General features: G+C 36.4%; 111 protein-coding genes, 8 tRNA genes, 1 rRNA gene and 2 riboswitches (2 of these 122 running past the window's edge). Of the genes, 32 read left to right on the top strand and 88 right to left on the bottom strand.

Translation table 11 applies throughout. From position 1 onward, the window contains the following. From ASO14_RS01595 to acpS, 23 genes are all read right to left on the bottom strand, one after another. Positions 1-792 (bottom strand): 16S ribosomal RNA (locus tag ASO14_RS01595) (it extends 756 nt beyond the left edge of the window). Between the two features lie 119 nt (positions 793-911). Continuing rightward, positions 912-985 (bottom strand) — tRNA-Gly (locus tag ASO14_RS01590). Between the two features lie 3 nt (positions 986-988). After that, a tRNA-Arg gene (locus ASO14_RS01585) sits at positions 989-1,065 on the bottom strand. Between the two features lie 31 nt (positions 1,066-1,096). Continuing rightward, positions 1,097-1,182: transfer RNA gene (locus ASO14_RS01580), tRNA-Leu, on the bottom strand. Positions 1,183-1,254: 72 nt separating this feature from the next. Beyond that, a tRNA-Lys gene (locus ASO14_RS01575) sits at positions 1,255-1,330 on the bottom strand. Between the two features lie 15 nt (positions 1,331-1,345). Beyond that, positions 1,346-1,420, bottom strand: a tRNA-Gln gene (locus tag ASO14_RS01570). 20 nt (positions 1,421-1,440) lie between these two features. Continuing rightward, a tRNA-Asp gene (locus ASO14_RS01565) sits at positions 1,441-1,517 on the bottom strand. A 10-nt stretch (positions 1,518-1,527) separates the two neighbouring features. Further along, positions 1,528-1,602, bottom strand: a tRNA-Glu gene (locus tag ASO14_RS01560). 1 nt (position 1,603) lies between these two features. Next, positions 1,604-1,680 (bottom strand) — tRNA-Asn (locus tag ASO14_RS01555). A 93-nt stretch (positions 1,681-1,773) separates the two neighbouring features. Next, positions 1,774-2,208 (bottom strand): SprT family protein, encoded by a 435-nt coding sequence (locus ASO14_RS01550; RefSeq protein WP_068450615.1) that lies wholly within the window; start codon positions 2,206-2,208, stop codon positions 1,774-1,776. 71 nt (positions 2,209-2,279) lie between these two features. Continuing rightward, positions 2,280-4,433, bottom strand: coding sequence for a Tex family protein (locus ASO14_RS01545; protein ID WP_068450613.1), 2,154 nt, complete (start codon positions 4,431-4,433; stop codon positions 2,280-2,282). 57 nt (positions 4,434-4,490) lie between these two features. After that, positions 4,491-5,090, bottom strand: coding sequence for a SpoIIE family protein phosphatase (locus ASO14_RS01540; RefSeq protein ID WP_068450611.1), 600 nt, complete (start codon positions 5,088-5,090; stop codon positions 4,491-4,493). Between the two features lie 2 nt (positions 5,091-5,092). Continuing rightward, positions 5,093-5,872, bottom strand: a complete 780-nt coding sequence (gene sigB, locus ASO14_RS01535; RefSeq protein WP_068450609.1) for an RNA polymerase sigma factor SigB — start codon at positions 5,870-5,872, stop codon at positions 5,093-5,095. Continuing rightward, complete coding sequence (gene rsbW / locus ASO14_RS01530; RefSeq protein WP_068450608.1) at positions 5,850-6,320, bottom strand: anti-sigma B factor RsbW; 471 nt, start codon at positions 6,318-6,320, stop codon at positions 5,850-5,852. Before rsbW ends, sigB begins: the two co-directional genes overlap by 23 nt. Then, positions 6,307-6,648: an anti-sigma factor antagonist gene (locus tag ASO14_RS01525; protein WP_068450607.1), complete on the bottom strand. Its 342-nt coding sequence runs from the start codon at positions 6,646-6,648 to the stop codon at positions 6,307-6,309. The genes rsbW and ASO14_RS01525 overlap by 14 nt, the downstream gene beginning before the upstream one ends. Positions 6,649-6,651: 3 nt before the next feature. Continuing rightward, positions 6,652-7,740, bottom strand: a complete 1,089-nt coding sequence (locus ASO14_RS01520) for a PP2C family protein-serine/threonine phosphatase (RefSeq protein ID WP_082701338.1) — start codon at positions 7,738-7,740, stop codon at positions 6,652-6,654. Between the two features lie 15 nt (positions 7,741-7,755). After that, the gene (locus ASO14_RS01515) at positions 7,756-8,154 is read right to left on the bottom strand and encodes an anti-sigma regulatory factor (protein ID WP_068450606.1); all 399 of its coding nucleotides are present in this window, start codon (positions 8,152-8,154) and stop codon (positions 7,756-7,758) included. Further along, entirely contained in the window at positions 8,151-8,522 is a 372-nt protein-coding gene (locus ASO14_RS01510) for an STAS domain-containing protein (protein WP_068450604.1), read from the bottom strand. Before ASO14_RS01510 ends, ASO14_RS01515 begins: the two co-directional genes overlap by 4 nt. After that, a complete protein-coding gene (locus ASO14_RS15270) occupies positions 8,522-9,331 on the bottom strand; it encodes an STAS domain-containing protein (RefSeq protein ID WP_068450602.1) in 810 nt (269 codons plus the stop codon). The genes ASO14_RS01510 and ASO14_RS15270 overlap by 1 nt, the downstream gene beginning before the upstream one ends. Positions 9,332-9,508: 177 nt before the next feature. Further along, positions 9,509-9,859, bottom strand: coding sequence for a type II toxin-antitoxin system PemK/MazF family toxin (locus ASO14_RS01500; RefSeq protein ID WP_068450600.1), 351 nt, complete (start codon positions 9,857-9,859; stop codon positions 9,509-9,511). Positions 9,860-9,863: 4 nt separating this feature from the next. Next, entirely contained in the window at positions 9,864-10,142 is a 279-nt protein-coding gene (locus tag ASO14_RS01495; RefSeq protein WP_231726971.1) for a transcriptional regulator, read from the bottom strand. 151 nt (positions 10,143-10,293) lie between these two features. Further along, a complete protein-coding gene (gene alr, locus ASO14_RS01490; protein WP_409136327.1) occupies positions 10,294-11,409 on the bottom strand; it encodes an alanine racemase in 1,116 nt (371 codons plus the stop codon). 94 nt (positions 11,410-11,503) lie between these two features. Then, positions 11,504-11,869 carry a holo-ACP synthase gene (gene acpS / locus ASO14_RS01485; RefSeq protein ID WP_068450597.1) on the bottom strand — a complete coding sequence of 122 codons (366 nt, stop codon included), beginning with the start codon at positions 11,867-11,869 and terminating at the stop codon, positions 11,504-11,506. A 69-nt stretch (positions 11,870-11,938) separates the two neighbouring features. Between acpS and ASO14_RS01480 the strand changes: the two genes are divergently transcribed. Further along, entirely contained in the window at positions 11,939-12,544 is a 606-nt protein-coding gene (locus ASO14_RS01480) for a rhomboid family intramembrane serine protease (RefSeq protein ID WP_068450596.1), read from the top strand. A gap of 37 nt (positions 12,545-12,581) precedes the next feature. Here the strand turns inward: ASO14_RS01480 and ASO14_RS01475 are convergent, their stop codons facing one another. The 7 genes from ASO14_RS01475 to ASO14_RS01445 form a co-directional block, all read right to left on the bottom strand. Continuing rightward, complete coding sequence (locus ASO14_RS01475; RefSeq protein WP_068450594.1) at positions 12,582-14,060, bottom strand: PH domain-containing protein; 1,479 nt, start codon at positions 14,058-14,060, stop codon at positions 12,582-12,584. Then, on the bottom strand, positions 14,053-14,529 hold the full coding sequence (locus ASO14_RS01470) for a PH domain-containing protein (RefSeq protein ID WP_068450592.1): 477 nt from the start codon (positions 14,527-14,529) through the stop codon (positions 14,053-14,055). The genes ASO14_RS01475 and ASO14_RS01470 overlap by 8 nt, the downstream gene beginning before the upstream one ends. A gap of 134 nt (positions 14,530-14,663) precedes the next feature. Then, positions 14,664-16,238: a degradosome RNA helicase CshA gene (locus tag ASO14_RS01465; protein WP_068450588.1), complete on the bottom strand. Its 1,575-nt coding sequence runs from the start codon at positions 16,236-16,238 to the stop codon at positions 14,664-14,666. Between the two features lie 308 nt (positions 16,239-16,546). Continuing rightward, complete coding sequence (locus ASO14_RS01460) at positions 16,547-17,275, bottom strand: alpha/beta hydrolase (RefSeq protein WP_068450586.1); 729 nt, start codon at positions 17,273-17,275, stop codon at positions 16,547-16,549. Positions 17,276-17,342: 67 nt separating this feature from the next. Then, positions 17,343-18,707 carry a UDP-N-acetylmuramoyl-tripeptide--D-alanyl-D-alanine ligase gene (locus ASO14_RS01455; RefSeq protein ID WP_068450584.1) on the bottom strand — a complete coding sequence of 455 codons (1,365 nt, stop codon included), beginning with the start codon at positions 18,705-18,707 and terminating at the stop codon, positions 17,343-17,345. 15 nt (positions 18,708-18,722) lie between these two features. Continuing rightward, positions 18,723-19,790 carry a D-alanine--D-alanine ligase gene (locus ASO14_RS01450; protein ID WP_068450578.1) on the bottom strand — a complete coding sequence of 356 codons (1,068 nt, stop codon included), beginning with the start codon at positions 19,788-19,790 and terminating at the stop codon, positions 18,723-18,725. A gap of 266 nt (positions 19,791-20,056) precedes the next feature. Further along, the gene (locus ASO14_RS01445) at positions 20,057-20,827 is read right to left on the bottom strand and encodes a hypothetical protein (RefSeq protein ID WP_307723178.1); all 771 of its coding nucleotides are present in this window, start codon (positions 20,825-20,827) and stop codon (positions 20,057-20,059) included. A gap of 223 nt (positions 20,828-21,050) precedes the next feature. On the opposite strand from ASO14_RS01445, the gene ASO14_RS01440 reads away from it, so the two are divergent. Next, on the top strand, positions 21,051-22,220 hold the full coding sequence (locus tag ASO14_RS01440; RefSeq protein WP_082701337.1) for an FtsW/RodA/SpoVE family cell cycle protein: 1,170 nt from the start codon (positions 21,051-21,053) through the stop codon (positions 22,218-22,220). A gap of 148 nt (positions 22,221-22,368) precedes the next feature. On the opposite strand, the gene ASO14_RS15105 is transcribed toward ASO14_RS01440, so the two are convergent. Continuing rightward, a complete protein-coding gene (locus ASO14_RS15105; protein WP_165442666.1) occupies positions 22,369-22,506 on the bottom strand; it encodes an Lmo0850 family protein in 138 nt (45 codons plus the stop codon). Positions 22,507-22,881: 375 nt separating this feature from the next. Between ASO14_RS15105 and ASO14_RS01435 the strand changes: the two genes are divergently transcribed. The 4 genes from ASO14_RS01435 (at position 22,882) to ASO14_RS01420 (ending at position 27,063) form a co-directional block, all read left to right on the top strand. Then, positions 22,882-23,199: a metal-sensitive transcriptional regulator gene (locus ASO14_RS01435; protein WP_068450576.1), complete on the top strand. Its 318-nt coding sequence runs from the start codon at positions 22,882-22,884 to the stop codon at positions 23,197-23,199. 13 nt (positions 23,200-23,212) lie between these two features. Beyond that, entirely contained in the window at positions 23,213-23,422 is a 210-nt protein-coding gene (gene copZ, locus ASO14_RS01430) for a copper chaperone CopZ (protein ID WP_068450575.1), read from the top strand. 84 nt (positions 23,423-23,506) lie between these two features. Next, positions 23,507-25,693, top strand: a complete 2,187-nt coding sequence (locus tag ASO14_RS01425) for a heavy metal translocating P-type ATPase (protein WP_068450574.1) — start codon at positions 23,507-23,509, stop codon at positions 25,691-25,693. Positions 25,694-25,881: 188 nt separating this feature from the next. Beyond that, a complete protein-coding gene (locus ASO14_RS01420; protein WP_068450572.1) occupies positions 25,882-27,063 on the top strand; it encodes an MFS transporter in 1,182 nt (393 codons plus the stop codon). A gap of 106 nt (positions 27,064-27,169) precedes the next feature. On the opposite strand, the gene ASO14_RS01415 is transcribed toward ASO14_RS01420, so the two are convergent. Then, positions 27,170-28,561 carry an L-cystine transporter gene (locus ASO14_RS01415; protein WP_068450570.1) on the bottom strand — a complete coding sequence of 464 codons (1,392 nt, stop codon included), beginning with the start codon at positions 28,559-28,561 and terminating at the stop codon, positions 27,170-27,172. 162 nt (positions 28,562-28,723) lie between these two features. Here ASO14_RS01415 and cls point away from each other — a divergent pair, with 162 nt between their 5' ends. Then, the gene (cls, locus tag ASO14_RS01410) at positions 28,724-30,193 is read left to right on the top strand and encodes a cardiolipin synthase (RefSeq protein ID WP_087681108.1); all 1,470 of its coding nucleotides are present in this window, start codon (positions 28,724-28,726) and stop codon (positions 30,191-30,193) included. Between the two features lie 53 nt (positions 30,194-30,246). On the opposite strand, the gene ASO14_RS01405 is transcribed toward cls, so the two are convergent. From ASO14_RS01405 to ASO14_RS01390, 4 genes are all read right to left on the bottom strand, one after another. After that, a complete protein-coding gene (locus ASO14_RS01405; RefSeq protein ID WP_068450567.1) occupies positions 30,247-30,966 on the bottom strand; it encodes a M15 family metallopeptidase in 720 nt (239 codons plus the stop codon). Positions 30,967-31,076: 110 nt separating this feature from the next. After that, the gene (locus tag ASO14_RS01400) at positions 31,077-31,322 is read right to left on the bottom strand and encodes a hypothetical protein (RefSeq protein ID WP_231726970.1); all 246 of its coding nucleotides are present in this window, start codon (positions 31,320-31,322) and stop codon (positions 31,077-31,079) included. A gap of 118 nt (positions 31,323-31,440) precedes the next feature. Then, positions 31,441-32,325, bottom strand: coding sequence for a membrane protein insertase YidC (gene yidC, locus ASO14_RS01395; RefSeq protein ID WP_068450565.1), 885 nt, complete (start codon positions 32,323-32,325; stop codon positions 31,441-31,443). 92 nt (positions 32,326-32,417) lie between these two features. Continuing rightward, positions 32,418-33,203, bottom strand: a complete 786-nt coding sequence (locus tag ASO14_RS01390; RefSeq protein WP_068450564.1) for an AraC family transcriptional regulator — start codon at positions 33,201-33,203, stop codon at positions 32,418-32,420. 441 nt (positions 33,204-33,644) lie between these two features. Here ASO14_RS01390 and ASO14_RS01385 point away from each other — a divergent pair, with 441 nt between their 5' ends. Then, positions 33,645-34,295, top strand: a complete 651-nt coding sequence (locus ASO14_RS01385; protein WP_068450562.1) for a LytTR family DNA-binding domain-containing protein — start codon at positions 33,645-33,647, stop codon at positions 34,293-34,295. A 265-nt stretch (positions 34,296-34,560) separates the two neighbouring features. Continuing rightward, positions 34,561-36,075: a succinyl-CoA:acetate CoA-transferase ScpC gene (locus tag ASO14_RS01380; protein ID WP_068450560.1), complete on the top strand. Its 1,515-nt coding sequence runs from the start codon at positions 34,561-34,563 to the stop codon at positions 36,073-36,075. A gap of 61 nt (positions 36,076-36,136) precedes the next feature. Here ASO14_RS01380 and ASO14_RS01375 read toward each other — a convergent pair whose 3' ends face one another. Beyond that, on the bottom strand, positions 36,137-36,454 hold the full coding sequence (locus tag ASO14_RS01375) for a hypothetical protein (protein WP_068450558.1): 318 nt from the start codon (positions 36,452-36,454) through the stop codon (positions 36,137-36,139). A 356-nt stretch (positions 36,455-36,810) separates the two neighbouring features. Here ASO14_RS01375 and ASO14_RS01370 point away from each other — a divergent pair, with 356 nt between their 5' ends. After that, positions 36,811-37,422, top strand: a complete 612-nt coding sequence (locus ASO14_RS01370) for a TetR/AcrR family transcriptional regulator (protein ID WP_068450556.1) — start codon at positions 36,811-36,813, stop codon at positions 37,420-37,422. A 24-nt stretch (positions 37,423-37,446) separates the two neighbouring features. Here the strand turns inward: ASO14_RS01370 and ASO14_RS01365 are convergent, their stop codons facing one another. The 12 genes from ASO14_RS01365 to ASO14_RS01305 all read right to left on the bottom strand — a co-directional run bounded on the left by ASO14_RS01365 (position 37,447) and on the right by ASO14_RS01305 (position 46,376). Beyond that, entirely contained in the window at positions 37,447-37,899 is a 453-nt protein-coding gene (locus ASO14_RS01365) for a DUF4064 domain-containing protein (RefSeq protein WP_068450555.1), read from the bottom strand. 111 nt (positions 37,900-38,010) lie between these two features. Next, positions 38,011-38,298 carry a GNAT family N-acetyltransferase gene (locus ASO14_RS01360; protein ID WP_068450554.1) on the bottom strand — a complete coding sequence of 96 codons (288 nt, stop codon included), beginning with the start codon at positions 38,296-38,298 and terminating at the stop codon, positions 38,011-38,013. Between the two features lie 34 nt (positions 38,299-38,332). Then, on the bottom strand, positions 38,333-39,304 hold the full coding sequence (locus ASO14_RS01355) for a ring-cleaving dioxygenase (RefSeq protein ID WP_068450552.1): 972 nt from the start codon (positions 39,302-39,304) through the stop codon (positions 38,333-38,335). A 131-nt stretch (positions 39,305-39,435) separates the two neighbouring features. Next, on the bottom strand, positions 39,436-40,371 hold the full coding sequence (locus tag ASO14_RS01350; protein WP_068450550.1) for a DUF1002 domain-containing protein: 936 nt from the start codon (positions 40,369-40,371) through the stop codon (positions 39,436-39,438). A gap of 200 nt (positions 40,372-40,571) precedes the next feature. Next, a complete protein-coding gene (locus ASO14_RS01345) occupies positions 40,572-41,426 on the bottom strand; it encodes a CvfB family protein (protein ID WP_068450548.1) in 855 nt (284 codons plus the stop codon). 38 nt (positions 41,427-41,464) lie between these two features. Then, positions 41,465-41,884: a transcriptional regulator MntR gene (gene mntR / locus ASO14_RS01340; RefSeq protein ID WP_068450546.1), complete on the bottom strand. Its 420-nt coding sequence runs from the start codon at positions 41,882-41,884 to the stop codon at positions 41,465-41,467. A 114-nt stretch (positions 41,885-41,998) separates the two neighbouring features. Then, the gene (locus ASO14_RS01335) at positions 41,999-43,117 is read right to left on the bottom strand and encodes a GNAT family N-acetyltransferase (protein WP_068450544.1); all 1,119 of its coding nucleotides are present in this window, start codon (positions 43,115-43,117) and stop codon (positions 41,999-42,001) included. A gap of 388 nt (positions 43,118-43,505) precedes the next feature. Beyond that, positions 43,506-43,862 carry a fluoride efflux transporter FluC gene (locus ASO14_RS01325; protein ID WP_068450540.1) on the bottom strand — a complete coding sequence of 119 codons (357 nt, stop codon included), beginning with the start codon at positions 43,860-43,862 and terminating at the stop codon, positions 43,506-43,508. After that, positions 43,859-44,218 (bottom strand): fluoride efflux transporter FluC, encoded by a 360-nt coding sequence (locus ASO14_RS01320; RefSeq protein ID WP_068450538.1) that lies wholly within the window; start codon positions 44,216-44,218, stop codon positions 43,859-43,861. The genes ASO14_RS01325 and ASO14_RS01320 overlap by 4 nt, the downstream gene beginning before the upstream one ends. Beyond that, on the bottom strand, positions 44,215-44,976 hold the full coding sequence (locus ASO14_RS01315; RefSeq protein ID WP_068450536.1) for an exodeoxyribonuclease III: 762 nt from the start codon (positions 44,974-44,976) through the stop codon (positions 44,215-44,217). The genes ASO14_RS01320 and ASO14_RS01315 overlap by 4 nt, the downstream gene beginning before the upstream one ends. Before the next feature lie 90 nt (positions 44,977-45,066). Further along, the gene (gene murB, locus ASO14_RS01310) at positions 45,067-45,990 is read right to left on the bottom strand and encodes a UDP-N-acetylmuramate dehydrogenase (protein WP_068457183.1); all 924 of its coding nucleotides are present in this window, start codon (positions 45,988-45,990) and stop codon (positions 45,067-45,069) included. An 80-nt stretch (positions 45,991-46,070) separates the two neighbouring features. Further along, entirely contained in the window at positions 46,071-46,376 is a 306-nt protein-coding gene (locus ASO14_RS01305) for a winged helix-turn-helix transcriptional regulator (protein WP_068450530.1), read from the bottom strand. A gap of 268 nt (positions 46,377-46,644) precedes the next feature. On the opposite strand from ASO14_RS01305, the gene ASO14_RS01300 reads away from it, so the two are divergent. Continuing rightward, positions 46,645-47,178, top strand: a complete 534-nt coding sequence (locus ASO14_RS01300) for a YceI family protein (RefSeq protein WP_068450528.1) — start codon at positions 46,645-46,647, stop codon at positions 47,176-47,178. A gap of 138 nt (positions 47,179-47,316) precedes the next feature. On the opposite strand, the gene ASO14_RS01295 is transcribed toward ASO14_RS01300, so the two are convergent. The 3 genes from ASO14_RS01295 to ASO14_RS01285 form a co-directional block, all read right to left on the bottom strand. Further along, complete coding sequence (locus ASO14_RS01295; protein ID WP_082701330.1) at positions 47,317-47,967, bottom strand: FMN-dependent NADH-azoreductase; 651 nt, start codon at positions 47,965-47,967, stop codon at positions 47,317-47,319. A gap of 134 nt (positions 47,968-48,101) precedes the next feature. Continuing rightward, positions 48,102-48,809: a DsbA family oxidoreductase gene (locus ASO14_RS01290; protein ID WP_068450526.1), complete on the bottom strand. Its 708-nt coding sequence runs from the start codon at positions 48,807-48,809 to the stop codon at positions 48,102-48,104. Positions 48,810-48,939: 130 nt separating this feature from the next. Continuing rightward, positions 48,940-49,866 carry a manganese-dependent inorganic pyrophosphatase gene (locus ASO14_RS01285; RefSeq protein ID WP_068450524.1) on the bottom strand — a complete coding sequence of 309 codons (927 nt, stop codon included), beginning with the start codon at positions 49,864-49,866 and terminating at the stop codon, positions 48,940-48,942. Positions 49,867-50,123: 257 nt separating this feature from the next. Between ASO14_RS01285 and ASO14_RS01280 the strand changes: the two genes are divergently transcribed. Beyond that, complete coding sequence (locus ASO14_RS01280; RefSeq protein ID WP_068450522.1) at positions 50,124-50,969, top strand: GNAT family N-acetyltransferase; 846 nt, start codon at positions 50,124-50,126, stop codon at positions 50,967-50,969. Positions 50,970-51,011: 42 nt separating this feature from the next. Here the strand turns inward: ASO14_RS01280 and menC are convergent, their stop codons facing one another. Both menC and ASO14_RS01270 read right to left on the bottom strand, forming a co-directional pair. Continuing rightward, positions 51,012-52,118 (bottom strand): o-succinylbenzoate synthase, encoded by a 1,107-nt coding sequence (gene menC / locus ASO14_RS01275; protein ID WP_068450519.1) that lies wholly within the window; start codon positions 52,116-52,118, stop codon positions 51,012-51,014. A gap of 9 nt (positions 52,119-52,127) precedes the next feature. Then, complete coding sequence (locus ASO14_RS01270; RefSeq protein ID WP_068450514.1) at positions 52,128-53,300, bottom strand: M20 peptidase aminoacylase family protein; 1,173 nt, start codon at positions 53,298-53,300, stop codon at positions 52,128-52,130. Between the two features lie 91 nt (positions 53,301-53,391). Between ASO14_RS01270 and ASO14_RS01265 the strand changes: the two genes are divergently transcribed. Then, a complete protein-coding gene (locus ASO14_RS01265; protein ID WP_068450512.1) occupies positions 53,392-53,691 on the top strand; it encodes a nucleotide pyrophosphohydrolase in 300 nt (99 codons plus the stop codon). 120 nt (positions 53,692-53,811) lie between these two features. On the opposite strand, the gene ASO14_RS01260 is transcribed toward ASO14_RS01265, so the two are convergent. Further along, the gene (locus tag ASO14_RS01260) at positions 53,812-55,020 is read right to left on the bottom strand and encodes an MFS transporter (RefSeq protein WP_082701537.1); all 1,209 of its coding nucleotides are present in this window, start codon (positions 55,018-55,020) and stop codon (positions 53,812-53,814) included. A gap of 227 nt (positions 55,021-55,247) precedes the next feature. Between ASO14_RS01260 and thrC the strand changes: the two genes are divergently transcribed. Further along, positions 55,248-56,300 (top strand): threonine synthase, encoded by a 1,053-nt coding sequence (gene thrC / locus ASO14_RS01255; protein ID WP_068450508.1) that lies wholly within the window; start codon positions 55,248-55,250, stop codon positions 56,298-56,300. Next, positions 56,297-57,202: a homoserine kinase gene (gene thrB / locus ASO14_RS01250; RefSeq protein WP_068450506.1), complete on the top strand. Its 906-nt coding sequence runs from the start codon at positions 56,297-56,299 to the stop codon at positions 57,200-57,202. The genes thrC and thrB overlap by 4 nt, the downstream gene beginning before the upstream one ends. A gap of 60 nt (positions 57,203-57,262) precedes the next feature. Here the strand turns inward: thrB and ASO14_RS01245 are convergent, their stop codons facing one another. Further along, on the bottom strand, positions 57,263-58,153 hold the full coding sequence (locus ASO14_RS01245) for a LysR family transcriptional regulator (protein WP_068450504.1): 891 nt from the start codon (positions 58,151-58,153) through the stop codon (positions 57,263-57,265). A 118-nt stretch (positions 58,154-58,271) separates the two neighbouring features. On the opposite strand from ASO14_RS01245, the gene ASO14_RS01240 reads away from it, so the two are divergent. Beyond that, on the top strand, positions 58,272-59,510 hold the full coding sequence (locus ASO14_RS01240; RefSeq protein ID WP_068450503.1) for an MFS transporter: 1,239 nt from the start codon (positions 58,272-58,274) through the stop codon (positions 59,508-59,510). A 39-nt stretch (positions 59,511-59,549) separates the two neighbouring features. Here the strand turns inward: ASO14_RS01240 and ASO14_RS01235 are convergent, their stop codons facing one another. Continuing rightward, entirely contained in the window at positions 59,550-60,149 is a 600-nt protein-coding gene (locus ASO14_RS01235) for a phosphatase PAP2 family protein (protein WP_068450501.1), read from the bottom strand. A gap of 110 nt (positions 60,150-60,259) precedes the next feature. Between ASO14_RS01235 and ASO14_RS15245 the strand changes: the two genes are divergently transcribed. Continuing rightward, complete coding sequence (locus ASO14_RS15245; protein ID WP_068450499.1) at positions 60,260-60,805, top strand: FAD-dependent oxidoreductase; 546 nt, start codon at positions 60,260-60,262, stop codon at positions 60,803-60,805. Continuing rightward, positions 60,706-61,386: an FAD-dependent oxidoreductase gene (locus ASO14_RS15240; protein ID WP_250635776.1), complete on the top strand. Its 681-nt coding sequence runs from the start codon at positions 60,706-60,708 to the stop codon at positions 61,384-61,386. The genes ASO14_RS15245 and ASO14_RS15240 overlap by 100 nt, the downstream gene beginning before the upstream one ends. A 50-nt stretch (positions 61,387-61,436) precedes the next feature. Here ASO14_RS15240 and ASO14_RS01220 read toward each other — a convergent pair whose 3' ends face one another. From ASO14_RS01220 to putP, 8 genes are all read right to left on the bottom strand, one after another. Next, a complete protein-coding gene (locus tag ASO14_RS01220; protein WP_068450495.1) occupies positions 61,437-62,426 on the bottom strand; it encodes a siderophore ABC transporter substrate-binding protein in 990 nt (329 codons plus the stop codon). Positions 62,427-62,442: 16 nt separating this feature from the next. After that, the gene (locus tag ASO14_RS01215; protein WP_068450493.1) at positions 62,443-63,207 is read right to left on the bottom strand and encodes an iron ABC transporter ATP-binding protein; all 765 of its coding nucleotides are present in this window, start codon (positions 63,205-63,207) and stop codon (positions 62,443-62,445) included. Next, positions 63,204-64,157, bottom strand: coding sequence for an iron chelate uptake ABC transporter family permease subunit (locus ASO14_RS01210; RefSeq protein WP_068450491.1), 954 nt, complete (start codon positions 64,155-64,157; stop codon positions 63,204-63,206). The genes ASO14_RS01215 and ASO14_RS01210 overlap by 4 nt, the downstream gene beginning before the upstream one ends. After that, the gene (locus ASO14_RS01205; RefSeq protein ID WP_068450486.1) at positions 64,144-65,100 is read right to left on the bottom strand and encodes an ABC transporter permease; all 957 of its coding nucleotides are present in this window, start codon (positions 65,098-65,100) and stop codon (positions 64,144-64,146) included. Before ASO14_RS01205 ends, ASO14_RS01210 begins: the two co-directional genes overlap by 14 nt. A 320-nt stretch (positions 65,101-65,420) precedes the next feature. Next, entirely contained in the window at positions 65,421-66,908 is a 1,488-nt protein-coding gene (locus tag ASO14_RS01200) for a peptide MFS transporter (RefSeq protein WP_068450485.1), read from the bottom strand. A gap of 308 nt (positions 66,909-67,216) precedes the next feature. Beyond that, complete coding sequence (hflX, locus tag ASO14_RS01195) at positions 67,217-68,488, bottom strand: GTPase HflX (protein ID WP_068450483.1); 1,272 nt, start codon at positions 68,486-68,488, stop codon at positions 67,217-67,219. Positions 68,489-68,728: 240 nt separating this feature from the next. Further along, positions 68,729-69,433: a VOC family protein gene (locus ASO14_RS01190; protein WP_068450481.1), complete on the bottom strand. Its 705-nt coding sequence runs from the start codon at positions 69,431-69,433 to the stop codon at positions 68,729-68,731. Between the two features lie 75 nt (positions 69,434-69,508). Further along, positions 69,509-70,990 carry a sodium/proline symporter PutP gene (putP, locus tag ASO14_RS01185; protein WP_068450480.1) on the bottom strand — a complete coding sequence of 494 codons (1,482 nt, stop codon included), beginning with the start codon at positions 70,988-70,990 and terminating at the stop codon, positions 69,509-69,511. Positions 70,991-71,273: 283 nt separating this feature from the next. Here putP and nhaC point away from each other — a divergent pair, with 283 nt between their 5' ends. From nhaC to ASO14_RS01160, 5 genes are all read left to right on the top strand, one after another. Further along, a complete protein-coding gene (gene nhaC / locus ASO14_RS01180) occupies positions 71,274-72,665 on the top strand; it encodes a Na+/H+ antiporter NhaC (protein WP_068450478.1) in 1,392 nt (463 codons plus the stop codon). 81 nt (positions 72,666-72,746) lie between these two features. Next, complete coding sequence (locus ASO14_RS01175; RefSeq protein ID WP_068450473.1) at positions 72,747-73,907, top strand: class I SAM-dependent methyltransferase; 1,161 nt, start codon at positions 72,747-72,749, stop codon at positions 73,905-73,907. Between the two features lie 252 nt (positions 73,908-74,159). Beyond that, on the top strand, positions 74,160-75,032 hold the full coding sequence (efeO, locus tag ASO14_RS01170; RefSeq protein ID WP_068450471.1) for an iron uptake system protein EfeO: 873 nt from the start codon (positions 74,160-74,162) through the stop codon (positions 75,030-75,032). Positions 75,033-75,037: 5 nt separating this feature from the next. Continuing rightward, positions 75,038-76,306, top strand: coding sequence for an iron uptake transporter deferrochelatase/peroxidase subunit (efeB, locus tag ASO14_RS01165; RefSeq protein WP_068450469.1), 1,269 nt, complete (start codon positions 75,038-75,040; stop codon positions 76,304-76,306). After that, on the top strand, positions 76,281-78,014 hold the full coding sequence (locus ASO14_RS01160; protein ID WP_068450467.1) for an FTR1 family iron permease: 1,734 nt from the start codon (positions 76,281-76,283) through the stop codon (positions 78,012-78,014). The genes efeB and ASO14_RS01160 overlap by 26 nt, the downstream gene beginning before the upstream one ends. Positions 78,015-78,042: 28 nt before the next feature. Here ASO14_RS01160 and ASO14_RS01155 read toward each other — a convergent pair whose 3' ends face one another. Beyond that, complete coding sequence (locus ASO14_RS01155; protein WP_068450465.1) at positions 78,043-78,861, bottom strand: LysR family transcriptional regulator; 819 nt, start codon at positions 78,859-78,861, stop codon at positions 78,043-78,045. Positions 78,862-78,973: 112 nt separating this feature from the next. Between ASO14_RS01155 and ASO14_RS01150 the strand changes: the two genes are divergently transcribed. Continuing rightward, positions 78,974-79,930 carry a TDT family transporter gene (locus ASO14_RS01150; RefSeq protein ID WP_068450463.1) on the top strand — a complete coding sequence of 319 codons (957 nt, stop codon included), beginning with the start codon at positions 78,974-78,976 and terminating at the stop codon, positions 79,928-79,930. Positions 79,931-79,974: 44 nt separating this feature from the next. Here ASO14_RS01150 and ASO14_RS01145 read toward each other — a convergent pair whose 3' ends face one another. After that, positions 79,975-80,367, bottom strand: coding sequence for a DUF3139 domain-containing protein (locus ASO14_RS01145; protein ID WP_068450462.1), 393 nt, complete (start codon positions 80,365-80,367; stop codon positions 79,975-79,977). Positions 80,368-80,461: 94 nt separating this feature from the next. Then, complete coding sequence (gene fumC / locus ASO14_RS01140) at positions 80,462-81,841, bottom strand: class II fumarate hydratase (protein WP_068450459.1); 1,380 nt, start codon at positions 81,839-81,841, stop codon at positions 80,462-80,464. Between the two features lie 363 nt (positions 81,842-82,204). Between fumC and ASO14_RS01135 the strand changes: the two genes are divergently transcribed. The 3 genes from ASO14_RS01135 (at position 82,205) to ASO14_RS01125 (ending at position 86,173) form a co-directional block, all read left to right on the top strand. Further along, positions 82,205-82,825, top strand: coding sequence for a DUF47 domain-containing protein (locus ASO14_RS01135; RefSeq protein WP_068450458.1), 621 nt, complete (start codon positions 82,205-82,207; stop codon positions 82,823-82,825). Positions 82,826-82,836: 11 nt separating this feature from the next. Beyond that, on the top strand, positions 82,837-83,838 hold the full coding sequence (locus tag ASO14_RS01130) for an inorganic phosphate transporter (RefSeq protein WP_068450457.1): 1,002 nt from the start codon (positions 82,837-82,839) through the stop codon (positions 83,836-83,838). Between the two features lie 220 nt (positions 83,839-84,058). Then, complete coding sequence (locus ASO14_RS01125) at positions 84,059-86,173, top strand: MMPL family transporter (RefSeq protein WP_068450456.1); 2,115 nt, start codon at positions 84,059-84,061, stop codon at positions 86,171-86,173. Between the two features lie 157 nt (positions 86,174-86,330). Here the strand turns inward: ASO14_RS01125 and ASO14_RS01120 are convergent, their stop codons facing one another. The 4 genes from ASO14_RS01120 to ASO14_RS01105 form a co-directional block, all read right to left on the bottom strand. Continuing rightward, a complete protein-coding gene (locus ASO14_RS01120) occupies positions 86,331-86,936 on the bottom strand; it encodes an alpha/beta hydrolase (protein WP_068450455.1) in 606 nt (201 codons plus the stop codon). A gap of 88 nt (positions 86,937-87,024) precedes the next feature. Beyond that, complete coding sequence (locus ASO14_RS01115) at positions 87,025-87,489, bottom strand: hypothetical protein (RefSeq protein WP_068450452.1); 465 nt, start codon at positions 87,487-87,489, stop codon at positions 87,025-87,027. Between the two features lie 43 nt (positions 87,490-87,532). Continuing rightward, positions 87,533-88,612, bottom strand: a complete 1,080-nt coding sequence (locus tag ASO14_RS01110; protein WP_068450451.1) for an AI-2E family transporter — start codon at positions 88,610-88,612, stop codon at positions 87,533-87,535. A 111-nt stretch (positions 88,613-88,723) separates the two neighbouring features. Continuing rightward, positions 88,724-90,424: a M3 family oligoendopeptidase gene (locus tag ASO14_RS01105; protein ID WP_068450449.1), complete on the bottom strand. Its 1,701-nt coding sequence runs from the start codon at positions 90,422-90,424 to the stop codon at positions 88,724-88,726. 191 nt (positions 90,425-90,615) lie between these two features. Here ASO14_RS01105 and ASO14_RS01100 point away from each other — a divergent pair, with 191 nt between their 5' ends. Continuing rightward, entirely contained in the window at positions 90,616-91,632 is a 1,017-nt protein-coding gene (locus ASO14_RS01100) for a YecA family protein (protein WP_068450447.1), read from the top strand. A 43-nt stretch (positions 91,633-91,675) separates the two neighbouring features. Here the strand turns inward: ASO14_RS01100 and ASO14_RS01095 are convergent, their stop codons facing one another. The 10 genes from ASO14_RS01095 to ASO14_RS01045 all read right to left on the bottom strand — a co-directional run bounded on the left by ASO14_RS01095 (position 91,676) and on the right by ASO14_RS01045 (position 99,196). Further along, the gene (locus tag ASO14_RS01095) at positions 91,676-92,251 is read right to left on the bottom strand and encodes a YdcF family protein (protein WP_068450446.1); all 576 of its coding nucleotides are present in this window, start codon (positions 92,249-92,251) and stop codon (positions 91,676-91,678) included. A 107-nt stretch (positions 92,252-92,358) separates the two neighbouring features. After that, positions 92,359-93,075: a YebC/PmpR family DNA-binding transcriptional regulator gene (locus tag ASO14_RS01090; RefSeq protein WP_068450444.1), complete on the bottom strand. Its 717-nt coding sequence runs from the start codon at positions 93,073-93,075 to the stop codon at positions 92,359-92,361. A gap of 193 nt (positions 93,076-93,268) precedes the next feature. After that, positions 93,269-93,724: a low molecular weight protein-tyrosine-phosphatase gene (locus ASO14_RS01085; protein ID WP_068450442.1), complete on the bottom strand. Its 456-nt coding sequence runs from the start codon at positions 93,722-93,724 to the stop codon at positions 93,269-93,271. Positions 93,725-93,738: 14 nt separating this feature from the next. Next, a complete protein-coding gene (gene lepB / locus ASO14_RS01080; protein ID WP_231726969.1) occupies positions 93,739-94,245 on the bottom strand; it encodes a signal peptidase I in 507 nt (168 codons plus the stop codon). A 179-nt stretch (positions 94,246-94,424) separates the two neighbouring features. Then, complete coding sequence (locus tag ASO14_RS01075) at positions 94,425-94,694, bottom strand: helix-turn-helix domain-containing protein (RefSeq protein WP_068450438.1); 270 nt, start codon at positions 94,692-94,694, stop codon at positions 94,425-94,427. A gap of 90 nt (positions 94,695-94,784) precedes the next feature. Then, positions 94,785-95,390 (bottom strand): lysophospholipid acyltransferase family protein, encoded by a 606-nt coding sequence (locus tag ASO14_RS01070; protein WP_068450436.1) that lies wholly within the window; start codon positions 95,388-95,390, stop codon positions 94,785-94,787. 502 nt (positions 95,391-95,892) lie between these two features. Beyond that, positions 95,893-96,417, bottom strand: coding sequence for a DUF2179 domain-containing protein (locus ASO14_RS01065; RefSeq protein ID WP_068450434.1), 525 nt, complete (start codon positions 96,415-96,417; stop codon positions 95,893-95,895). Positions 96,418-96,712: 295 nt separating this feature from the next. After that, positions 96,713-97,033: a DUF7662 domain-containing protein gene (locus ASO14_RS01055; protein WP_068450429.1), complete on the bottom strand. Its 321-nt coding sequence runs from the start codon at positions 97,031-97,033 to the stop codon at positions 96,713-96,715. A gap of 146 nt (positions 97,034-97,179) precedes the next feature. Continuing rightward, positions 97,180-98,199, bottom strand: coding sequence for a YcjF family protein (locus ASO14_RS01050; RefSeq protein WP_068450425.1), 1,020 nt, complete (start codon positions 98,197-98,199; stop codon positions 97,180-97,182). Positions 98,200-98,254: 55 nt separating this feature from the next. Beyond that, positions 98,255-99,196, bottom strand: a complete 942-nt coding sequence (locus ASO14_RS01045) for a YecA family protein (RefSeq protein WP_068450423.1) — start codon at positions 99,194-99,196, stop codon at positions 98,255-98,257. Between the two features lie 104 nt (positions 99,197-99,300). Here ASO14_RS01045 and ASO14_RS01040 point away from each other — a divergent pair, with 104 nt between their 5' ends. Further along, entirely contained in the window at positions 99,301-99,774 is a 474-nt protein-coding gene (locus tag ASO14_RS01040) for a VanZ family protein (protein WP_068450421.1), read from the top strand. Between the two features lie 39 nt (positions 99,775-99,813). On the opposite strand, the gene ASO14_RS01035 is transcribed toward ASO14_RS01040, so the two are convergent. The 3 genes from ASO14_RS01035 to ASO14_RS01025 all read right to left on the bottom strand — a co-directional run bounded on the left by ASO14_RS01035 (position 99,814) and on the right by ASO14_RS01025 (position 102,249). Further along, positions 99,814-100,320 carry a GNAT family N-acetyltransferase gene (locus ASO14_RS01035; protein ID WP_231726968.1) on the bottom strand — a complete coding sequence of 169 codons (507 nt, stop codon included), beginning with the start codon at positions 100,318-100,320 and terminating at the stop codon, positions 99,814-99,816. Between the two features lie 96 nt (positions 100,321-100,416). After that, the gene (locus ASO14_RS01030) at positions 100,417-101,259 is read right to left on the bottom strand and encodes a putative RNA methyltransferase (RefSeq protein WP_068450419.1); all 843 of its coding nucleotides are present in this window, start codon (positions 101,257-101,259) and stop codon (positions 100,417-100,419) included. A gap of 60 nt (positions 101,260-101,319) precedes the next feature. After that, entirely contained in the window at positions 101,320-102,249 is a 930-nt protein-coding gene (locus ASO14_RS01025; RefSeq protein ID WP_068450417.1) for a 1,4-dihydroxy-2-naphthoate polyprenyltransferase, read from the bottom strand. A 114-nt stretch (positions 102,250-102,363) separates the two neighbouring features. Next, a riboswitch (guanidine-I (ykkC/yxkD leader) is annotated at positions 102,364-102,465 on the top strand. Positions 102,466-102,523: 58 nt separating this feature from the next. On the opposite strand from ASO14_RS01025, the gene ASO14_RS01020 reads away from it, so the two are divergent. From ASO14_RS01020 to ASO14_RS01010, 3 genes are read left to right on the top strand one after another with little or no spacing between them, the layout of a single operon-like run. Continuing rightward, on the top strand, positions 102,524-102,862 hold the full coding sequence (locus tag ASO14_RS01020; RefSeq protein ID WP_269465201.1) for a DMT family transporter: 339 nt from the start codon (positions 102,524-102,526) through the stop codon (positions 102,860-102,862). Further along, positions 102,862-103,176, top strand: a complete 315-nt coding sequence (locus ASO14_RS01015; protein ID WP_068450411.1) for a DMT family transporter — start codon at positions 102,862-102,864, stop codon at positions 103,174-103,176. Before ASO14_RS01020 ends, ASO14_RS01015 begins: the two co-directional genes overlap by 1 nt. Positions 103,177-103,221: 45 nt before the next feature. Then, positions 103,222-103,656, top strand: a complete 435-nt coding sequence (locus tag ASO14_RS01010; protein ID WP_068450409.1) for a GNAT family N-acetyltransferase — start codon at positions 103,222-103,224, stop codon at positions 103,654-103,656. 18 nt (positions 103,657-103,674) lie between these two features. On the opposite strand, the gene ASO14_RS01005 is transcribed toward ASO14_RS01010, so the two are convergent. The 3 genes from ASO14_RS01005 to ASO14_RS00995 form a co-directional block, all read right to left on the bottom strand. Next, on the bottom strand, positions 103,675-104,565 hold the full coding sequence (locus ASO14_RS01005; RefSeq protein WP_068450407.1) for a DMT family transporter: 891 nt from the start codon (positions 104,563-104,565) through the stop codon (positions 103,675-103,677). A gap of 81 nt (positions 104,566-104,646) precedes the next feature. Then, positions 104,647-105,078: a GyrI-like domain-containing protein gene (locus tag ASO14_RS01000; protein ID WP_068450405.1), complete on the bottom strand. Its 432-nt coding sequence runs from the start codon at positions 105,076-105,078 to the stop codon at positions 104,647-104,649. Positions 105,079-105,149: 71 nt separating this feature from the next. Beyond that, on the bottom strand, positions 105,150-106,970 hold the full coding sequence (locus ASO14_RS00995) for an APC family permease (RefSeq protein WP_068450403.1): 1,821 nt from the start codon (positions 106,968-106,970) through the stop codon (positions 105,150-105,152). A gap of 119 nt (positions 106,971-107,089) precedes the next feature. Beyond that, positions 107,090-107,157: riboswitch (cyclic di-AMP (ydaO/yuaA leader) on the bottom strand (it continues 77 nt past the right edge of the window).

The raw sequence follows: 107,157 nt of genomic DNA, 5'->3' as shown, positions 1-107,157 counted from the left end.
ATCCTGTTTGCTCCCCACGCTTTCGCGCCTCAGTGTCAGTTACAGACCAGACAGTCGCCTTCGCCACTGGTGTTCCTCCAAATCTCTACGCATTTCACCGCTACACTTGGAATTCCACTATCCTCTTCTGCACTCAAGTTCCCCAGTTTCCAATGACCCTCCACGGTTGAGCCGTGGGCTTTCACATCAGACTTAAGAAACCACCTGCGCGCGCTTTACGCCCAATAAATCCGGACAACGCTTGCCACCTACGTATTACCGCGGCTGCTGGCACGTAGTTAGCCGTGGCTTTCTAATAAGGTACCGTCAAGGTACGTTCATTTCCTAACGTACTTGTTCTTCCCTTACAACAGAGTTTTACGATCCGAAAACCTTCATCACTCACGCGGCGTTGCTCCATCAGACTTTCGTCCATTGTGGAAGATTCCCTACTGCTGCCTCCCGTAGGAGTTTGGGCCGTGTCTCAGTCCCAATGTGGCCGATCACCCTCTCAGGTCGGCTATGCATCGTTGCCTTGGTAGGCCGTTACCCCACCAACTAGCTAATGCACCGCGGGCCCATCCTACAGTGACGCCGAAGCGCCTTTCAACTTCAAAACATGTGATTCGAAGGATTATCCGGTATTAGCCCAGGTTTCCCTGAGTTATCCCAATCTGTAGGGCAGGTTGCCCACGTGTTACTCACCCGTCCGCCGCTAAATCAGAGAAGCAAGCTTCTCGTCATTCGCTCGACTTGCATGTATTAGGCACGCCGCCAGCGTTCGTCCTGAGCCAGGATCAAACTCTCCATAAAAGTAGTTTGAAAGCTCATTTGCTTTGCTAGCGTTATCTTTTGATAACAATTGCTTATTCACTTAATGTGATAAGACTTGTTTGTGATTATCTTCTTGCTTGTTTAGTTTTCAAGGTTCATGGAGCGGGTGAGGAGAATCGAACTCCCGACAACAGCTTGGAAGGCTGTGGTTTTACCACTAAACTACACCCGCATATGGTGCGCCCGGCAGAAGTCGAATCCACAACCTTCTGATCCGTAGTCAGACGCTCTATCCAATTGAGCTACGGGCGCATAAAATAAATTATATTGTTTTAAAATGTTTTGGTGCGGTCGAGAGGACTTGAACCTCCACCGAGTTACCTCGACTAGGCCCTCAACCTAGCGCGTCTGCCATTCCGCCACGGCCGCATCTTCAAATTCGAGTTACTAGAATATCATATCAACTGAAATGTTATATGTCAATAACTTTTTAAAAGAAAATGGTGAGTCATGCAGGATTCGAACCTGCGACCCTCTGATTAAAAGTCAGATGCTCTACCAACTGAGCTAATGACTCGTGGTGAAATAAAAATGGCTGGGGTACCTGGATTCGAACCAGGGCATGACGGAATCAAAATCCGTTGCCTTACCGCTTGGCTATACCCCAATATTTAATTTGAATTTAAATGGCGGTCCGGACGGGACTCGAACCCGCGACCTCCTGCGTGACAGGCAGGCATTCTAACCAGCTGAACTACCGGACCAATATTTAAATGGTGACCCCTACGGGATTCGAACCCGTGTTACCGCCGTGAAAGGGCGGTGTCTTAACCGCTTGACCAAGGGGCCATGGCTCCGTTGGCAGGACTCGAACCTGCGACCCTCTGATTAACAGTCAGATGCTACTACCAACTGAGCTACAACGGAGTAATATGATGTCGTTCAAGTGCGTATCACCTTGTCGACTTTTACTATTATAAAGAGCTTTCTTCAAAACGTCAACTACTTTTTCAAAAAAAGTTATTTTTTTAAATAGATTCTTCCCGAACACTTGCTACAACAGTATTTTTGAGTATTTATCTTTCTCATTCTAGGATAGTTTTGATGACAGCTTTCACAAATATATAACCACTTCGATGCTGTGATTGGTCTACAATATCTTGGTGAACCTGTTTGTTGCATTAACATTTGAAAATCCATATCCCCATGTCGATACCCTTTTCCTTCTATATGTAAATGATAATGACAAAGTTCGTGTTTAATGATTCCTTCTACTTCTTGCTCTCCATACACCTCTAAATACTTTGGATTAATCTCAATATTATGTGTTTGTAATAAATAACGTCCTCCCGTTGTTCGAAGACGTTTATTAAATACAGCTTGATGTCGAAATGGTTTTTTAAAGTATGTCATTGAAACTTCTTGTACCCACAAAGTTAATTGTTCATAATTCATATTCATTTCCTCCATAAAAAATAAGAATGAATAAGCATATAGCCTTCTTCATTCTTACTCTATAGTATAACTTATTTTTCAGGCGCAATCATGGTTAATGATACGCGTCCTTTTTTCTCATCTACTTGATCTACATAGACAGTTACAATATCACCAAGTGCTACAACGTCTAAAGGATGTTTTACAAAACCTTTTTTCAATTTTGAAATATGAACTAAACCATCTTGCTTCACACCAATATCTACGAAGGCACCAAAGTCTACAACATTTCGGACAGTCCCTTGTAGCTCCATCCCTACCTTTAAGTCTTCCATTTTTAAAACGTCTTGCTTCAGTAATGGTTGCGGAAAAGCATCACGCGGGTCACGCGATGGCTTCATTAACATATCAATTACATCTTTAACCGTAATCTCTCCCACATTAAAACGCTCTGATAGTTCAGCGATTGTAAAATGTGAAATCGCTTCTTCGGCTTCTTTTGTTCCAATCTGTTTTACTGTTAGCCCTGCTACTTCTAAAATAGATTTAGCTAATGCATAACTCTCTGGATGAATCCCTGTACCGTCTAAAGGGTTTTTCGCATCTGAAATACGTAAAAAACCAATCGCCTGTTCATACGTTTTTGCACCAAGACGTGGAATCTTCTTCAATTGTGTACGTGCAGTAAATTTACCTTGTTCACTTCTTACACGCACAATGTTCTCTGCTACCGTCTTTGACAACCCAGAAATATGTTGTAATAGTGATGAAGACGCTGTATTGACATCCACACCTACTTGGTTTACAGCTGTTTCGACAACAAAATCAAGAGAAGATACTAGCTTCTTTTGTGATACATCATGTTGATACTGCCCTACTCCAACTGCCTTTGGTTCAATCTTAACCAGTTCTGCTAACGGATCTTGCAAACGACGCGCAATTGAAATCGCACTTCTTTGCTCTACTTGTAAATCAGGGAACTCGTCACGCGCTACCTCAGAAGCAGAGTACACACTTGCTCCTGCCTCATTCACAATGACATATGCCGTATTACTTGAAGCTTCTTTTAATACTTCTGCTACGAATGCTTCTGACTCACGTGATGCCGTACCATTACCAATCGCAATAATATCAATCGGATATTTATTTAATAGTTGAAGTAATGTATTTTTAGCTTCTTCTGGTTTTGCTTTAGGTGGATGTGGATAAATTACCGATAGGTCTAAAAACTTCCCTGTATCATCTACCACTGCTAATTTACAACCTGTACGATAAGCAGGATCTAAACCTAATACATATTTACCTTTCATTGGCGGTTGTAATAATAAGTTACGAAGATTTTCAGAGAAGATATGAATCGCTTGATTCTCGGCTCTCTCTGTCAATTCACTTCTTACTTCTCTTTCAATAGAAGGTGCAAGCAATCTTTTATAACTATCTGCAATTACTTCTTCTAAATACACATGTGCTGGTGACGTTTTTGGTTTTAACCATTTATTTCGCATAGCTGTATGAATCTTTACAGGTTCTACGTGTATGCCCACTTTTAAAATTTCTTCTTTTTCACCACGATTCATCGCTAAAATACGATGTGGCACTACTTTTTTAAGTGGTTCTTCATAATTATAGTAAATCTCAAAAACGCTTTTTTCATCCTGAGTAGCATCTTTTACTGTAGTGCGAATCACACCATCTTGCCATGTGATTTTTCGAATTTGTTCACGAATAGTTGGTTCATCTGCAAACTGCTCTGCTAAAATATCACAAGCTCCTTGCAAAGCATCTTCTACTGTCACTACCTCTTCAGTTATAAACTGCTCCGCATATTTAATAGGTGATTCATTTGATTGTGTAAGTAACCATTCTGCAAAAGGTTCTAGACCTTTTGCTTTTGCGACTGTCGCCTTTGTTTTTCGTTTTTGTTTGTATGGACGATATAAATCTTCTACCTTCTTCAACACAGTAGCATCACGTATTGATTTTTCAAGTTCAGGTGTTAATTTTTGCTGCTCATCTATTAATCGCACCACTTCTTCTTTTCTTTGTTCAAGTTGTTGAATGTAATGATGACGATCTTCTATATTTTTAATTTGTACTTCATCTAAAGAGCCGGTTACTTCTTTACGATAACGTGCAATAAAAGGAACTGTATTTCCTTCTTCTAATAATTCAATTACTTGATTCACTTGTTGTAGTTTAATATTTAACTCTTGTGCTATTAATTTATTCATAGTTACTCGTTCCATTTGAATCCCTCCAATATTAGTAGTGTATCAAAATACATAAAAAAAAGCCTATTCTACTTAGAATAGGCGTGCTGCGATTAAACTTGCATCATCGTTTTTTAAGGTTAAATAAGATGATTGTACTTGCTGCAATTTAATAAATTCATTCTCTAAAAGTAGGCTTCGAATATCTGTGATTTCTATCCCATCCGTATGTAATAAGAAAAAATCTCCTTTTTTATACTCTAATGCTTGCACAACAAAATGTTGAGTCCGTCCTGAAAGATAACCTCTCATCTGTCTCGGATAGATTACCTTACCTTCACTAGGTCGAAATATATAACAAGAAATGTTTCCAATACTCGCAAATTGAATATGGTTTCGTTGAAAACAAACTCGCATGACAGCAGCCACAGCGCCGCGTAACCCTAACATTTTTAAATCACTACGCCTAAGCAATTCACTTAATTCTAATTCGGGATTTTCTTCTAATTCTTTAATAACAACGGTAGCTGAAGCATTTGCTTCAGTACCGCTACCCAGACCATCTGCTATTGCTAAAATACAAATGTTTTCAAGTAATTTAACAGTCAATGCATCACCACTAATAGTAGCATCATTTTTAGCTCGAATCATCGTTGTATAATGCATAAAATTATTTCTACCTTCTGTCTGCATAATTAGACACCCCCAGAAGAAATAATTGCTTGTTGTAATTTTTTTATGGCCTTTCTTTGAAGTCGTGAAACATGCATTTGAGATATCCCCAATCTTTCACCAGCTTCTTTTTGACTTAATTGTTCTAAATAAGTTAATTGAATGATTTGCTTTTCACGTTCTGAAAGGACGCTCATTGCATCTGCTACAATCATTCTTCGATTAGTTTTTTCGTACTCTTCATCTTCTCTTCCAACTACATCGAATAATGTAACCGTACTACCATCTGAATCAGACTCGATTGAATGATCCATCGAAAGCGCTTGATAACTTCGACTCATCTCCATCGCTTCTAACACTTCTTCTTCTGTTACTTCTAATCGTTCAGCAACTTCTGAAACTTTTGGCGAACGCTGCAATTCAGTTGTTAGTAATTCAACGGTCGATTTAATTCTTGGGCCTAATTCTTTGATTCTTCTAGGAACATGAACATCCCAAGTTTTATCTCGTAAGAAACGCTTAATTTCACCAATAATCGTAGGCACCGCAAAAGCTTCGAAACTTCTTCCAAAGTCTGGATCAAAACGTCTTATTGCTCCTAGTAAACCCAGCATACCTACTTGAACAATATCATCATGATAGGAACGTCCATTGGAATATTTTCGCGCAATTGACTCTACTAAATATTGATAATGTAATACCAAATTCGTTTGTGCATCATCATCTTCATTTTCTTGATACTTTTGGATCCATTCTAATACTTGTTCCTTAGAAGCAGATTTAGAAGGTGTCCGTTTCCACATGCTCCTTCACCTGCTCTCGTGCAACATATTTTGTCATGAAAACTGTAACACCGTTGTCATTTAAGACTTTTACTTCATCCATTAAGCTTTCGATTAAAAATAAGCCGAGGCCACCTTCTCTTATAAATTCTGCATTTGTTTCTTCGTCGTAAGGTCCTACTTTTTCTCTAACTTCTTCAAAATCAAAGCTCTTACCGTAATCAGCAATCATAATTTCAATTTTATCAGTATATATAGCACAACCAACAACTACCTCACCTTGTTCTGCTTCTGGATAAGCGTGTTGAATTGCATTCGTAATTGCTTCGCTTGAAGCAATCTTAATATCTTCAATGTCATCGTAAGAAAAACCAATTCGGTTTGCTAATCCTGAAATTGCCAATCTAGTTATTCCAACATATTGAGTTTTCGATGGTACTCTCATTTCGAAATAATCAAATTCTCTCATGGTCGTTCACAGCCCCTTCTTTCTCTATATGGATTACTCCGCTAAGACCTGTAATGTCAAACAGTCTTTGTAAACGTTGAGATAGTCCTACCAAAACAAGCTTTCCTTTATTTGCTGTTACATTTTTGTAGAAAGCTACAATGACCCCTAGCCCTGTACTGTCCATATAACTTACTTCTGACAAATCCAATTCAACTAGCATATCCTCTTGAATATCAACAGCTAATAATTCTTCTCTTAAATTCGGAGCAGTGAAAGCGTCAACTTCTCCACTCACCATACTTAACACCTTATTTTCCTCTTTATTAATCTCTATTTTAAAATTCATATTTTAGCACCCCAATTTTTTATAACAGTCTATTAATACTGAATACCTTTTTTTCAAACATCTTAAACATAGGCTAATCATCTTCTTTTTCAATACAACAAAAGTTAAGTCATCTGCAAGATTTTGGAAGTGTGATAATTTTTCAATCTCATGGAAAATAGCCTCTGCTAATTGCTGTGGTATTTTGTCTTTATGTTTAAAAATCAAATCGGTTAATTCAGACTTTTCTAAAAATCGATCGTCCACCCTACATTCAGTTACACCATCTGTCATAATAATTACCATATCGCCTTTTGCCAACTGTACACTTCTCTCTTGGTTATGAACATCAGGTAATACGCCTAATAATAGACCTTCAGACTCTAGTTCAATAAATTTACCATCTTTTGCACGATACAATAATGCAGGTTCATGTCCAGCTGAGCAATAAGTAAATGTAGATTGCACGACATCATATCGTCCATAAAACATGGAAATGAACATATTATCATCTACAGTTTTTTCTACAATGCGATTTAAAACATCCATAGCATAAGAGGGGCTGATACTCGGCTGCCCAAGTGTATCTAAACCATTCTTAACCATAGACATGCAAAGTGCAGCCGGAATACCTTTTCCTACTACATCCGCGACACCTACTCCGACAAAACGTTTGGAATCTCCTTGGTAATAGATATAATCTCCATTCATTTTCCGAGCTGGAACAGAGATACTCCCGATAGAAAGACCATCAATTGTTGGAATCGTCGTTTTTAACATTGTCTTTTGAACATTCGCAGCAAGTTCTAGTTCATGATCCATTTCTTCCTGGTTCTTCAACAAAATTTTATGTTCACGTAAAGCTAAACCATATTGAATCATAAATTCAGTTAAAAAGTCCAAAGCATTTTTCATACCATCCGTAAACTCTTCACTACCTTCATAAATTTCCGCAAGAGAATCTTTATGAATACTAATTACTTCTTCTGGTGTAATGTCTTTTTGTACCAAACGCCTACTAAAGTTTTGGCCTAAATATAAATTACGCTCAGTTTGATACTGTAAATATTGTCCTAGAAGCATTGTGTACTGTTTTTTTATTTCATTTGTCATGCACTCATCACTTCCTCATCGGAGCCATTTAATGATTCTCACAATTGTTCCTTCATTGACGGTCGTTTGAATGTCAAATTCATCCATTAATCTGCGCACACCTGGCAAACCAGCACCTAGGCCTTGAGAAGTTGAATAACCGTCTTGCATGACAAGACGAATATCTTCAATACCTGGTCCTTCATCTTGTGCAACAATTTTAATCCCTTTTGTACCGCTCATATCAATTGTTTCAATCAGTATTCGGCCTTTATCTGCATATAAATAAATATTTCGTGCTAATTCACTAATTGCAGTCGTAATACGCGCCTGGTCTACCGCGCCAAATCCAATACGCTTCGCTTCGTTTCTTCCAAGCTGACGTGCCTCAACAATATCCCACTCTGTTAATATTTCAACAAAAGATTTACTCATATCTTTCTGCCCCCCAGTGCTTTCTGGAGTTTCGTAAGACCACCTTCTAAATCAAGTGCTGTAATGACGTCTTTCAAATAAATTCCTAACTCCACCAGTGTAATAGCTATACTAGGTTGAATACCAGTAATTGTTACTTTTGCTCCCATCAAAGAGGTCATACGAATAATGTCGCCCAAAATACGAGCAATAAAGGAATCAATAAATTCAATACAACTTAAGTCAATTACAACTCCTCTAACTTTTACTTCACTCAACTTTTGTAAAAGATCCGTTTGAAATTGCATAGCTGTAGGATCATCTAATTCTGATTGAATCGATACAATTAGACAATCTTGTAATTTTAAAATTGGGATGTTCAGCACCATTAATGAATCACCTCACGAATGCATCGATTTGTCTCTTCTAGTGCTTTCTCTATTCCTTCTTGAAGTGTTCCCAATGTCGTGACATCTGATAAATTAACACCTAACTGGACAATCGTTTGCGCAATTTCAGGACGGATTCCTACTAACATACTTTTACCACCTACAATATGAATAGCATTTACGACTTCTATTAAATGATGAGCTACCACTGTATCAAGAACTAGCAAACCGGTAATATCAATTAGTACAACTTCTGATTTATTCGATACAACTGCATGTAAAACATTTTCCATAATTTGCTTTGCACGATCCCTATCAATAGCACCAATAATCGGAATGACAATTACGCGATCAAATACAGGAATAATGGGTGTAGATAGTTCCTGTAAGGCAATTTTTTGTAAATGAATAATTTTATTATAGCGTTCTTGTTCATACTTTAATAATTCTATAGATAGAGAATGAACTATTTTACGTAAATATTGCAAAATCTCCATTGACTCTGCTGGCTTTTTATCTTTTTGATTCCGCAATACATAATATGTACTCGTTTCAAAAGCCTCGATAAAGGGAAATAATTGGACAGCTGTTCTATTAAGTGTTCCTAATTCTTGGACAAATTTTTGGATATCTAAATGATTCAAAAAATTTCTGATGTATCTCATCGTTTGCTCTAGCGTCTTTTCAAATAATTCTTCTTGAAGACTACCCGTAGCCATCTCTGACTCATCAGCTCTTAATTGTTCTTGCCAAACATCTTCAACTTCTTGTAAATGCTCTTTTAAAAATCGAATCGTGGCTTTTTCCAATCAGTAACCCTCCCTATTTGTTATATATGCAATTGTATCTCAAATCTTACATTTATTCACTTTTTATTCCTTGTTTTATAAAAATCGAGAAAGCACCACTAATACTATTACCATTTTTAAGAAATTAAAAACACCAGATTTTAAAAAAACCTGATGTTTTCGCTCTATGTATAGCTTTTAAAATTTTAATAATCCCAAACTAATAGCCAAAGCATCTTCTACTTCTTTCATTAGTGGTTGATCGAGTTGTGTAATTTTGTCAGTTAAACGGGATTTATCGATTGTCCGTAGTTGTTCTAACAAAATAACTGAATCTCGCTCAAATCCGTATTTCTTTGCATCAATTTCGACATGGGTTGGTAACTTTGCTTTTTGAATTTGCGCTGTAATTGCTGCAATAATCACTGTAGGACTAAAGCGATTCCCGATATCATTTTGGATTACCAAAACTGGTCGAGTACCGCCTTGTTCTGATCCCACTACAGGTGATAAGTCAGCAAAAAAAACGTCTCCACGTTTTACATTCAAATTGTCATCCTCCGCAAACGAGTCGCTCCACCATATGTTCTGCTTCATACTCTAAATGTAGACATTCACTACATATAGTTAAGTTAATTTGGGACATTTCGGTATATCCCTTAACCATAGCTTCTCGTATATCATTTTTATGAGTCATCTTTTTATATCGTTTTGTTGGTACATATAAATTTTGTTCAGATGTAATAGATTGTTGATAAGCTTGCTCGATGTTCTCTGTAACTATATTTGATGATTTCGGTAGAATCGTTTCATTTATACTGTTTTGAACCACAGCTCGCACCTCCAAAAAGTTCCCTTTTATCATATCGAAATTTTCTATGTTAGAACAATCTTATCATTCTAGCAATAGAAAAGAAAGGTCTTTTCTAAGAGTTATGCCATAAAAAAATAGATTTCTCTAAATTTATAACATTTTTTTATCATTATTTATAATAAACTCTTGGTACGCGCGCAGTCAGTATACATGCTATTTCATATGGAATTGTATGAAGACGATCTGCCCATTCTTGCATCGTAATTTGTTCTTTTTCTTGTTTACCAATTAAAACAACTTTCTCACCTACTGGGAAATGAAACGGTAATCGAATCATTAACTGATCCATACAAATTCTACCTACGATTGGTACGCGAATACCGCCTACAAGAACTTCTTGCCCTTGTAAACCACGTAATACACCATCAGCATAACCAATTGGCAAAGTAGCAATCCATTCACCGTCTTCTTGTGCTTCATAGGTTGCACCGTATCCTACGTGTTCACCCTTTTTCAATTGTTTCACGTGAACAATCTCTGTTTCAAGTTGAAGTGCTGGATGAATTGTAAAAGGTAGATGTTCTCCTACATAAGTTGAAGGTAGTAAGCCATACATAGAGATACCAAAGCGGACTGCATCAAACTCTACATGATTCTTTAATAAAGAAGCTGCTGTATTCGCTGCATGAACTAAACGAGGTTTGGTTGGTAACTGATTGACTAAGTGTATAAACACATCTTTTTGTTGGTCATAGTATGTAGAATCTTCCTCGTCTGCCGTTGCAAAGTGCGTGAAAATACCATCAAGTTCAAACTGGGGTGATGATTGAATACCGTGGTATAGTGTAAGCATCTCATGTTCATTTCGTACCCCAATACGTCCCATTCCACTGTCAATTTTCATATGTACTTTAACAGGAACGTCTAAAGTTGAAAATTGTTCACTCGCCGCTTCTAACCAATCCATTGAAAAGACTGTTAGTGTAATATGCTCTTTCGCTGCAAATGGAATAAATGAAATAGGTACCGCACCTAATACTAAAATTGGTGTTTCTGAAAACACTTCTCTAAGGTGTAAAGCTTCATCTGGCGTAGCAACTGCTAACATCGTAACGCCTGCTTCAATCGCTGCTTTTGAGACTTCTACATCTCCGTGACCATATGCATTTGCTTTTACGACTGCAATAATTTCCGCATCAGTATGTAGGTGATTTCGCAAACCTTCAATGTTTTTTTGTATAGCTGTCAGATCAACACGAGCTGTTGTTGGTCTAAAATGTGTCATGTTCATTACCTCTTTTTATTTTTTATTCATACTAAGGTAAAGAATGTATATACCAACATTCTTTGTTTACCCTACTTTTTCAGAAAATAACCATTTATTGTGAGTTTTTTTCCATTAAAACGACTTGAGCAGCAGCATATTCTTTCGAATGTGTGATACTGACGAATCCATCTACTTTTTGTTGCTTAAAATAAAGAATGGGTTGTCCTTTTTCATTCGGTAAGATTTCAATATCATGCAACTTACAATCTCGCCCTAACCCTGTACCATTCGCTTTTGAATAAGCCTCTTTCGCTGAAAAACGTCCTGCTAAAAACTCAAGTTGTCTTCTTGTTTTTAATTGCTCAAAAATAGCCATTTCGCGCTCCGTTAAAATACGCGTTTTAAACTTAGGGCTTAGATCGTTTGATTTTTGAATACGTGCAATTTCAACTATATCCAAGCCAATTCCTTTAATCATCTTCGCTTCTCCCTTCTCTCTACGAACTGTTCCATGTATAATATTTATATTACACGATGAGGTGACAAAATGTTTAATCGAACTGAAAATCTTTCACTTTATATTAAAAAGTACCCCGTAATTTCTGTTTTAATCGGTATGAACTTGGTCGTATATCTACTCGGTTTGATTCCAGGTATAGGAAACAATCTATATGCTCTTGGTATCGCATATAATTATTCCATCTCTCAAGGTGAGTATTGGCGACTTATTACAGCCATGTTTTTACATGGTGGCTTCTTACACTTACTTTTCAACATGTTTGGTTTATATGTATTCGGTCCTGAGTTAGAGCAATTAGCCGGTAAGTTACGATTCTTCTCCATCTATTTCATCTCAGGTTTACTGGCAAATGTTGCAACCTATGTTGTTGAGCCACTAAACTATGCTTCACTTGGTGCAAGCGGTGCAATCTTTGGTATTTTTGGCGCTTACTTAGCATTGGTATATCACACGCGCAAAATTTTACCGCAACTAAAACAATTAATCATTCCTTTAGTTGCAATTTCTGTTATTATGACATTCGTCCAATCAAACATTAATATTACAGCTCACTTAGTTGGATTAGCTGTCGGTTTTATTTTGGGAATGTTCCAATTTACACCAAAACGTATCCGTCGTTTTAGAGAAAAATAAAAAATGAGAAGTAGCTTGTTCGCTGCTTCTCATTTTTTTATTTATTCGGTTGATACCATTTAAATAGTTGACTGATCGCTTGTAAATCAAAATGCTTCAGGTGTGCTGTAAAACCTGTCGTACTCGACATAATATGAACATGGCATGAAGCAATGTCTTTTCGCTCAGCAAAATAACTCTGTGTTACGCGCATCGATTGAATTCGATTCTTCTGCACAACAAATGTTGTTTTACTGAAATAACGATGTACAATCGTTAACTGTAAATGATTTACTGCAAAACCAGCTGTTTTATACTGCCAATATGCACGCAACAGTATAAGCGGAATCAGTACAATACTCCACATGCCATATGGATAGAAGTAATAACTAACGAATCCAACTGGAATAAGTGGTACATAGATTGGATTTAATAAATAACGAATTAAAGACTTCTTTGGCACCTTTGTATACGTTGTTTCCCAAACGTACTCGGGGAATAATTCTTGTAAAATACGAATTGCATTTTTCTTTTTTATGAAGGGTAGTAGGACGACTTGATCTTCTTTTTCATCGCCTGAACCACCTGCACTATCAATAATGACACGACAGTAACCAAATAATTGACGAATTGGATTTTCGATTATACGAATTCCTTGTACACGATTCATTTGAAGTGTCGTTCTCTTTTTCTCTAAAAGCCCCTTTGATAAAAAGAGCTGTTCTTCTGTTCTTTCAAGTTTAAAACCGTAGTTCACAAAATAAGAAATGAGAATTGCTACCGCCCATGATAATAAAATAGCCCCTAATACAATTAAAATAATAAAGAGGACTCCAAAACGAACAATATTCTGCACCTCTCCGTAAATGCGCTCGTACGGAATAAAATCATTAAACTGTGAAGCAATTGCAGCGACAGCAGAGAATAAAATCCCCATACTACTCGAAGTTGTTGCTAATAATATTAATTCTTTCGTATTGATTTGATAGATGAACTCTTTTTCAATACGAATTTCAGCGACCTCTTCTGCTGTACCATCCTCACCTACAATTACTTCTTGTTTTGCTTTTTTCATTTCAAATTCAATTCGATTGGCTTGCTCGCGGGTAATCGCAGTCAAACTGACTTCTGCATCTGCTGAACCGCCAGCTGTTTCAACATCCACACGTACTAATTTAAAAGGTCTATGTAAAATCCCTTCTTTATAGTTCAATGTTTGAATGCGTTCAAATGGAATATACCGTTTATTTTTTACGAATAAACCATATTCGATTCGCAACTCGCCATCTTCAAACCAATAAATAAATTTACGCCATTTAATCCATGCAAATATAAAAACAATGCATAAGAAGAGAATCGCTCCTCCAAGTAAAGCAAGCGTCGGATAAAAATTCTCACCGTCTGATGGGTCTAAACTAAGCTCTAATTTCGCGCTAAATACAAAAATGACAACAGGTAATAATAATGTTTTAATCGCATTAAAAAAATTAATGGCGATTGTAATAGGGTGTAGACGCATAACTTGTTCATTAGACATCTTCTTCAGCCACCCTTGCTAATTTAGAAATTCTTCTTCGTAATTCATCTGCTTCTTCCATTTGTAAAGCAGGAATCGTATGTGTAGTTGCTGCAGTTGAAATCGAAATTTCTGCTAAATTATACTTCTTTAAAATCGGTCCTTGCACCGTATCAACATGCTGTACACGAATCATCGGTACGAGTGTTCTCTCAACTACAAACAACCCTGATTGCACTTCAATTTCTTGTTCACGCACTTCATAACGCCAGCGCTGCCAGCGAATTTTCGGAAATAAGTAAATACCACAAAAAGCTTCAATTACCCATAACCCTAAAACTGTATATGGAATCCATTTATACCATTCAAAATAATACGTTAAGAAAAAAATAAGAGCAGTAATTAATAATGCAATGCCCGAAAAAATACATGCATGAATTCGCCAAACGGTTAATCCTTTTGGATCAATTTGATATTTTAATTCATCCACCTTAGATATGCCTCCTTTTCCAAAGATTTGGAATCTACTTAATTATACGTATTATAACAAAAAGCGTTCCATTTTTTTATGTATAAAAAAACTCATGAATCGCTCGAAAGCCATTCATGAGTTGTATATGTTGATTAATCTTCGCTTGAGCGACGACGACGTTCGCCACCACGGTTATCACGACGACGATCTCCGCCACGTGAACCACCATCACGACGTTCGCTTGAAGAACGTTCACCGCGTGAACCACCGCGACGATCTCCACCGCCACTACGTGAGCCACCACGACGATCTCCACCGCGTGAACCGCCACTACGTGAACCACCACGGTATCCACCGCCGCTACGTCCACCACGTGAACCGCCACCATTTCCGCCGCCACGACGCATTGGTAATGGACGCTCTTCAGAAATTTGGATTGGTGTATCATCTGGCTCGTTCGTTAATGATTTAAGAGCTGCTGCAACTAAATCAATTGCATCATTTGTAGCTAATAAGTCTTCAGCCATACTGCGGTAACCACTCGCATTATTTTTATTAACTAACTCTTGTAATTGTTCAACAGCTAATTTCTTTTGTCCTACTAAAGCTTCATCAGCAGTAGGTGGTTTTAAAGGTGTCATACGTTTTTTCGTTGTTTCTTCAACGATACGTAAGTAACCCATTTCACGAGGTGTTACGAATGTAACTGCCATACCTGATTTACCAGCACGACCTGTACGACCAATACGGTGAACGTATGATTCTGGATCTTGTGGAATATCAAAGTTGTAAACATGTGTTACACCTGAAATATCTAAACCACGAGCTGCTACGTCTGTTGCTACTAATACATCAATTTTATTTTCTTTGAATTGACGTAATACAGAAAGACGTTTTGCTTGAGATAAGTCACCGTGAATACCTTCAGCAAGGTAACCGCGAATGCTTAATGCGTGAGATAATTCATCTACACGACGTTTTGTACGACCAAATACGATTGCAAGTTCTGGTTGGTGTACGTTTAATAAACGAGATAGAACGTCGAATTTTTCGCGTTCCTGTGCTTTTACGAAGAATTGTTCAATGTTATCCACTGTTAATTCTTTTGCTTTAATTTTTACGCTTTCTGGCTCAGTCATGAATGTATCTGCAATTTTACGAATTGCTGGAGGCATTGTTGCTGAGAATAAAAGTGTTTGGCGCTCAGCCGGTACGTTTTCAAGAATTGCATTGATATCCTCAATGAATCCCATGTTTAACATTTCGTCTGCTTCATCTAATACTAACGTTTCAACGTTTTCTAGTTTAAGCGTACGACGTTTAATGTGGTCTAAAATACGTCCTGGAGTACCTACGATAATTTGTGGTTTATTTTTTAATGCACGAATTTGGCGGCTAATGTCTTGTCCACCGTATACAGAAAGAATACGAGCACGTTTACCGTGACCAATTTTGTAGATTTCTTCTGAGCATTGGATGGCTAATTCGCGTGTAGGGGCAATTACTAATGCTTGAATTGCTTGATTTTTAGGGTCAATTTTTTCGATTAGTGGTACACCAAATGCTACTGTTTTACCAGTACCAGTTTGTGCTTGTCCGATGATATCGTTGCCTGCAATTGCTAGTGGAATTGTACCTTCTTGGATTGGTGTTGCTGATTCGAATCCCATGCGTTCTAGGGATTTTAATGTTGATTCGCTAATATTTAGTTCTGAAAAATTTGTCAAACTTCTCATTCTCCTTTTTCGTGTTTGAATTTGACAAATGGTTACATTTTCAGATGAAAACTAGGGCAAATCGAGCCTCATGTTAGGAAAATTCCTTAACTATTATATCTCTGTGGAATGCAGAGTAACTTTAGATAAAATAAAGCCCGGTCTTTGCCGAGCGGTTCAATTCTACGCTTTTTAACGGTAATATAGAATCGACCGTAATGTTCAAAAAAAAAGTACTCTCTCATCAATGTATGGAGAGTCTTCATATAAAATGTATCCATTGCTCTAATCATTCTAACACGACATAGACTTGTATGCAATCAATTACAATCAGGCATAATATTCTGATTTCTTTTATCGGCTATTATAAATTGAAATACTCGTTCAAACCACTCGTTTTGATCGTCACTATAACAAATATGATGTTCACCACTTTTTGAAAAATACATTTGCTTATCAACCGATTGAATCTGCTCATATAAAAATGATGCCGCTTCCTTTGGTACAACACCATCTTTTTCACCTTGTATAATCATCGTTGGTTGGTGAATTCGATGTAGGTACGGTAAGACTGTATGTACCACTTTTAAAAAATGTTTCATTGTTGGTACCGTCATATGACGCGTCTGGTTGATGGCAGCTTGCAAAAAACGTGCCTGTGCAGTTGTTAACTGCTTTCTTTGTTTGATCAGTTCCTTACATGTGAGAAATAATTTTTTTACATCCACAAATTTTGCTGCTGTACTTAAAAGAATTAATTTTTTCACACGGTAACGTAAAGCGAGGTAGAGTGCTAACAATCCCCCCATTGAAAAACCTACGACAATGACTTCATCCACTTGTTTTTCAAGTAGGCGATAAGCATTTTCAACATCACGAAACCAATGTTCAGAACTAACTCCTTTCAAATTGAGTGCCTCACCATGACCTGTTAATGTTACGACTGAACATGTCCATTCGGAACGTTTTTCCATTAAATAGTCGACTAACGGTTGCACTTCTGTTGTATTCCCCGTAAATCCATGAATAAACAATATTCCTCGTTTCAAGTAGGCTCCCTCCATTAAAAAAACGACTAATGTACTATACCCACATTAGTCGTTTTCTCACTGTATGTTATTGGAAGTGCTTTAGAATTGTCTCAAGCGCCATGCCACGAGAGCCTTTTAAAAGAATCATCGTTTTTTCATCAGCCTGTTGTTCAATTTTTTGAATAATTGGCTCATATGCTTGTTCAGACCAAACAACATCTACAGTTGGATATTGCGTCTGAATTGCTGCATATAAAACTTTCATACGAGAGCCATATAGACAAATTGTTTGAATCTCATCAAAGTCAATTGATTCGATTAAATCATGATGATATTGTTCTTCTTGTTCACCAAGCTCTAACATATCACCAAGTACAACCCATTTATTTGGACGCATTTGAGTTGTAGACATGAACGTAAGTGCTGCACGAACTGAAGTTGGTGCTGCATTATACGCATCATTGATGAAGAGTAAAGAACCGCATGTTACAAGTTGCATACGCATATTTGTAAGGGATACTTGTTTTAAGGAAGTGCGAATTTGATCGTCTGTCAAACCGATTGTATGTGCTACTCCCATAACTGCTACTGTATTTTTCACTTGATGGCTACCGAGTACAGGAATCATAAACTGTCCATTTAATAAACCATGCACTTCAAACTGACTTCCTTCTTCATTCGTTTCAATTTGATCTGCGTATAAATCATTCGTGCTTTCAAAACCAAACGAAGTAGTTTGGAGTCCTTTTTCTTGTGCGACTAACTCTTGTAACAACGGTTCATCACCATCAAAGAATAAGCGTCCATTTTCTTGTAGCCCTTGAATGATTTCAAACTTGGCTTTCGCAATACCAGCACGAGAGCCAAGTGCCTCCATATGCGCTTCACCAATATTTGTAATGATGACATGATGCGGCTTTGCAAGCTTCGTTAAAAACTCGATTTGTCCAAAACCATCCATACCCATCTCTAAAATGGCAAATTCTGTATCTTCGTCTAAAGATAAAATAGTAAGAGGCATACCTAATTGATTATTAAAGTTACCCTCTGTTTTTTGAACTTTATAATACGGCATAAGCGTCCCAGCAAGTAAGTCCTTTGTTGAAGTCTTACCATTGGAACCTGTAATACCAATAAAAGTTGCTTGATGTTCTGCACGATACGCTTTCGCCATCTGCTGTAACGCTTCTTCTGCATCATCTACTAAAATAACAGGAATATTCGTCGGCATATTTGGTTCATCTTTTTGCCAAAGTGTCGCCGTTGCACCTGCTTCAATTGCTTGTTGAATATACTGATGCCCGTTCGTTTTTTCACCTTTAAAAGGAATGAATAAATCTCCTGGTTGTAAGGTACGTGTATTAATCGACACACCTGTAATCCATTCCTGTTGACCATTCACAGCCTCTTGTTGTAACCAGTTAGCTACTTGTTGAACTGTTTTTTTCATTTTACTTCCGCCACCTTATTGAAAATGAAGTTGTTGTTTCTCTTCAAAACGCTCAATTCCAAGTGTGATTAGCGCTTCAATTAATTCTGGATATGAAAGACCTGTATTTTTCCACAGAATCGGATACATACTTACAGGTGTAAAACCTGGTAATGTATTCACTTCGTTAATCAATACTTCATCATCTGCTGTTACAAAGAAATCGGCACGTACTAAACCACTTCCGTCCAATACTTTAAAGGCACGTTTTGCCATGTCCGTCATTTTTTGCTCAACTACTTCTGAAACAGGTGCTGGAATTAATAATTCTGTACTACTATCTTTATATTTTGAATCATAGTCATAGAAATCAGTTAAAGGCTTGATTTCACCTGGAACAGATACTTTTGGTTCATCATTTCCTAGAACGGCCATTTCTACTTCACGTGCAACCACGCCTGTTTCGATAATGACTTTACGATCATATTTGAAAGCTACATCGATTGCCTCAATTAATTCTTGTTGATTTGAAGCTTTATTAACACCGACACTTGAACCCAGATTAGCTGGTTTTACAAACATTGGATACGTTAATTTTTCTTCCATCTCTTTTACAAGTGCTTGCTGTGATTTTTGCCATTCTTTACGAATAAAATACACATAAGGAACTTGTTTAAGACCTGCAATTTCAAATAGTTGCTTCATAACAACTTTATCCATCCCAGCAGATGAAGCAAGTACACCACACCCCACATAAGGAATGTTTAATACTTCTAAAAATCCTTGTACTGTGCCATCTTCTCCGTATGTACCATGTAGTAGTGGGAATACAATATCAAAAGGTCGCTCTTGTTGTGATAGTAAGAAACTTGAGATGTCATGTGGTTGCGCATCTTTTCCTTGATTGAATTGTAATGCTTCTACTGTTTCTACAGGTGCTGTTAAATAAGCGCCTTTCACCCATTCACCTTCACGCGTAATATAAATTGGCACGATTTCGTACTGATCATAATTTAGCGCTTGTGTCACCGCTTTTGCTGTTGATAAAGACACCTCATGCTCTGCTGATTGACCACCGTATAAAAGACCCAATTTTTTCTTCATTTTGACTTCCTCCATATACTCCATTATTTTCTTTTTATTTGGAATCTGAAAATCTTTGAACTTTACAAGACGTATTCTATTTTAGAAGGTTGCACGAATGAACCTTTTAACATATACCCAAATTTCAAGCTTTCAAAATAACATTTCTATCATAGCACTCTCAACATTTATTGGGGCAGAAAAACGTAAAAAGTTATCCTTCTTCATATTTTTTTCACCAAAAAAGCATCCCGAGTCGTTCAAGACGTTGGAATGCTCTAGGCTAATTAGTGAATATTTGCTTGAATCGTTGTTGTTGCATCATGTTTTAAAATAGCATTTAAATCATCCCAAATTTCATCTGGGAATTGAATGTCTGCTACATTACGAACTTCTAAAACATAGGCCACTTTTGGTTTCTCAACACGATACAATGATAGTAATATACCATCTTTTGCATCTTCTCTAATTTGTTCATAGTCTGTCGCCGTATAATGTGGGATACGTGAGAGTGGCTTTCTTCTCCAAAATGAAAGTGAACGTTCTTTCATCTGAATCAAATGATTGAACCATCTTGTTACAATTTGTGAGACTTCTTCTAAATCGCGCACATATACTTTTGTAAACTTCTCGCTTTTTGATTCTAAATAAACAAATCGATTTTGTAGCTGATGATAAAATGGTGAACGAATCGGCTCTTTTTTATGCCCAATGTATAATAATTCTGCTTGCTCTTGCGGTGTTAAAAGATTTAACTTTTTCTCATCGGAAAAATCGATCCAACACAAGTCGCTTTTTTTATCACTCATTTGCTTGGAAAATTTTGTTAGCTCATTCTGTTCAACAAAAGCTAATCGCGTATGCATATTAAAAGAACCTTCTTCTGCATTTTGAATATTTTTTAAAAGCAGCAGATTTCCAAGCTGATCGACTGAAAAAATGAAATCTTGTAAATTCAACCCACTAAAAATAACGAATTGATTCAATTCATTCGTATGTATATATAAATGTCTCATATAATCATCTGCAGTGCGTATTTTTTTCGACAAGTCAATCACCTCTCTCCCCATTATCTATTATAAAATGAAATACGAAAATATGAAACATTTGTGATCTGTTTTCGTCACATCTTTGGTATGAAGCGTGTTACAATAATAAGCGTTATTGTACGCCAAAAGTTATTTTACATTTTTCGTTTGAATTGTTATAAGTTGTGGAATTTTAAGGTAGATACATATTCTTTTCAACTTTGGAGTTTAATATAAGTTAGGAGTTTGCTCAATGAAAATAAAAGTGGACGGGAAAATTTTGACGCTTTTAATTGTACTCTGCGCAATCAGTTGTACATTTATTTATACAGCCGTTGCAGGCTCAAACCAGTACGGCGACCCAAAAAGTTTTGTTATTAAACAGCTTGTTTTTTATGTAGTCGGTATTATTGTCATGATTGTGATTGCCCAAACCGATATTAATAAGTTAAAAACACTCGGTGTTGGTATGTATATCTTCACATTCGTTATGTTATTACTATTAATTGTAGCACCTGAAAGTATCGCAAAACCAATTAATAATGCAAAGTCTTGGTATCAAATTCCATTCGTTGGGACATTTCAGCCATCTGAATTTTTAAAGTTCGCCTTACTCATTTTGACGGCTTACATTATTGTGAAACATACGGAACGATATCCCGTAAAATCAATCAAACATGATTTCTTATTACTCGGCAAAATCGGTTTGCTTGTATTACCACCATCATTAATTGTCTATCAACAGCCAGATACTGGGATGATTATGTTATACTTTGCGATGATTTTCCCAATGCTGTTTTTCTCAAATATCTCGAAGAAAATTCTATTCCCAGTTTTAGCAGTTCCGATTGCGATTGTTTCAGTTGTTGCCTATATCTATATCTTTATGAATGATTTTTTCCAAAATAACCTTTTGACAAAATTATCTCCTCACCAACAGTCACGTATTCGTGGTTGGCTTGATCCTTTTAGTTATGGTGACTCTGCTTATCAAACACAAAAAGGGATTTTAGCAATTGGTTCTGGACAAGAATTTGGTAAAGGTTTATCAGGTAATAATGTTTATATACCTGAAAAACATACCGATTTTATTTTTGCTAATATTGGCGAAGAAGTCGGTTTCATCGGTGCTTCATTCGTATTGATCGTTTTATTCTTATTACTTTATCGATTTGTACAAATTGCCTTATCAAATAAGTCACAATATACATCGTTATTAACTGCAGGAATTATCAGCTTGCTGACATTCCAAATTTTCCAGAATGTCGGGATGACGATGGGGGTTCTTCCTGTAACAGGTATTACACTACCTTTCCTAAGTTATGGTGGTAGCTCACTCGTATCCAATATGTTACTCGTAGGTATTATGGCTGCTATTCAAAATGATAATGGTGATTACATGTTTACGACAAAAGAAGATTAATTAAAAACCTGTGCACGATTCACACTTCAAATGTGAACGTCACAGGTTTTTTCATAATAAAAAACCAGCTACCCTTTTTTAAAGAAGGATACCTGATTGATTGTTTCATATGTACAAACTAAGTTGAAGTGCCTTGCACCACATCAAATTAGTTATGTGTTTGTGGTTTGTTTTTTGGCGGCGCGAGTGCTTTAAGTAATTCTAGACGAGATTTCGTTGCAGTTGCCTTCACACCAATTTTGGATAAGTTAGAAATAATTTTCGTTACATCTACTTCTCTCTTCATACTCTTACACCTCTCCTTGCTGTCATGAATTAAAACGATTTTCAAGAAAATAAGTTTCATACTTGACGGTTTTTTATTTGCTTTTTTCTTACATCTATCATATCATCTTTTGTCATTAAATTGTTTATCAATATTGTTACATCTTAATTTTTTACAAGAAATTTACAATTTTATTTCACAAAAAATTTGAATACAAATTATACTTACCACTATTTTATCTACTTTAAACTTTTAATTTCACTTTCTTGCATACCCCTATAGCGTATGTTATGTTATATATATCGTAACTCACCGGAATAGTCTTTCTATTTTACATACCCCCATTAGGTATGTTAAAGTATAACCATACAAATGAACGTAAAGGAGCGATGCTTTATGACAACTGTTCCTGAGTGTCACACAAATAATGAAGAGCGTAAAAGCCACCACCCAGAACATGTTAAGAAAAATCTGGTGACGCGATTGAATCGTATTGAAGGTCAAATTCGTGGAATTAAGGGTATGGTAGAAAAAGATGTATATTGTGACGATATCATCACACAACTCTCTGCAACACAATCTGCACTAAACTCTGTTGCAAAAGTATTATTTGAAGGACATTTAAAAGGTTGTGTCAAAGATCGCCTACAAAATGGTGACGAAGAAATACTAGACGAATTAGTCGTTACGATGCAAAAATTAATGAAAAAATAAGGAGTGCTTGAATATGACAGAAGAAATGCAATTACATGTTGAAGGAATGTCTTGTGGACATTGCGTAAAAGCAGTTGAAAGTAGTGTAGGTGCCATTGATGGTGTCGAAACTGTACGCGTTACATTGGATCAAGGATTAGTTGAAGTAACGTATAATCCTAGACAAGCCTCTGTAGAAGATATGAAGGCTGCAATTGAAGAAGAAGGATACACTGTAAAATAATTTATATTGGGTTGTCTTATATTAAGACAGCCCATTCCTTACAGAAAAATATACCCCATATAGGTATAAAAGGAGCTGGACATAATGAGTAAATCAAATGAAATTAATCTCGATATTCAAGGAATGACCTGTGCAGCTTGTGCCAACCGGATTGAGCGTGGATTAAATAAGATGGATGGTATCGAAGCTAATATTAACTTGGCACTCGAAACAGGTAAAGTAGTTATCCATAACGATATGAGCGCTGAAGATGTCATTCAGAAAATCCAATCACTGGGCTATGACGCTGTTGTTCATCAAGATGAACAAGAAGGTACAGACTATAAGCAAAAAGAAATCAAACGTAAAACAACACAACTCATTGTCTCCATTATTTTCTCTTTACCACTTTTATGGACAATGGTCGCACATTTTTCTTTTACATCCCACCTATATGTACCTGAACTATTTATGAATCCTTATGTACAATGGGGACTTGCAACAGTTGTTCAGTTTGGTATCGGCTGGCAATTCTATAAAGGAGCATACTTTGCACTCCGTAATAAGAGCGCCAATATGGACGTATTAATCGTCCTCGGAACTTCTGCTGCTTACTTTTACAGCGTATATGTTGTTCTGCGAAATGAAGCAGCCATTGAACAAGGACAAATGCTCGATTTATACTTTGAAACGAGTGCTGTATTAATTACATTAATACTCCTTGGAAAAGTATTTGAAGCGCGTGCAAAAGGTCATTCTTCTGACGCAATCAAAAAATTACTCAACTTACAACCTAAAACAGCCTTCATTGAAAAAGACGGCGAGCTACTCGAAGTACCTGCAAAAGAAGTCCAAGTAGGCGATATTTTAGTCATTCGCCCCGGTGCCTCTATCCCCGTAGACGGTGAAGTAGTATCAGGTTCATCTGCTGTAGATGAATCCATGTTAACAGGTGAAAGTTTACCTGTAGATAAAACCAGTGGTTCCAATGTATTTGCTGCTACTGTTAACAGTAATGGTACACTTCGTATTAAAGCAACGAATACAGGTAATAAAACGGTGTTATCAAATATCATTAAAATAGTTGAAGAAGCGCAGGGTTCAAAAGCGCCTATTCAACGTCTTGCTGATCAAATCTCCGGTATTTTTGTTCCAATCGTTATTGGAATTGCAATTTTAACATTTATTATTACGCTCTGGGTTGTCGGTACAAGCTTTATTACAGCCCTTGAACATACCATTGCTGTACTCGTTATCGCTTGTCCATGTGCACTTGGTCTCGCAACACCGACATCCATTATGGCTGGTTCAGGGCGTGCTGCTGAAATGGGTGTTCTTTTCAAAACTGCTGAAGCACTAGAACAAACACGCACAATTGATACAATCGTTTTCGATAAAACAGGAACGATTACAAAAGGACAACCTGTTGTTACAAACTTCTATGTGAATCGCTCACATGATGAGGAAGAAGTAATGCAGCTGATTGCTTCTGCTGAAAAAGCATCTGAACATCCTTTAGCACAAGCGATTGTGCACTATATCGAAAAAACAATGAAAGTTCAAGCTGCAACGGATTTCCAAGCCATTTCAGGTCATGGTATTGAAGCAACAATTGAAGGCAAACAAGTAATTGTCGGAAACCAACGTCTACTTGAAAATCGTATGATTACAATTCACGATATTGAAAATTTCGATGAACAAGGAAAAACGATTATGTACGGTGCAATTAACGGACAACATGTAGCAACGATTGCTGTAGCAGATGAAGTAAAAGAAACTTCAAAACAAGCAATGGCTGAATTGCATGCTTTAGGTATTAAAACCGTTATGCTAACAGGTGACAGAGAAGCTGTTGCACAAGCAATTGCTAAAGAAGTTGGCATTGATGAAGTCGTATCAGATGTATTACCAGCTGGTAAAGCAAATGAAATCAAACGACTTCAAAAAGACGGAAAAGTTGCAATGGTTGGCGATGGTATTAACGATGCGCCTGCTCTTGCAACGGCAGATATCGGGATTGCGATGGGAACAGGAACAGACGTAGCAATTGAAGCCGCTGACATTACAATTATGCAAGGTGACTTAATGCGTGTTGTACAAGCTGTTAAAATGAGTCGTGCCACTGTTCGAAACATTAAACAGAACCTCTTCTGGGCACTCGCTTATAACTCAATTGGAATTCCAATTGCCGCAATCGGCTTACTAGCTCCATGGGTTGCAGGTGCTGCCATGGCATTTAGTTCCGTATCTGTTGTACTCAATGCCCTTCGCTTACAACGTACAAAAGTATAAACACTCTTAAGGAGAAGCTGACACATCGTCGCTTCTCTTTTTTATGCTCTTTACTGTTTTAAGTTACTTGATTACGTGTATAGGTAAAGAATGGATTATTTTTATCTATTCCCTTGTAATCTACTAGGCATATTTGATTTTTTTAGTATAGTATAGAGTGTACAAAATGAAAGAAAGGAGGACATACTATGAATAAATCATTAATGCTTCTCTTATCCGTTCAATTCCTCGTATATGTTGGATTTGGGCTTGTTATTCCTGTTCTACCACTTGTAGTAACCGAACAAGGATTTAGCGATATTCATGTGGGTGGCCTATTAACTGTCTATTCTCTCGCTAGCTTCTTCACAGCACCTATTTGGGGAAGTCTCTCTGATAAAATGGGACGAAAAAGACTTATTCTGATTGGGTTATTCGGCTTCAGTATGAGCTTCTTAATTTTTGCAATCTTCTCTGATTCATTAATCATGATGTATGTATCTCGTATTATCGGTGGTTTATTCTCTGGCGCACTTTATACATCGGTGACTGGATTTATCGGTGACTCATCTTCAGATGAAAATCGTAATATGTATATGGGCTTCATGGGGATGTCGATTGGTTTAGGCTTCATTTTCGGCCCAGCAATTGGTGGATTACTTGGTGCAATTAGTATTAATATGCCATTCTATGTATCATCTATTTTATTACTTATTTTATTAGTTTATGCATCGCTTGTGTTAAAAGACCCACCACGTAAAGGTGAAGCGGAAAAACGTGCAATCATTCCAAAAGGAGCTTCGACTCTTTTAAAATATCGTGTACGTTATCTATTCTTCTTCTCATTCATGGTGACATTCTTATTAGCGGGTGTTGAATCAACACTTCAACTATTCCAAATTGATAAGATTAATATTACATCTGCTCAACTTGGCTCACTATTCCTATTTAGCGGATTAGTCGACTTTGCGATCCAAGGCGGTGTCGTTCGTAAAATCAAAGATGGTTCCGAATGGATTTTCATCATTATTGCACAAGTCGTAACAGCAGTTGGACTCGCTATGTTCCCATTCACAAGTAGTTTAGCATTTGCTGGTTTTGCACTCTGTGTATTTACAGCAGGTAACGCACTAGCTCGTACATTAACTACTTCGCTTGCTTCAAAAGAATCTGGTGGTAAGTATGGTACAGCTGCTGGTTTAAGCTACTCAATGGATAACTTAGGTCGAATTATCGGTCCAATGTTCTTTACATGGGTATTTACAATGCAAATCAACTTACCTTATATCATTGCGGCTTCACTCGGTCTATTATCAATCTTTGTCATCTTAACATTCAAAGCAAGTAAAAAGACATTACGTGAACCACAAGTGAAGGTAGAAAAAACTTAACTAAAAAAACAGGCTCGGTATATTGTATCTCACAATACATGCCGAGCCTATTTATTTATCACAATAAAAAAGCACACCTATTTGTATGATAGATGTGCTCTCTTTATTAAACTTCTGCTAAGTTTTGAGGTTCTTTTGAGTTGAATGTATCTTTGTCTAATTCACCTGTTGCACGAGCTGATGTTACACCAGCAACCATTGAACCACTTACGTTTAACGCAGTACGTCCCATATCGATTAATGGCTCTACTGTAATTAATACACCTGCTAAAGCAACTGGTAAGTTCATTGCTGAAAGTACGATAATTGCTGCAAATGTTGCACCACCACCAACACCTGCTACACCAAATGAACTGATAGCTACAACTAAAATTAATGTAAAGATGAAACTTGGTTCAAGTGGATTAATACCGACAGTTGGTGCAATCATAACTGCAAGCATCGCTGGATAAACACCCGCACAACCATTTTGACCAATTGATACACCAAATGATGCCGCAAAGTTCGCAATTGCATCTGGCACACCTAAACGTTTCGTTTGAGTTTGGATATTTAAAGGTAAAGTACCTGCACTCGAACGTGATGTGAATGCAAAGATTAATGTTGTTGAAACCTTCTTCACATACGTAATCGGGCTAACACCTGTTAAGCTAATGATGATTAAATGAATAACAAACATTGCAATTAATGCTGCATAGGAAGCGATAACGAATTTCCCCATGTTGTAAATCGCACCAAAATCAGAAGTAGCAACTGTTGAAGTCATAATTGCTAAAATACCGAATGGAGTTAAACGTAAAACGATTTTTACAACATTCATTACTAATGCATAAATCGCTTCAATTCCTGTTTTAATTAAATCAGCTGTTTTTTCATCCTTACGACGTACACCTAGATAAGCAAAGCCTAAAAACGCTGCAAAAATAACGACTGCAATTGTTGAAGTTGGACGAGCGCCTGTTAAGTCTAAGAATGGGTTTGTAGGTAACAGATCAAGAATTTGTTGTGGTAAAGTACGGTCGCCCATTTCCTCTGTTTTTTGAACAATTTGTTCACCACGTTGTTGTTCTGCACTACCATTCATTAATGAACTTGCATCTAAATTAAAACTTGCTGCTGACGCAATACCTACTGCTGCTGCAATACCTGTTGTTGCAACAAGTGTAATTAAAATAATGGATGCCATCTTACCAAAATTCTTACCGACAATTACTTTCGTGAATGCCGCAACAATTGAGATAAATACTAATGGCATTGCAACCATTTGTAGTAATTTCACATAACCTGAACCGATAATGTTAAACCAATCGGTTGATTGAACCAAAATATCTGATGTAGCACCATATGTAAAATGTAATGCTAAACCATATAAAATCCCTAGTCCCAAACCTGTAAATACACGTTTAGAAAAAGATACCTTCTTTTTATTCATAACGACTAATAAACTAATAAGACCAATTAAAATAACAACATTTAATATTGTTAAAAAGATACTCATGGATGTTCCTCCTCTTTGACAAAAGATATTCTTTCGTTGCTTTTCACATAATAATATAACAATACCTATCGGTCAAGTATGTTTTATTCGTAAATATAATATTACTTCTTTCCAATGAAGGAATAAGATATACTTATAAGGAAAAATTAGGAGGGAGAAATCATGTTAATTAGCGATACAACTCATCTCATTTCATATATCGTTTCGGTGACATTATTTTTCAATATCATACTTGCTCTTGCTATTATCTTTTTGGAAAGACGCGAATCATCTTCGATTTGGGCATGGCTTCTCGTACTTTTCTTTATTCCCATTGTCGGGTTTATTTTATATTTACTACTTGGACGTAAACTGACAAGACGACGTATGTTTAGATGGAGTGGACGTAAAAAGATTGGTATCGAAACATTAGTTGACTATCAAATTGAATCGATTAAAGAAGGTAGTTTTGAATATAAATTATCTGAAACAGCTTCAAAATATAAAGAACTTATCTACATGAACTTGTTATCAAATCACGCTGTTTTAACACAAGATAATCACATTCATATCTTCGATGATGGACAAGATAAATTCGATCGTCTTTTAGAAGATATTGCTGAAGCTAAACATCATATCCATATTCAATACTACATTTTTAGATTAGATCGACTAGGCACACGCATTTTAGATGCACTCATTGAAAAAGCGAGGCAAGGTGTACAAGTGAGAGTCCTCTATGATGAAATGGGATCACGCGGTGTGCATAAAAAAGATTTTAAAGCTTTAATTGAACAAGGAGGAGAAGTAGAAGTATTCTTCCCGTCTGTTCTTCCTTTAATCAACCCACGTATGAACTATCGTAACCACAGAAAAATTGTTGTAATTGATGGAAAAGTTGGTTATATCGGTGGCTTTAACGTAGGTGATGAATATCTAGGTTTAAAAGAGAAATTTGGTTACTGGCGTGATACGCATCTACGTATTAATGGCAGCTCTGTTCAACCATTACAAACACGTTTTTTACTTGATTGGAATCAAGCATCTGATCGTAAAAATTTAGAGTATGAAGATAGTTTCTTCCCAACATTTTATCGTCAAGGGAATACAGCTATTCAAATCGTATCATCTGGACCTGACTCAGATTGGGAGGCAATTAAAAACGGTTATATTAAATTAATTAATATGGCTAAAAAATATGTATATATTCAAACACCTTATTTCATTCCCGATGATGCTTTTATTAACGCTGTACGCATTGCTTGTCTATCTGGAATTGATGTACGCATTATGATTCCAAATAAACCAGATCACATTTTTGTTTACTGGGCAACTTACTATTATGTTGGTTTATTAATTGAAGCTGGCGCAAAAGTATATGTTTATGAAAATGGCTTTTTACACACAAAAATGGTCGTAATTGATGACGAAGCAGCTTCTGTCGGAACGGCAAATATTGATTCACGAAGCTTTAAATTAAACTTTGAAGCAAATGCGTTTATCTATGATACCGATGTAGCACATCAACTGGCTGAACTATTTGAACGCGATATTTTATATTCTTCTGAGCTAACACCTGAAAAATATAAAAATCGTTCAACCATCATTAAACTGAAAGAATCTATTTCTCGATTGCTATCACCTATTTTATAACGAAAAAGAACTCCTGTATGACTTGTTTATAATCATACAAGAGTTCTTTTTTATTATCCTTTTGCACCGAGATATTCTTCTAATGTCGAGTTATTCTCATAAATTTCTGTCGCTATTTTTTCACCTACATAGCGGAAATGCCACGATTCATGTTTATACCCTGTGACTTTTTCTTTTCCTTTTGGATAACGCATAATAAAACCATATTTATGTGCATTTTTAGCTAACCATTTACCTGCTTCTGTTTCACCAAAACGGTCATCCGCATAGTCTCCTGGCTTTCCTACCTCACCGATATCAAAGGCTAAGCCTGTTTGATGTTCGGAAAACCCTGGACGCGCACTATACGTATCTGCAGCCTCTTTTCCATCTCTTTTCACATAGCCATCATATAAAACTTTTTGACGATCGTATGAGCGATATGTGCTAAATGCATCAAATGTATATCCTGCTTTTTTAGCCGCTTTATTTAATTGTTCAAATGCTTTTCGAGCTTCTTTACTTTCACCTGGCGCAAAATTTTGAGGCATTGGATATACTTTGTTCGCAATTAAAACACCTTTTACATAGTGTTCTTTTTTAGGTGTTTTTTGATTAATAATATAACCACCTGCATCTCTTTTCTCTTGTTCTTTTTCAGTGTTAGTCGTTTGCTGTGATGTTTGTTCTTTTTTGGGTTCGTTCGATTGCTCTTTTTGCTCACTACAAGCTGCTAATAGAATGCTACTACTTAGTAAAAGTGTTGCAGTCCATGTAAATGTTTTTAATCGCATCACTTTTCCTCCTTTATTCTCTGTTCCTTTTATCTTCACTAAAAATGCAGCATCTCATCAAGAGATCCTGCACTTTTCATTACTTGATTGATTCAATTGTAAGACGTTACTTACATAAAAAGGTTCACAAATAGAATACCTGCTGAAGCAATACCGAAGAAAATCGATAAATTGCGCATCCAGCGTGATTCTTTTTCAAAACCTTTTGAAGCCATATCTTTTGCACGCACTGCATTTGTTAATGTAAACATAAGTGTAATACAAAATACTGCCCAGTTGAAATTTTGTTTAATTAGTAAGAATACCGCTAATACACTCGTAATTAAAACGGCGATTCCCATAATTCTTTTCGACACGTTTATTTTCCTCCTCTAATAAAAAAGGCTGTCCTCTTTTACATGCAACTGAGAATCACAGATGGATTTTCAATTGTATTATGTAAATAGAGAGACTGCCTTTGTCTAAGCTCAACACTTATTTTTTCTTTTTCTTCTGTTGTTTCGCAGCACGCTCTGCTGGTGTTAATTTACGTTTTTCAGCGGGAGCTTCTGGTTCAGATTCAACTGTACCACCGAATAGCTTTTTCTTTGGTGCAGGTTCTTGACCTTCTGGTACTGCTGGTGGATATAGCTTACGTCCAATGATTGTTTGAAGTACAAGTAGTGCACCACTAACAGACCAATATAGAGGTAAAGCAGCCATACTTGTGAACGAAATGAACATGATCATAATCGGTGAGATGTACATCATAAGCTTCATTTGTTTCTTTTGTTGCTCTGGAATTGTCCATAGAGATACTTGTGCTTGGAAGAAGTATACAGCACCCGCGATTAATGTCATCGCAATATCCGGATCGCCCAGTTTGAACCATAAGAAGTGATGCGATTGTACATCTGCAGAATAACGAATTGCATAGTACAGACCCATGATAATCGGCATTTGAATAATCATTGGTAAACAACCCATGTTTAATGGATTTACACCATGCTTCTTATATAGTCCCATCATTTCTTGTTGTAGAGCCATTTGCTCTTCTTTAGACTTCGCTTGCTTTAATTTCTTTTGAATATCGTCCATTTCAGGCTTTAACTTGTCCATTTTTTCTTTCATACCTTGTTGATTCTTATAGTTACGAATCATGAATGGCATTAAAATAAGACGTACTAAAACTGTGATAATAATGATGGCACCACCATAACCACCATCTAGAACTGTATTACCAAAGAAATCAATTAAAAACTCCATCGGCTTTACGAATGTGCTATAGAAGAAGCCTTCTTGGTTCTCTACTGCTTCACATCCCGCTAAAATAAACGGCGCTAAACCGAGGATTGAAATTAATCCTAGTTTCTTTTTCACTATTTTCACCTACATCAATTTTTTCACTACTGTGAAGTATACAGTATGTTAGTACAATTAATCAAATCAAAGAAAGGTACATTTAAGACATTTTATAAAATTCTTTCTGGTAGTTGAAAACGGAAATACTCATGATCAACTTGATCGCGGAAATGTTTTGGTGTTAACCCAACATATTTTTTGAAAATTCGCGTGTAATAACTTTGGTTACAGAAGTGGAATTGCTCAGAAATGTTTGAAATACTTTTGTTCGTATGACGCAAGTAATACTGTGATTCTTCCACACGACGTACATTTAAATATTCAACTAATGTAATGCCCACATGTTCCTTAAAAATTCGAGATAAATGTGATGTACTGATTGAGAAATGAAGTGCAATATCTTCAACTGATAAGTCAGTCTCTACTTCGTCATCTATGTACATAATTACTTTGTTTACAGTTTGATGCTTATAAGAAGGCTGTTTTCTTTCTGAAATTACATAAATGTAAAATTCAATTAAGTCATCTGCGAACTGTAAAAATTCAGCATCGTTCATTCTTTCATCAATCATCTCTACGCATGCTGCGTTAAATGCAAATGCTTTTTTAAATGGAGCTTGATTCTCTACTAATTTGCGTGTTACCACAGAAGATAAAACAACGAAGTAGTGTCGAATTGCTCGGAAAAAGTGCTTGCCTGAACGCTCTGAAAGAATATCAATTAGCTTGCCTAGTGTTTCTTTTGCAGCTTCTTCTTCTAATTGATAAATTTCTCTTACTAATTGCGCTTCAATATCAAAGAATTTGTCGATACCATCGTAGCGATTCATCGTTTCAATTTCTTGAAAGTATCGCTTTGAAATAGCTTCTGAAATCGAATATTGGTGTTGTAGCATAAGCTTCCCCATCTTTCTAAAATTACGCATTTTGTAATAACCCACTTTATACTATATAACGAAAATAGTAATATGAAAATAGTTTTAACCCTATTCACACAAAAAATGTAAAAAAATATAAATTGAGCCTTTATACTTACTTTCCTTACACACAAAATACCTGTTTTTTATAAAAATTATACATTAATATTAATTAAAGGGAAAGACCACGTTCCTGTTTTTTATGATAAATTTTGCATTTTTTTCACAGATATATACTATTTTTTTCGACTGTAATTCCATAAAATGAAGCTATTTATCGTTCAATTTTATCATATAACTACTTTTTTCAGGTTGTTTTATTTTCTTTTCTTAAATTTACCTCATTGATGTAGTAAAATGTTATAATAGTGTGTAAAATAAGATTATGAGAAGACAAGGAAAGAAACGAGGTATGAATTAATGGATCCAAGATCAATTGAGGAATTGATAGAGGTTATTAAGGAGTTTTTCCCGGACAATACATCAATTGTTGTTTCAGACACAAAAGAGTATCTTTATTATCAACCAAGTAAAAAGATTGATTTAAAAATCAAGCCGGGTGACCCAATTCCAGAAGGTTCGGCAACACATAAAGCACTAGATTATGGTCAAAAAATTAATTCATTTATTGAACCAGATATCTTTGGTGTTCCTTATTACGGTATGTCAATTCCACTTATGGAAGAAGGCGAGCCAAAAGGTGCAATTACAGCGGTATTCCCACAAAAGCCATCACCATTCTTAACAAATTATATTACAGTCAAAATTGATGATTGCTGGTACCCTGTAAAACACAATGAAGTGATCTACTTAGAAACACAACTTCGCAAAACTTTCGTTAAGACGATGTCTAAAGAAGGTTACCACCGTTTAAATTTAAGTGATTTAGAATTATTCTTATCGCCAGATACCTTTATTCGATGCCATCGCTCATATATCGTTAACATTGATTTCATCGATGAAATCCAACCAGACTCACATTCAACATTTTTATTAATCATGAAAGACGGCACAAGAATACCTGTCAGCCAACGCTATGCAAGTTACTTCCGTCGCTCTTTAGGTTTTTAGTTTATATGTAAATCCAAAGTATGCTTTTAATAGCTACTTTGGATTTTTTCTTTTTTATACCATATTTCATTTGTTATTGTATTGTTAAAACTATATTGTAGAAATATTCTATTTTCTATTTTCAGCAAATATTTTCCCTATTAATCATTTTTTAAACCCTTTCATGCATTAAAGAACTATATGTGACAATTTAGTGATAAAATTTTTTTGAACTAAATTTTCCAAAAAAATAATATTTATTCTAGATAGAAAAGGGGAGTTTTTCATGGTTGCAAAAGTTGAAGAAAGATTACGCGCCACAGCACTTGCTCATAAAGTAATGTCTGCTGAAGAAGCGGCTCGTATTATTACAGATGGTATGACTCTTGGTTTAAGTGGCTTCACTCGTGCTGGAGATGCTAAAGCTATTCCAATGGCATTAGTTGATCGTGCAAATGCTGGTGAAAAATTTAAAGTAAACGTATTCACAGGTGCTTCATTAGGTTCAGATATTGATGCTTTAATGTCAGACGCTGGAATCGTTAATAAACGTCTTCCATTCCAATTAGACCGCACAATGCGCAGTCATATCAATAAGCAAGATATGTATTTTGTGGACCAACATTTATCAGTAACAGCTGAATACTTACGTCAAAATGCTATCGATGCAATTGATGTTGCTGTAGTAGAAGCTGTCGCAATTACTGAAGATGGTATGTTAATCCCAACAACTTCTGTTGGTAACTCACCAATCTATGTTCAAACAGCTAAAAAAGTTATCATTGAGTTAAACTTGGCTTCATATGAACAATTAGAAGGTATTCATGATATTTATGTACCAGAAGCACAGGGCGAACGTGGACCGATTCCACTTGTAAACGCTTCAGATCGCATTGGTACAATCGGTATTCCATTAGACTTTGATAAAGTAGCTGCAATCGTATTAACAGATCAAGTAGATACACCAACTACAATGACTGCAATTGACGATGAAACACAACAAATCGCAGATCATATTATCGACTTCTTCCGTAAAGAAGTAAAAGAAGGTCGTCTAACAGAAACTCTTGCACCATTACAATCAGGTGTTGGTTCTGTAGCAAATGCTGTTCTTGGCGGTATGGCAAACTCAGAATTCAAAGACTTAGAAGTTTATTCAGAAGTACTACAAGACTCTGTATTCGATTTAATCGATGCTGGTAAAGTAAAATTCGCTTCTGGTTGTGCGACTTCTCTTACAGCCGAAAAATTAGACGCTGTATTTGGTAACTTAGAACGTTATAAAGATAAACTTTGCTTACGCCCACAAGAGATTTCAAACCATCCTGAATTAGTTCGTCGTATGGGCTTGATCGCGATGAATACAGCACTTGAGTTTGATATTTATGGTAACGTAAACTCTACACATGTAGCAGGTAATAAAATGATGAATGGTATCGGCGGTTCTGGTGACTTCGCTCGTGCTGCACGTACGTCCATCTTCATTACAAAATCATATGCTAAAGAAGGCAAAATCTCATCTGTTGTACCATTCGTTTCACACGTTGACCACAACGAACATGATGTAGATGTTGTTGTAACTGAACAAGGTTTAGCTGATTTACGCGGTTTAGCTCCACGCGAACGCGCTGAACTAATTATCGAAAAATGTGTACACCCTGATTATAAACCAGCGTTACGCGCTTACTTAGAAGAAGCGAATACACGCGGCGGGCACACACCTCATGTACTTGAAAAAGCATTCTCATTCCATACGAACCTAGCTCAATATGGTCAAATGCTTCCTCCAGTACACGCTTAATTTATGATACAAAAAAGGAATCGCGTCGCTATGAGGACGTGATTCCTTTTCTTTTACACAATTATTTCTTCTCTTGTTCTTCATTTTGGTATTGAACAGATGTTAAACCGCCTTCTGCTACCATTTCATTTTCTTCAATTTTGTAGTCTTTTTCAGGATTACCAGTAATGCTATCATCATAGTGTGTTGCATGTACAACTTTTTCATCATTATGACGCTCTTCACCTGTTTTATCTTTATTGGCATTTACGTACTCATTTACTTTATCTTTTGTGCTGTTGAAAGCAGCTAATGCTTTTTCACGATTTTCTGGTTTCTTTAAGTATGCATAAGCTCCTGCTGCTAAACTTGCTAATAATAATGTTTTCTTTTTACTCATAATAAATTCCTCCCAGTTAAGTTCATTAAAACTATTATACCCGAAACAACTTTTCCTCAACCTAACATTTACTATTTTCTATATTACATTTAAGTGACCTAATATTTCAAATGATACAAATTCTATTTTTTTTGAAATAAATTGTTTACATTACCTATATTTTGTATGTATAATATATAAGGATTCTAGAGTTAGTGAACACTAACTTTTATGTAGAGAGAATTAGAATCTCGTCAATAATCTGTTCGCTCGTCTTAGTTGTTGAACGGATTTTTCGATTTTAACTTCATCTAGAGGGGGTAGCGGAAACTACTCTCTTTTTTTATGACGTATTTGCTCATTTGAGGTGATTCAATATGTATGAACCAAAGAGTACAAAAGGAAATCTAACGAAACAACGTATTTTACATATCGCGCGCAGTCTATTTTATCGTCAAGGCTACGACTGTACATCAACAGCACAAATTGCAAAGCAGGCTGATATTTCGGAAGCTGCTATGTATAAATATTTTAAAAATAAACATGATTTATTATTAGCTACTGTTCAACCAAGTGTTTTATTTAATCGTACAAAAGAAGAACTTATTTCTTTGCCGAATGATGAATTAATTCAACTATGGACTTCTGATTTACTTGAAAAGATTTTTGCTAACCGTCCACAATTTACAATTTTATTTACGGAAGCGGTTCGCCACCCTGAGCTATCAGAACAATATACAACGAGTTTATATGAATTAACACATGGAGATCATGAAATTTTAAGGCGAATGAAACAAGGTCGAATAATGGAAATCGATTTGAAGTTATTACAAGTTGGTATTATCGGTGCAACATTGTCGATGGTACAACATACCTTTATTTATAAGCCTGAAACTGAATTCACACATGTGCCAGAGCATATTAAGAAAACTATCTTTCAACTCATTCAAGGTGAGCTGTTAAAAAAAGAACAGGAGAAATTGCAGTAATCTGCACTTCTCCTGTTCTTTTTCTTATTGCATAGGTGGTAATGTTTGATCGGTTGGCTTTGGTTTACGTACAAAGCACATAATTGCTGCGATATAATATAAAATTGATGTAATACTAATCAATCCTGATAGTACACCTGCTGCGATTAATAGACCACCTGTTGCGTTCATGCTTTTATTCTTCATTAGATAAACAAACGCGATAATACCTAAAACAACTGAAATCACTAATAATGCGACAATCACCCAACCAAATGTATTAACGAACGGTTGAATGACATCAATAGCTTCTTGCATCTCCTCAACAGTTATTTGTTCTTGCCCTGTCTGATTTTGTTCGACTACAATTTCTTCAACCGTATTTGGATCATCAAAAACGACGCCAATACCGAAGATTATAACAGACATTAAACCTATTCCTAGTACACTACAGATGATTGCTGCCATCGTTAATACTTTTTCTACAGTTCTTTTCATATTCTCATCCTTTCAATTTTTTATTCTACATATTATTGGGTTAATTTCAAATAATTTCATAAAAAGAAACCATCTTCCCATGTAAATCTACGGAAAAGATGGCTTTTGGTTTCATGCTTTTGATACTTTTATGTCATCATATGTGTTCGAACGCTCGAAAGCTGCGACAACATATGAACAAACTGGCTCCATTTTATAATGATTTTTACGCGCGTAGTTCGCTGCAGTATCTAATAATTGTTTGGCAACACCTTGCCCTCGAAGCGAATCATCTACGAATGTATGATCCATCACCATAACATCACCTAATTGCGTCCACGTAATTTCAGCAACATTTTCTCCATTGACTTCATGGATATAAGCACCTTGATTTCCGTCTTGTTTTAAACTAAATTCCATTTCATCAACCTCCTTTTCCATAGTTTACCACAATTTATTGAATTTTAAGTGGATGAAGACTCGCTTCTATTTCTGTACGTTTCGGTTCTAAAAATGGTGGAAGTGCTAATTTATTTCCCATTTCATCTAATGGTTCATCTGCATCAAAACCTGGTTCATCTGTTGCTAGTTCAAACAGAATGCCGTTTGGATCACGATAATACATTGAACGGAAATAGTAACGGTCTACTTTTCCAGATGTTACATAACCAAGTTCATCAAATTTTTTAACCCATTCATCATATTCCTCAAAATTGTTTACTCTAAACGCAACGTGATGCACACTGCCTCTACCTGGTCTTTCCATCGGTAAATCGAGTCTTTGTTCAATATGCACTTCTCCTGCTGGTCCTCCAAGACCTGTTGAAAATACTAAGATGTTCGGTTGGTTTGGCACAAGTGATGGATAGCTTCCGATATATTCAAAACCAAGTACTTTTGTTAAAACACGTTCTGTCGCCTGTGTATTACGCAGTGTCAATGTCACACCACCTAATCCAACAATCGCATATTCAAGTGGAATATCATCCACTTTCCAAGGCTCTCCATATGGAATGCCCGAACCGTCATCTACAACAAGTAAAAAACGCGCCAAGTCTTCGTCTCGAAACGGCAATACTTTACGTCCAAAACGTTCTTCAATTTCTCCGTGTTCAACACCAAGCTCATCGAAGCGTTGAACCCAAAATGCTAGTGCTTCTTCTGATTTCACACGAAATGCTGTGCTATTAATACTCGATACACCTTCATGTGTTCTACCTGCCATTGGGATATCGAAGTATGTCATATCTGTACCTGGTGTTCCAACTGCATCCGCATAAAATAAATGATATGAAGATGTATTATCCTGATTTACAGTTTTTTTAACTAGACGCATTCCTAAAATACGTGTGAAAAAATCGTGATTTCGTTCGATATGTGAAGTAATAGAAGATACGTGGTGAATACCACCTAATTGTAATGTCATATAAAACACTCCTTTTAAAAATTATCTTGAATTCGAGATATTTATTGCATTTATCTTAACATGCTTTATTTTAAATTGCAAAATAAAAAGCAATTGATGTTTTTAGCTCTACATCAATTGCTTTTATCTAATTAGTTAAACCAACCTTTTACTGTATCTACAAGGTTTTGGAAGAAGTTCTTCACACTCGCCCAGAAACCAGTATCACTATTAATATCATTTTTGATATTGTCTAGTTTATCTTTGATTGTGTTATTTAAGTCATCTAGTTGTGAAGACCATTTACTAAAGTCGATGTCTAATTTACTGATTTTATCCATTAAATCAACTAGCATTTGACGATCTTGGTCGCTTAGTTGAATGTTTAATGTGCTTAGTTTATCATCGACAATTTGAGCTACTTCTTCTTTTGTAGCTGGCTTTTGTTTTGCAATTTCTTGCTTAATTTCTGTTAGTAACTGACTTACTTTTTCATCTGAAACATTTGAATTTTTTGCTAAACCTGTTGCTACATTTAACTCTTGGTTTGCTACATCTGTACGGTCTTTATCGAGCTTTTTACCTGTTGTTGATTCATATGCTTTATAAATACCTGCTAATGCAGAATGTCCTGTTACAGGTTTTGGTGCCGCTACATCTACTTTTGCATCATCTACACCTGCAGTTAACATTGCATTGGCATACATATCAGACGTTACTTCTGTAATATCATCTGGTGTGACAATATTAATCGCTAAGCCTTTGCCTTTATCTTGTGGCGTGATTTTTGCTGATGAGTATAATCTTGCGCGTGGATTACCATCTTGAATATACTTCGCAATATCCGCTCCTGTAACAGTGATTTCTTCTGTTTCCTCATCTGCTGCTACATTTAAACTTTTCTTCACTTTTTCTTTTTCATCTGCTGTTAATGAATCACCATATACAGCGATTGGTACACCTAGTTTTTCATTTACTGCATCTTTATTCGTTTGTGTAGCTGTACTAGCTAAACTAATTGTTGGTGCTGCAATAGACGTTGTTGCCAGACCAATAGCTGCTACAACTGCGATTACTTGCTTTTTCATGTATTCTTACACTCCTTTACAAATTCTTCTGCTTCTCTCACGCTATACAATAATACGAAAAAATAAGGGAAAGGTTTCTTTATTCATTTATAACATCTTTTTTATACAATTGAGTATGAAAAAAAGGAGGATACCTACGCATAAAGCTACGGCTCCTCCTGTTAAAATGAGAGGGGAGTTGGAATGACTTCGAATAGAAGTTATTTTAGAATAGTCCATCCATCTTCTTGAACAATTCTTCCTGCTTTCATTAATGTACCTAATGCACGCTTGAAAGCTCCTTTACTCATGTTAAACATCTCTTTAATTTCTTCAGGTGAGGATTTATCACCGAATGGCATTTTACCGCCTGCTTCTTGAAGGTAGGCAAAAATTTGATCTGCATCTTCTGATAAACGTTCATATACACGTGGTAACATGGAAGCGTTCACTGTACCGTCTTCTTTTACTTCAATCACGCGAACGGTTACGTCAGCACCTAGTCTTGGTTCTGCTTTACGCTCTGATTCATGAACAAAAATACGGTATGGTACATCAACACCAATTAAAAATGTACCTACAGGTAATAAACGATATGGTCTCGCTACAATATTTTGATTGAATAATGATGGGTCTGCGTCTTCATAAAGCTCTAAAAAACGATCTTCATTAATTAAACGACCAAATAGTCCACCATTACGATCAACACGTAATGTTACATATAGATGATCGCCTGGCTCTGGCCATAATTCACGAAGTGTTGGTAGATCTTCTGCTGGAACGAATACTTCACGCGAAGTACCGATATCGATTTTTGCACCATCATGTTCACTTACATGTAATACTTTTGCAAAACCATATTCATCTTTTAAGATATGCGGGATTGCTGTTGTTGCAGCTAAGTCGCCACGACGGTCAGCATATAAGAATACTTCAACATGATCATTCAATTGAAGTTCTTCTACATCTGATGCATTTAACGGAATATCTACCTCATCATTCGTTAAAATATATTTTGAATCTAAAATTTCCTTTACGACTAATTTTGTAACGTCGCCTACTTGTAATTGTGTCACTTTATGACTCCTTTCGCACTAAAGAACGGGTTTTGTTGTTAATCTTCTTGTTGATTCCTAACAACTTCAAGCTTTTGAAGAAACTCGGGATTTTCTTCTAGCACTTGAATCAGATCTGCTATTCGATCAATTGAATTCCAACTTAAATGATGCTCGATTCCTTCCACATCATGATAAATTAACTCCTCATTCACACCAATGAGACGCAATAACTTTTCTAATAAGCTATGGCGATCGACTAATCTCTTTCCTAGCTTCGTACCTTTTGAAGTTAAAGTTAAACCACGATAACGCTCATACACTAAATAGCCATCCTTATCTAACTTCTGAACCATCTTTGTAACAGAAGAAGGAAGCACTGATAGAGCTTCTGCGATATCCGATACACGTGCATAGCCCTTCTGATCAATTAATAAATAAATCTGTTCGATGTGATCTTCCATACTAGGTGTCGGCATCTAGTTCCCTCTCTTTCAATGTCTTATCCTTCTATCTTACTACATGGAAACATAAAACGTAACTACTTCAAGAGAAAGGTCAATTATTTGTACTAATCAGAACTTTTTTTGAAATCAATGAGAAGAACTTTCATCAATTTTAGCGTAAACACAGGTATCACGAAGGTGAAGACCACTTGCATCTAAACAATCATTTCGTAAAATACCTTCTAGTTCGTATCCCGTTCTTTCTGCAACAGCACGACTACGAACATTATCTCGATCACAGCGAATTTCAATTCGTTTCGCACTTAATTCTTCGAAAGCAAACTCTGTAATACGTTTGACTGCTTCCGTCATATACCCATTCCCTTCAAAACGGTCATCAATCCAATAACCAATCTCAAATTTCGGAATTTCCCAATCAATTCGATGTAGCCCTGAACTTCCAACAAACTCTCCTGTTTCTTTTAAAAATACGTGGAGGCGTAAATCTTTTCGTGCTAAGAAATTCGCATTTGCTTCACGTAATGTTGCACGTACTTCTTCACGTATAGCTTCTTTTTGAGCCCATGGCATATAGGCTTTTAAAGAACGCGCAGAACGCTTTTGTGCTTCAAATACAGCATCTGTATCATCTAATTCTGGCATGCGAATCATTAAGCGCTCTGACTCAAAGCTCGATTCAAAGTCCCAATTAATTTGAGGCTTTGGACGTTCCTCTGTTACGTCATCCCAGCAAACTGGCGTTTTTACACCCGATAAAAAATCTTCGCGTGTAATACCATATGTGATTGCATCGTAGTATTCACCTTCTTTTGGTACGTACCATGCCTTTCTAAAATGCGCTTCCTTCACAAAGCCTACACGTTCAAATGTTTTACGCATTGCAACATTATCTTGACGTGTATGACCTTCTAAACGAATTTTACCAGGTAATTTAAAAACATATTCTGAAACTAATCGAAGTGCTTGTAGACCATAACCTTGTTCACGATACTTTTCTGCAATTCTTAAATCGAAAATTGGAATTTCATCTTGTAAATCATAGAGTTGAACAATACCTACTTTTTCACCATCTGTATTCTCTACCCAAAACGTCTTCACATCGTCTGACTCATAGCCGCCTTCTTCAATCGCCTTTTCAATTAATTCTCTCCCTGGATGAGAATTCACATGATAAGGCCATACATTCGTTGTTAAAAATTGAATCAATGGTTCTTGTTCTTCAATCGTCCATTCCTTTAATTCCATTGTATTTCCCTCTTTTTTCTATTTTATATGAATCATTTTTATTTTATACAGGTTCGAATAAAGTCATTTCTTCGAATGTATTGAGTATATTAAAATCTAGCATATTATTCAATTTTTCATTTGTATTTGAAAAAGCTCCTGAGACAAAAGTATTTTCAACATAACAAATCCCGTATGATTTTTCAAAATCATACGGGATTTGTTCGTTCAGATCAAATTCCGCTTCGAAAAACGCTTTCCGCGGGCATGGCTTCAAACTCCTCGTCACTACGTTCCTGTGGGGTTTTCAGCTCATGCTATTCCCGCAGGAGTCGTTTTCTACGCGTTCAATTGATTGGATTATTCGCATTTGAGACATATTATTTTGTTCTGTCCCAGGCTCTTTCATTCATACAATTCTTCCACCTAAGTACAGCCCTATTAAAAAGAAGATAAAGCTTACAATAAGTGTACTTCCCGTATAAACTATCGCAGTTATATATTTTTTCTGTTGTGCTAAACGAACAAAATCAAAGGCAAAAGTAGAGAATGTCGTATAACCACCTAATATACCTAACGTAATAAACGCGAAGACAATTTGACTTTGTATGTTATAAATAATCATAAATCCCATAATGAAACTACCGAGCATATTCACAAAGAAGGTTGCTATATAAAAAGGTTGTTGATATTTTTCGAAAACAAGTACTGTTACGTAACGAAGGACCGCTCCAATTCCTCCACCTAGTGCAATCCATAAAATCATATTATCTGTTCTCCTTTCTTACGCAGGAGTAAAAAACCTATAGATGCAGCTAGAAAGCAACTAATTGTCATTCCAATTGCATAGAAACTTGCGTAAAAAGGATTTACTTCAAAATGAGTAAACCATTCCGCTGAAAAAGATGAAAAAGTAGTAAATGACCCTAGTATGCCCGTTGTCCAAAATACTTTCCAAACGGGTGCGAACTTTTGTAAATAGTATGCTTGTAAAGCCCCCATCGAAAAGCTGCCTACAATATTCACAATCCACAATACTGCCTCAGCAGGTGACCATAGAATAACAAAGTAGCGAAGGGTTGCTCCAACAGCTCCTCCTAAAAATACCGCTAAGAAGTTCATTCGCTTTCCTTTAACTGAAGTAATACTGGGCAATGATCACTCCCTAAAATGTCATCATGAATTTCAGCTTTTTGAATCGTATGAGCAATTCGGTTCGACACAATAAAGTAATCAATACGCCAACCGATATTGCGATCACGCGCTTTATTCATATAAGACCACCAACTATATTTACCTTCTTCTTCAGGATAAAGGTAACGGAATGTATCTGTAAAACCCGCTTCGAGTAAAGCGGTCATCGCTTGTCGCTCTTCCATTGTAAATCCAGCATTACCTACATTTGTTTTTGGATTTTTTAAATCAATAGCTTCATGTGCCACGTTCAAATCTCCACAGTAAATGACAGGCTTTTTCGCATCTAATTGTTGCAAATAATTTTTTAATTCCACTTCCCACTCCATACGTCCAGAAAGACGAGATAAGTCACGTTTAGTATTGGGTGTATATACATTCACCAGATAAAATTTTTCATATTCAAGCGTAATAATCCTACCTTCTTCTTCACTTGTTTGTTCCCCCACACCATAATGTACAGAAAGCGGCTTATGCTTAGTAAAGATGGCTGTACCAGAATAGCCTTTTCGCTCAGCATAGTTCCAGTATTGATAATAGCCTGGTAAATCTAATTCAATTTGACCTTCTTGGCATTTTGATTCTTGAATACAAAAGAAATCTGCCTCGACAGCTTGAAAGTATTCCATAAATCCTTTCTTAACAACTGCTCGAATACCATTTACATTCCACGATACGAATTTCATATATGATTTCCTCCCGTTTCCTATGTAAAAAAGCTCCTATGAAAGCTCGTTTCCTTATAAGGTTCCGAACTTTCTAGTAGCTTTTTAAAATTATTTAGGTTGTGCTACATCCTCACCAACAATACGCACTTCTGTTTCTAAATCTACACCGAATTTTTCTTTCACAACTTGTTGAACCATTTCAATTGTCTTGATATAGTCGGTTGCTGTTGCATTGCCTTTATTAATGATAAATCCTGCGTGTTTTGTTGAAACTTCTGCACCACCAACACCTTTTCCTTGTAAGCCACTATCTTGAATTAACTTACCAGCAAACATGCCTGGAGGGCGTTTGAATACACTTCCTGCTGAAGGATATTCTAACGGTTGTTTTGATGTACGTTTATGCGTTAAATCTGCAATTGTTGCATCAATTTGTTCTTTATTGCCTTTTTGTAATTCAAAAACAGAAGAAAGTGCGTAGAAGCCTTTTGATTGGATCACACTTTTACGATAGCCTAATTCTAATTCTTCTTTTGACAGAACAACTACATCGCCTTCATGTGTTAAAACTTTACAACTTTTAATGACATCATTAATTTCGCCACCATATGCGCCTGCGTTCATCGCCATCGCACCGCCAACTGAACCTGGAATACCACATGAGAATTCCAAACCTGTTAGTGATTCTGCTGCTGCTGCTTTTGATACATCAATAATAAGCGCACCTGATTGTGCATATACAGTTGTACCTTCAATATGGATTTGATTTAGTTTTGAAAGGTTTAGTACGATTCCACGCATTCCACCATCACGAATGACCATGTTCGATCCATTTCCTAATAAGAAAATAGGGATATTATTTTTGCGTGCATATTTTACAACTGCACCTGCCTGCTCTTCTGTAGTCGCCATGACAAATACATCCGCAGGCCCTCCTAATTTTGTCATTGTATATTTATTTAAAGGTTCATCAATTTTAATATGCTGAGGGTCAACAATTGCTTCTAGTTCTTTTGCCCATTGTAATTTCATAGTTGAAACATACATTCCTTTCTCGAATAAGTTCATTTAAAACGTGAATATACATTAGACATTCTACCTGTATTTATTCATTAAAGCCACTCTTTCGACCATTTTTCAATCGCACGAATTGTGCTTTCTAAACTCATACCTTTATCTGTTAATTGATATTCTACGCGAATGGGTATTTCTGTATGAACATGACGTTCAACAATCCCTTCTTTCTCTAATTCCTTTAAACGTTCAGATAGTAAACGCCCACTAATTGGTAAACTCGATTGTATTTGATTAAAACGTCTTGGACCATCTAATAAATCATACAAAATTAAACCGACCCAACGCTTCCCAATCAAATCCATCGCTTTGGATAATCGAGGACATAATTCTTTTTGTGTCATCTTCTTCACCTCGTACTTTCTATTGTACAGATTTCTTGTGTGTGTGACTAATTGTAATAATGATCTGTGCGAAAATGAACAAATCTTTATGTTTCAGTATAAGGATAAGGGGAAAAAGTGAGTGTAGAAGATTTGTGAAGAAACGTCGCAAAACATCTTCCATTACCTCGAATGTTTTTATCTCGAATTAAAAACTCTTGAATTCGAGATAAAAATGCGTTATGATGTATTCAATACCAAATAATAAACAATTCTAGGAGGATTTATAATGACAAAACAAGTATTTAAAGTAGATGGCGCACACTCAAACTTAGGTTTCGAAGTCAAACATATGATGATTGCAAAAGTACGTGGTTCATTCGATACATTCACTGCAGACTTAAAATTAGATCCAGAAGATTTAACAGATGCTGAAATCAAATTCACAATCGACGTGGCAAGCATTGATTCACGTAACGAAGATCGCGATACGCACTTACGTTCTGAAGACTTCTTAGATGCTGAAAAATATCCACAAATGACATTTGTTGCGACAGATATCAAAAAAACAGATGATGCAGAATACGACCTAACAGGTGATTTCACAATTCGTGACGTAACTAAACCTGTTACATTTAAAGTAGAATATGCTGGTCGCGGACGTAACCCATGGGGTGCAGAAGTTGTAGCATTCGAAGCAAACACAAAAATTAACCGTAAAGACTTTGGCTTAACATGGAACTCAACTTTAGAAACAGGTGGCGTACTTGTTGGTGAAGAAATTAAAATCCATGTTGAAATCGAAGCAAATCCATTAGACTAGGATTAAGACAAGTAGCCATACCTTTTTCAGAGGGTTATATATTAACAGACATCGCGTCTATTGACGCGGTGTCTTTTTTGTTGATTATTTTATAATAAAAAAGAGCCGTACATGAATGTACGACTCTGATTATATGAATTAAACGTTCACTGTTACGTTCGCTAATTTTTGTGCTGCTGCTTTTACTGCTTCGAAACCAGCTGCTTTGATTTCTTCAGCTTTTGCAGGCATTGCGTTATGACCCTCGATGATTACTTCATCAATGATTTCCATACCGAATACGCCGCCAACTACTGCTTTGATGTAGTTTACTGCCATTTCCATACCAACTGTTTCTGGAGTTGAGTAGATACCGCCACGAGCATTTAAGATGATCGCTTTTTTATCTGTTAATAATGATACTAAGTTACCGTTCTCGTCATATTTGAATGAGAATCCAGCAGCATATACGTAATCGATGAATGTTTGTAATTTAGCTGGGATTGTTAAGTTCCAAAGTGGGAAAGCAAATACAACTACATCTGCGTTTGTTACTGCTTCACGTGCTTTTGTTTGAGCAGCCATTACAGCAGCTTCTACTTCGTTTAATTCTTCGCCTTGTGCTAATTTACCGTAAGCGTTGAATACGTCTTGACCGAAGTATGGAGTATCTTCTTCATATACATCGTAAGTTGTTACATTTACGTTGTCTAAACCTTTTACAGACTCCATGAATACTTCGTACATTTTACTTGAAACGCCTTCTGTTGAAGGACGATTATTTGCTTTTACTACTAATACGTTTGTCAAAATAATCTCTCCTATTTATATAATCAATTTTATTATTGTCTCGATTTCGAGATAAATTAATCATACAGAAAATCGTTTTTTAAGTCAATCAAAAAACCTACGACTTTCGACTGAAAATCGTAGGCAAATCTTCATTAAAGTTCACATTGTCCGTCTTTACATACACCAGATTCACCTGAACCCATCATTTTTAACCCTGGACGTAAGCCTTCTTCTTCGGCAACTTGTTTAATTGCTTGTTCAAATACAGAAGTTGGTTGTGCTCCTGATACAGCATATTTTTCATTTAGTACGAAGAATGGAACACCTTGCACACCAATCTCACGTGCTTGTTGGATATCTGCAAGTACTTCTGCTGCAAATTGATCATCTGTAAGTAAATCACGTACAGCTGCTTCCTCTAGCCCTACTTCTGTTGCAAGTGATACTAAGACATCTGTATTCCCAATCTTCATACCTTCTTCAAAGTAAGCTTTTAGTAAGCGTTCTGTCATCTCTTTTTCAAGACCATGCTCGCCTGCAAATTTTGATAGACGATGTGCTTTAAATGTATTTGCAGGAGTCATTTTATCAAAGTCATAATGTAAGCCGACTTCTTTTGCACGAGCTGCAATACCTTCTGTTTGTGCTTTTGCTTGTTCTTCAGAAGAACCAAATTTACGCGCTAGTGCTGTATACATCGATTCGTCTGATTCTGCTGGTGTTGTTGGATCTAATTGATATGCTTTAAATTCCACATCAATTTTCCCTTCAAAACCTGTATTTTTAATCGCTTTTTCTAATTCTCTTTTGCCAATGTAACAGAATGGGCATACATAATCTGACCATACTTCGATTTTCATTCCAATCACCTCTCATCCATTCTATAAGGAAAAGGAATCGAAAAGCAATTTATCAGCTCATACCCTAATAGGTATTTAAAGAACTAAAAAAATACGCACTTACTATTAAAGCAAGTGCGCGTATTTTTTATTATTGAAACACTTCTGTTAATGTTGGAACGATTTGTTTTTTACGTGATACTATACCTTTTAGCTCAATTTGATTATTCACTAAAATCGTACCAAATGCTTCAGCTGAACGTGTTGCTAAATAACCTGCTGGTACTGCAACTGAATTATTATTTAAAATATCTGTTACAACGAAGAAGAATAAGTCTAACCCTTTTTCTGCAACTTCTTTATTTAATAGTAATTCAAGTTCTGCTTGGCGACTTAATACATCATTCACGTCTACAGCATTTACTTGTGCAATGATGACTTTACTTGAACCCATCTCAAATTCTTTTGCATCAAGTGATAATAAGTCTTCTAGTGATTTATCTGATAAGTCTGCGCCTGCTTTTAACATTGCTAGACCATATTCTTCTAAGTTAACACCTGCTTTAGCAGCTAATTCTGTCGCTGCTTTCACGTCTTGTGGCGTGCAAGTAGGTGATTTTAATAATAATGTATCCGATACGATAGCAGATAGCATTAAACCCGCATAGTTTGCTGGAACTTCTACATCATTCTCTTTGAACATTTTGTTTAAAATCGTTGCTGTACAACCAACTGGCTCTGCGCGGTAGTAAAGTGGGTTCGCTGTTTCAAAGTTTGCAATACGGTGATGATCGATTACTTCGCTAATTGTTACATCTTGAATATCTTCAGCAGATTGTTGGAATTCGTTGTGGTCTACTAGGATCACTTCTGCTGCTTCAGGTGCAACTTTTTCAACAAGGCGTGGTGCATCGAAACCGAATTTTTCTAAAGCGAATGCCGTTTCATTGTTTACTTCACCTAAACGTACTGCTTCTGCATCTACACCTAGTTGTTGTTTTAAGTAAGCATAAACTAATGCAGATGTAATCGTATCTGTATCTGGATTTTTATGCCCGAAAACTAAAATTTTGCTCATATTCTAAATTCCTCCTAAAGAAATGTACTTACTTATTTAATCCTATGTATTTTACCATATTTATAAATGAAAAAAAATGAAATGAAACGCCGAAACTAAAAATTCGTTTACTTACTATTTCACTTTTAACTCTTTTGAAAATCGTTATTTTTTAACATTTTTTTGTCTATTATATTATATATAGTCCGATTAGTATCTAATAAATCGTTAATTATGATATTATTTTGATATAAACGAAATGAAAAAGAGGTAGAACTATGGAACATGCAATCGAAAAGAAATACATTCCTTTAGCCAACTATTTTCATGTATTAAAAGAACCGGTGATTCAACTTTCTTTTTCTGAAATAGAAACGATTATTGGACAAAAGTTGCCAAATGCAGCTTATTTAAATAGGAGCTGGTGGACAAAAACAAAACCACCCTTACAACATTTTTTAGCGTGGACAGAAAAAAACTACTTCGTTTCAAAAGTACAGCTTGGTTTTTATGTACAATTTGAACGCTCTGCTCAACAAGTACAACAAAACAAAACAACAAATGACGCAACATGCACATATATTATTCGCCAAGCTGAGTTAAATGATGTACGCAATTTAACGCGTTTTATGCATCGCTTAAAAGAATTAGAGCCGATGAATCACTATGATTTCTTACAAGCTCCTGATACTTTATCCGCTTTACGTAAAAGAATTTCGCATTGGAATATTAAAAATGCCGGACAATTTTTTGTGGCAGTTGTTGACGGACATATTCGTGGTGTTGCACAAGTCTGGCGACATATCTCACAAGGATTCCAACATCGTGCCATGACATCAATTCAACTCATGCCAGAATATCAAAAAGCAGAAATTGCACATGATTTACTTTGTGCAGTAGAAGAATGGGCAAAAGAACAAGAGATTGATCGATTAGATGCATCTGTATTAGATGGTAATCATCATACACTGACGTATTATAAAAGTAGACAATTTGAAGTTGAGGGTACAAGGTTACATGCAATTCACGTGAATGGACAATTTTATGATGAAATTTTCTTAGGTAAAATGTTAACACAACCGCCTACGCACACAGAGACCACAAAAGAAGAAGTTTACGCATAAAGCAAAAGTAGCGAATGGGCTGAAAACCACTCGCTACTTTTATTATTTGCATATTAAATATTCTGTTGTAAATCGTTCATAAGCATCTAGATTTACATCATATCCAATACCTGCTTTTTCAGGTAAATGAATAACACCCTTCTCTACAACAACTTCAGGAATAATCAAATCTTCTTCGAAATAGTGACGAGAACCCGAAGTATCAGCTGGTAATGTGAAATCTGTTAATGTCGCAATCGCAACACTATGCGCACGCCCAATACCTGCTTCTAGCATACCGCCACCCCACATCTTAATACCCTCTTTACTCGCTTCTTCATGAATTAATCTAGCTTCTTCAATACCACCAACACGCGCAATTTTAATATTAAAGATTCGTCCAGCATCGAGGGCAATAGCTGTTTTTGCATCTTTCAAACTACAAATGCTCTCATCTAAACAAATCGGTGTTTTTAATTCTTTTTGTAACGTCGCATGCTCTATTAAATCGTCTGCTCCAAGTGGTTGCTCAATCATCAATAGATTATAGGCATCTAGTTCTTTTAATAAAGGAAGATCTTCTAATGTGTAGGCTGAATTCGCATCAACCATAAGCGGTACATCTGGATAGCGCGCGCGAATCGTTTTGACTAATTCAACATCGTTACCTGGCTTAATTTTCACTTTAATTCGTTTCGCACCATTTTGTAATGCCTGCTCTATTTTTTCATATAGTTGCTCGCTTGTCGGTTGTAATCCAATACTTACGCCTACTTCTACTTCATTTCGGATACCGCCAATTACCTGATACAGTGGTTTATTCATTCGTTTGGCATAGACATCCCAAATCGCTGTTTCAATAGCTGCCTTTGCCATTGGATTACGGCGATAAACCGATAAAAGTTCACGTACTTCACTGGGGTGCTGAAAATCTACATGGAGTAATCTCGGTATATAAAAATCTCGCAACATATGCCAACAGCTTTCGACTGTTTCTTCTGTGTACCACGGAATTTCAAAGGCATCCCCCTCACCGTAACCACAGAAACCTTGATCATCATAAGCCTCTACTATAATAAACACTTTATCTTGTACCGTACCAAAGCTTGTCGTAAAAGGGTGCTTCATTCGCATTTTCATTTTTCGTAAAACAAATTTTTCAATTTTCATGTTCGTTTATCACCCTAACACTGGTGCTGATTGCTGTCTTGCTTGCTCTAATGCTGTCATAACAGCGCGTGATAGAATATCTACACCGACAATTAATTGGTCATGATTAAATGTCATATGTGGATGATGAAGTCCTGGTACTAATCCACAACCGAGACCTAACATAGCCGCTTTAATATGAGGGCGACGTTTTGTATAGAAATGGAAGTCTTCACCACCAGGTGTAATAATTTCTTCACCTAAATGATCTTCACCTACTGCTTCAATAATTGACTTTTTCAAAATATCTCTCGCTTCATCACTTACCTCTGCAGCAGCGATATCTAATAATACTTTTTGTTCAATGTGGGCATCATACATCTCTGCAACTGCACGAATACTTCGACTAATCCCTTCACCTAGCTGTTCCATTGCAGCATTTGTTTGTGCACGTGCGTCCATCGTTAAAATGGCTTTACCTGGAATAACATTCCCTGCTTCACCACCTGCTTGGAAGCGTGTCACTTTAACAGACCAAGGAATTGTTGTATCCACATGGATCGACTTCAAAGCGTCTACTAAACTACTACCAATCTCAATCGCATTTTTTCCAAGGTGAGGACGAGCAGCATGTGCCTCTTCACCATAAATTTCACACGATACTTGGCGTGATGCACCATGATGAAGTGCTGGACTAAATTCACCATCTTTTAATTCTTGGATTGGGCGAACATGTACACCGAATAAATAATCTACATCATCCATTAGCCCTGTATCAATGACCGATAACGCACCCTGCCCTTTTTCTTCCGCAGGTTGGAAGATGACGCGAATTGTACCGCCTTCGTCCATTGAAAATTGATTTTTATCAATTAATTCTTGAATAAATAAACAAGCACCAATAGCCATTGTCATATGTCCATCATGCCCACATGAATGATTCGCACGGAATTCGCCGTTTACTTCTTGCCATAGCGCATCCATGTCTGTTCTTAGAGCGACAACCGGACTGCCACTACCAAACTCAACATATAAACCTGGAATACGTTCAAAAAGATGTACTTTAAACCCATGACCTTCTAGTAAATTTGCAATATATTTGGTTGTATTTATTTCACTCCAACTTTTTTCTGGATTCTCATGCAAATGTGAAAATACTTCATCTAGTGTTGGCTTTAATGTCTTTAACAAGTCACTATTCATTTTAATCCCCATCCTTTTCTACTTACATACATTATATAATCAATCGGTCCGTTATAATGAAACTAAATGAATTTTTAAGGAGTGCGTTTTCATGCAAAAAATAATACAAGAAATTTTAGAGTTCCGAAAAGAGCGCGGTTGGCACCTTAATCAAGATGCACGTGCTTTAGCTATCTCAATTTCACTTGAGGCAAATGAATTATTAGAGCCTTTTCAATGGAAGACAGGTGAAGAAGCAACTGCTACGTATCACCAAGCAATTAAAGAAGAACTAGCTGATGTATTCATTTACTTAGTTGCTCTCGCTGATCACATGGATATTGATTTACAACAGGCTGTTTCTGAAAAACTAGCCAAAAATCTCATTAAATATCCAGTACCCGAAAAATAATGTGTTTAACTTATTAATATTATGATAATGGAATATTTCAATAATTAACATCATAAACACTCTGTTTTTATTAAAATAAAAAAGTGTAGTGATTTTTAAATGCATCACTACACTTCTTTATTAATCAATTTCCATTTGTTTCGTTTCTTTTCCTAAGAAGATAATTGCAATAATGGCAATGACAATCGCAATCGTGAAAATTGTAAAAATACTACTAATATCCACGCTTCTCGCTGTTAACACCCCAACTAATAGCGGTCCGAAAATTCCACCTAAACGACCTACAGAAGCGGCCATACCTGAACCTGTCCCACGAATAATGGTTGGATAATTTTCAGGCGTATAAGCGTATAATGCACCCCATGCTCCTAAATTGAAGAAAGATAGGAACATACCTGATACTAGTAGCATCGCTGTCGTGTCTGCAAAACCGAATGTTAAAGCACTTACTGCTGTACCAAGTAAGTAAAGTGATAACACAAATTTACGCCCTACTTTTTCAATAATCCAAGCTGCTGTAAAATAACCTGGTAATTGTGCAAGTGTCATAATCAGTACATATTCAAATGATTGAATCATGCTGAATCCTTTCATGACCATAACACTTGGTAGCCATAAGAACATACCGTAATAAGAGAAGACCACCATGAACCAGACAATCCATAGCATGAGTGTACTCTTTGCATATTCTTTCTTCCAAACAGACTGTATATTTTTCCAAATCGATTGTCTTTTTGTTTTATTCGCCTCATATTTTGGTGAATCAGGTAAACTAATACGTAAATAAATCGCATAGAATGCTGGAATCGCTGTTAAGATTAATGCCACGCGCCATCCGTATGTCGGGATGACAAAATACGAGATAATTGCTGCAAGTAGCCAACCACCTGCCCAGAAGCTCTCTAAAAGAACGACTACACGTCCACGCTCTTTTGGTGCGACACTTTCAGAAACTAATGTTGAAGCTACTGGTAATTCCCCGCCGAGCCCCATTCCTACGAAGAATCGTAGTACCATGAAAGCTGCTAGCGTTGTTGTAGCAGCTGATAGACCACTTGCTACAGAAAAAATAACGAGCGTCCACATGAATACAGATTTTCGTCCAAAACGATCTGCCATCAAACCAAATGCGAGTGCACCAACAGCCATACCAATCGAGTTGATACTACCAATCCATCCCATCTCTGTCGGCGTTAAATTCCACTCTACTGCTAAAGCTGCAATAACGAATGATAAAATTCCTACGTCTAATGCATCAAAGAGCCAGCCAACTCCTGCAATTGCTAATAATTTATTTCGTGTAATCGGCTTCTTTTTGCCTTTTGTCATTGTTGTCACGTAAAACCCTCCAACTGTCTTGTCACTAGAATATACATACTATAACCTTTTTCATTTATTGTGACAATCCCTTTACAAATTCAAATTGTTCCGAAAATTTCTAAAGAACTATAGATATAAATGCAAAAATAAGTTAAAATGTCTTTTATAGAAAAACAGTTGTCTTTTCAAGATGAACAACTGTAATTGAAGAACGTACAAAAAAGGAGCGCATTTATATGTGGAAAGGCTTAATTGAACAATACAAAGAATATTTACCCGTAACTGACAAAACACCAGCATTAACTTTACATGAAGGGAATACACCTTTAATCCGTTTAAACGCATTATCAGAAGAATTAGGAATCGATCTTCACGTAAAATATGAAGGATTAAATCCAACAGGTTCGTTCAAAGACCGCGGTATGGTAATGGCTGTAGCCAAGGCTGTAGAAGATGGTAGTAAGTGCGTCATCTGTGCTTCAACAGGGAACACATCAGCGGCAGCGGCAGCATATGCAGCACGCGCTGGTATTCAATCACTTGTTGTAATTCCAAAAGGAAAAGTAGCAGCAGGTAAGTTAGCACAAGCTTATATGTACGGTGCAAAAATTATCGAAATCGACGGCAACTTCGACGAAGCATTACAAGCAGTACGTGATATTTCTGAAACAACAGACGTAGCACTTGTAAACTCTGTAAATCCTTATCGTTTAGAAGGTCAAAAAACAGCTGCTTTTGAAATTTGCGACCAATTAGGTGCTGCACCTGATATTTTAGCAATTCCTGTAGGTAACGCAGGTAACATTAGCGCTTACTGGAAAGGCTTTAAAGAATATAACGAGAAAAAAGGTACAACACTTCCAAAAATGTTCGGTTTCGAAGCTGAAGGTGCTGCAGCGATTGTACAAGGCGCGCCAATTGCAAAACCTGAAACAATTGCAACAGCGATTCGTATCGGTAACCCTGCAAGCTGGAAATTAGCTGAAGCAGCACGCGATGAATCACATGGTAAAATTGGTGCTGTAACAGACGAAGAAATTTTAAATGCATACCGTTTAATCGCTGCAAAAGAAGGTATTTTTGCTGAGCCAGGTTCAGCTGCTTCTGTGGCAGGTGTTATTCAATCGGTTGCAAATGGTTCAATTCCAAAAGGCAGTAAAGTCGTAGCCATTTTAACAGGTAACGGTTTAAAAGACCCTGATACAGCTGTTTCTGCGTCAACAATTAGCATGGTTTCTTTACCAAATAACGAAGAAAAAATCCGCGAATACATCGAGGGTGTTCTATGAGTAAAATGTGGTCCATCTCCGTTCCTGGAAGTACGGCAAATCTTGGACCGGGATTTGATTCGGTTGGACTCGCATTAGGTCTTTACTTAAAACTAGACGTTACATTACAAAATGAGTGGCAGTTTGTACACCATTCATCTCATTTACCAGTTGAAATGATCGTGGAAGACCATCTTGTTTATCAAGTGGCGCAACAAGTAGCTCAAAAATTCAATGTACAATTACCTGCTTGCAAAGTGGACATGTATAGTGAATTACCACTCGCACGTGGTTTAGGCAGTAGTGCTTCTGCGATTGTCGCTGCAATCGAACTTGTCAATGTCGTATGTGATTTACAATTAGATGAACAAGCAAAATGTGCATTATCTTCTGAGATTGAAGGTCATCCAGATAACGCTGCTGCTTCTGTATGTGGTGGATTAGTTGTAGGGGCGACATTACCAAATGGCGAACTCCACTTAGTTAATGAAAAACAAGTAGATGCTGCTTTCGCTGTCTTTATTCCAAATGTCGAATTAAAAACAGCCGAGGCTCGTAAAGCGCTCCCTACTACATATGAAAAAGGATATGCAGTACATGCAAGTGCATATAGTAACCTACTTGTCGCAGCTCTTTTAAAACAAGACTACGCATTAGCTGGACAATTTATGGAAGCAGATTTATTCCATGAACCGTTCCGCGCTCATTTAATTCCAAACTACGAAACAATTCGTACATTAGCACGCGATCACGGAGCATTCGGTACTTCTATTAGTGGTGCAGGTCCTACGATGATTTCATTAATTGACTCGTCTAAAGTAGATGCATTCGTTGAAAAGATGCAACAGTACTTACCTGACTATACAATCAAAGCAGCACATGTTGACACACAAGGTGTACAAGTGACCGTTCAAAACAGATAGATAAAATGATTCATTACAAAAAGGTAGGAGTCCTATAAAATGGCTTCTACCTTTTATTTTTTATAGTTGTGTGAAATGATATAAATGTTCGCTCACAAATGCTTCAAATTGTTTCGCAACTTGTGGAATGTAGCGGTCTTTCATCGTCGCAATCCCAATTCGACGCTCGCAAACTACATCGGTTATATGCAACCTTTTAATTTGATAGCCATCAATTCTCTGTAAATCAGGCAACAACCCCACCCCAAAACCTGCTTCTACAAAACTTGCAACGGTATGAAATTCTTCACCTTCAAATACAATATCAGGGGAAATACCGACCTGTTCAAAAACATGATTCTGAATTTGTCGCAAGGAGTTTCCTTCCTTAATCGTCACAAAAGGATCTTCTGCTAAATCTTGTAATCGAATCGTATCTTGTTTGGCAAAACGGTGGTGTAAAGGGACAATCACATATACTTCTTCACGCCACAGTTCACGCCAATCAATCGGAATATCCGTTTCTAAATAGGGAATTAGGCAAAGATCACATAGACCTTTATTTAAGTCTTTTACAAGAGGTAACGAGTTCCTTTGAACAAATTCAAAATCCGTCTCCGGATACTCGTTTTGAAATGCTTGAACAGCTCTTGAGACTAATCTCGTTCCCATCGAGTGTGTAAAACCAATCGCAACTGTGCCAGAATTCGGTGCAACCAAATCACGTATTTCCTGTTTAGCTTCATCTAATATTTGAGTGATTGGTTCGGTTCTTTCTAAAAATAGAGCGCCATAACGATTCAAACGGATTGCACGTCCTACTCGTTCAAATAGCGGTGCCCCTACTTCATGTTCAAGTTGTGAAATTGCCTTACTGAGCGCTGGTTGCGATATATTCAAAACCTCTGCTGCACGCGTCATATGTTCTAAACGTGCAACCGTCTGAAAATACTTTAACTGTTGTAAATCCATATCCCCCACCCCTTCCATTCATAACCAAATCGAATGAATTCAATCAATATAATAGATTGTTATTATGAATTGTAACTCATTATAATAAAAAGAAACAAGAATTTCGGAGGTTGCTATCGTGGAATACATTGAAAAAGGATCACGCACTTTTCGTTTTACCACATTCGCTTTATTTGCGGGTGCTTTTAGTACGTACGCCAATCTTTACATGACGCAACCTGTTCTTCCCATGATTGCTGATACATTTAATATCTCACCAGCAACAGCTTCTCTCTCGCTCTCTTTAACAACTGTTGCACTTGCTATTTGTATGTTAATTGTCGGCTCTGTTTCTGAAGCATGGGGACGAAAAAATTTAATGACTTTCTCAATGATAGCTGTAGCCATTTTATCAATCGCAATTGCCTTTGCTCCTTCTTTTGGCGCACTACTCACATTACGTATTATCCAAGGCGCTGTGTTCGCTGGTCTTCCTGCGATCGCCATGGCTTATTTAGGAGAAGAAATTGAGCCAAAAAGCTTAGGCATTGCGATGGGTCTTTACGTGAGTGGTAGCTCAATTGGTGGCCTTGCAGGACGCGTTATGATGGGGGCTGTCAGTGATGCCTATGACTGGCATATCGCGATGCTCTCCATCGGTGTTTTAAGTTTAATCCTAGCTGTCGCATTCTATCTTTTACTGCCAAAATCGAAACATTTCGTCCCTGCAAAATTAGCCTTTAAACCTTTAGCACATTCTATGGTTGAACACTTAAAAGATCCAGGTCTACTTCTGTTGTTTAGTCTTGGTTTTGTTTTAATGGGTTCATTCGTAACGCTTTATAATTATATTAGCTTTTTACTAATCGCCCCTCCCTATAACCTAAGTCAGACACTTGTAGGCAGTATCTTCGTCGTCTATTTAGTGGGGACATTCAGTTCTACATGGATGGGAAAATTAGCAGATCGACATGGTCAATTCGCGATGATTTTATTAGCGATTCTACTTATGCTAAGTGGTGCTGTTTTAACTCTTTTCAGTAGTCTACTCATTATTTTAATTGGTATTGCATTATTCACATTCGGCTTTTTCGGTGGACATGCGATTGCGAGTAGTTGGGTGAGTGCACGTGCTTCACATGATAAGGCGCAAGCTTCATCGCTTTATTTATTCTTTTATTACGTCGGTTCAAGTGTTGGTGGAACAATCGGTGGCTTCTTCTGGCTATCATTCGGTTGGTTCGGTGTTGTTTGTTTCGTAAGTGGTATTTTAATCCTTGGTGTCGGATTAACATTTGTTTTACACAAATACATTCTATTTGAACAACGCGAAAAGCGTGTAGCTCTAAAACGATTAGCACATAAAAAAAGCACATAGAAAAAGGTGAATCGCTCTCACAAACGATTCACCTTTTTTCTACTTTTCAAGTTGTTTAAATACTCGTTTTCGACGCTCGTACCATAATAAAGCAAGTGCAAATACCGTATATCCCAGCGCCCAACCACTCACTACATCTGATAAATAATGTCGAGACTCGGCAACACGTGATAAACCGATACAAATCGCAACGACAGTCGCAATACTCATCGCGATAACTTTGGTCTTTTTCGTTTGATATTCTGTCGTAATATAAGCCACTGTTAACAGATAAAGTAATCCCGTCATTGCATGTCCTGAAGGAAAACTAAAACTTGTCAATTGTTCTAAAATGTATGGTCGATCTCGTTTAATAAGACCTTTCACAAATAAATTCACGAGATTGCCACCTGCAATCGTAATTAATACAAAAATCATACCACGAAAGTTTTGTGCTTTAACCCATAGCCAGATTAACAAGAGAACCGCGACGATGACAACAAATATCGGTTCACCAATATAGTGGAACGGAATTAAAAACTCATTCCCCTTTAATAAATGACTTCCCCACTCATCAAAGTCATATACCCAAACTGATTTTAAATTAAATGCGAAAATAAGGAATACAATAAATGTGAGAATTCCTAAAATATATTTCACCGAAAAACACTTCCTTTTCTTTTCTCGTTACTATTTAACCACCTTTTATTCCAAAATATATTTTTCAGATTATTCTTTACATTATACTGGAGGAAAAGGAGGAATTCATTATGCATTATCATACGATTATTATCGGTGCAGGTTCCATGGGAATGCCGACAAGTTACTTTTCTGCAAAAAATGGTCACAAAACGTTACTAATTGATACATATGAACCACCTCATACATTTGGAACACATCATGGGGATACACGTATTATTCGTTATGCCTATGGCGAGGGAGCTCAGTATGTACCTCTTGCGCTTCGTGCTGCTACATTATTTACAGAAGCTGAACATCTCACAAAAAGAAAACTTTTAGAAGAAGTTGGGGTATTGAATATTGGAAAAGAAGATACCGATTTCATGCAAAATGTATTTAAAAGTGCGGAACGTTTTCAATTACCGATCGAGAAACTTTCGACAAGTGACATCGAAAAGAGATGGACAGGTATAAATTTAGTACACAATGAAATTGGGGCTTACGAGCCGAATGCTGGGTTTTTACATGTAGAGGAATGTGTATTCGTGCCTATAAAGACTTGGCGGCTCAAGAAGGCGCTGTATTTGCTTTTAACGAAAAGGTCGTATCCATTACAGAAGGAGATGGGCATGTAGAAGTTAAAACGAATAAAAGTTGCTATACCGCAGACTATCTCATTGTAACGGCAGGTGCTTTCGTAAAAGAATTGATGTCTTCTATTCATTTACCCCTTCCTGTCACAATTTTGCGCAAAACTTTTGCATGGTACGATTCAGATGAACGATTTTCAGAACAAAACTTTCCTTGCTTTAGTTTTGAATTAGAAAATGCAACTTACTATGGATTTCCAAGTGTGAATGGTACAGGGCTTAAAATTGGGCGACATGATGGAGGCGTCGTCATCGATCCAAATAAAGACAGAGACGACTTTAACCTTTCAGACCAAGAAGAATTAGATGAATTCTTACATGAATACATGCCAAGTATTCAAAATTTAAAGTTCGGTAAAACTTGTATGTATGATATGACACCGGATGAAGACTTCATTATTGACTATTTCCCAGGAAATGACCGAATTGTTTTAGCGAGTGGCTTTAGTGGACATGGCTTTAAATTCGCGAGTGCTATTGGAGAATTACTTGTGGATATGACGAATAAAAAAGATGTAAACTTTGACTTATCTCTCTTCTCTTTAGAGAGATTTAAAAATTCATAACATAAAAAGGGTAATCGCTTTATATCGCGATTACCCTTTTCTCATCATTATTATTTTAATGCTGCTGAAGCATCTGTTACCATTTGTGATACTGATTCGATACCGCCACCTGCTAAGTACCAAGTTTCAGCATTTAGGTAAACAATTTTACCGTTTTTATAAGCATTTGTTTTCTTAATTAATTCGTTCTCTAAATCTTTTTTAACTGAAGATTTTTCGCCGATTGCTGAATCACGGTCGATTACGAATAATACATCTGGATTTTTCTCATAAACATATTCTGAAGTAACTGTTTGACCATGTGTTGATACTTCAATTTTCTTGTCTGTTTGACCAAAGCCAAATACATCATGAATTAAACCAAAACGAGAACCTGCACCGTATGCACTTAAGCTACCTTGTGTACCTAATACGATTAATGCTTTTTCATTTGCTTTTGTTGCTTTTTCATTTAATTCTTTAATTTGATCATCTACTTTTGCTAATTCTGTTTTTACAGCGTCTTCTTTATTGAAGATTTTACCTGCTAATTCAGTGTTTGCTTTGAATGAATCCATGTAGTTTGTTGTATCAATACCTACATATACAGTTGGAGCGATTTCGTTAAATTCTTTGAATTGAGAAGCTTGACGACCTGAGATAAAGATGACATCTGGATTTAATTCAGCGATTTTTTCAAAATCAGGCTCTTTTAATCCACCAACATTTGCATATTTTGAATCTTTATATTGTTTTAAGTAAGCAGGAATGTTTTGTTGTGGTACACCTACTACGCGATCTGATAATCCTAAAGCATCTAATGTATCTAAATAACCCATATCAAATACGACAACTTTTTTAGCGTCTTTTGGTACGTTTACAGTTTCTTTTACTGTGTTTGTTGATTTACCATCTTCACTTGTTACACCGAAGTTATTTTCGATTTTAATTGTATCATCATTTGAAGCTGCGTTTGATTTTTCATCCTTTGTTGAAGAACCACATGCTGCTAAAGCTAATACTAAACACATTAATACGGCTGCGAATGCCCATTTTTTCATGATTAAAAATCTCCTTTTATTTTGAATTAAAGTACACACAAATACGACAATCATTCATTTCTTGAATTGGAATGTCCATATCATAAATCTCTTTCAATGAAGCGGTGTTAATAATATCTTCTGTTGGACCATCTTTAACGATTCGTCCATCTTTTAAAGCGACAATGCGGTCTGAGTAAACAGATGCAAAGTTAATATCATGTAAAACAATGACAACTGTTTTACCAAGTTCATCGACTAATTTACGAAGAATTTTCATAATTTGAACGGAATGTTTCATGTCTAAGTTATTAAGTGGTTCATCTAATAGCACGTATTCTGTATCTTGTGCAATAACCATTGCGATAAAAGCACGTTGGCGCTGACCACCTGATAACTCATCTAAAAATGAATGTTGCATATCTTCTAAGTTCATATAAGCAATCGCTTTGTCTACCATTTCCTCATCCTCTTGATTCAAGCGACCACGCGAATAAGGAAATCTACCGAAGGCAACAAGTTCACGAATGGTTAAGCGAACATTCATGAAGTTCGATTGCTTTAAAATCGAAACACGTTTTGCGAATTCATTTGATTTAAATGATTTTACATCTGAAGCATCTAACAATACTTCACCTGAATCGGCATTCATCAAGCGACTCACCATTGAAAGTAATGTCGATTTACCTGCACCATTTGGTCCGATAAAAGATGTGATTTTTCCTGGTTGGATATCAACCGTTACCGCATCAACTACCTTTTTCTTACCGAACATTTTTGAAATATCTTTTACTGAGATCATGATGCACGACTTCCTTTCAATAATAAGTAGATAAAGTAAATACCACCGACAAAGTTAATGATGACACTTAGCGTTGTCGAGAATGTAAAGATTCTTTCTACAATAAACTGACCACCAATTAAAGCAAATAAGCTGAAGAGGATCGCCCCTGTGATTAATACAGAGTGTTTATATGTATGGAAGAATTGATACGATAAGTTGGCAACAATCAAACCAAAGAATGTAATTGGACCAACAAGAGCTGTCGATGTAGCAATTAAGATTGCTGATAGAACTAGCATTGTTTTCACAACGCCATCGTAATTCACACCCAAGTTACGAGCATGGTCACGACCAAGAGAAAGTACATCGAGTTCACCCATCTTCGTCCAACCATATGCAATCGTTAGTACAACAATTACAAGTGATAGCCAAACTAAGTTTTGATTGACGTTGTTGAAGCTCGCAAACATCTTATCTTGTACATTCATAAATTCATTTGGATCAATTAGTACTTGAAGGAATGTTGATAGACTTCCGAGTAAAGTCCCAATGATAATCCCAACAAGTAATAAGAAGTAAATAGGCTGCCCTTCTTTTCTAAACATGAAGCGGTAAAGTATTAATGCGAATGCAATCATACCAATCATCGAGATAAAGAAGTTCAATGTTTGATTTAATACGAAAATACTTGCTGAACCGAATAAGAAAATAATAACGGTTTGCAGCAACATGTACATCGAATCGAGTCCCATAATACTTGGTGTTAAAATACGATTATGTGTAATCGTCTGGAATGTAACGGTTGCATATGCAATCGCTACACCCGTAATCGCCATCGCTAATACTTTGATTAAGCGACGTGGAAATGCATAATGATAACTACCATTCAAGTTATAAAACACATATAAAGCTGCTGAGATTAATACTAAAACGGCAAGAATCGTAAGTTTTAATTTATTGTTGCGCATATGCTCGCCCCCTCATTAATAGATAAAGGAAGATGGCACTACCGATAACGCCTACCATGAGACTGATTGAGATTTCATATGGATAGATGAGCACTCGACCTAAAATGTCACAAATGAGTAGGAAAATCGCACCGAGTAAAGCAGTATGCGGCAATGTTTTCGCTAAGTTATCGCCTTTGAAAATCGAGACGATATTTGGAATGATTAATCCAACGAATGGAATCACACCAACTGTTAATACAACAGATGTTGAAATAAGTGCCACTAACACTAAACCAAAGTTTACAATACGTTTGTATTTAATCCCTAAGTTTTTAGCAAAGTCTTCTCCCATTCCTGCAACTGTAAAACGGTTGGCATAAAAATAGGCAATGATGAGAATCGGAACACTTATGTAAAGAAGTTCATAACGACCTTTCAGAATCGTTGAGAAATCCCCTTGTAGCCAAGTTGATAAGTTTTGAATAATATTCATCTTATACGCAAAGAATGTCGTAATTGAATTTAGAATATTACCAAACATCATCCCGATTAAAGGAATAAAAATGGCGTCTTTAAATTTGATTCGATTTAAAATTTGCATGAATAATAGCGTGCCGGCTAGCGCGAATACAAAAGCAACGACCATTCTCTCAAGTAGGGTTGCATTCACAAAAATCATCATGGATACTAAAATACCAAGTTTGGTTGCATCGAGCGTACCAGCAGTAGTTGGTGATACGAACTTATTACGGCTCAAGCTTTGCATGATTAAACCTGCAATACTCATCCCTACACCTGCTAAGATGATCGCTACAAGTCTTGGTACACGACTAATCAAAAAGATTTGTGTCTCTTCTGAACCGAAGTCCAGTAAGTCCATTGGTGATATGCGACTCACTCCTACAAATAATGAAAGAAGTGATAACAATATAAGCGCTATAAAAAGATATCTTTTCTTCATTGTAATCCCCAATGTCGTTATTTATTTGAGTAGATGAAATGATAATGACTATCATTTACTCACTCATACATTATAGCATGTTGATAATCATTTTCAATGACTAAATGATAAGTATTATCAGTTAATCCGTTTACAAATGATATATTCATACGATAAAAACCACTGTAAATCCTTACAATATAAGGATTCTTCAATACTATAATTTATTTCTGTTTACAGTAAAATTACATGAAAAGACACACTTTCGACACATTTCAATTGTGTACAATCAAAAAAGGAACCGTACCACTTGGATACGATTCCTTTTATATAGAAAGAACTTATTTAATTGAGCCCATCTTACGTGAAATCCATGGACTTAACATTAACATAATTAAGAATAGAACAATGGCTGCTCCACCTAAGAAACCGAAGTATTGTACTTCAGATACTTTATCAAACACTTTTGCAAATTGTGCATTTAGTGCTTGTGCTGCTGTACTTGTTAAGAACCATAATGCCATTGTTTGTGCAGCAAAGGCTTCTGGTGCTAATTTAGTTGTTGCTGATAAACCAACAGGTGACATTAATAACTCACCAAATACAACTAATAAGAATGATGCAACTAACCAGAATGGACTTACTAATGTTTTACCATCAGATAGAACCGCTGGGATAATCATAATTAAGAATGATGCACCTGCAAAGAATAATGAGAATGAGAATTTGATTGGTGTCGATGGTTGACGCTTACCTAATTTCACCCATAATGCTGCAAAAATTGGTGCAAAAATAATGATGAATAGCGGGTTCAATGATTGGAACCAAGCTGGTGCAATCTCAAATGAACCGATTGTTAAATCTGTACGACCTTCTGCATAACGCGCTAAAATTGTTGAGCCTTGCTCTTGAATAATCCAGAACATAACACCTGTAATGAATAAAGGAATATATGCAAGTAAGTGCGATTTTTCTTCTGCTTTTGTTTTCTTCGATGTAAACATCCAAATGAATACAGTGATTGGTGCTAATAAACCAACTACTGTGAAGAAGTTTACAGCATTACTAATTGAAATCCAGCCAAAGAATCCAGCAATCGCTAATAAAATTGCTGCAACAACTAAGACAACAATTGAATTTTTAATTAATTTCGCACGTTCTTCTTCATTTAATGGATTTGTCGGTTTTGCTCCAGCCATACCCAAGTTTTTCTTCTCTGTAATTTTATACATGACAAGACCTAAGAACATACCGATTGCAGCAATACTAAAACCTGCATGATAGTTATAGTTCTTTTGAACAGCCCCTACAACTAATGGCGCTAGGAATGAACCCAAGTTAATCCCCATGTAGAAAATACTGAAACCAGCGTCACGACGGTTGTCGCCTGGCTCGTAAATGTCACCTACAACTGATGATACGTTTGGTTTTAATAGACCTGTACCTAAAATAATAAATACCATTGAGATGAATAATAATGTAATACCGCCTGGTAATGCTAAACAGATATGACCAAGCATAATCAGTACCCCACCCCAGAAGATGGTTCTACGTGATCCTAAAATACGGTCGGCAACCCAACCACCGATGATACCAGACATGTAAACCAATGAACCATAGATTGACATGATTGATGTAGCGGTTGTTTTATCAATACCTAAACCGCCATTTGCTACTGTATCGTACATGAAGTAAAGTAAGATGGCTCTCATACCATAGTAAGAGAAGCGCTCCCAAAACTCTGTAAAGAACAGTGTGAAAAGACCTTTCGGGTGACCGAAGAAGCCTCTTTGTGGAACTGACTTCGCAATTTGCTCTTTTGTTTCCATATAAACTCCTACTTTCAATTTCTTAAATAGTCAAATAATTTAATCAATATCTTTTTTTGAAAAGAGTATGTCCATTATACACACACAAAAATAACTTGTCAAAATTTAGAAAATTCTCATTTTTCAATAAAAAAGACTTAATTTTTACGTTAAAAACGCTTTATTAACAACAAACGTCATAAAATTTAAGTCTTTTCTTGTATTTCCATCATATACACTTTTTTCTATCTGTCCTCTCTAAAAATACACATCCATATAAAAAAGCATTCCATAGAGGAAATATACCCCACTATAGAACGCTTCTAACTTTATTCTGTTATGATAAATGGCTTTAGTTTCGGTTCATGTTCTAAACGAACTTCCACTTTTAAATGCGTACCATCCTCTTCATAAGCTGTTTCTTTAATGCTCGCCTTTTCATTTAAAAATGAAACTAAATCGCCGCGATCATATGGAATACATACGCGAAGTGTGACATAGTCTGAGAAAACTTCTGAACGAATCATACCGATTAATTCATCTAATCCTTTACCATCACGAGCCGATAACCAAATGCGATTCTGATTCACATATGGATACGTAATTTCTGTACAATCTGCTTTATTATAAACATAGATCGTCGGTACACCCTCTACGCCAACTGCTTGTAATGTTTTATTCGTTACTTCCATCATATATTCATGATCTTCATTCGAGACATCCACTACATGTAATAGTAAATCTGCATCGCGTGCTTCTTCAAGTGTCGAGCGGAATGCTTTCACCAAATGGTGAGGTAGTTTACTAACAAAACCAACTGTATCCGTAAGTAAAAACTTTTTACGATCCTCTAATTCAATTTGACGTACTGAAGTTTCTAACGTCGCAAACAGCATATCTTTTTCAAATACTTGCTTGTGTTCTTCATCACTCGTACGCGCCAATAGTTGATTCATAATCGTTGATTTCCCTGCATTTGTATAACCGACAAGTGATACAACTGGAATATTATTTTTACGGCGTTGTTTACGCTGTGTTTCACGTTGTTCTTTTACAACTTCTAAATCGCGACGAAGTTTTGTAATTTGCTCCTCGATTTTACGACGGTCAAGCTCTAACTTCGTTTCACCAGCACCACGGTTCGCAAAACCACCGCCAGTCGCACCACCTTGACGCGACAATGAATTATACATACCGACTAAACGCGGTAGCATATATTGTAATTGTGCAATCTCTACTTGCATCTGTGCTTCTTTCGTTTTTGCTCGACGCGCAAAAATATCTAGAATTAGCATCGTGCGGTCAATAACTTTACAATCTAAGTCTTTTTCTAAATTACGAATTTGTGCTGGTGACAATTCGTCATCGAAAATAACTAAGTTAGCGTCCATTGCTTCATATAAACTACGTACCTCATCAATTTTCCCCGTACCAACGTAATGCGAAGCTGTCACACGCTCTAAATTTTGCGTGATCACACCGACTACCTCTACATTTAATGCCTCTGCTAAATTCGCTAATTCTTCCATTGAATATTCAAAGTGTGGGTCGTGACGTAAATTCACACCAACTAATATCGCTTTTTCTATAATTTGATCCAAAAAACTTCCTCCTTCATCTACTATACGGGCAAATTACATCTACCCTTTTTTGACAAAATAAAAAAAGGACAGAGCAAACATACGCTTACTCCCTCCTTTTAAATTGATGACTAATCGAATAGAAGACGTAATTCGCCGTATATGATGTATTTAATTGCATGTTGCATCATTCAATCGAATACGAATTACCATTTCGAAAAGCCTCCCGTCCTAAAAAGTTAATTTTATCCTATCATACTGCTATTCAATTGTCCAAGCCTTCACAACTTCAATCGTATGTAGGCGTTCTTTTTCATCTGCTGATTCCACGAATTCAAAAATTGTATTATCAAGTCGTAATGTATGATCCTTTGTTGGCAATGATAATAGACGAGCCCATTGCGTTAGTTTTTGTTCAACATCATGTACATGGAAGATACATTTTTTAATCGTTAATTCTTCGTTATCTGGTTTTAACGTACCATCTTCACGCAACGTTTCAAGACGTTCTTCCATTCCTTGCTCCCATTCAATGAAGAACGGATATGGTAACGCATTCCCCACTTTTTGATCAATGAAAAGCATTTTCCAACGACGAATTTCTCCGCTCGCTGTTTTACGTTCAGATGGCAATACTCCACTTGTTTTATAGCCCATCTTTTTAAAGTAGCGATCCATCTTCTCTAAATTCTCAGAACGTAAACAAATTGAAGCAAATCCTTCACGTCCATCTACATCAAATAGTAATTGTTCGATTAACGGATGACGACTTTCTTTTGCTTTAGTTTCATTTTCGACTGATAACCATTCAATGTAACTCGACTTTGTATAAAATAACGCATTATGTGTTCCCCATTGTAGATGTTGTCCGCCTACAACAGGATGAATGCCTGATATCAATTCATTCGCTGCTACTTCTTCAGGACTTTTCTTCGTAAAATAAACGACATGATCTAATTCAAACATACAAGCACCCCTTATTTTTAAAAAGACCGTAGCCCACTAAAATATGGAACTACGGTTTGTTAGTTTGATTATACCCTATTTATCGCGGCGTAATATCTCTTTTGTCTCTTCAAATTCACGTTCAATCTCTGGATTTGGTTTATATGTCATCAGACTGACAATAATCACAATAACGAATGCCGAGAAGAAACCTGGTACGATTTCATAAAGCATTCCATGCAGTTCTTTATTTTGTCCCCATACATAAGCAACAACTGCTCCGACAACCATACCTGATAGAGCACCCCAACGTGTGATTTTCTTCCAGAATAATGTTAAAAGAATGACTGGACCGAATGCTGAACCGAAGCCAGCCCATGCAAATGCAACTAATTCTAAAATTGTATTATCTTGATCCCATGCACCCCATAACGCAAATAATGATACAACTAATACAGCTAGTCGTCCCATAAATACATAGTGCTTATCTGACGCACTTTTATTAAATACTGCTTTGTAGATATCTTCAACTAATGCTGAAGATGTAACGATTAATTGAGAGGCAATCGTACTCATAATCGCAGCTAGAATTGCGGCTAACATAATACCTGCTACAAATGGATGGAATAGAATTTGTCCTAACGCGATAAATACCGTTTCAGGATTTTTCAGTGTCAAACCATGTTGTTGATAGTAAGCAATACCGACTAATGCTGTCGTCATCGCACCGAATAAACTTAATATCATCCAGCCGATACCAATGCGACGCGCTTGTTTTGTTTCTTTTACACTTGAAATCGCCATAAAACGCACGATGATATGTGGTTGACCGAAGTAACCTAATCCCCAAGCTAATGAAGAAATGACACCTGCTGTCGTAGCAGTCGCAAAGAAGCTTAAGTAATCTGGATTAACCTCTTTAATCGATGTTACTGTTTCACCAATGCCTCCTGTTACAAATACACCGACAATTGGTACTGTAACTAGAGCTAAAAACATGATTAAACCTTGAATAAAGTCTGTATAGCTTACGGCTAAAAATCCACCGAATAATGTATAGGCAACTACGACACCTGCTACTAGTAATAAACCTGAATGATAGCTATAACCGAATGAACTTTCAAAGAATACACCGCCGGATACCATACCTGACGATACATAAAATGTAAAGAATACTAAAATAATAAGTCCTGAAGCAATACGTAATAATTTAGATGAATCTTTTAGACGGTTATCTAAGTAACTCGGAATCGTAATCGAGTTATTCGATACTTGTGTATATACACGTAGACGTGGTGCAACTAATAACCAGTTCAAATATGCACCGACTGTTAAACCTACTGCAATCCAGCCTTCTACTAATCCAGAAGCATATACCGCCCCTGGTAACCCCATTAATAACCAACCTGACATATCAGATGCCCCTGCACTTAGTGCTGTTACAGCAGGTCCAAGTGAACGACCACCTAACATATAATCTGTTAAGTTACTCGTCTTTTTAAACGAGTACCAGCCAATTGCAAGCATTGCAACCATATAAAGAATAATCGCCAATAATTGATATGTATTATCTGTCATATCATTTCCCCCTTATGTAAGAATTAGGTTTCCCTTTGTATAATAACCATTAAATGGGTATTATTGTGATGTATAAAAATCATACCATAGGGAACATAAAATGTATATTATACGTACAAAATTTCTCGTTCAAACGTATAAATAACTATTTTAAAGAAACATTTCAGTTTTTCTATATTGACTATCTAATGAACTATGCTAAAATTTAGCTTATACTTCAATGCGTTGAAGCAAAAAAGTAGAACATGACACATTTACATAGATTTTTAGAGGAGGTCACACTATGTTTCGTATTCAAGCTAAAATCGCTCCTTCTGTATTAGAAGCCCTCCTTCTAATTTTAGGAATTATTGCGATTATGAGTGTATCCATTATTAAATTTGGTGCACTTCCACATATTCCGATTTTAATTTCCATTTTGTTATTACTTATTTATGGTGCATTTAAACGGATTTCATTTAAAGATTTAGAACTCGGCATGATGGACGGTGCGCGTGCGGGATTAGGCGCTATTTTTATTTTCTTCTTTATCGGAATTTTGATTAGCGCACTGATGATGGGAGGTACAATTCCTTCATTAATCTACGTCGGTTTCTTAACAATCTCACCACACTTCTTTTTCGCGATTGTCTTTTTAATTGCTTGTGTAGTCGGTGTAGCAGTCGGTAGTTCATTGACAACAACCGCTACAGTTGGTGTAGCATTCATCGGTATGGCTTCTGCTATGGATTTATCATTAGCGATTACAGCAGGTGCTATTGTCTCAGGTGCTTTCTTCGGAGATAAGATGTCACCATTATCTGATACAACAAATTTGTCATCATCTATTATGCAAGTTGATTTATTCGATCATATTAAAAATATGGCTTGGACTACTATTCCAGCACTTGTTATTTCAACCATTTTGTTTGCAATTTTGTCGCCAACGAAAGAATTAAAACAGACGGAAGCAATCGACCAATTCAAAGAAGCATTATTAAAAACAGATTTAATTCATTGGTATGCTTTTATCCCTGTCGCACTACTTGTCATCATGGCATTTAAAAAAGTACCTGCCATTCCAACATTAGCGATTACATCATTCGTTGCAATTATTATTGGGCTGTTTATTCATCCTTATACAGCTACTGAAGTGATGTCTATTCTATACGATGGCTTCAAATCTACTACAGGTTTAAAAGAGATTGATTCCTTACTAACACGTGGTGGTTTAGTCAGTATGTTCTCAACAATCGGTTTAGTATTACTTGCGCTATCAATGGGTGGATTACTCTTTACACTAGGTATTATTCAAGCGATTCTGTTAAAAGTTGAACATTTATTACGTCGTCCACGCTCAGTAATTGCTGGAGCTGCTGGTACAGCAATCGGTATTAATACATTGATTGGTGAACAATATTTATCGATTCTATTAACAAGTGAAGCATTCCAAGATCAATTTAAAAAAGCAGGACTTCATAGTAAAAACTTAGCACGTGTAGTAGAAGATGCTGGTACGGTTGTAAATCCACTCGTTCCATGGAGTGTTTGCGGTATTTTTATTACAACTGTTTTAGCTGTTCCAACAACTGAATACTTCCCATTCGCTTTCTTCTGCTTATTATCACCGATTTTAACTGTTCTATTCGGTTTTACAGGCAAAACATTAACGTATTTAAAGTCAGACGAATCATAAGCGACTGTCATACTCCTTCTATTAAAAATGTGTTAAACTTACCCATAGTTTAAACGCATATAAAGTAGAAGGAGTTTTTATATGGAATTTCAAGAAATGTTAGAGCGTGTAACGACTTTACTAACAACCGAACAACTTATTTCTGCAACGATTAGTCAACCGCGTCAAAAATCAAATGAAGTAAAGCGCGTAAAGTTAAAACCGATTGCACTCAAAGGAATTTATCACATTCAATTCGAATATCAATACGAACGTATTTTAAAACATGAGAATGTGACACTAGACCAAGTAGCTGAAAAAGTCACACAGCTATTTGAAGACTTCCGACAGCTACAAGGTGAGTTCAAAGAAGAAGCGATTCAAATTCAATTATCAAAAAAGAATAAAGTACTCTTCAAAACGAATAAACAACAAAGTACAAAACAAGTGAACCTATCACATAACCGTAAAAAACAATATATTTTAGATCCTGATGTCCCACATCCATTCCTTATACGACTTGGTGTGCAAACAGAAGATGGCAAAGTCAAAAAACAAAAATACGATAAGTTCAAGCAAATTAATCGCTTTATTGAATTTATCGATGATTCACTTGAACACTTACCAAAAGACCGCACAATTCGTATTTTAGATTTCGGTTCAGGTAAATCCTATCTGACATTCGCGCTATATCACTATTTACACGAAATGAAAGGACTCGACTTACGTGTGACAGGTCTCGACCTTAAAAAAGAAGTCATTGAACATTGTGCTGAGATTGCACGCGATCTTCAATACGACCAACTTGAATTTTTAGTTGGTGATATTAATGACTACAATGATGAGAATGCAGTCGATATGGTCGTTACGCTTCATGCATGTGATGTTGCAACAGATATGGCATTATCGCGCGCGGTCAAATGGAATGCAAACGTCATTTTAAGTGTCCCTTGTTGCCAACATGAGCTGAACCGACAACTCGACGCTTCTCCACTCGATATCATGTTGCAACATGGTTTAGTGAAAGAACGCTTTGCTGCACTTGCCACAGACTCCATTCGAGCTGAAATTCTTCAACTTGTAGGTTATGAAGCACAGTTACTCGAATTTATCGATATGGAAAACACCCCTAAAAATATTCTCATTCGCGCTTATAAAACAGGTAAAAAACCGACCGAAGAACAACGTGCGCGTTACGATGCTTTCACGCAATTTTTACATGCAAAACCGTTCTTAGAAAATGAATTAAAAGATTATTTGTAAATGACTCGCACACCTATTTTCCAAGCGAAAATATGGTGTGTTTTTTCTATTTCACACACGCTTTCTTCCTATTTATTTATTTTGAAAGGATTTTCGAAAAACTTCTATAATTCTTCACTTTTTCGTGATACACTTTTTGAGAAATTTCTTAAAACATTCTTCTCTCTTTTTATTTATTGAAAAAGTATTGACTTTCAACTGATAATGATTATCATTGTTAGTAATAAATAACGAATCGAAAGAAGGATCATAATGAAATCAAAATCAATTTTAGCTACTATTCTTTTAGCAGGAACAGTATTAACAGCAGCATGCGGAAACACAGAAGATGCAAAAAAAGAGGATGCAACAGGTAAAACAGCTGAGCAACCTAAAACAGAGCAAGTTCAACTTGATCAAGAAGTTGCTGCTTACAAAGAATTTGCAATTGATCAATTAGACAAATTCACATCTTCTACTGAAGATTTTGTAAACGCTGTAAAAGCTGGTGATATGAAAAAAGCAAAAGAAATTTATCCAGTAGCTCGTATGTATTTTGAACGTTCAGAGCCAATTGCTGAAAGCTTTGGTGATTTAGATCCACGTATTGATGCACGTCTAGCTGATATAAAAGATGAAGGTAAGGGCGAAGAAGATTGGTCTGGTTACCACAAGTTAGAGCGCGCATTATGGGTAGAAAAAACAACTAAAGGCTATGAAAAAGTTGCAGATCAATTATTAGCCGATTCAAAAGAATTACGCGCACGTGTTGAAACAGTTGAAGTAACACCAAAACTAATGGTCAACGGTGCGGTTGATTTATTAAATGAAGTATCAACATCAAAAATTACAGGTGAAGAAGAAATCTATTCTCATACTGACTTATATGACTTTAAAGCCAATATCGAAGGTGCAGAAAAAATCTTTACAATCTTAGAAAAGAAAATTCAAGATAAAGACCCTGCACTTGCTGAAAATCTAACAAAACAATTTAAAAACGTAAACGATTTATTAGCAAAACATGAAACAAAAGATGGTGGTTTTGTATCTTACACAAAATTGAAAAAAGAAGATACACAAGCTCTTTCTCTAGCTGTTAATCAACTTGGCGAGCCATTAGCTCAAATGGGAACAATCTTGGAGTGATTTAAATGACCGAAGAAAAAAAAGATAATTTGTTTGAAAAGAAAATCTCACGTCGTCAAATGTTAAAAATGACTGGCGTGGGAGCAGCAGGTGTAGCCATCGGTGCTTCAGGTATGGGTGGTATTCTCTCTGCATTTGGTAGAAATAATGCAGTTGAAGAAGACAAGACAAACGTAAAAAATAAAGTAAAGTTTTATGGGAAAAATCAATCAGGTATTATGACGCCTTCACAAACAAATATTTATTTTGCTTCGTTAACTGTTCTTGTGAAAACAAAAGCAGAATTAGCCCAATTATTTAAAGATTGGACACCTGCTGCTGTAAAACTAATGAATGGCGAAACAGTTGGTGATGTCACAAACATCATGGTACCTCCTGCAGATACAGGTGAAGCGGTTGGTCTTGATGCGAAGAACCTAACACTGACATTCGGTGTAGGTCCATCGCTATTTAAAAAATTCGATTTTGGCGATCAAAAACCAAAAGAATTAAAAGACTTACCACACTTCCCAAAAGATCAGTTACAAGAAGAATATTCTGGTGGCGATATTTGCATTCAAGCATGTGCAGATGATCCACAAGTAGCCTTCCATGCAGTGCGTAACTTAGTTCGTATCGCAACAGGTCGAGTTTCACTAAAATGGTCGCAAGCTGGATTCAATGCCATTCCAATGAAGAATGGCAAACCTGAAACACCACGTAATCTATTTGCATTCAAAGATGGTACAGAAAACCCACGTGATGCAGCAGATGCAGATCGTGTTGTATTTATCCAATCAGGTGAATCAAAATCATGGCTTACAGGTGGTACATACCTTGTGGCACGTAAAGTTCAAATGCACTTAGAAACATGGGATCGTACAGCACTTGATGAACAAGAAGCAACATTTGGACGTCATCGTGATACAGGGGCGCCACTTGGTAAAACAAGTGAATTCGAAGCGATGGAAATTGATCGCAAAGATAAAAATGGTGAAAATGTAGTCCCTGAAACATCACATGTCTTTTTAGCAAAGAAAGCAAATGTGCGCTTATTACGTCGTTCTTATTCATATGCTTCTGGTGTTATGGACTCAACGGGGACACATGATGCAGGCTTATTATTCATTTCGTTCCAAAAAGATCCGAATCAGTTCATTAAGATTCAAAATAGTTTAGGTCGTATGGATAAAATGAATGAATATATTACCCATCGAGGCAGTGCTCTATTCGCTTGCTTCCCTGGTGTGAAAAAAGGGAGTTTTATCGGTGAAGCACTTTTTAACACGCTTTAGTTCAATCTTATTAATCTTTTTATTACTAGCAGGCTCTTATACAAAGCCTGCTTTTGCAGAACCTGCTAATAACTATAGTCATCTATTTATTTCAATTAGTGATGCCATCACGAATTCGAAACAAGGAAATGATGAAAAAGCAAAAGAAGCCATTGCCACATTCAAAAAAGACTGGGAAGCTTCTAATCGTAAAGATTCAAAAGCAGCAACTGAGGTAAATAATGCGCTTGCTGCTGCTGAAAAAGCGAAAAATAAAGAGGAACGTCTCGCTGCATTAACAGCTCTTTCAACAGGGATTGCAAATCTTGAAACAGAAGAAAATCCCGTAGATGAAAAATCAGAGCGCCAAGACGTATTAATGGCGATGACGCCTGCTCTAAATCAATTAGAACGTGCGATTCAATCAAAGAATGTCGAAACTGCATTAACAGGCTATAAAACATTCAATGCTTTTTGGACAAAGAATGAAAAACCAGTTCGTCAATTTGATATGACGGCATATGGTGAGATTGAAGTACAAATGTCGCTACTTCGCTTAGAATTAGAAGGTGACAACCCAAACTTTGATTCACTACAAAATACATTTAATACATTAAAACAAGACGTAACAGACTTTGCGAATGGTAAAGAAGTTGGCGCTGTAAAAAAAGGCTATTCACTTAAAACATTAACGGATTTAATTGATGAAGCGAATGATTACATAGACCAAAAAGAATACTCAAAAGCTTCTGCTACGATTACAGAATTCATTAAAGTATGGCCAAATGTTGAAAGTGATATTAGTACAAAAAATGCAGGTCTGTACACAAAAATTGAAAGTGATATGCCCATCATTGCTGGTAAACTAACAAAATCATCGGTGGATGCAGACGCACTAAAAAAACAATTAACAGACTTTAAACAACAAATCCAATTAGTTGATGGTGATCAAAACTATACGATGTGGGACGCTGCATTAATTCTTCTACGCGAAGGTTTAGAAGCACTATTAATTATTTTAGCGCTCGTTGCATTCTTGAAAAAATCAAATCAAGAACATATGGCAAAATGGATTTATATCGGTGCTGGCGCTGGTATTGGCTTGAGTGCCGTGGCAGCTATCTTAATGTCTACACTGTTCAATTCTGATTCTATTGCCTCAAGTCGTGAAATGATTGAAGGTTACGTTGGGCTTGCAGCAGCTGCTATGATGATTGGTGTCGGTGTCTGGATGCATAGTAAATCAAACGTCAAAGCATGGAACGCTTATATTTCAAAACAAATGAACCATGCTATGTCGAAACAATCGGTATTCGCCATGGCAGCAATTAGTTTCTTATCGGTATTCCGAGAAGGTGCCGAAACATTAATTTTCTATGCAGGAATCGCACCAAAAATGGCCACAAGTCAATTCGCTCTTGGTATTGCTGTAGCCATCGCAATTCTAGCAGTAGTCGCATTCTTCTTATTAAAAGTGAGTGCGAAAATTCCTGTACACCGTTTCTTCGCTGTAGCGACTGTACTAATCTACTTACTCGCATTTAAAATTATCGGTGTAAGTATTCATACACTTCAATTAACAGACCGTATGAGTACGAACATCATTTCAGGTTTACCTGTCTATCCGAATATCGGGTTCTATCCGACGTGGGAAACCATCATTGGACAACTTATTTTAATCGTACTAGTGATTGGTACAATCATCTATAAACGAAAAAATGAAAAGTAATATAAAAAATGAGATTCTTAATTGAATCTCATTTTTTTAATGCATATTTTTGTTCTATATAGGCGTTTAAATCATTTATTTGGCTCGTAGCTGGATGTGTTCTCGTCACACAATAAAAAAGACGATGATACGTATAATGTTCATCATATGGAATGTCTGGTACAAGCGAATCTTTCGATAAAATAGTGAGACCTTCTCCTTGCTTTAATAATTCTACAATTAAGGCATTTGAATTCACTTTTAAAATCGGTAAATAGACGTTTTGTTCTTCTAAAAAACGTTGATTGTAATAATAAATACCCGACTCTGCTTCCCTCATCAGCCACTGTTTCGCGTCCTTTTTCCCTGCTAACACTAACTCATCTTCAAAGATTGGAAAACGTCGAAATGTTTCATGCATAAGTGGTTTTTCAATTAAGCCAATATGCGCCTCATGTTGTTCCATCTGCTTCATGACATCATCTGAATTCATCTGCTTCAATTCAAAAATAATATTCGGAAAAGCATCTTGTAAATCACGATATATACGTGGCATATAATTCGTCGCACATGTATTAGAACATGCAATAACACATACTTCCTTCTTCTCTTTAATATGCTGTAGTTGTTCTAAAACATGATCCCACTCATCACGCAAATTTAATAACTGGCGATATAAATAGTCTGCTTCTTCTGTCGGGATTACTTCTTTCGGTCCTTGTCGAATAAATAGCGTAACATGTAATTCTTCTTCAAGCTTTTTCAATTGGACAGAAACTGTTGGTTGCGAAATGAACAATGTATTCGCGACTTCTGAAAAATTGCGTAATTTATATGCCTGCATAAAAATCGTAAAACGCTGAAACATATTTTCCACCCCTATTATTAATTTTTATAATAATTATGATTTTAATAATTTATTTTTATTATAATACATTTCGTTTTATAATATAGGTATCAACTAAGAAAGAGATGATTCGATGTCATTCATCAAAAAAATTCCGATTCCAATGGCTGGTCTAATTTTAGCGATTGTATCACTTGGAAACTTCATGTTACAACGCCAATTCGAAGTAGTGGGTCATATTTTCGTATGGATTGCCATATTACTAATCGCATTTTTGACACTACGCGTTGTAGTAGACTTCCAATCAATTAAACAAGAATTAAAAAATCCAATGATTGCAGCTGTTGCACCGACGTTCACAATGGCAACATTCGGTATCGCTGCATACATTCATCAATTTGAAAGTTTTGTCTTATTAGCTAATGTCTTATGGTATGGTGCGATTGTATTACATCTTGGCTTTATGGCACACTTTACCTATCATTTTGTGATTAAACATGACTTAACTTTACAAAGTTTATACCCTAGTTGGTTCATCACATATATCGGTATTGGTGTTATTACATTTACATCACCAACATTCAATTTATTAATCGGTCAAATCTTTTTTGTACTAGCGATTATTAATTACGTCGTACTCGTACCAATGATGATTTACCGTTTAATTAAAACACATTATAATGAACCAGCTGCTATGCCACTTCTAACGATTCTAACTGCACCTACATCATTATGTTTAGCCGGCTATTTAGCAATCACAGATGCGCCGAATACAGCAATTGTAGCTAGTAGTTTAATCGTTAGTCAGATTCTATTCTTTGTCGTATTGTATTTCTTACACAACATTTTCAAACTTGCTTTCTATCCAAGCTTTGCAGCGTTCACATTCCCGCTTGTGATTACAGGGATTGCAGCAACACTTGCACATGATGTTCTACAATGGCCTTACTTCCAATTTGTCGCTTATACAGAAGTGGCTCTAGCTATTGTTATTACAGGCATTGTGTTGGTACGCTACCTTGCTTTCTTATTCATTCAAAAGAAAGAAGCACCTGTTGCAAAGACTGTTAAAAAAGAAGTCGAAATTTAATAAAAAAAACATCGCTTTCAAACGCGATGTTTTTTTATTAAATACTACTTGGTACAGTTACTTTCACTATGTTTTGTAGTTGTTGTAATGTATTCTGTTGCATCATTTTGCACTGTTTCTTTCTCACAAAACTGCTTTACTTGTTTGCCCTCTTTTTCTACACCATAGTAATACGTTATATTCGGCTCATCTTTAAAAACCACTTTATACTGTCCTTGATAAAAACCATCTTGTCCTTTTTCTTTCGGTTCTACATAAATTTGTTCACGTAAATCTTTTTCTGTGTAACCTTGCTGTTCTAAATGATTCGGGACATGTTTTTCTACTATGTATTTTGTATAAGGGTTGCCATTATTCAACACAAAAATAAATAGCAGTGGTACAACAATGATACAAATTCCGATTATAATTGCTAACGTATAAAATAACTTTTTCATATAAATCCCCTCCTTTTCTATAAAATAACATATTTATACAAAAAGAAACGCATAGATGAAAAGAATCGTGCTTTTCACCTATACGCTTTTTTAGTTATTTAATCATCTTACTTGGAACAACCCATTCGTTGAATTGTTCTTCTGTTAATAGACCACTTTGAATCGCAGCTTCTTTTAAAGTTAAGCCTTCTTTGTGCGCTAACTTCGCAATTTTCGCTGCATTTTCATAGCCAATATGAGGGTTTAAAGCTGTTACAAGCATTAGTGAATTGTTTAAGAAATGTTCTAGCTTATCTTCATTCGCCGTAATCCCTACTAAACAATGCTCATTAAAGCTACGAATTGCATCTGATAATAGTTCAACAGACTGCATGAAGTTGTGTAAAATCACTGGTTTAAAGACATTCAATTCAAAGTTACCTTGTGAAGCCGCAAAGCCAATTGTTACATCATTCCCCATTACTTGTACGGCTACCATTGTGACAGCTTCACATTGAGTTGGGTTGACTTTACCTGGCATGATGGAAGAACCTGGTTCATTTTCTGGAATCGAGATTTCACCAAAACCTGAGCGTGGACCAGACGCTAACCAACGTACATCATTCGCAATTTTCATTAAGTCTGCTGCTAATGCTTTCATCGCACCATGTGTCGTTGTAATTTGATCATGTGATGTAAGTGCATGGAATTTATTTGGAGAAGGAACAAAATCAAGACCTGTTTGTTTTGAAATTTCAGCAACTACTTTTTCATCGAATCCTTCTGGTGCATTTAATCCCGTACCAACTGCTGTACCGCCAATCGCTAATTCGCGCATATGTTGTGCAGCTTCTCGAATCATCTTTTCAGACGCTTCAACCATATACAACCAACCACTTACTTCTTGTCCTAATGTAAGAGGTGTCGCATCTTGTAGATGTGTACGACCGATTTTAATTAAGTGCATAAATTCTTCTGATTTCGCTTGTAGTGTTGCTTTAATTTGCGCTAAAGCAGGTAATAAATTATGTTCAACAGCTAGAGAAGTTGCGATATGCATCGCTGTTGGGAAAGAGTCATTTGAAGATTGAGATTTATTAACATCATCATTTGGATGTAGACGTTCTTCTACACCTTTTTCAGCTAGATATTCATTACCGATATGTGCAATGACTTCATTCACATTCATGTTCGTCTGTGTACCTGAACCTGTTTGATAAATAACAAGTGGGAATTGGTCGTCATATTTACCTGCAATGATTTCATCTGCTGCAAAAGTGATAGCTTCAGCTTTCGCTTCTGAAAGTGTTCCTAAATCAACACAAACTTTTGCGACTGATTTTTTCAAAATCGCATATGCATGTATAAAAGTAATTGGCATACGGTCTGAACCGATGCGGAAATTTTCTGTACTTCTTTGCGTTTGAGCGCCCCATTTACTATTTGCTGGGACTTTGATTTCTCCCATAGAATCATGTTCAATACGATATTCCATATTGTTCATCTCCATTTCTTCAATCTGTACTACTCTTTTATCATAACGCTTTTAAGAAGTTTTATCTTGCCATTTGCTTGAAGTAAGTCGAAATGGAACGCGAACTAGTTTTTAACTTACTTTTTGTAACCTTTATAGATTTTTGCCTACTTTTATATAAATTCTTCCTATTTAAATAAACAACTGTTTCTTGAATACGTACCACATCAATCTATAAGCCGTATTTCCCTAAATATGTATGTTACAAGATTGTAAATTTTATTAAGATTAATTGCTTTTTTTATACGGTATTCGTTTTGAATTTGTTATTATTATAGTTGCGTTTAAAAACTTATATGGTTGTTTCAAACTAGGAGGATTTACATGTTCAGCTCAAAAAAAGAAGATCCATTCTTTGCCGCACTTTATCAAATTGCTGAAAACCTAAATGCTGCATCACACTATGCAGACGATTTTCGCATCACAAGCATCGCTGATTTAAAGGAACTTAGCGTTACACTAAAAAAATACGAAACAGATGGTGATAAACTGATTCATCAGTTAATCCAAATGTTAAATAAATCATTTATGACGCCAATCGAACGTGAAGATATTTTAGAGTTAGCCGTTCGTATGGATGATATTTTAGATGGAATTGAAGGATGTATTGCACACTTTGAGATGTTCTCGTTAACAGAAGTAGATGACTACATGCGTGATTTCTTAAAGTACATCACACTTAGCACAGATGAAATTGTCGCTGCGATGAAACATTTATTAAATCGTAAATTGTTAAACATGCGTGAACACGCAATTGTTATTAAAGACTACGAACGTAAATGTGACGAGGTATTACGTACATCAATCAAACAATTATTCTCACATGAAAAAGATCCAATTCGTATTACACAATTCAAAGATATTTACGAACAACTTGAAGAAGTAGCTGACTACTGCCAAAACGTAGCCAATGCGATGGATACAATTATCATGCGTAACGCATAGGAGATGTCGAAATGGATACTGTATTTCTATTAACAATCGTCGTCGTCATCGCTGCACTTACGTTCGACTTTATCAATGGCTTTCATGATACTGCAAATGCCATTGCTACAGCCGTTTCTACGCGTGCATTATCGCCTAGAGTGGCTGTAACAATGGCTGCTATAATGAACTTTATCGGTGCAATCACTTTTACAGGTGTGGCAACTGCAATCGCTAAAGACATTGTAGACCCATTTGCTTTAAATCATGGTGTCGTTATCATTTTAGCAGCATTAATTTCCGCGATTATTTGGAACTTGGCAACGTGGTACTTCGGTATCCCTTCTAGTTCATCGCATGCTTTAATTGGCTCACTTGCAGGTGCTGCCGTCATCGCTGGTGGTATGGGCGTTATTAATTTTGAAGGTTTCCTTACAATTATTAAGGCGTTAATTCTATCACCATTCATGGCAATTATTTTAGGATTTTTAATGATGTCTCTATTCAAGGTCATCTTTAAAAATCGTAACTTATATCGCTCAAATAAACGTTTCCGTCATGTACAGATTGCGACTGCTGCACTTCAGTCTTTCTCACACGGAACAAATGATGCACAAAAATCAATGGGGATTATCGCTCTTGCCTTAATGTCTGGTGGCTATTTATCAGCAGATGCTGGCGTACCAATGTGGGTACGAATTGCTGCAGCAACTGCGATGGGTCTTGGTACATCAATTGGTGGTTATAAAATCATCAAAACAGTTGGTGGTAAAATCATGAAGATTCGTCCAGTAAACGGCGTAGCAGCTGATTTATCTTCTGCTTTAATCATTTTCGGTGCAACACAAATTCATTTACCGGTTTCGACAACACATGTCATTTCATCTTCTATTATGGGTGTAGGTGCAGCGCAAAATGTCAAAGGCGTTAAATGGGGTGTGGCGCGAAATATCGTCATTACATGGATTATTACACTGCCAATTTCAGCAGCACTTGGTGCATTAATCTTCCTATTTTTCAATCTATTCTTATAAAAGTCTACTCACAAAGAAATTGCGCGATGGCGTAATTTCTTTTTTTGTTGCGAGCACTCGACTTATTTTGTTCCGTACTTTTTCTGTTTACCAAATAATTCTCGAAAATACATCTATTCCTTTTAATCTTCTAAAACGGTAAAAAAGTGATTTCTTTTATTCGTATTCCTTTTTGAAATTTTGTAAACTGAAAACAAAGTATGTTAGAAAGGGTGTCACCATGGTTCGCTACTCACAATTTATTACGAAACATGCGAAAAGCATTGTCGCTCTCTGGGTGATTTTTATCGTCATCAGTGCTTTCTTCGCAGTCAAAATCCCCGATTATTTAAAGGGTGACGGCTTCAAAGTAGATGCTGAGCATCAAGCTGTCATGAAAGAACTAAACAAAAATTTTGATGTACCTGCCGATTCTATTCTTGTTGTTTTTAACGATGTATCTGATAAGAAAATTAAAAGTACATTGGATGAATTAAAAAAAGAAGAGCCTGAAATTGACTCCATCATTTCACCGCTCAAAGAAAAAGATCAATATTCTAAAAACCTGTCGTATGCAGTTTTAAACTTTGATGAAAGTTCTCAAGATTTAGGTCCTATCGTAGAACATGTTCGTAGTCTCACAAAAGATGACAAAAATATTGAATATACAGGTGGACCTGTCATTTCAAAAGATATGAATGAAGCGAGTCAAAAAGACTTAATGCAAGCAGAATTAATCGGTTTACCAATCGCAGTCATTGTTCTACTATTAGCATTCGGTTCTGTTGTCGCTTCGATTCTTCCTATTTTAATCGGGATTTCTACGATTATCGTGACATTCTTTGCAATGGTAATTATCGGTGATTCTGTTTCGCTGTCCGTCTACATTTTAAATATTATTCCGATGCTCGGACTCGCCTTAAGTATTGACTTCTCGCTACTCTTCATTAATCGTTATCGAGAAGAAAGACAACGGACATCTGTCGAGCATGCTGTTCAAATCGCGATTCAAACAGCGGGTAAATCCATTATCTTCTCTGCTATTTGTGTCATGATTGGTCTAGCCGCGATTAGTGTTATTCGCGTCGAACTATTTGAAAATATCGCATTAGGTGGTTCAGTTGTTGTATTCTTCGCTGTTTTTACAGCTCTGACATTATCTCCAGCAATTTTAACACTACTAGGTGATCGTCTAAACAAGTGGACAATTATTCGTGTAAAACCAACTGCTACATCACGTTGGCATGCTTTCGCTTCAACAGTTATGAAGCGACCTGTACTCGTTGTCATCGCATCACTTGCAGTACTTGTGCTTATGATGATTCCGATTAAGGATATTAAATTAACAATTCCACAAATTGATGCACTACCGAAAACATATGATGCACGTGTCGCATATGAAAAATTAGATAAAGAGTTTAAATTAGATAGCCAATCAACGGTTTATGCCTTAGTTGAACGTAAAGATGGCTGGGATAACGATGGTGGTCGTAAAGAAATTCTTTCACTTCAGAAAAAACTTGAGAAAGACTCACTCGTAAAAGATGTAAAAACAGCTTTCACGACAACAGACATTAAAACAGTGAAAGAATGGGATCAAGCTAGTCAAATTCCACAGGTGAAAACGAATCTAGAAAAAGCACAGGATGCTTTTATCCACAAAGATCAATTAATGATTCCTATTACATTAAATGTGGCGGGTGATTCTTCTGAAGCACAACAATGGGCGCGTGATTGGTCAAAACCAAACTTCAAATTAGCCGGTGCGCCAAAATATAATCAAGAAATCTTCGATGAAATTTCAAATCATGTTGTTGAAGCAGGTCTCATTATTATCGTGACGACGTTCATTATTCTTTTAATCGCTTTCCGCTCGATTATAATCCCTTTAAAAGCGATTATTATGAATATCTTTGGATTAACTGCTGCATTCGGTTTACTCGTATATATCTTCCAATACGGTCACTTTGGATTAGATGCAGGTAGTATTGTTTTAATCATTCCTGTCATTACATTCTGTCTTGTATTCGGACTAAGTATGGACTATGAAGTATTTTTAATCTCTCGTATTCAAGAAGAATATGAAAAAGGAAGTAGTAACACGAAAGCTACAATTGATGGTTTAACGCAAACAAGTAAAATCATCACATCTGCGGCGCTCATTATGATTGTACTAACGGGCTCATTCGCATTTACAGATATTATGCCTGTGAAACAAATTGGTGTTGCGATTGCGATTGCTATCGCAATTGATGCAACGATTATCCGTCTTCTTTTAGTACCAAGTTTAATGAAGCTATTCGGTGATTGGAACTGGTGGTTACCATTCCGTAAAAATAAAAGAAATGCAAAATAATTAAAACGAGCCTGGGATAAAACATGTCATCTTCTCTTTTTAGAGTTCGCAACGAAAAACTGGAACCGCGCCACAGCGCGATTCCAGTTTTTCTTATGCTCATGTGGAATGTGTTTTTTACACTTATGTCCCAGGCTCGTTTATTTATTGAATCATTTTAAAAAGAACGTTCTACCCATTCTTTTGCAGCCTGTACTTCATCCATTGTTAATTGATGACCGTATTGATGCCAATACATTTTTACATCTGCTCCTGCGTCCTCTAAATAGTCTTTTAAGCCCGTTGATTGTTCAATTGGACACATCTGGTCGTTTTCTCCTGCTGTAATGAATACACGCAACCCTGTAAGGTCTGGTAGTGTCACATCTTCACGTGGAATCATTGGATGATGTAAAATTGCGCCTTTTACGACTTTTCCTATTTGGAAAAATAAGTTCGCAGCAATATTCGCACCATTTGAATAGCCAATCGCAATGACATTGTCACGATCAAAATCATACTCTTTCGCTGCTTCATCAATAAATGCTGCTAATTCTTTTGTACGTAGTTCTAAATTATCTAAATCAAAAACACCCATTCCTAGACGTTTAAAAAAGCGTGGCATACCATTCTCTACTTCGCTGCCTCGTACGCCCAGTAATGATGCTTCTGGATTCATCTCTCGTCCTAAACCAAGTAAATCTTTTTCATTACCACCTGTTCCATGCAGTAATAAAAATGTTGGGGCTTGTTCATTTGAGCCTTTTATAAATACATGTTCCATTTAAATCCCCCTCTTCATAATTATCTCGAATTCAAGATAATTATATAAAAAAAGAGCAAGTTCGTCAATGAACTCGCTCCTTCTTCTATTATTTCTCTTTTTTAAAGCCTTCTTCACGTAGATACTGTTCTGCATCTTCCTTCGTTCCAAAGCTTTCTTCTAAATTGAATGCATGATACACATTCCAAAATGGTTCTTCATGCACAAGAAGTAATTGGTCATTTTTATGGTTCTTCCAACTTTCTTCAATGACAACTTCTTCTTTCGGTTCATCTACTTCTGATAAATACATAATTGCATCTTCGATTACTTCAACTAATTGTGTTTCATCAAAGTCACGAATGTTCACAAGACCACGATCATCTGCATCATAAGCAAGTAAATCCCCTACATAGACAAAGCCATTACCATTCGGGTGTAACTTCTCTACAACAATTTTCTTCTCGTAGCGACTACCTTCAAAATGATAGTTCAAGCGATTCATTGAAATCGGTTTTTCCGTTAATTCTGGAAAGCGACGGATAATCTCTTTTTTTTCTTCAAATGTTAGCATAATAAACTCCTTTAAAATCAGTTGTTATTAAGTATAACACTCCTTATATTTCTTTGGTGACGGCTTTCCGAATTTCTAATCGACGCGCATAAATATTTTTGATAATTGCCTTCATAACTGCATAGAACGGTACACCTAACAGAATACCGAGGAAACCAGCGATATTTCCTGCTGCTAAAATAATCGTAATAACTGTTAATGGATGAATATCTAATGTTTTCCCCATCACATTCGGCGTAATCAAGTTACCATCAATTTGTTGCGCAACGAGTGTCACAACACATACCCATAATGCTTGAATTGGACTATCCAGAAAACCAATTACAAGTGCCGGAATAAAGGCAATCCATGGTCCAATGAATGGAATGATATTCATAAAGAATGCGAAAATCACTAATAATAATGCATAGTCTAAACCAATGATTAAATAACCAATGAACATCATCAGCGCAAGTAAGAAACTAATTAATAACTGACCTTGAATGTAGCTACGTAGCACTTCATTCACATCTGCAATCGTCTTCTTAACCCACTCACGACGACTACCTGTAAACAAATTATAAATACGCGGTGCAAATTTCTCATGATCTTTTAGCATATAGCCAAAGAAGAATGGAATTAAAATCAGAACAAATGCCCAGGCAACGACTTTTGAAATCACATCAAGTACAAATTTACTCGTTGATAGTGCATAATCCTTAATTCCATTAATCGCTCCATCAATCGATTTTTGAACTTGTTCTGGTAAATGCTCACGTTGGTTCACGACATATTTCGACCACTTTGTTACTTCGTCGATAAATCCAGGTAATGCAGCTAAGAAGTTATTCAGCTGAGTAGCAATTAATGGCCATACATATGATACAAAGATTGCCACTAATCCAATCAGTAGTAAAAAGATACTGAGAATACTCGACCAACGCGGGAATTTCTTTTTCTCTAAAAAACGTTGTAGCGGTTCCGTAATGTAGAACAAAACCCCACCAATTAATAAAGGTGTAAAAATCGCACTTAGAATAACAGCAATTGGATAGAAGATATGTTTAATCTCCATAAAATACTTAATAATTAATAATGTTAAAAGGAGTCCAATACCTGCTTGGAACCACACTTTTTTCGTCAACGTACATCACTCCATTTCCTGTACATATTATAGAATATTTCCACAGAATAGGAAAATCTAACATCAAAAAAATGAGAAATCGTTTTATTTACGATTTCCCATCTCATTGATTTATAATTTCGTATCATCAACATTATCTAAATATGCTTTAATCGCTACTACAACATCTTCTAAACATCCTGCTTCAAACGGAGACGTTAAATGAGCTGCCTCAACTAGCTTTGTGAAAGACTTTGAACCGCCTAAGCGACACAGTGCTAAATAATCTTTCCACGCTGCTTGATAATCCTCTCGTGAACGTTTCCAGAATTGGAATGCACATACTTGCGCTAATGTATAATCGATGTAATAGAATGGACTTGCAAAAATATGACCTTGGCGTTGCCAGAAGCCACCCTTCTCTAAATACGCATCGCCATCATAATCACGATGTGGTAAATATTTCTTCTCGATTTCGCGCCATGCAGCTTTACGCTCGTCAGGTGTCATCTCTGGATTCTCATACACAACATGTTGGAATTCATCGACAGATACACCATATGGCAAGAACATTAAACCACTCTCAAGATGTGAGAATTTATATTTCTCTGTGTCTTCTTTGAAGAATAGCTCCATCCAAGGCCATGTGAAGAATTCCATACTCATCGAATGGATTTCTGCTGATTCAAAAGTCGGCCACAAATATTCAGGCACGCCAATATGACGACTTGAATATACTTGGAATGCATGACCTGCTTCATGTGTTAAAACATCAATATCTCCTGATGTTCCATTAAAGTTAGAGAAAATAAATGGTGACTCATAATCTTCGATGAATGTACAATAGCCGCCACCTTGCTTTCCTTTTTTCGCAACTAGATCCATTAAGTTACGGTCTTGCATATAACGGAAGAATTCATTCGTTTGCGGTGACAGTTCTTTATACATTTGCGCGCCCTGTGCAACAATCCACTCAGCATCACCTTTTGGCGTAGGATTTCCTGTTGCATATGTGAATGCTTCATCACAGAATTTTAATGTATCAACGCCAATTCTTTTACGCTGACGCTCACGTAATTCTGTCACATATGGTACAACAACATCTCGAATTTGGTCGCGGTATCCCTTTACCATCTCTGCATTATAATCGACGCGGTTCATACGAACATAGCCTAACTCCACATAGTTTTTATAGCCTAACTTAATCGCCTGTGCATGACGATTCTTTACTAATTCATCATAGATGCGATCAAACTCTGCTTCATGTTTTGCGAAGAATGATGAACTGGCATCGCGTGCTGCTTTACGTGTTGCACGATCTTTTGATTCAGCGAATGGCGCTAGTTGTGCCAATGTATATGTCTCACCTTGGAACTCAATTTGAGCCGAAGCAATTAAGTTTGAATACTCTGTACTTAGTTTATTTTCTTGTTGCATCAATTCAATCACTTCTTTTGAAAAACCTTTTAGTTCATAATCTGCTAAAGAAAAGAGTTGTGAACCATACTTCTCTTCTAATTCTTTACGGAATTTTGAATTGACTAACGCTTCATAACAAGCTGTTTTCACTTCTTGTAGAATTGGACCGTTTTCATCTAAAAATTCACGCTCTTTACGGTAATATGTATCATTCGTGTCGATTGAAGAACGAATATACGCGATATTATCCATTGTTCCGTAGCGATTGCGAATAACATTCATTTCATCCAGTACTTGTTCCTGTTCTTCTACTGTTGAAGCTTCTTTAAACTTTGTTACAAGTTGCATTAAATCTTGTTTCATCTCTTCAATATCTGGTCGTGCATATTGATACTCATCAAATGTAATTGTCATGTATGTCCCTCTTTTCTATTCTTTTCGATTTTCGAAATATTTATTATATTATTCAATAAATTTTGGAAAATTGCAACGAATTGTAGCGCTTATTCTTCCTATATTTAAAAATAAAGGTTAAGAACTTATATTTTCCTCAGATTTATGCTAATCTATTTCTATGCCCAATTTTTAAAGTGAGGTGCTAGACATTGGTAGGTCGTAACGATCCATGTCCATGTGGCAGTGGTAAAAAATATAAGAAGTGTCACGGTAAGAATGCTGATGGCAATCTTATGAACTTAGTAAATGATGAATTGAATCGTCTAGAGCGTACATTCATCCAAGAGGTTAATCCTGCTTCAAACTACAAAATGAATCAACGTTATCAACAATTGCTAGGAGAACTTTCTTCTGTTTTCCCTGATTTTTTAATCAATGCAATTAACATTGAAACATCTGTATATATTGAAGAACCAGCGCAATGGCAAGCATTCATTGCAAACCAAAGTGAAACAACAATGCGTCAGCAAGTAAAAGAGATTATCCAAAATTGGCATAATCCTCGTTTCATTTTGGCACATGTTGAATCATATGATGAAAAAGTGATTACACTTTTAGATGAAGTTGATGGCAAGACATATCAAATCCCTGCAACTTCTGAAGGTAATACACCAGGCGAATGGTTATTCGGTATCGCATTACCAGACCCTCGTCTAGGTGAAAATGGCTTACTTGTGAAGAGTTCTGCTTTATTCATTCCTAAGAATGACGAAGTAACAAAGAACGCTTTATTAGAAAAGCTAAAAGCAGGTATTACAGATTCATACGAACTGTATAAAGTATTCGGTGAAAGCAATTCGCCAATGGTAGAAGAAGCAACGGAAGTTGTAGAAACAGAAGCTGTTGTAGAAGAAGCTCCGAAAAAAGAAGTGGCTGTAGCAGACGAAGAATCATCTGTTCAAACACTTGCTGAAAAATACTTAGCTGAATATAACTTAGAAGCAGCTGCTTTCTTAGAAAAACTTCAACAGTTCTTAGATTCAGAAACAGTGAAGGCGAAGAAACCAGAAACAGTTGCAGCAAGTGCGATTTTAGCTGGACAAGCAACGAACATGATTCCAGAGGGCGGCTTGTCAAAAGTAAAAGATGTTGCTGAATATTATGGTGTTTCTGCTTCATCACTTTCTAAATACCGTAAGCAAATTACAGAGTTTTTAGAAGCTTAATCAAAAAAGAGAGCTCGTTCCGTAAAGGATCGACTCTCTTTTTTTAACGCCATAATTTTACTTTTTGTAAGATAAGACCTGCGCGTTCTCTCGCGCGTGCAGTAAATTCAATTGTTTCCGGTGTAGGAGCAGCTACTACATCTACATGAAAACCAAAATGTTTTGCAATCATTTGTGCGCGTGCTAAGTGGAAGTCATTTGTAATCAGTGTAATTTTTTCTTGATTAAGTGGAATGAATTGAGATGAGAATTTAATATTTTCATAGGTGGAAGTTGATTTCTTTTCTACAATTAAGCGATGCTCTTCAATCCCTTGCTCGATTAAATAGTCACGCATGACAACTGCCTCTGCCTCGTCTTCATCATCGCCTTGACCACCAGAAACAATGAGTTGTACATGTGGATATTGTTTAGCGTATTCTGCTGCTGCATCTAAACGATTTTTTAAGGACTTTGACGGAACTGCACCTGGGTTCACTTTTGCACCTAATACGATAGCATAGTTACTTTTACCATCTGCTTTTGGTTTCGTACCTTTATTCATTATATAATCCGTACCAAGCCAAAAGATTACGCCTGATGCTATACAGCTCAACAAAGTTATCTTTTTCCAACCCATGAAAATCACTCCTATTCTATAGAATATAGAACGCTCCAATCAATTGTATGTTGCGTAATATAAAAAAAGAGGAACCACTTTCAAATATCGTGATTCCCCATTCTATATTAGGCTTGTTCTACATTATGATACACTTGTTGGACATCTTCTAGTTCTTCTAATGCATCAATCATTTTTTCAAACTGAGCCATCGACGCTTCGTCTAATTGAACTTCTGTTTGTGGAAGCATTGAAATTTCAGCAACTGTGAATTCTTCAATACCTTCTGCTTTTAACGCTTCATCTACACGCGCAAAATCAGTTGGTTCTGCATATACAATCGTTACATCGCCTTCTTCAAAAACATCACGTACATCGATGTCTGCCATGATGAATACTTCAAGTAATTCATCTGCTGTTTTACCTTCTACACCAAATACAGCTGTTTTATTGAACATATAATCAACAGAACCTTTAACACCCATATTCCCACCGTTTTTACCGAATGCTGCACGAACGTCTGAAGCTGTACGGTTTACGTTGTTTGTTAAGGCATCAACAATTACCATTGAACCATTTGGACCAAAACCTTCGTAGCGTAGTTCGTCATAAACTTCGTCTACATTTCCTTTTGCTTTATCGATCGCACGATCAATAATATGTTTTGGTACACTATATGTTTTTGCACGCTCTAAAACGATTTTTAAAGCGCCATTTGATACTGGATCTGGTTCGCCTGATTTAGCTGCTACATAGATTTCACGACCAAATTTAGCATTAATTCGACTAGTATCTTTATCTTTTGCGGCTTTCTTTTCCTTAATGTTATTCCACTTACGTCCCATTAAAATTCACTCTCTTTCAAAATTAGAATACCTAAATTGTCGACGGGTGGGCAGTTATACTGTCGCCCGACATGGACGAGCCATTAATTTACTGTAGTATTATACACCAAATTCATTCAATTGCCTATTTATCATTGTTAACAAATAAAGAGCTAATTCACTTCACTCACATGAAATCAATTAACTCTCTTTTTTATGCCTTCATTATTTCATCATATAAACGCTGATTTGCTTCCATACACAATTGATAGGTTTCTTCAAAATCACCCGTGTAATAAGGGTCTGGTACATCTTTTGGTTCGTCTATAACATCTAAGTAGCGCATAATTTTTGCATGGGTCTTACCGATTATTCGTTTCGTCTGTTCGATATTATCATGATCCATACAAACAATGTAATCGAATTTTTGCCCATCTTCTTGTACAAGAGGTCTGCTGACCATTCCATCTGTTGAAATAGCGTGTTCTTTTAACTTTTGATGCGTCCCTCGGTGTGGTGGTTCTCCTTCATGCCAACCACTTGTACCTGCTGAATCAATCACCCATCCATCCATCTCACCTTTTTGTTGAACCATCGCTCGAAAAGTAGCTTCAGCCATCGGTGAGCGACAAATATTCCCTAGACAAACAAATAAAATACGATGTTTCATATTCTACGAACTCCTTAATTCCAAGGGAAGAATTTGAATAGTACAACGCCACTAACAGCTGACTTTTTAATAAAGCCATAATCACGACTGTCACTACTATTTTGGCGGTTATCCCCCATTACGAAATAAGAGTTATCTGGCACTTTCACATCGCCTGTTACATCTTTCATCGTAAAGTCTTCTGTGAAGTTTAATCCATCCGCTTGATATTCTTTTACATGATCTTGCTCATAATCTTCTTTGTATTTTTTACCGTTAATAAATAATTCATCATTTTTGAATTCGATATTATCACCTGGTAAACCAATTACACGCTTGATATAGTAATCATCTTCCACTGGTGACTTAAATACAATGACATCAAAACGCTTAATTTTACTTACCTTACTAATAATTACACGATCATTATCATGATATGTGTTCTCCATTGATTCACCTTTTACTGTTACAGGTGCAAATAAGAAATAACGTACACCCACTGCAATTAAAATCGCAATTAGAATTGGCCAAACCCATGACATAACCTCTTTACCCTTACTTGTCTTCTTCTTTTCCTGTTCCATTTCATCACCTTAATTCTGTTATTTCGTTCTTCTAATTATGACATTTTCTCACATTCATAATCAATATATACCCCTATTTCCTATAAAAAAGACTATTCAAACGATGAATTTGTTCCGCTTGAATAGTCATGAGTTTATTATTTTAATTCTTCTAAGTGCTGTGCTGTAATGCCAAGCACTGCATAAACCTTTTGTAATGTCGTTTCACGCACCTTTGTATCGCCACGCTCAATTCGACTTACTGTTTTTTGTGTAACATTTGCACGCTCAGCAAGCTGTGACTGTGTTAGTCCTACTGTCATACGTTGTTTGAAAATAATTTGGCTTCTTTTCTCAGCCATTTTCTCTAATGCCGTTTTTTCAACCACTACATTATTTTCTTGTTCATATAACTCTACTGATACCATTACACTACACCCCTATTTTGTTTTATTTGTTGTCATTTCTCCATTCCATATGTTTCGCTCGGCTCATTTGAAATCCCCTGTATTCAAATATCACTTGCTGTCTTGTCTAATGTTGTCTTGCAATTGTGTCAGTAACTCCCCAAGTTGCTGCTCTAACAGTTGCGTATATGCTTCTCTGCCTTCTTTTCCTTTTGCATTGACATAAATAGGTTCACCATAAATGATGTAACCCTTCTTTTTAGAAAATACTTCTTTTGGTGTGTTCGGTCCTATGTATGCAGCTGGAATAATTGGCGCTTTGCTCAGCTGTGCAATCGTAATTGCACCTTGTTTCAAATTAGAAGCCTCTGCATTTCGTGTTCCACTCGGAAAAATCCCGACAATCTCACCATCTTTAATTAGTTTCATTGGGACTTTTACGACACTTGGTCCTGGATTATCACGATCTACAGGAAAAGCATGCATTTTTGTAATGAACCACCCTAATGCTTTTTGATCGAACAGTTGCTTTTTGGCCATAAAATGAATGGGTTTCGGGTAGATAGAAATTCCAAGATTCAACATATCAATCCAGCCACTATGTGTACATGCAAGCACATAACCACCATCAGTTGGTAAATTATTTCTACCGTACACCTTCACCTTATTGAATATGCCTAAAAACCATCGAACTAAAAATCCTACAACGCGATACATAATACTCTCCTTCATACGTAAACAATCTAATCGTTTATTATTAAAAAATTTATATCTTTTTACTAGTATAAACGATTCTAAATATAAAGTGCGAATGTATCAGTGAATCTGTTATCTATTTCCCCTTAATTCCATTGTAAAATAAAATGGAAAAAATGTGTACTGAATGTACAAAAAAATTTAAAATTGTTATTCAATTCAAAATCTTTATGACACATTTTCGATAAATATTAATAAAAGTTGTTATATCAATGATTATACAGCTTATGAAAACGGTAACAACATTCACTTTTTTGTAAGAAACGATTATTTTGTCCTTCTGGAGTGGAATATGTCGAATTTTTCATTACTATCTATTTAACTCCCTACTATTTACATCATAAATTTTTACCAAAAGGAATACAAGTATTTTGCTATTTTTTACAATAAAAGGGTAACCATATACGCTACGGTTACCCTTTTTTCTCCATATTATGCATAAAGTAAAATGAATTTTACGTCTTTATTTTTTTCTAACTTTCATCTGTTTGACTAAAAATCCACCACTTAAATTACTTGGCTCGTAAGAAATGATGAATGCTTTCGGCCACATTTCTAAAACGGTATTTCGTAATTTTTTTTCATTTTTACGTTTCGCAATAACCGTCATACAAATTTTTTGACCGTCTTTTCCATCTGCTAACCAAGATGTAACCCCATAACCTTTTGAGCGTAATTCATGAACAATTTCAGCATCTTCTAAATTGATAATAATCTCAAATAAAATATAACCTAGCGCTAGTTTACCTTCGATTAAACTACCAATATAAACACCTAATCCCCAACCTAGACAGTATGCAGCCATATTCCAAGGATTATCTAAATTATCAAGCACCATTGTCAAACCCATTAAGTAAATAAAGACTTCTAAAACAGATAAAATAGAGGCTGCTTTTGGATATCCTTTAATAACGAGAATCAGGCGCAATGTTGTCATGGTCATATAAGCTACGTTAATCACAATAATAAGGATAATCGTATCGAGCATAAAAAGCCCTCCTAACCAATATACGAATTGTTTTAACTGATTCCCTTAATTTCCCTTAGAAAACATATCACAATTTAGTGCGCTTTGGTTCTTGAATACGGTCTAATTTTTTTAACGTGATATATAAAATCAGTACACCGACAAGATTACAAATTGTACCCAGACTAAATATAGTCCAAAATACTGTAGCTTCTAAATTGCGCGTAAAGGCAAATGTAATACTTAAAGAGCCTATGACGACAAGTGAAATAATCCATACAAATTGTTTAAACATGGATCACACTCCTTTATGCTGTTAGTTTTCTATAAGATGCATTTCAATTTTTCGACTCGCCCGACTTCTTTTCTTTGTTAATAATGCCTTTGCAGATTTCCGAAACTCGACATATTCACCGAATTGTATATATTCTACCCGAAAACCAGCTTCTAACCAAGCAGCAGACTGCACATATGTACCACTTCTTGTATTTCCCCACCATGCTTGATACTTATATGCAGACTGTGGAAGCGAGGTTTGTAGGATTTCTTCAATTTTTTTAAAACTTAAAATTACTTGTTCCTTTTCTTGTTGTTGTAAAAATTCATGGAGTGGAAAATATTTTCCGTTTCCTTTCATTCTATAACGTCCTTTCTATATTAGGGTTCGATTTTATAATTCTAACATAAAATGAAAAGAATATTCTAAAAATTCTAAATTAATGGAAAAGAAACGTTTTACTTACAGAAAAAGGACTTCAAGTGAATGAAGTCCTACTTACACATTTATTTTTTCTTCTTTTTCTCTTTTTCTTGTTCTTCTTTTAAGAACATATTATAGAGTGGCTGTAATGAGTTTGCATCTAAGTCGATATCACGTTCATATGCATATTTTACAGCATAACCGAGTGAAATCGTCATCGTCGCTGCGACCGAACCGGCTGCAACTGAACCGGCTCCAGGAATCAACTTCACAACCTGACGGAAGATGGTTCGCCCGACACTTCCGACAACTGTAGCAATAATCATCTCTTTTGCGCGATCTTTTGTAATTGGCTTATTATATAATTTGGCTAATTTAATCATCATCGCTACTTGTAATGCTGTTAAAGGTCCAAAGTCTGCTCCTGGTAGAGGAATTGCACCGATTGCAGCAGCAGAAGCCCCAGAAGCTAAAATCCACTTTTTCGCAGTAGATGACTTATCTGCCATGTGTGTTGCCATCAGTACGTCCTTTTTTCCTTTTTCTAAAATACGCAAAATTTGATTTTGTAACATCGACATGTTCTCACCTGTACGTGAAGAAATCGGTACGACTGGATAGTTGTAAGCTGTATTATCTTGAATATATTTAACCAACTCGCCTACATCTTCAGCGGCATCAATCTTATTTAAGACAATTAAAATATCTTGATTGACTTCTCGAATTTGCTTTAACGTTTGTAATTCATAGTCTGATAGCACCGTTCCAGCAGCATTTAAAAAGAATAAGACGACATCAGCTTCTTTGAAAAACTTCAATGTTTGCTGTGAGTTTTCACTGTTTACATCTTGTAACCCAGGCGTATCCACAAAAACAATTTTGTCATGCAGTGCATATTTTTCAATCGACACCGTCTCACCTGGTTTTGCACCTACACGCGCTACTTCCCCGTCCATTAAACGATTAATTGTTGAAGATTTTCCTGCATTGACATCACCAATCATCGCAATTAAAATCTCTTGATCCAGTTGCTTATTAATTTCGGCTGACTGCTCCGCAAAAATTTTATCGAATTGCTCATCTGAAAAAGGTTGTTTTTCCATGTATTGCTCACTCCTTTTATAATGCCGAGCTATGTGACTGACTAGTTCTTACAAATTAAATACCCGCATACTCGGCTAATTCACGTTCATATTTATTTAATGACGATGCTGAAACATCAAAATACTCCGCAATCGCTTTTACCGTTGTATCGATTTTTTCGAAATAACCATGGTCATTACCGAAACGAATTGCGCCTGCTGCAATTGCGACTGGTTTACGCGCTTTTGGTTGTTTTTCAACAACAAAGTCTTGCGTCAGTTGTAGAATACGCTCTGCGTCGCGTCCCTGTTCTTCTAAGTATGCCATGATTCGATCGAAAACTTCTGTTTCAAAATCTGTAAATTCATTACCTTCAAAACCATTCTCAACAAGTTTCTTCCATAATTCCATTGAATCGCCCATTGTTTTTTCTTTAAAGAACTGTTCAAAAATCGCTGTATGATCGACTGGGAAGAAAATCATACTCGAAATCGCTAAATGACGCTGTTCATCAATTGGCAATATGAAGCAAAATACATGAACATTCTCTGGAATAGGACGTTCACCTTCGCGTCTTAGTTGCACAAGAGCCTTTGTATCGCTCTGTTCAACAATCATATAGTCGTCTTTTACTTCTTTAATTTTTCCGATTAATAAAGACGGGTGTGACCACTTCTCTAAGCGTTCTTTTAAAGCTGGGCGAATCGTATCTTTTAATACTTTTTCTAAATAGCCTGTCCAAATATCTAAGCGTTCTTCAAAGAAGAAATAGTCAATGGCAATTGCTTCTACTAATTCGATATCGAGTTTGTCACCCAGTGCTTCATTCCATTTTGCGCCTACCGCATGATATGCTTCAAAATCTTGTTTTTTTGGATATAACTCATAGAAATTTTGAAGTACACGCTCCATTTCTTCGTCTACAACAACGTCTACTGTTACTGCCTCTTTATTCGCACAACACTTTTTATATTTTTTTCCACTACCACATGGGCATGGGTCATTACGTCCAATCATTTTTCCTACTCCTTTTAAAAAAACTTTTACTGTAACACTATAACACCTTTAGAAACATTCCGCTAAACAATGAAATTCACCTTAAAGTATGCTATTTTTTTAATATGAAAAAATATATTCCGTTACTTTTATTAATCGTTATTATTTTCATTTCATCTAGTCAAAGTTATGAGCAACAATCTATCGTACCAACCTTGCAACAACTCTTACCAAATCAACCGTTCTACAACTTCTTATCACTATTTAAAATTCCCTATTGGGGAATTACAGTGTCTGTTGAAGAACGTGGTTACTATTACTTCATTGAATTTTTAGTACGAAAAGCTGCACATATGTTATCTTTCGGTGCGATGGCAATCGCCATCTATATCGCGTTATTCCCAAGAAAATATCGCTATGTATATGCGCTTATCATCACATTCATCCTCGCCTTAGCAGATGAATTCCATCAGTACTTCACAGATGGTCGCACAGCTACCATGTCAGATGTGTGGTTAGATACATTCGGTGGATTTTTACTACTGACATTATTTGTTCTTATTCTAGCGTTGATTCGTAAATGGAAATCAAAACGATAAAACACATCCTTTCGTATATGGAAGGATGTGTTTTATCGTTTAGAGTAGAAGTGTCATCAAATATTCATCATAATACTCTTGTCCTTTTTTCATAGACTTCTTTTCAATGCCTACTACTTCAAAACCTAATTTTTTATAGAGTGAAAATGCTGGTTCATTCGTTGTCACAACACTTAAATTCAATTTCTCAATATCAGGATCTTCTTTAGAATCATCAATGATTTTTTGAATTAACGCGACACCTGCACCTGTACCTCGTGCTTTTCCAGATACATACACTGCGCCAATTTGCGCACGATGCGACATTTTAATCATTTTCTCTTTTTGCAATGTAGCTGCACCAACTAACTCCCCATCTAAAAAAGCACCATAAAACTGCTCGGCACTCGAGCGTGTCACTTCACGTACGAGGTCAATTGGATTTTCAATTGCTACTGCTTCCTCATAAGACATCGCAAAAGCTTCTGGGACTTCTTGTAATGCTTCTTTTCGAAGCGCCCAGTAAGCATGTGCATCATCTTCTACTAATTTTCGTATTTCTAGCATGATTTTAGCTCCTTTAGCGATTTAAACATCGCAAAGTTTTCGACAGATTACCTTCCATCCTTTACCCACAGCTAAACCATTCTAAAACACTTTCTTTTATAAAGAACCAACCAATATATCGACATCAATTGTAATTTCATCTAACTGTAAGTCTTCGATTTTCTTCTCTTGATGCCAACCCATCGGTGTCATATGCGCAAGTAATGGGACAAGTTCTGTGGATATCTTTTTTGTCGTTGTCACGCGGAAGATATCCACATGTGGAAAACTCTCTTTAAATCGTTCAACTGTTTGACTGTTCGAGTAATCCTCTTTCTCGGATGTCGCATAGAATTGTTTTCGTAACTCTTTTAAATAGCCGCTCTGTGGAACGACTTTAATCACTTTGCCATTCGGCTGTAATAAACGCTTAAATTCCTCATAGTTCGCAGGCGATAAAATATTTAAAATGACGTCGAATTTCTTCGATGCATAGGGGCTTTTCGCTAAATCTCCTACAACCCATAAAATATCGGTATAGTTCTTTGCAGCCGCCACGATTCCTTCTTTTGAAAGGTCAATCCCTGTCGCAATCATTTCGTGTTCACATTGTTCTTTTAATTTATAAAGATGCGTTCCTTCACCACAACCTGTATCTAATACCGTCATCACTTCAGGTAAGTTCGTCAGCTGTTGTAAAATCACATCATATACATCCGCATATAACATGGCATCAAGCACTTGTTTACGCGCTTCAAATAATTTTTGATCGTACATTGATTGAACTGGATGCGTTAGTAAATTAACATAACCTTGTTTTGCTAAATCAAAGCTATGACCATTTTTACATACAAGTGTTTTTTCCTCTTGTATGTGAAATGCTTGCTCACAATGTGGGCAGCGAAATAGCTGTGCATTCTTTTGAAGCCACTGTGCGCTCATTTGTTTTTTAGATAACATTCTTCACATTCCTCTCAAAAAAAGAAGCAGAAAACGCGTATTCGTCTTCCGCAACTTTTGTTATTTTATAAGATATTCAATGATTAAACCAATTGATAATAAGAAACCAAAGAATGTATTTGTTAAAGCAGTTGATTTCATCGCCAAACCTTGTTTCATCGGGATGCCTTCGCCTTCTTTAAAGTTCTTAATTGCTGCAATCGGTTTTGGCACACTGATGAATACGAGTAATAACCACGGACTAACAACACCGAATACGACTAAACCGACAATCCACGCATACGATACGATGAACGAAATCGCCAGCAACTGAATCGCTTTTTCACGTCCTAGTAGAATCGCAAGTGTTTTACGACCACCAATTGTATCTTCTTTAATATCACGAATATTATTCGACATATTAATACCACCAACTAAAATACCGAGTGGTACAGATACTAAAAAGCTCGTCATACTCACGTCACCTGTTTGGATGAAGTAAGCAATAAGAATAAAGCCAATTCCCATACTCAGTCCTGCAAAAAGTTCACCAAATGGTGTATAAGCAATCGGCATTGGACCACCTGTGTACAAGTAGCCAATTAACATACCAATAATTCCGATGACCACAAGCCACCAACTAGAATTCATACAAATATAAATTCCGATTAATACAGATAGACCGTATAAGATTAGGGCAAATGCCAATACAGAAGATGGCTTTGTACCATGTCGTACGAGCGCACCACCAATCCCTACTGAATCAACAGTATCTAAACCTCTTTTAAAATCATAATATTCATTAAATAAATTCGTCGCAATTTGTAAAAACAAACCGCAGACAAGCATTGCCGTAAATAAAAGCCAATTAATTGGACCATCATTAAGCGCGAGCATTGTCCCTAAAATAACAGGTGCAAAAGTTGCTGTTAATGTGTGTGGACGTGTTAATTGCCACATCAATTTTAGCGTGCTAATATCTTCAATCGGCTGATTTGTTTGTTTCGCCATAACTTACTTCCTTTCGTACTTTCTATAACTCTATTATTCTACATGATTTTTCGTTTGATTGCTAAAGTTGAATTTCAACAAAAAGTTTGATACAGTAAAGGCAACTAAAGCGTACAGAAGGATTTCTAGGGTTCCGTAAACAAATTTGTTTAGACTGGTCCGAGAGAAATCCCGCATCAATTTGATGTGCCACGGAAGGACAAAAGCCTGGGAGTTTCACTGCATGATGCAGTTAAGCTCTCAGGTTTTTTTATGTACATAGAAGGAGGAATTTATAATGAAGCACTGGGCAGTTGTTGTTTTTGCTGCTGTACTCGAAACTTGTTGGGTTATTGGTTTAAAACATGCAGATACTTGGTGGGAATGGTTACTTACCATTGCCGCACTCGTTTACACATTCAAATTATTATTAAATGCAGGTGATCACCTACCTGTTGGAACAGTTTATGCTGTCTTTGTCGGATTAGGTACAGCTGGAACCGTACTAAGCGATATCGTTCTCTTTGATGCACCAATCGAATTTATGAAAATCGCATTAATCGGTGTATTACTAATCGGTGTGATCGGACTCAAAATGGTAACACCCGACCATACAGAAGGAGGTCAATCATAATGGCATGGATTGCGCTTATTTTAGCAGGTTTTTGTGAAATTTTTGGCGTTGCCATGATGAATCGCTGGCAACTTTATCGTAATTGGCAAACCATTGTAGCACTGATTATTGGTTTCGGTATTAGTTTAGCTTTACTCTCTTATGCAATGGAAACAATCCCTATGGGAACTGCGTATGCTGTTTGGACGGGTATTGGCGCTGCTGGTGGTGCACTTGTCGGTATGATTTTCTTCAAAGAATCAAAAGACTGGCGCCGTATTGTGTTTATTACACTTATTTTAGCTGCTGCTATCGGTTTAAAATTATTTTCTTAGCGTTTATAATGAGAACACTTATGAAGTTTGAAGGGGTGTTTTAATATGGAGATTTTTAAAATTACAGATGCTGCAGATTTAGAAAAGGCATTCTCAATTCGAAAAGAAGTATTTGTAGAAGAACAGCATGTACCGATTGAAGAAGAAATTGATGCCTATGACACATTAGACGGTGAATGTGAACATGTTCTATTAACAAAAGACGGTCAAGCTGTTGGTACAGGTCGAGTTCGCTTAGTAGACGACTACGGAAAAATCCAACGTGTTGCGATTCGATTAACAGAGCGTAAACATGGTTATGGTAAGGTCATCATTCAAAAACTAGAAGAACTTGCAGCAGCACGTGGTGCAACTAAAGCAAAATTAGATGCACAAGTTCACGCTATTGGTTTTTACGAAAAGTTAGGCTACACTGTTCAATCTGACGTATTTATGGATGCTGGAATTGAGCATGTACTCATGACAAAATCGCTACATTAAAAAAGAAGTCGTTTCTGTTTAGGAAGCGACTTCTTTTGTTATATTTTCTTTTTTCGGTGGTTTTATCACTGTATAAATAATCCCTCCAAAGATGAACAGCATACCGAGAATCTGCGTCATCGTTGGTCGGAAATCTAAAATCCAAATATCGAGTAAAATAGCGACTAATGGATCGACAAATACAAGTGCAGATACGAGTAATGTGGATAAGTTACGAATACTATTAAAGAATAAGTAATACACAAAACCTGTATGAATAAAGCCCGTTCCTAAAATATATAACCAATTACTCGTCGTCAATCCATGAAATACATCAAACTGCACCATTGGGAATAAGATGACAATCCCAACTATCGTTTGAACAAACGTTAGTGCATATGTAGATAAATGCTTTACCCCTCGCCCCACAAACATCGTCATCGCATAGCAAATAGCCGATAACATCGCATAGATGAAGCCCTCATTCCATAGTAAATGAAGCGAATCAACTTGTTGTACCCCTACGATTAAGATACTACCTAAAAAGCATACGACAATGGCTAAAATTGCCGGAATCGTTAGACGCTCTTTTAAAAAGATTCCGCCCAAAATCAGGACAAAAATCGGCGCTAAATTATAAATCGAAATCGCGAGCGAGATCTCCATTTCATTGAATGCTTTAAATAAAAACACCCAGTTAAATACGAGAAACACACCGCAAATTATCGTTTGAATAACTTCTTTTCGTGACCACTGCTCTGTTTTATAACTCTTCGTTATAAGCCATAAACCACCTAAAAACAATGTCGCACAAATACACCGCACAAATACCAATTCTTCTGCTGGAATACCTGTTTGAATCGTAAAAAAACCAACCGAACCGAAAATTGCCATCGAGATTGTGAGCTGAATGGCTGCTTGCATATTCATGTTGTCCCCTTCTCTCTATTCAGGAATATTCTGACTATTATACCATGAAAAAAGAGTAAAAAGCAGAATGCCTTTTACTCTCTAGATAATCGGAACCCACAGCTCAACGGATTCCTCACCTGTTTCCTTATTATATGCGTATTGCTCTAAAATCGGTGCCTTTCGAAAACGAAAATAATCCGCTTGACGAATCCGATGAAAGAAAGCAAAAGCATCATACTTTTCATTTGTACTCGTCGCAATCACATAACGTCCTGACGAGATGACAACATCTTCTGCATTCTCGAGTGGAATCGTTGAAGCACCTACAATTCCTGCATAATAAGCTGCGACGCTTAATTCCTCATGTTCTTTGGGAAAGAATACACCATACGTCACTCTCGGTACACGATGTTGTATTTTTAAAGCTTGGTTTAACTTCTTTCGTATCTCCATAATCGATGCTTGCGTTACCACATTCGTACGAAAACCGCGAATTCTAAACCCTACCTGTTCCTCTATCCGTACATACATAACGTCTACTCCCTTGGCCTTAAACTATCCATTTAAAACAATTCGTTTCCCTTTTCAACCATTTTAAAACATTATTTCTTTAAACGGAATGGAACGGTAATTAAAATAACATTTCTCTTATAAAGTAAATAGGTACGAATTAATAAACTTGATTGATTATGCAACATATTATGCCAGCCTTTTTTTACAATGAATTGTGGCACAATAACGGAAACATAATAATTTTTTTCACGTGCTTTTTTCTCCACTTTATCAATAAATTTTGTCAGTGGATTCACTAAACTACGATATGGTGAATACAGTGTAACTAAACGAATGTCTGGTTGCCACTTCTTCCATTTCGCTTCAAATGCCTTTAAATCTTCCTTATCGAAAGAAACATACACTGCTACAATCATATCGGGATTCAATGTTTTTGCATAGTTTAATGAATTACGCACCATCTTTGTAATGCCTGAAACCGGAATAATCATGACGTTCCCGTTCATCTCTGGTAACACTTCATCTGTTAACTTCAGTTGTGGACCAATACTATCATAGTGCGATTTTATACGGTGGAAGATGATGACCATAGCCGGAACAAAAATGAGAATCGGCCATACATATCCGAATTTAGTAACAAAGAAAATGGCTGCGACAGTAAATGAGATAATCGCTCCCACTGTATTGATTGTCAGTTTCCCTTGCCAGCCTTTTGGGCGTTCTCGTAACCATTTTCGCATCATTCCTGCCTGTGCCAGTGTAAATGGAATGAATACACCTGTCGCATAGAGTGGAATAAGACTCTCTGTTTTACCCTCAAATAAAATAATTAAGACAATCGCGCCAATCCCTAGTAAGACAATCCCATTGGAATAACCTAAACGGTCACCACGTACTTGGAACATGCGTGGGATATAGCCATCTTTTGAAAGATTAACAGCGAGTAATGGAAAAGCTGAGAAACCTGTATTAGCAGCCAATATCAAAATTAAGGCTGTCATTCCTTGAATAATGAAGTAGAAAATCCCTCTACCTACACTTTCCTGTGCAATTTGAGATACAACTGTCTGATGTCCATTCGGAGTTACACCGTAATAGTACGCTAGAAACACAATTCCTGAAAAAAGAAGAGCGAGTAAACCACCCATTGCTAACAATGTTTTTGTCGCATTGACAGGCTCAGGCTTTTTAAAATTTGGAATCGCATTAGAGATTGCTTCAACACCTGTTAAAGCCGAACTACCAGAAGCAAAAGCTTTTAGTAATAAAAAAAGTGTAACCCCAGCAACCGGTGTTCCAATTGCTGTATGATTCGTTGTCGGTACTTCACCATTTAGAATACGATAAATACCTACGCCAATTAAAATGAATAAAGATAAAACAAACAGATATACTGGATAAGCTAAAATCGTCGCTGATTCCGTTACACCTCGTAAATTTAAAATCGTTAAGATGATGACGAATATTACTGCCATCTCGACATTGTAATTATGAAGCGCTGGAAAAGCTGATGTAATTGCATCTGCTCCTGCTGAAACACTTACTGCAACGGTTAAAATATAATCAACAAGTAAGGCGCCACCTGCGACTAAACCTGCATTCTTCCCTATATTTTCTTTTGAGACGACATATGCGCCACCACCATGTGGATAAGCATGAATCACTTGTCTGTATGAAAAAATCAGTGCGACCAATAAAACAATTACACCGACAGCGATTGGAATGGAGTACCAAAATGCAGCTGCACCAACAGCCATTAATACGATGAGAATTTGCTCTGGTCCATACGCGACAGACGACAATGCATCTGAAGATAAAATCGCAAGTGCCTTTGTTTTACTTAATCTTTGATCCATCAACTCAGTTGACTTTAATGGGCGACCAATCACATATCTTTTCCATAAACCCATTTTTTACACTTCTCCTTCATATGTTTCAAACTCCATGATTCGCTAAAAAGAATACAAAAAAGCCTACAGGCACGAGAAATAGACCTGTAGACAAGTAATTTTTTGCCTAACAAGTTTCCATCTCTTCTCTGTAACGCTTACGAGGTTAGCTGTCGGATTCGGGCTGAGAGTAGCCCTACCTTTTTCA

The sequence above is a fragment of the Kurthia sp. 11kri321 genome (assembly GCF_001534765.1).
In the GTDB taxonomy this organism is placed as follows: domain Bacteria; phylum Bacillota; class Bacilli; order Bacillales_A; family Planococcaceae; genus Kurthia; species Kurthia gibsonii.
This window is presented reverse-complemented; position numbering and strand designations above follow the sequence as displayed.

Excerpts from the sequence above, each read along its gene's own strand:
- ASO14_RS01425 (WP_068450574.1), top strand. The coding sequence starts at position 23,507 with ATGAGTAAATCAAATGAAATTAATCTCGATATTCAAGGAATGACCTGT.
- ASO14_RS01455 (WP_068450584.1), bottom strand. The coding sequence starts at position 18,707 with ATGAAAAAAACAGTTCAACAAGTAGCTAACTGGTTACAACAAGAGGCT.
- ASO14_RS01135 (WP_068450458.1), top strand. The coding sequence starts at position 82,205 with ATGTTCAGCTCAAAAAAAGAAGATCCATTCTTTGCCGCACTTTATCAA.
- ASO14_RS01270 (WP_068450514.1), bottom strand. The coding sequence starts at position 53,300 with ATGAATAGTGACTTGTTAAAGACATTAAAGCCAACACTAGATGAAGTA.
- ASO14_RS01480 (WP_068450596.1), top strand. The coding sequence starts at position 11,939 with ATGTTTAATCGAACTGAAAATCTTTCACTTTATATTAAAAAGTACCCC.
- ASO14_RS01440 (WP_082701337.1), top strand. The coding sequence starts at position 21,051 with ATGAAAATAAAAGTGGACGGGAAAATTTTGACGCTTTTAATTGTACTC.
- ASO14_RS01150 (WP_068450463.1), top strand. The coding sequence starts at position 78,974 with ATGTCATTCATCAAAAAAATTCCGATTCCAATGGCTGGTCTAATTTTA.
- ASO14_RS01300 (WP_068450528.1), top strand. The coding sequence starts at position 46,645 with ATGACAAAACAAGTATTTAAAGTAGATGGCGCACACTCAAACTTAGGT.
- ASO14_RS01035 (WP_231726968.1), bottom strand. The coding sequence starts at position 100,320 with ATGCTAGAAATACGAAAATTAGTAGAAGATGATGCACATGCTTACTGG.
- ASO14_RS01075 (WP_068450438.1), bottom strand. The coding sequence starts at position 94,694 with ATGGTATCAGTAGAGTTATATGAACAAGAAAATAATGTAGTGGTTGAA.
- ASO14_RS01010 (WP_068450409.1), top strand. The coding sequence starts at position 103,222 with ATGGAGATTTTTAAAATTACAGATGCTGCAGATTTAGAAAAGGCATTC.
- ASO14_RS01360 (WP_068450554.1), bottom strand. The coding sequence starts at position 38,298 with ATGGAATTTAGTTTAAAACAAGACGGAAATCAAGGTGCTTATATCCAT.
- ASO14_RS01515 (WP_068450606.1), bottom strand. The coding sequence starts at position 8,154 with ATGAGTAAATCTTTTGTTGAAATATTAACAGAGTGGGATATTGTTGAG.
- ASO14_RS01145 (WP_068450462.1), bottom strand. The coding sequence starts at position 80,367 with ATGAAAAAGTTATTTTATACGTTAGCAATTATAATCGGAATTTGTATC.
- alr (WP_409136327.1), bottom strand. The coding sequence starts at position 11,409 with ATGACACATTTTAGACCAACAACAGCTCGTGTTGATCTGACAGCTATA.
- ASO14_RS01355 (WP_068450552.1), bottom strand. The coding sequence starts at position 39,304 with ATGACATTACAATTAGGTGGTATTCACCACGTATCTTCTATTACTTCA.
- ASO14_RS01015 (WP_068450411.1), top strand. The coding sequence starts at position 102,862 with ATGGCATGGATTGCGCTTATTTTAGCAGGTTTTTGTGAAATTTTTGGC.
- ASO14_RS01350 (WP_068450550.1), bottom strand. The coding sequence starts at position 40,371 with ATGAAAAAGCAAGTAATCGCAGTTGTAGCAGCTATTGGTCTGGCAACA.
- ASO14_RS01525 (WP_068450607.1), bottom strand. The coding sequence starts at position 6,648 with ATGAATTTTAAAATAGAGATTAATAAAGAGGAAAATAAGGTGTTAAGT.
- ASO14_RS01415 (WP_068450570.1), bottom strand. The coding sequence starts at position 28,561 with ATGAGTATCTTTTTAACAATATTAAATGTTGTTATTTTAATTGGTCTT.
- ASO14_RS01265 (WP_068450512.1), top strand. The coding sequence starts at position 53,392 with ATGCAAAAAATAATACAAGAAATTTTAGAGTTCCGAAAAGAGCGCGGT.
- ASO14_RS01065 (WP_068450434.1), bottom strand. The coding sequence starts at position 96,417 with ATGCTCGATACGATTATCCTTATTATTGTGATTAACGTAGCTTATATG.
- ASO14_RS01205 (WP_068450486.1), bottom strand. The coding sequence starts at position 65,100 with ATGAAGAAAAGATATCTTTTTATAGCGCTTATATTGTTATCACTTCTT.
- lepB (WP_231726969.1), bottom strand. The coding sequence starts at position 94,245 with ATGTCATGGGTTTGGCCAATTCTAATTGCGATTTTAATTGCAGTGGGT.
- ASO14_RS01220 (WP_068450495.1), bottom strand. The coding sequence starts at position 62,426 with ATGAAAAAATGGGCATTCGCAGCCGTATTAATGTGTTTAGTATTAGCT.
- murB (WP_068457183.1), bottom strand. The coding sequence starts at position 45,990 with ATGAAATTACAATGGGCAAAAGAACTAGAAGCAATTGTTGACCCTCAG.
- ASO14_RS15245 (WP_068450499.1), top strand. The coding sequence starts at position 60,260 with ATGCATTATCATACGATTATTATCGGTGCAGGTTCCATGGGAATGCCG.
- ASO14_RS01040 (WP_068450421.1), top strand. The coding sequence starts at position 99,301 with ATGAAAAAATATATTCCGTTACTTTTATTAATCGTTATTATTTTCATT.
- nhaC (WP_068450478.1), top strand. The coding sequence starts at position 71,274 with ATGTTTCGTATTCAAGCTAAAATCGCTCCTTCTGTATTAGAAGCCCTC.
- thrB (WP_068450506.1), top strand. The coding sequence starts at position 56,297 with ATGAGTAAAATGTGGTCCATCTCCGTTCCTGGAAGTACGGCAAATCTT.
- ASO14_RS01260 (WP_082701537.1), bottom strand. The coding sequence starts at position 55,020 with ATGACAAAAGGCAAAAAGAAGCCGATTACACGAAATAAATTATTAGCA.
- mntR (WP_068450546.1), bottom strand. The coding sequence starts at position 41,884 with ATGCCGACACCTAGTATGGAAGATCACATCGAACAGATTTATTTATTA.
- ASO14_RS01315 (WP_068450536.1), bottom strand. The coding sequence starts at position 44,976 with ATGAAATTCGTATCGTGGAATGTAAATGGTATTCGAGCAGTTGTTAAG.
- ASO14_RS15240 (WP_250635776.1), top strand. The coding sequence starts at position 60,706 with ATGTGTATTCGTGCCTATAAAGACTTGGCGGCTCAAGAAGGCGCTGTA.
- sigB (WP_068450609.1), bottom strand. The coding sequence starts at position 5,872 with ATGTGGAAACGGACACCTTCTAAATCTGCTTCTAAGGAACAAGTATTA.
- ASO14_RS01285 (WP_068450524.1), bottom strand. The coding sequence starts at position 49,866 with ATGAGCAAAATTTTAGTTTTCGGGCATAAAAATCCAGATACAGATACG.
- acpS (WP_068450597.1), bottom strand. The coding sequence starts at position 11,869 with ATGATTAAAGGAATTGGCTTGGATATAGTTGAAATTGCACGTATTCAA.
- ASO14_RS01095 (WP_068450446.1), bottom strand. The coding sequence starts at position 92,251 with ATGGGTTGGAAAAAGATAACTTTGTTGAGCTGTATAGCATCAGGCGTA.
- copZ (WP_068450575.1), top strand. The coding sequence starts at position 23,213 with ATGACAGAAGAAATGCAATTACATGTTGAAGGAATGTCTTGTGGACAT.
- ASO14_RS01405 (WP_068450567.1), bottom strand. The coding sequence starts at position 30,966 with ATGCGATTAAAAACATTTACATGGACTGCAACACTTTTACTAAGTAGT.
- ASO14_RS01335 (WP_068450544.1), bottom strand. The coding sequence starts at position 43,117 with ATGGAATTAAAGGAATGGACGATTGAAGAACAAGAACCATTGATTCAA.
- efeO (WP_068450471.1), top strand. The coding sequence starts at position 74,160 with ATGAAATCAAAATCAATTTTAGCTACTATTCTTTTAGCAGGAACAGTA.
- ASO14_RS01510 (WP_068450604.1), bottom strand. The coding sequence starts at position 8,522 with ATGGTGCTGAACATCCCAATTTTAAAATTACAAGATTGTCTAATTGTA.
- ASO14_RS01545 (WP_068450613.1), bottom strand. The coding sequence starts at position 4,433 with ATGGAACGAGTAACTATGAATAAATTAATAGCACAAGAGTTAAATATT.
- ASO14_RS01105 (WP_068450449.1), bottom strand. The coding sequence starts at position 90,424 with ATGACAATTACATTTGATGAGTATCAATATGCACGACCAGATATTGAA.
- ASO14_RS01175 (WP_068450473.1), top strand. The coding sequence starts at position 72,747 with ATGGAATTTCAAGAAATGTTAGAGCGTGTAACGACTTTACTAACAACC.
- ASO14_RS01370 (WP_068450556.1), top strand. The coding sequence starts at position 36,811 with ATGTATGAACCAAAGAGTACAAAAGGAAATCTAACGAAACAACGTATT.
- ASO14_RS01520 (WP_082701338.1), bottom strand. The coding sequence starts at position 7,740 with ATGACAAATGAAATAAAAAAACAGTACACAATGCTTCTAGGACAATAT.
- ASO14_RS01215 (WP_068450493.1), bottom strand. The coding sequence starts at position 63,207 with ATGATCTCAGTAAAAGATATTTCAAAAATGTTCGGTAAGAAAAAGGTA.
- ASO14_RS01155 (WP_068450465.1), bottom strand. The coding sequence starts at position 78,861 with ATGTTTCAGCGTTTTACGATTTTTATGCAGGCATATAAATTACGCAAT.
- ASO14_RS01475 (WP_068450594.1), bottom strand. The coding sequence starts at position 14,060 with ATGTCTAATGAACAAGTTATGCGTCTACACCCTATTACAATCGCCATT.
- ASO14_RS01375 (WP_068450558.1), bottom strand. The coding sequence starts at position 36,454 with ATGAGTAAAAAGAAAACATTATTATTAGCAAGTTTAGCAGCAGGAGCT.
- ASO14_RS01245 (WP_068450504.1), bottom strand. The coding sequence starts at position 58,153 with ATGGATTTACAACAGTTAAAGTATTTTCAGACGGTTGCACGTTTAGAA.
- ASO14_RS01005 (WP_068450407.1), bottom strand. The coding sequence starts at position 104,565 with ATGAATATGCAAGCAGCCATTCAGCTCACAATCTCGATGGCAATTTTC.
- ASO14_RS01550 (WP_068450615.1), bottom strand. The coding sequence starts at position 2,208 with ATGAATTATGAACAATTAACTTTGTGGGTACAAGAAGTTTCAATGACA.
- ASO14_RS01055 (WP_068450429.1), bottom strand. The coding sequence starts at position 97,033 with ATGAAAGGAAACGGAAAATATTTTCCACTCCATGAATTTTTACAACAA.
- ASO14_RS00995 (WP_068450403.1), bottom strand. The coding sequence starts at position 106,970 with ATGGGTTTATGGAAAAGATATGTGATTGGTCGCCCATTAAAGTCAACT.
- ASO14_RS01540 (WP_068450611.1), bottom strand. The coding sequence starts at position 5,090 with ATGCAGACAGAAGGTAGAAATAATTTTATGCATTATACAACGATGATT.
- fumC (WP_068450459.1), bottom strand. The coding sequence starts at position 81,841 with ATGGAATATCGTATTGAACATGATTCTATGGGAGAAATCAAAGTCCCA.
- ASO14_RS01305 (WP_068450530.1), bottom strand. The coding sequence starts at position 46,376 with ATGACACAAAAAGAATTATGTCCTCGATTATCCAAAGCGATGGATTTG.
- thrC (WP_068450508.1), top strand. The coding sequence starts at position 55,248 with ATGTGGAAAGGCTTAATTGAACAATACAAAGAATATTTACCCGTAACT.
- menC (WP_068450519.1), bottom strand. The coding sequence starts at position 52,118 with ATGAAAATTGAAAAATTTGTTTTACGAAAAATGAAAATGCGAATGAAG.
- ASO14_RS01320 (WP_068450538.1), bottom strand. The coding sequence starts at position 44,218 with ATGAACTTCTTAGCGGTATTTTTAGGAGGAGCTGTTGGAGCAACCCTT.
- rsbW (WP_068450608.1), bottom strand. The coding sequence starts at position 6,320 with ATGAGAGAATTTGATTATTTCGAAATGAGAGTACCATCGAAAACTCAA.
- ASO14_RS01280 (WP_068450522.1), top strand. The coding sequence starts at position 50,124 with ATGGAACATGCAATCGAAAAGAAATACATTCCTTTAGCCAACTATTTT.
- ASO14_RS01325 (WP_068450540.1), bottom strand. The coding sequence starts at position 43,862 with ATGATTTTATGGATTGCACTAGGTGGAGGAATTGGAGCGGTCCTTCGT.
- ASO14_RS01115 (WP_068450452.1), bottom strand. The coding sequence starts at position 87,489 with ATGCTAACATTTGAAGAAAAAAAAGAGATTATCCGTCGCTTTCCAGAA.
- ASO14_RS01070 (WP_068450436.1), bottom strand. The coding sequence starts at position 95,390 with ATGTATCGCGTTGTAGGATTTTTAGTTCGATGGTTTTTAGGCATATTC.
- cls (WP_087681108.1), top strand. The coding sequence starts at position 28,724 with ATGTTAATTAGCGATACAACTCATCTCATTTCATATATCGTTTCGGTG.
- ASO14_RS15105 (WP_165442666.1), bottom strand. The coding sequence starts at position 22,506 with ATGAAGAGAGAAGTAGATGTAACGAAAATTATTTCTAACTTATCCAAA.
- putP (WP_068450480.1), bottom strand. The coding sequence starts at position 70,990 with ATGACAGATAATACATATCAATTATTGGCGATTATTCTTTATATGGTT.
- ASO14_RS01025 (WP_068450417.1), bottom strand. The coding sequence starts at position 102,249 with ATGGCGAAACAAACAAATCAGCCGATTGAAGATATTAGCACGCTAAAA.
- ASO14_RS01365 (WP_068450555.1), bottom strand. The coding sequence starts at position 37,899 with ATGAAAAGAACTGTAGAAAAAGTATTAACGATGGCAGCAATCATCTGT.
- efeB (WP_068450469.1), top strand. The coding sequence starts at position 75,038 with ATGACCGAAGAAAAAAAAGATAATTTGTTTGAAAAGAAAATCTCACGT.
- ASO14_RS01210 (WP_068450491.1), bottom strand. The coding sequence starts at position 64,157 with ATGCGCAACAATAAATTAAAACTTACGATTCTTGCCGTTTTAGTATTA.
- ASO14_RS01000 (WP_068450405.1), bottom strand. The coding sequence starts at position 105,078 with ATGTATGTACGGATAGAGGAACAGGTAGGGTTTAGAATTCGCGGTTTT.
- ASO14_RS01050 (WP_068450425.1), bottom strand. The coding sequence starts at position 98,199 with ATGGAAAAACAACCTTTTTCAGATGAGCAATTCGATAAAATTTTTGCG.
- ASO14_RS01085 (WP_068450442.1), bottom strand. The coding sequence starts at position 93,724 with ATGAAACATCGTATTTTATTTGTTTGTCTAGGGAATATTTGTCGCTCA.
- ASO14_RS01200 (WP_068450485.1), bottom strand. The coding sequence starts at position 66,908 with ATGGAAACAAAAGAGCAAATTGCGAAGTCAGTTCCACAAAGAGGCTTC.
- ASO14_RS01290 (WP_068450526.1), bottom strand. The coding sequence starts at position 48,809 with ATGAAAATCGAAGTATGGTCAGATTATGTATGCCCATTCTGTTACATT.
- ASO14_RS01190 (WP_068450481.1), bottom strand. The coding sequence starts at position 69,433 with ATGTTTGAATTAGATCATGTCGTTTATTTTACGAAGAAAAGTCCTGAA.
- ASO14_RS01435 (WP_068450576.1), top strand. The coding sequence starts at position 22,882 with ATGACAACTGTTCCTGAGTGTCACACAAATAATGAAGAGCGTAAAAGC.
- ASO14_RS01090 (WP_068450444.1), bottom strand. The coding sequence starts at position 93,075 with ATGGGACGTAAGTGGAATAACATTAAGGAAAAGAAAGCCGCAAAAGAT.
- ASO14_RS01385 (WP_068450562.1), top strand. The coding sequence starts at position 33,645 with ATGGATCCAAGATCAATTGAGGAATTGATAGAGGTTATTAAGGAGTTT.
- ASO14_RS01380 (WP_068450560.1), top strand. The coding sequence starts at position 34,561 with ATGGTTGCAAAAGTTGAAGAAAGATTACGCGCCACAGCACTTGCTCAT.
- ASO14_RS01045 (WP_068450423.1), bottom strand. The coding sequence starts at position 99,196 with ATGATTGGACGTAATGACCCATGCCCATGTGGTAGTGGAAAAAAATAT.
- ASO14_RS01130 (WP_068450457.1), top strand. The coding sequence starts at position 82,837 with ATGGATACTGTATTTCTATTAACAATCGTCGTCGTCATCGCTGCACTT.
- ASO14_RS01450 (WP_068450578.1), bottom strand. The coding sequence starts at position 19,790 with ATGAAGAAAAAATTGGGTCTTTTATACGGTGGTCAATCAGCAGAGCAT.
- ASO14_RS01120 (WP_068450455.1), bottom strand. The coding sequence starts at position 86,936 with ATGGAACATGTATTTATAAAAGGCTCAAATGAACAAGCCCCAACATTT.
- ASO14_RS01390 (WP_068450564.1), bottom strand. The coding sequence starts at position 33,203 with ATGCTACAACACCAATATTCGATTTCAGAAGCTATTTCAAAGCGATAC.
- ASO14_RS01030 (WP_068450419.1), bottom strand. The coding sequence starts at position 101,259 with ATGTTATCTAAAAAACAAATGAGCGCACAGTGGCTTCAAAAGAATGCA.
- ASO14_RS01125 (WP_068450456.1), top strand. The coding sequence starts at position 84,059 with ATGGTTCGCTACTCACAATTTATTACGAAACATGCGAAAAGCATTGTC.
- ASO14_RS01420 (WP_068450572.1), top strand. The coding sequence starts at position 25,882 with ATGAATAAATCATTAATGCTTCTCTTATCCGTTCAATTCCTCGTATAT.